Origin of the sequence: Paenibacillus auburnensis (assembly GCF_927798115.1) — a bacterium.
In the GTDB taxonomy this organism is placed as follows: domain Bacteria; phylum Bacillota; class Bacilli; order Paenibacillales; family Paenibacillaceae; genus Paenibacillus_AQ; species Paenibacillus_AQ auburnensis.
Genome location: NZ_CAKMMG010000012.1, coordinates 1 through 115,343 on the forward strand (window position 1 = coordinate 1; position 115,343 = coordinate 115,343).

General features: G+C 46.3%; 95 protein-coding genes and 3 pseudogenes (1 of these 98 running past the window's edge). 22 read left to right on the forward strand and 76 right to left on the reverse strand.

The window, feature by feature from the left end:
* Both L6H70_RS25635 and L6H70_RS25640 read left to right on the forward strand, forming a co-directional pair.
* On the forward strand, nucleotides 1–331 hold a 331-nt coding region (locus L6H70_RS25635; protein ID WP_236337031.1), incomplete at its 5' end, for a hypothetical protein.
* A gap of 336 nt (nucleotides 332–667) precedes the next feature.
* Nucleotides 668–793 carry a DUF4023 family protein gene (locus L6H70_RS25640; RefSeq protein ID WP_082452152.1) on the forward strand — a complete coding sequence of 42 codons (126 nt, stop codon included), beginning with the start codon at nucleotides 668–670 and terminating at the stop codon, nucleotides 791–793.
* Nucleotides 794–920: 127 nt separating this feature from the next.
* Here L6H70_RS25640 and L6H70_RS25645 read toward each other — a convergent pair whose 3' ends face one another.
* The 4 genes from L6H70_RS25645 to L6H70_RS25660 form a co-directional block, all read right to left on the reverse strand.
* Nucleotides 921–1,637, reverse strand: coding sequence for a stalk domain-containing protein (locus tag L6H70_RS25645; RefSeq protein WP_236337032.1), 717 nt, complete (start codon nucleotides 1,635–1,637; stop codon nucleotides 921–923).
* Nucleotides 1,638–1,867: 230 nt separating this feature from the next.
* Complete coding sequence (locus tag L6H70_RS25650; protein WP_236337033.1) at nucleotides 1,868–2,389, reverse strand: GNAT family N-acetyltransferase; 522 nt, start codon at nucleotides 2,387–2,389, stop codon at nucleotides 1,868–1,870.
* A gap of 14 nt (nucleotides 2,390–2,403) precedes the next feature.
* The gene (locus tag L6H70_RS28770) at nucleotides 2,404–3,213 is read right to left on the reverse strand and encodes a methyl-accepting chemotaxis protein (protein WP_279306797.1); all 810 of its coding nucleotides are present in this window, start codon (nucleotides 3,211–3,213) and stop codon (nucleotides 2,404–2,406) included.
* Nucleotides 3,214–3,329: 116 nt separating this feature from the next.
* Nucleotides 3,330–4,163 (reverse strand): gamma-glutamylcyclotransferase family protein, encoded by an 834-nt coding sequence (locus L6H70_RS25660; protein ID WP_236337034.1) that lies wholly within the window; start codon nucleotides 4,161–4,163, stop codon nucleotides 3,330–3,332.
* Between the two features lie 210 nt (nucleotides 4,164–4,373).
* Here L6H70_RS25660 and L6H70_RS25665 point away from each other — a divergent pair, with 210 nt between their 5' ends.
* On the forward strand, nucleotides 4,374–5,915 hold the full coding sequence (locus L6H70_RS25665; RefSeq protein ID WP_236337212.1) for an acetate--CoA ligase: 1,542 nt from the start codon (nucleotides 4,374–4,376) through the stop codon (nucleotides 5,913–5,915).
* A gap of 61 nt (nucleotides 5,916–5,976) precedes the next feature.
* Here the strand turns inward: L6H70_RS25665 and L6H70_RS25670 are convergent, their stop codons facing one another.
* From L6H70_RS25670 to L6H70_RS25680, 3 genes are all read right to left on the reverse strand, one after another.
* Nucleotides 5,977–6,570, reverse strand: a complete 594-nt coding sequence (locus L6H70_RS25670; RefSeq protein WP_236337035.1) for a hypothetical protein — start codon at nucleotides 6,568–6,570, stop codon at nucleotides 5,977–5,979.
* Nucleotides 6,571–6,656: 86 nt separating this feature from the next.
* Nucleotides 6,657–7,097 (reverse strand): HEAT repeat domain-containing protein, encoded by a 441-nt coding sequence (locus tag L6H70_RS25675; RefSeq protein ID WP_054943863.1) that lies wholly within the window; start codon nucleotides 7,095–7,097, stop codon nucleotides 6,657–6,659.
* Nucleotides 7,098–7,182: 85 nt separating this feature from the next.
* Nucleotides 7,183–7,887, reverse strand: a complete 705-nt coding sequence (locus L6H70_RS25680; protein ID WP_236337036.1) for a helix-turn-helix domain-containing protein — start codon at nucleotides 7,885–7,887, stop codon at nucleotides 7,183–7,185.
* Between the two features lie 172 nt (nucleotides 7,888–8,059).
* Between L6H70_RS25680 and L6H70_RS25685 the strand changes: the two genes are divergently transcribed.
* Nucleotides 8,060–8,677: an NAD(P)H-dependent oxidoreductase gene (locus tag L6H70_RS25685; protein ID WP_236337037.1), complete on the forward strand. Its 618-nt coding sequence runs from the start codon at nucleotides 8,060–8,062 to the stop codon at nucleotides 8,675–8,677.
* Nucleotides 8,678–8,726: 49 nt separating this feature from the next.
* Here L6H70_RS25685 and L6H70_RS25690 read toward each other — a convergent pair whose 3' ends face one another.
* Nucleotides 8,727–9,641, reverse strand: a complete 915-nt coding sequence (locus L6H70_RS25690; RefSeq protein ID WP_236337038.1) for a phosphotransferase family protein — start codon at nucleotides 9,639–9,641, stop codon at nucleotides 8,727–8,729.
* Nucleotides 9,642–9,837: 196 nt separating this feature from the next.
* On the opposite strand from L6H70_RS25690, the gene L6H70_RS25695 reads away from it, so the two are divergent.
* A complete protein-coding gene (locus tag L6H70_RS25695) occupies nucleotides 9,838–11,022 on the forward strand; it encodes a nucleotidyltransferase domain-containing protein (protein WP_236337039.1) in 1,185 nt (394 codons plus the stop codon).
* A gap of 457 nt (nucleotides 11,023–11,479) precedes the next feature.
* Here L6H70_RS25695 and L6H70_RS25700 read toward each other — a convergent pair whose 3' ends face one another.
* The 6 genes from L6H70_RS25700 to L6H70_RS25725 all read right to left on the reverse strand — a co-directional run bounded on the left by L6H70_RS25700 (nucleotide 11,480) and on the right by L6H70_RS25725 (nucleotide 17,182).
* Nucleotides 11,480–13,279, reverse strand: coding sequence for an ABC transporter ATP-binding protein (locus L6H70_RS25700; protein ID WP_236337040.1), 1,800 nt, complete (start codon nucleotides 13,277–13,279; stop codon nucleotides 11,480–11,482).
* A gap of 13 nt (nucleotides 13,280–13,292) precedes the next feature.
* The gene (locus L6H70_RS25705; protein WP_236337042.1) at nucleotides 13,293–13,748 is read right to left on the reverse strand and encodes a lasso peptide biosynthesis B2 protein; all 456 of its coding nucleotides are present in this window, start codon (nucleotides 13,746–13,748) and stop codon (nucleotides 13,293–13,295) included.
* Nucleotides 13,745–14,044 carry a lasso peptide biosynthesis PqqD family chaperone gene (locus L6H70_RS25710; protein ID WP_236337044.1) on the reverse strand — a complete coding sequence of 100 codons (300 nt, stop codon included), beginning with the start codon at nucleotides 14,042–14,044 and terminating at the stop codon, nucleotides 13,745–13,747. Before L6H70_RS25710 ends, L6H70_RS25705 begins: the two co-directional genes overlap by 4 nt.
* 3 nt (nucleotides 14,045–14,047) lie before the next feature.
* Entirely contained in the window at nucleotides 14,048–14,983 is a 936-nt protein-coding gene (locus L6H70_RS25715; RefSeq protein ID WP_236337046.1) for an aldolase, read from the reverse strand.
* 112 nt (nucleotides 14,984–15,095) lie between these two features.
* Nucleotides 15,096–15,221, reverse strand: coding sequence for a paeninodin family lasso peptide (locus tag L6H70_RS25720; RefSeq protein ID WP_206103200.1), 126 nt, complete (start codon nucleotides 15,219–15,221; stop codon nucleotides 15,096–15,098).
* Between the two features lie 29 nt (nucleotides 15,222–15,250).
* Nucleotides 15,251–17,182 (reverse strand): asparagine synthase-related protein, encoded by a 1,932-nt coding sequence (locus L6H70_RS25725; protein WP_236337047.1) that lies wholly within the window; start codon nucleotides 17,180–17,182, stop codon nucleotides 15,251–15,253.
* 239 nt (nucleotides 17,183–17,421) lie between these two features.
* On the opposite strand from L6H70_RS25725, the gene L6H70_RS25730 reads away from it, so the two are divergent.
* Together L6H70_RS25730 and L6H70_RS25735 are read left to right on the forward strand one after the other, a co-directional pair.
* Nucleotides 17,422–18,006, forward strand: a complete 585-nt coding sequence (locus L6H70_RS25730; RefSeq protein ID WP_236337048.1) for a GNAT family N-acetyltransferase — start codon at nucleotides 17,422–17,424, stop codon at nucleotides 18,004–18,006.
* Between the two features lie 183 nt (nucleotides 18,007–18,189).
* Nucleotides 18,190–18,684, forward strand: coding sequence for a class I SAM-dependent methyltransferase (locus L6H70_RS25735; RefSeq protein ID WP_236337049.1), 495 nt, complete (start codon nucleotides 18,190–18,192; stop codon nucleotides 18,682–18,684).
* Here L6H70_RS25735 and L6H70_RS25740 read toward each other — a convergent pair.
* The 15 genes from L6H70_RS25740 to L6H70_RS25810 all read right to left on the reverse strand — a co-directional run bounded on the left by L6H70_RS25740 (nucleotide 18,666) and on the right by L6H70_RS25810 (nucleotide 41,333).
* A complete protein-coding gene (locus L6H70_RS25740; protein WP_236337213.1) occupies nucleotides 18,666–19,319 on the reverse strand; it encodes a M48 family metallopeptidase in 654 nt (217 codons plus the stop codon). The genes L6H70_RS25735 and L6H70_RS25740 overlap by 19 nt on opposite strands.
* Before the next feature lie 225 nt (nucleotides 19,320–19,544).
* Nucleotides 19,545–19,838 carry a hypothetical protein gene (locus L6H70_RS25745; RefSeq protein ID WP_236337050.1) on the reverse strand — a complete coding sequence of 98 codons (294 nt, stop codon included), beginning with the start codon at nucleotides 19,836–19,838 and terminating at the stop codon, nucleotides 19,545–19,547.
* A 97-nt stretch (nucleotides 19,839–19,935) separates the two neighbouring features.
* On the reverse strand, nucleotides 19,936–20,565 hold the full coding sequence (locus tag L6H70_RS25750; protein WP_236337051.1) for a hypothetical protein: 630 nt from the start codon (nucleotides 20,563–20,565) through the stop codon (nucleotides 19,936–19,938).
* Nucleotides 20,566–20,696: 131 nt separating this feature from the next.
* Complete coding sequence (locus L6H70_RS25755; RefSeq protein ID WP_236337052.1) at nucleotides 20,697–23,162, reverse strand: serine hydrolase domain-containing protein; 2,466 nt, start codon at nucleotides 23,160–23,162, stop codon at nucleotides 20,697–20,699.
* Nucleotides 23,163–23,277: 115 nt separating this feature from the next.
* Nucleotides 23,278–24,174 (reverse strand): SDR family oxidoreductase, encoded by an 897-nt coding sequence (locus L6H70_RS25760; RefSeq protein ID WP_236337053.1) that lies wholly within the window; start codon nucleotides 24,172–24,174, stop codon nucleotides 23,278–23,280.
* A gap of 202 nt (nucleotides 24,175–24,376) precedes the next feature.
* Nucleotides 24,377–25,612 carry a GGDEF domain-containing protein gene (locus L6H70_RS25765; RefSeq protein WP_236337054.1) on the reverse strand — a complete coding sequence of 412 codons (1,236 nt, stop codon included), beginning with the start codon at nucleotides 25,610–25,612 and terminating at the stop codon, nucleotides 24,377–24,379.
* 70 nt (nucleotides 25,613–25,682) lie between these two features.
* Entirely contained in the window at nucleotides 25,683–27,383 is a 1,701-nt protein-coding gene (locus tag L6H70_RS25770) for a hypothetical protein (RefSeq protein ID WP_236337056.1), read from the reverse strand.
* Nucleotides 27,384–27,508: 125 nt separating this feature from the next.
* A complete protein-coding gene (locus L6H70_RS25775; protein ID WP_236337058.1) occupies nucleotides 27,509–28,819 on the reverse strand; it encodes an McrC family protein in 1,311 nt (436 codons plus the stop codon).
* Nucleotides 28,816–30,762 carry an AAA family ATPase gene (locus tag L6H70_RS25780; protein ID WP_236337059.1) on the reverse strand — a complete coding sequence of 649 codons (1,947 nt, stop codon included), beginning with the start codon at nucleotides 30,760–30,762 and terminating at the stop codon, nucleotides 28,816–28,818. The genes L6H70_RS25775 and L6H70_RS25780 overlap by 4 nt, the downstream gene beginning before the upstream one ends.
* 220 nt (nucleotides 30,763–30,982) lie before the next feature.
* On the reverse strand, nucleotides 30,983–31,324 hold the full coding sequence (locus tag L6H70_RS25785) for a zinc ribbon domain-containing protein YjdM (RefSeq protein WP_236337060.1): 342 nt from the start codon (nucleotides 31,322–31,324) through the stop codon (nucleotides 30,983–30,985).
* Between the two features lie 127 nt (nucleotides 31,325–31,451).
* The gene (locus tag L6H70_RS25790) at nucleotides 31,452–32,597 is read right to left on the reverse strand and encodes a response regulator (RefSeq protein ID WP_236337061.1); all 1,146 of its coding nucleotides are present in this window, start codon (nucleotides 32,595–32,597) and stop codon (nucleotides 31,452–31,454) included.
* On the reverse strand, nucleotides 32,594–34,399 hold the full coding sequence (locus tag L6H70_RS25795; RefSeq protein WP_236337062.1) for a sensor histidine kinase: 1,806 nt from the start codon (nucleotides 34,397–34,399) through the stop codon (nucleotides 32,594–32,596). The genes L6H70_RS25790 and L6H70_RS25795 overlap by 4 nt, the downstream gene beginning before the upstream one ends.
* A 190-nt stretch (nucleotides 34,400–34,589) precedes the next feature.
* Nucleotides 34,590–36,815 carry an S-layer homology domain-containing protein gene (locus tag L6H70_RS25800; protein ID WP_236337063.1) on the reverse strand — a complete coding sequence of 742 codons (2,226 nt, stop codon included), beginning with the start codon at nucleotides 36,813–36,815 and terminating at the stop codon, nucleotides 34,590–34,592.
* A gap of 200 nt (nucleotides 36,816–37,015) precedes the next feature.
* Entirely contained in the window at nucleotides 37,016–38,842 is a 1,827-nt protein-coding gene (locus L6H70_RS25805) for an S-layer homology domain-containing protein (RefSeq protein ID WP_236337064.1), read from the reverse strand.
* Between the two features lie 40 nt (nucleotides 38,843–38,882).
* The gene (locus L6H70_RS25810) at nucleotides 38,883–41,333 is read right to left on the reverse strand and encodes a hemoblobin-interacting domain-containing protein (protein ID WP_236337065.1); all 2,451 of its coding nucleotides are present in this window, start codon (nucleotides 41,331–41,333) and stop codon (nucleotides 38,883–38,885) included.
* A gap of 332 nt (nucleotides 41,334–41,665) precedes the next feature.
* On the opposite strand from L6H70_RS25810, the gene L6H70_RS25815 reads away from it, so the two are divergent.
* Nucleotides 41,666–42,655 carry a DUF4003 family protein gene (locus tag L6H70_RS25815; RefSeq protein ID WP_236337068.1) on the forward strand — a complete coding sequence of 330 codons (990 nt, stop codon included), beginning with the start codon at nucleotides 41,666–41,668 and terminating at the stop codon, nucleotides 42,653–42,655.
* A 75-nt stretch (nucleotides 42,656–42,730) separates the two neighbouring features.
* On the opposite strand, the gene L6H70_RS25820 is transcribed toward L6H70_RS25815, so the two are convergent.
* Nucleotides 42,731–43,588, reverse strand: coding sequence for an aminoglycoside phosphotransferase family protein (locus L6H70_RS25820; protein WP_236337070.1), 858 nt, complete (start codon nucleotides 43,586–43,588; stop codon nucleotides 42,731–42,733).
* Between the two features lie 48 nt (nucleotides 43,589–43,636).
* Nucleotides 43,637–44,542, reverse strand: a complete 906-nt coding sequence (locus L6H70_RS25825; RefSeq protein ID WP_236337072.1) for a GNAT family N-acetyltransferase — start codon at nucleotides 44,540–44,542, stop codon at nucleotides 43,637–43,639.
* A 354-nt stretch (nucleotides 44,543–44,896) separates the two neighbouring features.
* Between L6H70_RS25825 and L6H70_RS25830 the strand changes: the two genes are divergently transcribed.
* Together L6H70_RS25830 and L6H70_RS25835 are read left to right on the forward strand one after the other, a co-directional pair.
* Nucleotides 44,897–46,672, forward strand: a complete 1,776-nt coding sequence (locus L6H70_RS25830) for an ABC transporter ATP-binding protein (protein WP_236337073.1) — start codon at nucleotides 44,897–44,899, stop codon at nucleotides 46,670–46,672.
* The gene (locus L6H70_RS25835; RefSeq protein ID WP_236337075.1) at nucleotides 46,659–48,434 is read left to right on the forward strand and encodes an ABC transporter ATP-binding protein; all 1,776 of its coding nucleotides are present in this window, start codon (nucleotides 46,659–46,661) and stop codon (nucleotides 48,432–48,434) included. Before L6H70_RS25830 ends, L6H70_RS25835 begins: the two co-directional genes overlap by 14 nt.
* A 65-nt stretch (nucleotides 48,435–48,499) precedes the next feature.
* Here L6H70_RS25835 and L6H70_RS25840 read toward each other — a convergent pair whose 3' ends face one another.
* The 5 genes from L6H70_RS25840 to L6H70_RS25860 all read right to left on the reverse strand — a co-directional run bounded on the left by L6H70_RS25840 (nucleotide 48,500) and on the right by L6H70_RS25860 (nucleotide 53,480).
* Nucleotides 48,500–48,841, reverse strand: a complete 342-nt coding sequence (locus L6H70_RS25840) for a cupin domain-containing protein (protein ID WP_236337077.1) — start codon at nucleotides 48,839–48,841, stop codon at nucleotides 48,500–48,502.
* Between the two features lie 60 nt (nucleotides 48,842–48,901).
* A complete protein-coding gene (locus L6H70_RS25845) occupies nucleotides 48,902–50,140 on the reverse strand; it encodes a PTS ascorbate transporter subunit IIC (protein ID WP_236337078.1) in 1,239 nt (412 codons plus the stop codon).
* A gap of 388 nt (nucleotides 50,141–50,528) precedes the next feature.
* Nucleotides 50,529–51,572, reverse strand: a complete 1,044-nt coding sequence (locus L6H70_RS25850) for a LacI family DNA-binding transcriptional regulator (protein WP_236337079.1) — start codon at nucleotides 51,570–51,572, stop codon at nucleotides 50,529–50,531.
* A gap of 85 nt (nucleotides 51,573–51,657) precedes the next feature.
* Nucleotides 51,658–51,888 (reverse strand): hypothetical protein, encoded by a 231-nt coding sequence (locus L6H70_RS25855; RefSeq protein ID WP_236337080.1) that lies wholly within the window; start codon nucleotides 51,886–51,888, stop codon nucleotides 51,658–51,660.
* A gap of 32 nt (nucleotides 51,889–51,920) precedes the next feature.
* Nucleotides 51,921–53,480, reverse strand: coding sequence for a glycosyltransferase family 39 protein (locus L6H70_RS25860; protein ID WP_236337081.1), 1,560 nt, complete (start codon nucleotides 53,478–53,480; stop codon nucleotides 51,921–51,923).
* A gap of 171 nt (nucleotides 53,481–53,651) precedes the next feature.
* Here L6H70_RS25860 and L6H70_RS25865 point away from each other — a divergent pair, with 171 nt between their 5' ends.
* Nucleotides 53,652–54,173, forward strand: coding sequence for a ClbS/DfsB family four-helix bundle protein (locus tag L6H70_RS25865; RefSeq protein WP_236337082.1), 522 nt, complete (start codon nucleotides 53,652–53,654; stop codon nucleotides 54,171–54,173).
* Nucleotides 54,174–54,229: 56 nt separating this feature from the next.
* Here the strand turns inward: L6H70_RS25865 and L6H70_RS25870 are convergent, their stop codons facing one another.
* Entirely contained in the window at nucleotides 54,230–54,637 is a 408-nt protein-coding gene (locus L6H70_RS25870) for a DUF7674 family protein (protein ID WP_236337083.1), read from the reverse strand.
* Between the two features lie 92 nt (nucleotides 54,638–54,729).
* Between L6H70_RS25870 and L6H70_RS25875 the strand changes: the two genes are divergently transcribed.
* Nucleotides 54,730–55,701 (forward strand): phosphotransferase enzyme family protein, encoded by a 972-nt coding sequence (locus tag L6H70_RS25875; protein WP_236337084.1) that lies wholly within the window; start codon nucleotides 54,730–54,732, stop codon nucleotides 55,699–55,701.
* Nucleotides 55,702–55,740: 39 nt separating this feature from the next.
* Nucleotides 55,741–56,163, forward strand: a complete 423-nt coding sequence (locus L6H70_RS25880) for a VOC family protein (protein WP_236337085.1) — start codon at nucleotides 55,741–55,743, stop codon at nucleotides 56,161–56,163.
* On the opposite strand, the gene L6H70_RS25885 is transcribed toward L6H70_RS25880, so the two are convergent.
* The 11 genes from L6H70_RS25885 to L6H70_RS25935 form a co-directional block, all read right to left on the reverse strand.
* On the reverse strand, nucleotides 56,060–56,398 hold the full coding sequence (locus L6H70_RS25885) for a DUF4279 domain-containing protein (protein WP_236337214.1): 339 nt from the start codon (nucleotides 56,396–56,398) through the stop codon (nucleotides 56,060–56,062). The two genes, L6H70_RS25880 and L6H70_RS25885, sit on opposite strands and share 104 nt — an antisense overlap.
* Entirely contained in the window at nucleotides 56,347–56,514 is a 168-nt protein-coding gene (locus L6H70_RS25890) for a hypothetical protein (RefSeq protein ID WP_236337086.1), read from the reverse strand. Before L6H70_RS25890 ends, L6H70_RS25885 begins: the two co-directional genes overlap by 52 nt.
* A gap of 92 nt (nucleotides 56,515–56,606) precedes the next feature.
* Complete coding sequence (locus tag L6H70_RS25895; RefSeq protein WP_236337088.1) at nucleotides 56,607–58,283, reverse strand: ABC transporter substrate-binding protein; 1,677 nt, start codon at nucleotides 58,281–58,283, stop codon at nucleotides 56,607–56,609.
* A 71-nt stretch (nucleotides 58,284–58,354) separates the two neighbouring features.
* On the reverse strand, nucleotides 58,355–59,227 hold the full coding sequence (locus L6H70_RS25900) for a carbohydrate ABC transporter permease (RefSeq protein ID WP_236337090.1): 873 nt from the start codon (nucleotides 59,225–59,227) through the stop codon (nucleotides 58,355–58,357).
* Nucleotides 59,228–59,242: 15 nt separating this feature from the next.
* Nucleotides 59,243–60,202 (reverse strand): ABC transporter permease, encoded by a 960-nt coding sequence (locus L6H70_RS25905; RefSeq protein ID WP_236337092.1) that lies wholly within the window; start codon nucleotides 60,200–60,202, stop codon nucleotides 59,243–59,245.
* A 281-nt stretch (nucleotides 60,203–60,483) separates the two neighbouring features.
* Nucleotides 60,484–62,769 (reverse strand): helix-turn-helix domain-containing protein, encoded by a 2,286-nt coding sequence (locus L6H70_RS25910; RefSeq protein ID WP_236337095.1) that lies wholly within the window; start codon nucleotides 62,767–62,769, stop codon nucleotides 60,484–60,486.
* 179 nt (nucleotides 62,770–62,948) lie between these two features.
* Nucleotides 62,949–63,794, reverse strand: a complete 846-nt coding sequence (locus L6H70_RS25915; protein ID WP_236337097.1) for a formylglycine-generating enzyme family protein — start codon at nucleotides 63,792–63,794, stop codon at nucleotides 62,949–62,951.
* 118 nt (nucleotides 63,795–63,912) lie between these two features.
* Nucleotides 63,913–64,548 carry a glycoside hydrolase family 11 protein gene (locus L6H70_RS25920; RefSeq protein ID WP_236337098.1) on the reverse strand — a complete coding sequence of 212 codons (636 nt, stop codon included), beginning with the start codon at nucleotides 64,546–64,548 and terminating at the stop codon, nucleotides 63,913–63,915.
* A 422-nt stretch (nucleotides 64,549–64,970) separates the two neighbouring features.
* Complete coding sequence (yaaA, locus tag L6H70_RS25925) at nucleotides 64,971–65,723, reverse strand: peroxide stress protein YaaA (protein ID WP_236337101.1); 753 nt, start codon at nucleotides 65,721–65,723, stop codon at nucleotides 64,971–64,973.
* Nucleotides 65,724–65,863: 140 nt separating this feature from the next.
* Nucleotides 65,864–68,026 (reverse strand): 1,3-beta-galactosyl-N-acetylhexosamine phosphorylase, encoded by a 2,163-nt coding sequence (gene gnpA, locus L6H70_RS25930; protein ID WP_236337103.1) that lies wholly within the window; start codon nucleotides 68,024–68,026, stop codon nucleotides 65,864–65,866.
* A gap of 12 nt (nucleotides 68,027–68,038) precedes the next feature.
* Complete coding sequence (locus L6H70_RS25935; protein ID WP_236337105.1) at nucleotides 68,039–69,058, reverse strand: glycoside hydrolase family 88/105 protein; 1,020 nt, start codon at nucleotides 69,056–69,058, stop codon at nucleotides 68,039–68,041.
* 429 nt (nucleotides 69,059–69,487) lie between these two features.
* On the opposite strand from L6H70_RS25935, the gene L6H70_RS25940 reads away from it, so the two are divergent.
* Nucleotides 69,488–70,429, forward strand: a complete 942-nt coding sequence (locus L6H70_RS25940; RefSeq protein WP_236337106.1) for an AraC family transcriptional regulator — start codon at nucleotides 69,488–69,490, stop codon at nucleotides 70,427–70,429.
* Between the two features lie 190 nt (nucleotides 70,430–70,619).
* The gene (locus L6H70_RS28945; protein WP_353953971.1) at nucleotides 70,620–70,709 is read left to right on the forward strand and encodes a putative holin-like toxin; all 90 of its coding nucleotides are present in this window, start codon (nucleotides 70,620–70,622) and stop codon (nucleotides 70,707–70,709) included.
* Between the two features lie 227 nt (nucleotides 70,710–70,936).
* On the opposite strand, the gene L6H70_RS25945 is transcribed toward L6H70_RS28945, so the two are convergent.
* The 4 genes from L6H70_RS25945 to L6H70_RS25960 all read right to left on the reverse strand — a co-directional run bounded on the left by L6H70_RS25945 (nucleotide 70,937) and on the right by L6H70_RS25960 (nucleotide 78,598).
* Nucleotides 70,937–72,103 carry a DUF4317 domain-containing protein gene (locus tag L6H70_RS25945; RefSeq protein WP_054943811.1) on the reverse strand — a complete coding sequence of 389 codons (1,167 nt, stop codon included), beginning with the start codon at nucleotides 72,101–72,103 and terminating at the stop codon, nucleotides 70,937–70,939.
* A 139-nt stretch (nucleotides 72,104–72,242) separates the two neighbouring features.
* Nucleotides 72,243–72,980, reverse strand: a complete 738-nt coding sequence (locus L6H70_RS25950; RefSeq protein WP_236337107.1) for a hypothetical protein — start codon at nucleotides 72,978–72,980, stop codon at nucleotides 72,243–72,245.
* Between the two features lie 308 nt (nucleotides 72,981–73,288).
* Nucleotides 73,289–75,352 (reverse strand): methyl-accepting chemotaxis protein, encoded by a 2,064-nt coding sequence (locus L6H70_RS25955; RefSeq protein WP_341482766.1) that lies wholly within the window; start codon nucleotides 75,350–75,352, stop codon nucleotides 73,289–73,291.
* 132 nt (nucleotides 75,353–75,484) lie between these two features.
* Entirely contained in the window at nucleotides 75,485–78,598 is a 3,114-nt protein-coding gene (locus tag L6H70_RS25960) for an EAL domain-containing protein (protein ID WP_341482767.1), read from the reverse strand.
* Nucleotides 78,599–78,856: 258 nt separating this feature from the next.
* Here L6H70_RS25960 and sstT point away from each other — a divergent pair, with 258 nt between their 5' ends.
* On the forward strand, nucleotides 78,857–80,101 hold the full coding sequence (gene sstT, locus L6H70_RS25965; protein ID WP_236337110.1) for a serine/threonine transporter SstT: 1,245 nt from the start codon (nucleotides 78,857–78,859) through the stop codon (nucleotides 80,099–80,101).
* A 239-nt stretch (nucleotides 80,102–80,340) separates the two neighbouring features.
* Here sstT and L6H70_RS25970 read toward each other — a convergent pair whose 3' ends face one another.
* Nucleotides 80,341–81,639, reverse strand: a complete 1,299-nt coding sequence (locus L6H70_RS25970) for a carbohydrate-binding domain-containing protein (protein WP_236337111.1) — start codon at nucleotides 81,637–81,639, stop codon at nucleotides 80,341–80,343.
* 232 nt (nucleotides 81,640–81,871) lie between these two features.
* Between L6H70_RS25970 and L6H70_RS25975 the strand changes: the two genes are divergently transcribed.
* From L6H70_RS25975 to L6H70_RS25985, 3 genes are all read left to right on the forward strand, one after another.
* The gene (locus L6H70_RS25975; protein WP_236337112.1) at nucleotides 81,872–82,345 is read left to right on the forward strand and encodes an NADPH-dependent FMN reductase; all 474 of its coding nucleotides are present in this window, start codon (nucleotides 81,872–81,874) and stop codon (nucleotides 82,343–82,345) included.
* A gap of 118 nt (nucleotides 82,346–82,463) precedes the next feature.
* Nucleotides 82,464–82,706 carry a (4Fe-4S)-binding protein gene (locus L6H70_RS25980; protein ID WP_236337113.1) on the forward strand — a complete coding sequence of 81 codons (243 nt, stop codon included), beginning with the start codon at nucleotides 82,464–82,466 and terminating at the stop codon, nucleotides 82,704–82,706.
* 2 nt (nucleotides 82,707–82,708) lie between these two features.
* A complete protein-coding gene (locus L6H70_RS25985; RefSeq protein ID WP_236337115.1) occupies nucleotides 82,709–82,990 on the forward strand; it encodes a GNAT family N-acetyltransferase in 282 nt (93 codons plus the stop codon).
* A gap of 97 nt (nucleotides 82,991–83,087) precedes the next feature.
* On the opposite strand, the gene L6H70_RS25990 is transcribed toward L6H70_RS25985, so the two are convergent.
* The 3 genes from L6H70_RS25990 to L6H70_RS26000 form a co-directional block, all read right to left on the reverse strand.
* Nucleotides 83,088–84,245: a cobalamin-independent methionine synthase II family protein gene (locus L6H70_RS25990; RefSeq protein WP_236337117.1), complete on the reverse strand. Its 1,158-nt coding sequence runs from the start codon at nucleotides 84,243–84,245 to the stop codon at nucleotides 83,088–83,090.
* Nucleotides 84,246–84,375: 130 nt separating this feature from the next.
* Nucleotides 84,376–84,996, reverse strand: coding sequence for a hypothetical protein (locus L6H70_RS25995; protein WP_236337118.1), 621 nt, complete (start codon nucleotides 84,994–84,996; stop codon nucleotides 84,376–84,378).
* Between the two features lie 66 nt (nucleotides 84,997–85,062).
* Nucleotides 85,063–85,860 carry a hypothetical protein gene (locus L6H70_RS26000; RefSeq protein ID WP_236337215.1) on the reverse strand — a complete coding sequence of 266 codons (798 nt, stop codon included), beginning with the start codon at nucleotides 85,858–85,860 and terminating at the stop codon, nucleotides 85,063–85,065.
* Nucleotides 85,861–86,188: 328 nt separating this feature from the next.
* Here L6H70_RS26000 and L6H70_RS28950 point away from each other — a divergent pair, with 328 nt between their 5' ends.
* The gene (locus tag L6H70_RS28950; protein WP_367272796.1) at nucleotides 86,189–86,272 is read left to right on the forward strand and encodes a putative holin-like toxin; all 84 of its coding nucleotides are present in this window, start codon (nucleotides 86,189–86,191) and stop codon (nucleotides 86,270–86,272) included.
* 205 nt (nucleotides 86,273–86,477) lie between these two features.
* On the opposite strand, the gene L6H70_RS26005 is transcribed toward L6H70_RS28950, so the two are convergent.
* The 15 genes and pseudogenes from L6H70_RS26005 to L6H70_RS26075 all read right to left on the reverse strand — a co-directional run bounded on the left by L6H70_RS26005 (nucleotide 86,478) and on the right by L6H70_RS26075 (nucleotide 106,992).
* Complete coding sequence (locus L6H70_RS26005; RefSeq protein ID WP_236337119.1) at nucleotides 86,478–88,892, reverse strand: restriction endonuclease-like protein; 2,415 nt, start codon at nucleotides 88,890–88,892, stop codon at nucleotides 86,478–86,480.
* Nucleotides 88,864–91,053 (reverse strand): McrB family protein, encoded by a 2,190-nt coding sequence (locus L6H70_RS26010; RefSeq protein WP_236337120.1) that lies wholly within the window; start codon nucleotides 91,051–91,053, stop codon nucleotides 88,864–88,866. The genes L6H70_RS26005 and L6H70_RS26010 overlap by 29 nt, the downstream gene beginning before the upstream one ends.
* Nucleotides 91,054–91,458: 405 nt before the next feature.
* Nucleotides 91,459–91,605 (reverse strand): annotated as a pseudogene (locus L6H70_RS26015) (tRNA-dihydrouridine synthase); the annotation flags it as partial.
* Between the two features lie 813 nt (nucleotides 91,606–92,418).
* Nucleotides 92,419–92,652 carry a hypothetical protein gene (locus tag L6H70_RS26020; RefSeq protein WP_236337121.1) on the reverse strand — a complete coding sequence of 78 codons (234 nt, stop codon included), beginning with the start codon at nucleotides 92,650–92,652 and terminating at the stop codon, nucleotides 92,419–92,421.
* A 44-nt stretch (nucleotides 92,653–92,696) separates the two neighbouring features.
* Nucleotides 92,697–93,008 carry a hypothetical protein gene (locus tag L6H70_RS26025; protein ID WP_236337122.1) on the reverse strand — a complete coding sequence of 104 codons (312 nt, stop codon included), beginning with the start codon at nucleotides 93,006–93,008 and terminating at the stop codon, nucleotides 92,697–92,699.
* Between the two features lie 377 nt (nucleotides 93,009–93,385).
* Entirely contained in the window at nucleotides 93,386–94,273 is an 888-nt protein-coding gene (locus L6H70_RS26030; protein ID WP_236337123.1) for a serine/threonine-protein kinase, read from the reverse strand.
* Nucleotides 94,224–95,531, reverse strand: coding sequence for a DUF262 domain-containing protein (locus L6H70_RS26035; protein ID WP_236337124.1), 1,308 nt, complete (start codon nucleotides 95,529–95,531; stop codon nucleotides 94,224–94,226). Before L6H70_RS26035 ends, L6H70_RS26030 begins: the two co-directional genes overlap by 50 nt.
* A gap of 144 nt (nucleotides 95,532–95,675) precedes the next feature.
* On the reverse strand, nucleotides 95,676–96,200 hold the full coding sequence (locus L6H70_RS26040) for a hypothetical protein (RefSeq protein WP_236337125.1): 525 nt from the start codon (nucleotides 96,198–96,200) through the stop codon (nucleotides 95,676–95,678).
* Between the two features lies 1 nt (nucleotide 96,201).
* Nucleotides 96,202–98,241, reverse strand: coding sequence for an AAA family ATPase (locus tag L6H70_RS26045; RefSeq protein ID WP_236337127.1), 2,040 nt, complete (start codon nucleotides 98,239–98,241; stop codon nucleotides 96,202–96,204).
* Complete coding sequence (locus tag L6H70_RS26050) at nucleotides 98,222–98,380, reverse strand: hypothetical protein (RefSeq protein WP_236337128.1); 159 nt, start codon at nucleotides 98,378–98,380, stop codon at nucleotides 98,222–98,224. Before L6H70_RS26050 ends, L6H70_RS26045 begins: the two co-directional genes overlap by 20 nt.
* The gene (locus L6H70_RS26055; RefSeq protein WP_236337130.1) at nucleotides 98,380–100,587 is read right to left on the reverse strand and encodes a DEAD/DEAH box helicase family protein; all 2,208 of its coding nucleotides are present in this window, start codon (nucleotides 100,585–100,587) and stop codon (nucleotides 98,380–98,382) included. Before L6H70_RS26055 ends, L6H70_RS26050 begins: the two co-directional genes overlap by 1 nt.
* A gap of 208 nt (nucleotides 100,588–100,795) precedes the next feature.
* Nucleotides 100,796–101,674 (reverse strand): hypothetical protein, encoded by an 879-nt coding sequence (locus L6H70_RS26060; RefSeq protein WP_236337132.1) that lies wholly within the window; start codon nucleotides 101,672–101,674, stop codon nucleotides 100,796–100,798.
* Nucleotides 101,675–101,678: 4 nt separating this feature from the next.
* On the reverse strand, nucleotides 101,679–105,155 hold the full coding sequence (locus L6H70_RS26065) for a hypothetical protein (protein WP_236337134.1): 3,477 nt from the start codon (nucleotides 105,153–105,155) through the stop codon (nucleotides 101,679–101,681).
* 10 nt (nucleotides 105,156–105,165) lie between these two features.
* Nucleotides 105,166–106,044 (reverse strand): DUF4007 family protein, encoded by an 879-nt coding sequence (locus tag L6H70_RS26070; protein WP_236337136.1) that lies wholly within the window; start codon nucleotides 106,042–106,044, stop codon nucleotides 105,166–105,168.
* A 198-nt stretch (nucleotides 106,045–106,242) separates the two neighbouring features.
* A complete protein-coding gene (locus L6H70_RS26075; protein ID WP_236337138.1) occupies nucleotides 106,243–106,992 on the reverse strand; it encodes a hypothetical protein in 750 nt (249 codons plus the stop codon).
* Nucleotides 106,993–107,124: 132 nt separating this feature from the next.
* Between L6H70_RS26075 and L6H70_RS26080 the strand changes: the two genes are divergently transcribed.
* Entirely contained in the window at nucleotides 107,125–107,475 is a 351-nt protein-coding gene (locus L6H70_RS26080; RefSeq protein ID WP_236337141.1) for a helix-turn-helix domain-containing protein, read from the forward strand.
* 294 nt (nucleotides 107,476–107,769) lie between these two features.
* Here the strand turns inward: L6H70_RS26080 and L6H70_RS26085 are convergent.
* Both L6H70_RS26085 and L6H70_RS28955 read right to left on the reverse strand, forming a co-directional pair.
* Nucleotides 107,770–108,353: pseudogene (locus L6H70_RS26085) on the reverse strand (SF0329 family protein).
* Between the two features lie 179 nt (nucleotides 108,354–108,532).
* Nucleotides 108,533–109,503 (reverse strand): annotated as a pseudogene (locus L6H70_RS28955) (tRNA dihydrouridine synthase).
* Nucleotides 109,504–109,785: 282 nt separating this feature from the next.
* Here L6H70_RS28955 and L6H70_RS26095 point away from each other — a divergent pair.
* Entirely contained in the window at nucleotides 109,786–113,316 is a 3,531-nt protein-coding gene (locus L6H70_RS26095; RefSeq protein ID WP_236337142.1) for an S-layer homology domain-containing protein, read from the forward strand.
* Nucleotides 113,317–113,390: 74 nt separating this feature from the next.
* On the opposite strand, the gene L6H70_RS26100 is transcribed toward L6H70_RS26095, so the two are convergent.
* The 3 genes from L6H70_RS26100 to L6H70_RS26110 form a co-directional block, all read right to left on the reverse strand.
* On the reverse strand, nucleotides 113,391–114,017 hold the full coding sequence (locus tag L6H70_RS26100) for a type 1 glutamine amidotransferase family protein (RefSeq protein WP_236337143.1): 627 nt from the start codon (nucleotides 114,015–114,017) through the stop codon (nucleotides 113,391–113,393).
* A gap of 71 nt (nucleotides 114,018–114,088) precedes the next feature.
* The gene (locus tag L6H70_RS26105) at nucleotides 114,089–115,051 is read right to left on the reverse strand and encodes a helix-turn-helix transcriptional regulator (protein ID WP_236337144.1); all 963 of its coding nucleotides are present in this window, start codon (nucleotides 115,049–115,051) and stop codon (nucleotides 114,089–114,091) included.
* Nucleotides 115,052–115,097: 46 nt separating this feature from the next.
* On the reverse strand, nucleotides 115,098–115,343 hold the final stretch of the coding sequence (locus L6H70_RS26110) for an SF0329 family protein (RefSeq protein ID WP_236337145.1). 321 nt of this gene lie beyond the right edge of the window; the window shows 246 of its 567 coding nt (coding positions 322–567); its start codon lies off the right edge, out of view; its stop codon occupies nucleotides 115,098–115,100.

Sequence of the window (115,343 nt, forward strand, 5' to 3'; positions counted from 1 at the left end):
CGTTCGTCCTGAGCCAGGATCAAACTCTCCAAATTGGTATTTAGAAAGAGCGATTGCTCATTTTGAAACATCTGACGAGAATTTGCATTCTCTAATTTTGGATCTCACCGAAGTGATTTCCGATACTCACTCGTTGTTCAGTTTTCAAAGATCAAGCTCGTTGTCAGTGTCGATTAGCTCGTCACCAGCAACTCTTATAATATATCACATCCAGCCGTTCAATGCAAGCTCTTTTTTCAACTTCTTTTTCGAGCTCGGCGTTGATGTTTCGCGGCCAGAAATAGAATATATCATGTATAAGAAAACAATGCAAGCTTTTTTTAGACAATAATTTATTCACCCACTCTTTGCCCTATTACCTCAAGTAACTACATACGTTCATACTGCATTAAAAATAACAATGCATAATTACAAATGATCGCTGTGGAGACGTGATATGACCTTTAGCTTCCATAAAGGATGTAAGGATGCCCCGGGTGGAGCAGTAGAGTAAAGGTGTATTCCCTCTTTGCAATGATTTACAGAATATGCTGGGCAAAACTCAACCCGCAAAAATATAGCTTATGCATATGAGCAACAACGTCCATGTATCAAAATGATTCGGAATGGACATAGTAACGGCAGTTCTGACTAGACTATGCTCACAACCCTTAGGAGGCAGACAGGTATGGACACGCACGAATTTGTGGAGAAGTTCCAGGAGAACCAGCGGAAGGCCGAGAAGAATAAACGCCGGGGCAAAGGCTCCCCGGAAGCAAGACTGGCTAATAAGCAGCACAGCACAAACAAATAAACGAGGGTTAATAATTTACCACGTGAAACATTTACACCGTTAATTCACCAAAAAAAGCAGCAGCCTGTTCTGTGAATCCAGAACGGACTGCTGCTTTTCGTCTTCTACAATATCCGTTTGCGCCAGGTTATTTGCTCAATTTTGCTACGTTTACGGCTACCTTCTCTAGCTTCGCTTTGCTCAGCGACTGATCCGGCGAGCTAAGGGTCACATAGCGGTCATCCAGCTTGAAGGTCAGCATCGGGATATCCGAAGGCGTATACCATTTGGCGCTTGTTCCATTCGCGAGCTTCACCGTAGTTCCGTTATAGTCATACGAGTAATCCCGTGGAGAAACATTCACACGCATATGCTTGAATAGGAAGGACACACCGTCTTCACCGCCGCCCACACTTACGAAGCTGTCTCCGCTGATCATTTGTGCCGGTGCATAGGCTGTTTCAAAGCCCTGATAGTCTGCGAATGCTTTGGTGATCTGTTCTTTTTGCGCGGCAGTATAATTTATCGGAGCTAAGGTGATGGCCGAGCCGTTATCCGGTACCGGCGTGCCGGAGCCGCTTCCGAGAACGACCTGATTGGCCGAAGCATTAAAGGTTACCGGTACATTCAGGGCTTCCGCCAGTGCACGGACAGGAAGATAAGTAGTGTTGTTGTAGGTAATTGGAGACAGTGTTTTGCCGTTGCCGTCTACCGGTGTATATGCAGCTCCATTGACCTTGAAGCCGATGCTGTGATTCAGATAGGCGCTGATCTTTTGCAGATTGGTTCCTGCATACACACCAGCTGAGCCTGTAACTGCCATTCCGAACACCATTGTTGCTATGATCATCTTTTTGCTTTTCATTGAATATCGTCTCCCTTGTAGTTGTGTTGATTGTTTGTGTTGTTCTTTGCTATAAATCCATTTAACCATGAACTTATTTCTAACTTGTATCCGGATTGTAAAGAAGCATTTCAAAGCTCCGCTATCTATAATTACCCTCTTTTCTGCAACAAAGGGGAGGTTGGCGCAATACAGCAACAGCCCGGGCCATCTCAAAGGATGGACCGGGCTGGTCTGGATAAGGCTCTGAATTAGCGGCTGCGGGAGACAGCAGTCTTATAGACCTCTGTATACAGGATTTCTCTGTATAATTGAAACTCACCTAGACGAATGGGCCGGGGATACGTCATAATGCGCAGCGACAGATCAGGCTGTCCTGTACGCAGCGGGGGCTGGACGTAATCATAAAAATTCAGGTGGAAACCCAGCCGCTCATAAAATCCGATTCTGCGCTGCTCCAGCTCTCCAGCCGGCGGCTCCACCTCCAGCAGCACCGGCTTGTCCGAACGTGCGAGATAGCTGTTCATCAGCTTATAACCGATTCCGCCGCCGCGCGTAGCCGGGTTCACGGCGATATGCTCCACAAAACGAAGCAGCGGAAACTCCCAAGCTGCTAAGAAGCCAATGATCCGCCCGGAAGCATCCTGCTCGGTGTATATCCGGTAGCTGGGGTTGTCCAGCAAAGCCTTCTGGCCGCCGTAGCTCCTCATCTCACTGACAGGAAACGAGGCTTCCATAAGGGTATAGATTTCATCAAAGTCTGAAGGATGCATATAGGCCTCCTCACTTATTTCAAATTGGACAGCTCATTCGCCGTACTGGCAACATGCTCATATGCACGGCTCAGCTCCTGCATCGCCTGGCCCTGATGCTGCGAAAAGCCCATAATGTCCTGAATCGACCGGTCCATCTGCAGAATGGCCTGCTTCATCCCGGCCAGCTGGCTGTGGATATTCTGCACAAGCGAATGGCTGTCATTAGCCAGCTTGCGGATTTCTGTCGCTACTACGCCGAAGCCCCGGCCTTGCTCGCCTGCCCGGGCCGCCTCAATCGCAGCATTAAGCCCCAGCATATGGGACTGATCGGCAATCCGTTTGACGGAGGACAGAATTTCAAAGCTGCTCTCGATATCTCGAACCATCGCTTTGGAATGGCCAACCAGCTCGTCCAGACGCTCCGTAACGCCAAGCGCTGAGCGGGTCACTTCTTCTGAGGTTGCGGTCATTTCCTGGACCAGGGAAGATAGCTCCTGTGCCCCGTCCTGAAGGGCAGAAGCCCGGTGCGTGGACACCATAGCTGCAATGACACCAACTACTGCCCCATTCTCGATAACCGGCACCGCTGAAGAAAGGTAAGGTACTCCGAAGGCCTCAGCCCCCCGTTCTTCACGCTGCACCGTTCCAGTCTCAAAAGCTATGTAAGAAACGGTCCCTTTGAATTTCTCCAGCGGAGCACCTACAGGAACCCTAAGATCAATCTGCTGACCCGGGAGATAAGCCACCACCTTCTCGGTATCCGCCAGCACCATAGCAGCATCCTCCGGATACGTCAGCTGGATTACACTAAGCATGTCCTGCAATTGTTGAATTTTATTCACTAGCATGGGTCATCAACCGCCTGTTCCATAAATATATGATCTGAATTGATTATAGCACTCCTTTTTTTCAAAAAATGCTTAAATGTACTTGTAAAAATCCCCACTGCCGGAACTAGTTAAAATCGTTTAAACCGCATCTCGAGCGCTGCATAATACGCTGGTGAAACAACCGGCTGCGCGCCCCGCAGAATCTCTTCCATGTAATACACGGGCGGAGCTGTCTCGGCTTGTTTGTTCACTACAACAAATGTTACCGCCGCCTGGCTTGTCCCGTCCGTAAGCTGCACGGGCACGACAGCAGGGCGATATAAGTTTTCTGCCACACCTTCCCGCACATACAAATAATTAACTAGACACTCCGGTGTTATCCGGTACACCTTACCTTCCGCACTGCCGCCGGTTTCAACCAGATCCGCCCGTCCCCCATCGGCAAGAGGCAGGGTAAAGGCTACTTGAAAGCCTTCCGCCACACCGCAGCCCTCTACGCTGTTGAAATCGTCTTCCCTTCCAGCCAGCTGAATACGCCGCAAGTCCATACAGCTCCCATAGGCAAAATAAAGCAGCTCCCCGCTATCCTTCAGCAGGTGAAGCTTCCAGTCTCCTTCCGGAATTGCGGCATATTGCTGCATGTGCCTGTACACATAGACCCAGGCTTCGGTCACACCGGTGTCGGTGGTTACCTCTGTCACTACCCGTTCATAATCATTCCGCGCATCGCCGGGACCGTAATACTCTTCCAGCTCATCAAGCCGCTGCAGCACATCCGCTGTCACTTCGTAGAGTTCACCGGCCACTGTGCCTTCCGTCTCCAGCAGAACCGGATAACCTGATCCCGTATCGGCCAGCGTTCCTTTTACTTGCGCCAGCAGCGAGAATAATCTGCTATCCCCCAGCAAATCATGATACTGTTCACCCTGCCGCAAGGTACCATACACAAATACTTTTTCCATAGTGGATTCCTCCGCCTGCATAACGCTTTCTCTGCATTATACCAAAAGAGTCACAAAACCTTCTTTAAAGATATTGCTGTGAATTAGCATCTGGTACTAATATAACATGCTATACTATACAGTAGTTGCAACCATCACGATTATATAGGAGAGGTACATTTGGACAATCAGCGCTTCATTGCACCTGAAATCTACAATCTGACTTCGGAAATGGAACAGCATCCTCCGGATAAGATTGCGCTTAAATGGCTTCATGAGAACGGAAACTTCGAGGAAATCACCTATGGTGAGCTGCTCAGCCAGGCCAACCGGCTTGCCGGAGGGCTTGCCGGTCTGGGACTTCATAAAGGCGACCGCGTGCTGGTCATGGTTCCGCGCCGTATCATCGCTTACGTCATCTATCTCGCCTGCCTCAAGCTTGGACTGGCCGTTATTCCTTCTTCCGAAATGCTGCGGGCCAAGGATTTGTCCTACCGCCTGCGGCATTCGGAGGCCAGAGCGGTCATTGTCTGGTCCGAGGTTACCGGCGAAGTCAATAAAATCACGGAAGATCTGCCGGCTCTGGACTACCGCCTGTCGGTATCCGGAAACACGGATGAGCTTGAAGCCGGCTGGAGCGCTCTGGAGAGCCTGATGGACGGGCAGCCGGATTCCCGTCCGGCCCTGGCCACCAGCCGTGACGATATCGCCATCCTGGCGTATACCTCCGGCACAACCGGCAACCCGAAAGCTGTGGTACACACCCATGGCTGGGGTTATGCCCACCTGCGGATCGTTTCACCTCAATGGCTGGACATCCGCAAATCGGATACCGTATGGGCCACAGCAGCTCCGGGCTGGCAAAAATGGATCTGGAGCCCGTTCCTGACGGTACTCGGCAACGGTGCCACCGGCTTTGTCTATAATGGTTCTTTTCATCCAGACCGTTATCTGCAGCTGCTGCAGGATCAAGGCATCCAGGTATTATGCTGCACGCCTACAGAATACCGCCTGATGGCCAAGACAGAAGGACTGTCACGGTATGACCTGTCCAAGCTGCGCTGCGCCGTATCCGCCGGTGAACCGCTCAACCTGGAAGTCATCAACACCTTCCAGCATCATTTCGATATTACGATCCGCGACGGCTACGGGCAAACAGAAAGCACGCTGATCATTGCGGCGCTTAAGGATGATCCGATCCGGATCGGGTCCATGGGCAAATCAATTGCCCCCGGCATCGCGGAGATCATTGATGATCAGGGGAATCCGGTTCCTCCTGGTGTAGTTGGAGATATCGCAGTGCACCTAAGCATGCCTGCCCTGTTCCAGAATTATTACAAAGACCCGGAACGTAAGGCGAATGCCTCGCACGGGGAGTATTTCGTTACCGGAGACCGGGCGCGCAAGGATGAAGACGGCTACTTCTGGTTCGAAGGCCGGGGCGACGATATCATCATCAGCTCGGGCTACACCATCGGCCCGTTTGAAGTGGAAGAAGCGCTGATGAAGCATGATCTCGTCAAGGAATGTGCCGTTGTTGCCAGTCCCGATGAGATCCGCGGGTCTATTGTCAAAGCCTTTGTCGTGCTGAAGGACGGCAAGGAAGGTTCTTCCGAGCTGGTTAAAGAGCTGCAAAGTCATGTCAAAGAGATGACTGCTCCTTACAAATATCCGCGCAAGATCGAATTCATCAATGATCTACCGAAGACTGCATCCGGTAAAATACGCCGTGTAGAGCTGCGTGAGCAGGAAAAACGCGCTTCGCAGGAATAGTTTCAGACAGCAAAAAGCCCCCATTCTCCGCTTCACCGTGGAGAATGGGGGCTTTCACATATCATTCTGACCAATACTTCGCTCCCGGATTCAGCTCCGCACCGATCTCGCCTTCTTTGACCAGATCGCAATCCAGATAACCTTCCTCATCCAGGAAATAGGCTTCCTGCTTATAGAATTCACACAGCGTTTCCAGGAACTTCTCAGGAGAATCGTACATCACGACCAAATCGCCGTAGTCATGCAGCAGATCACAGATTACTTCCGTTCCCTCCTCTGACCGGTAGCAGCAGATGAAATCACTGCCATAGTTCGTCAGGAGCGGGAAAATCTGTCCGCCGCCGGAATAGCCTTTCTCTTCCAGAATGCCTGCCAGCACCTGCATTTCCTGTTCATATTCAGTGATATGAATGAGACGGTACCCCGGAATGAACTCGATCAGGATCGGCTCCTCCTCCCCGCTGCTTGTTCCTGCAACATGACTGTAAATTACCTTCAGGAGATCCGGGGCATCCGGTACCAAATCAGTGATTGCCGCGCTGCCCTTAGCGCTTATCCCCAGGCTGGCTGTATAGTTAGGACGTAATCCGGCGGAAAGCTCAAGGTACGTCTGAAATTGCGCAGAAAGCGGGTGTGCATAGGAATGGGTATACATGTTGTCATCCTTTACTTGATTAAATTAGGAAAGCGGACCAATGAGAACTTGTCCAGTCCCTGTCGATCCGCTTCTCTTAAGAAAAACTATTTAACCGCTGAAATCCATTGCTTCTCCAGCCAGTTGTCGAAATCTTCGCCCTTCTCGCCTTCGTAAGCATCGTAGACATCAATCCGCATCTTCTTCAGCTTCTCCTTGAACTCTTCATAAGAATGGTCACGCGGAAGGCTTTTTTTGATGCGCAGCACGATCTTGGAGATCCCTCTGAACAGCTCAGCTTTGTTCTTGGACGGTACTTTTACATCTTCGCCGAATGCACTCAGCTTCTTGTACGCGGCTTCTTGTACGGTATATACAGGATCACTGATCATCAGACGGTTCAGGATATCAATGACTTGTTTGTGGTTCCAGTTACCCAGCTCTTCGACAGCAGCAAGACGTGCTCTCCAGTCCGCAGAACGGCCTGCAGCCTTCTTCAGCTCCTCATAATTCTCTGGCAGCTCTTGATTCAGTTCTTCATTATTCAAACGATACAATCCCCTTCTTGGTTAAATCTGCTGGTAGTGCAATTCTACCGTTTGCGCTCCTTGATTTCAATCTTTTGTCCAAATTTTAATACACCTTGAAAAAAACATCCTCAAGAATCGTCTTCGCCTTTCTCAGGCTGCGGGCATCCAGCTTCCGGAGCATTGCTGTAATCTCATGCAGCTCTGCGGAATCTCTGGCCGTAAAGGATTCCGTATCCTCCGGCAGATGCTTCACCGCTGTGAATCTGGCGGCAATCGATTCCGGGTCAGTCCACGAAACCTCTGCCGTATCCTCAATTCCCCGGGTGAAAAACAGCAGTTCATTCTCACTGTAACGCTCCAGGAACAGATGAATGCCGACATCCATTTGCTTGTGCAGCGCCTGATGCAGCGTGAAGATTTCCTGCCCGAGCGGTGTTATGCGGAACAATACTTCTTTTTTATTGCCCGGCAGCAGCTCCGTAAGGATAATCCCTCTATCGAGCAGTCTGCGGGTGATCTTGGATATGCTGCCTTTGGGGATGCCAAATTCCTTCGAAATGGAAGCACCATTGACCGGCTCCAGCTGTCCGATGGCATCGATAACATGCAGCATCATCACGGTAGACTCCTTAAGAAACTCTATAACGGCGGGATTGCTGCAATGGCGGATCATCCATTCCCGTTCCTCATCATCATCATTTTGAAACCGCCGCTGCAGCTTAGTGACCGCCTGCATCAGTCGGGCAATCAGCATCTCCTTCCTGGAATTTCCGGGTTCAGTATTAGTATTTCCGGAAGCTTCAAGCATGCCGGCTCTCCTCACTCTCTGATAGTCTCTCCTATTCACAGTGTAGCATTGAACAAACCCCAAATAAAGTTTCCAGGAAATATTATTGACATATAGGAAACCAGAATCTATTATTGTAACCATGAAACATTTTTATAATCTAGGAAACAATATAGGGATGGAGACGATAGATATGAGAGTGGCTATAATTTTCGATCATCCGTATGGAGCCGGAGCATCCGATAATGTTCCCCATGCCCGCAGTTATTCGGCGGCTTTGCTGGCTGCAGTCTTACGGGGGCTGAATACACAGCAGCATGAAATCGACCTTATGGATCTTCACGCCGACGGCTTCAATCCGGTTACTTCAGCCCAAGAGCTGTCTGCCTGGAGACAGAAGACCACGCTGGACCCGCTAGCCGCCGATTATCAGAAACGCCTGATTGCCGCCGATCATATTATTTTTATTTTCCCCGTGTGGTGGGAGTCCATGCCTGCCCTGACTAAGGGATTCCTGGACAAAGTATTCGCCAAAGGCGTGCTGTATAACGAACCGAAGCCGGGACGCCCCTTCGTTCATTGTCTTCCAAATCTTCAAGGTGTATCACTGCTGACCGTGATGAGTACCCCTGACAAGATCTACCGCTGGTACTTCGGCAATCCTGTAACCAAAATCCTTTTCCGCGGCACCTTCCGCAAAATGGGCTTCCACAAGCTGCGCTGGTACAACTACACAGGTATGGAGAGACGCAGCCCCGAACAACGCAGCCAATTTCTCGCCAAAACCGAGCAGCGGTTTGCGCGTTTGTAAACGGCTTAACCGTATGTATGCAGATTTCCATCAGATCTAAGGCCGGGGGCTAGTCGGTATACCAGCGCGGAATGTACCTACGAAAAACATCGTAGTCCTGAAAGGCCTGTCTCCCCCGGGCCATCATCCCCTGAATCTCATCCAGACCAAAGGGGATCGCCCATTTAATCGAAAAAAGCGAGCTGTAGGCCACATACAATGCCTGTCTCCGCCAAAATTCCTCCGTTGGCGGTCCTCCAAAATAAGCGTCCAGCTTACCCTTGGCAAAGGGGATGCTCAGCTCCCGATCAAAGAATTGGACTTTGTAGAACTCTTCTGCATAATCACCTATGTCCCAGCGGTTGAAATCAATAACACCGATCCCGCCCTCCGGGGTATAAATGAGATTGCCGACATGGAAATCACCATGATGGCAGACTTTTTCCACGTTATCAATAAGGCCGATATTCTCTTTCACATAATGAATGGCCTGTTCATCACCGTCCAGATGATACGGACAATCCTCATATTCTTTGATCCGCTTCAGCATTTTGGTCTGCATGGCTGTTTCCCAGCCGGACAGGTCGTGACTGCATGGGATGCTGTGTATCCTTTTTAGAATCCGGCCAGCCTCCATCCCGAGCTTATACTGTTCCTCCGGCGTAAGCGCGGTCAAACAATCCTCCAGCGGAAGTCCCTCCACCCAAGTCAGCAGCATATACACTTGTTTCTCTTCGCCTTCACCACATGTTCCGAAACTGATCGCCTGTGACATTGGAAAACCCAGTTCATTAAACCGCTTAATGAGCGCAAATTCATCCTGTTTACGGGCAAAAGTCTTCCCTGCCGACAGCCGGAGGAGCAGCTTGTTGCCTTCGTCATCCTCTATGTAAACCTTTTTGTCATCTGACCAGCCCTTAAGTACCGGCTCAATCATCCGCCATGTTTCCGCTCCCGGAATTTCTTGTATGCTGGGATCCGTCATGATTTTCACCCTCCTTGCTATATCAAATGAATTTCCATCCGGAACCATTATATACCATCTTCTATCACTTTTTCTAACTATTACTATATTCAAATTGACAACATTCTGCTGCCGGTGTTACGCTCTGTGTGCGTTCGTTCTTTAAATAGAACATACCTGCTCCATTCGTATCTAAATTCCAGTAAGGAGAGTCCCTATGACTGACCGGTATACCCTTGATAAAGGGAGCTTATCTAAGGAAATATTGCTTCTTCTTGCCATTCTAACAACAGATTCTATTGATGAGCTAGCACAGCGGAGCCCGGAGCGGTTCACGGAGATCAATTGGGAGCAGTTTGTCCAGCTTACGCTGCATCACCGTGTGTATCCATTCATATATCCCAAGCTTAGCCGGATGCAAAATGAACTTGTGCCTGCGCGGGTCAGCGAACGTTTACAGCGGGAATACCGCAGAAATACAGTCCAGATGCTGCAGCTCAGCGGAGAGATGGGACGCATCGGCGGAGAGCTTGCCAAGTTGGGGATCCGGTCTCTTTTTCTAAAAGGCCCGGTACTGGCAGAGGATCTGTACGGCGACATTTCGCTGCGTACCTCACGTGATCTTGATTTCCTGGTGCCGATGAAGCAGCTTCACGAGGCTGAAGCACTGCTGCTCCGCCTGGGGTACGTGAAGGAGGAAGACTTCGAGAGTATCCTGGGTGACTGGAAATGGCGGGAGCATCATACAACCTTCAATCATCAGGACAGCAAAATCAAAGTTGAGGTCCACTGGAGGTTAAGTCCCGGTCCATCCACAGAGCCGGATTTCGATGAGCTATGGCAGCATGCGCGGACAAGTAAGCTAATGGGCCCGGACGTGCATTATTTGGGCAGGGAGGATTTGTTCCTGTTCCTGGCGGCGCACGGTTCGCGGCATGGCTGGTCGCGGCTGAGATGGCTGCTTGATATCCGGCAGCTGCTGCTTCAGCAGCCGGATTATGCCGCACTTGCCAAGCTGCTGAAACGATACAACTATGAAGCTGCCGCCGGGCAGACGCTTATCCTAGCTAGCGATTTACTGGAAGCGCCGGTTGACTCCAGGCTGTCTGCTCTGGCAGACAAACCGAAGGCCCGCCGGCTGGCACAGCTTGCCTTATTCTATGTTGCCCGGATGGTCAATCTGCATAATCCGCCGCTTGAGCCGGAGGTGAAGCGGCATTTCAAATACTATCAGCCGGCGATCCTAACTCCATGGCATCAGTTCCTGTACGTGGCCGGATTCCTCTATCCGTATGCGGCGGATGCCAAAACTTTGCCGCTCCCGAAACCGCTGCATATACTCTATTTCCCGCTCCGCCCTTTCCTGTGGGCTTGGCGGAAGGTAACTGGCACAGAAAAATAACCTCCGGGCTTGCCGGAAATTAAGCGGCTACATCCTGACTGAATTGCGTGAATGGTACAGCATCAGAAGCCGAGCTAACCGGTTGCTCTGTTGCATTGCATGGCGCAACTGCTCCCCTATGGGGTTGAATAACAAATCTGTTGTATTCTGTACAGCAGATCTCGCCTTCCGCAAACCAGATCACCTTTCTGTTGTATTTTGTACAGCAGATTCAGCCGTTTATGTGGATTTTGGCCAAAATTGCGCCTTATGACTGCATAAAATACAATAGAATCACTTTCTGCTCCTTACTGAAGCAATTCTACTGCACAAAGTACAGCAGAATCAATTTCAATTGCACTGCTCCCTTCACACAGCACAATCAAACAAGCAAAGGCCCTCCCGAACTCGGGAGGGCCTTTGCTTCGCTTGTATCCAGTGCCGATCTGCTGAGCTAAATTACACTAATCTATTCGTGTTACATCGCCTCTTCCTGGCTGCTAAGCAGGCGGCTGAACATGCCGCCTTTATCCGAGGCCAGGCCGCCGAAGACGCCTTGCTGGATTACGCGGCCCTGGTCGATGACCAGAATCTGATCCGCGCCGCGGATCGTGGACAAGCGGTGGGCGATGACGATCAGCGTGACGGAGTGCTTCAGCCGGTCGAGCGCCTCCTGAATCCGCTTCTCGTTCTCGGTATCGAGCGCACTTGTCGCCTCATCCAGTACCAGGATGGACGGCTTGCGGATAATCGCCCGCGCCAGCACCAGCCGCTGCCGCTCGCCGCCGGACAAGCGGATGCCGCGGTCGCCGATCAGCGTGTCCAGCCCCTGCGGCAGCCTGCGGACAAAGTCGGCCGAAGAGGCGAACTCTAGGGCTTCCCACAGCTCTTCCTCGCTGGCATCCGGTTTGATCATCGTCAGATTATCCCGGATTGTTGCATTATACAGGAACGGGTCCTGCGCCACATAACCGATCGAGCGGCGGTAGGACAGCAGCCGCTCTCCCGTAATCGGCTTGCCGTCAGCCAGAATGTCGCCCGACTCGGGCTGCATCAGTCCCATGAGCAGATCAACCAGCGTGCTTTTTCCCGCGCCTGAGCGTCCGACAATGGCCGTCATCCGGTTAGCCGGAATAGTGACATTGACCCCCTGCAGCGAATACTGCGGCTCCTGCGGCTGATAACGGAAATGGACATTTCTCGCTTCCAGGCTCTGTTTCAAGGTGATTGCTTCCACCGGCATCCCGCTTCCATCCGAAGTGCCCTGTTCGGCAGCCTGCAGACATTCCTCCTCCAGCTGCTTCAGTTGCTTGAAGGAAGGCAGTACGGAGGCGAGCTGTTCCATCAGCGACTGCAGCGTGGCAAAAGTCGGCCACAGCCGGGCAAATACGAGAATAACCAGCAGCAGATTCGGCCCTTCCGCATGCAGAAACCGGAAAGAAACGAAGATGAACACTGCGATCAGCAGTGTGGACGACATTTTGTATAGCAATTGGGAGTTCGAACGCAGACGTGTATAATCCAGCTGTTCGTTCTTCACCTCACCGGTAAATTCATGCAGCCAGTCCAGCCGAGACTGCTCCAGATTGTTGCTCTTGATATCCTTGATTCCGTTCAGCTGGTCGGAAATTCCGGCCAGATACATTTGGCCGAGCAGGGAACTGCGGCTGCCCAGCTTCTTGGCTTTACGGATAAATCGGCGGGAGAATAAGGAGAGCAGTACCGCACAGACCAGGACGGCCAGTGTCATCTTCGGCGACAGCCAGAAGGCGAAAGCGATCTGTACCAGTGTGAACAGCAGCGAGGTAAGAAACTGCAGAAAGCAGCTGATGCCGGCAAGCACCCGCGCCATCTCCGTAGTCATGATATTGATCAGGTCTGAGGTGCGTTTCTTCAGAAAAAAGGACCACTCTGCACGCAGCAGAGCGCTATAAACTTCATATCGCAGCTGCCGGCTGTAGCTCTGCTGAATCTCCACGTTGCGGACGGCAACAAAACGTGAAATTAAATTCTGGCAGAGTACGATAAAGACGTATGCGCCGAGCACCAGCCCAAGCGCTGATGTCTGCGGCAGCTCCGATATGAACCCGAGCACAGGAAGATTGTACGCAGCTCCTGTTCCGCCCAGCTGCAGCCCCGCCATGCCCAGCATCGGCACAAGCAGCAGAATTGCCGAGCTCTCCAGCAGGCTGCTGATCACCATGCCCAGCAGATTCAGATACAGCTTCACTCCGGACAAGCGCTGTAGCTGCCGGATATAATAGATTATTGCTTGCATGAGCCCACCTCGATTACTCGGCTTGTATCACCTTCGCGAACTTCTCCACCACAACAAAACCTTTCATCACATCGTCACCGGAGACGTAATAAGACCCGCTGCGCAGCCAGGCATGAGCAATCATCCGGCCCTGCTTGTCTTTGGCAACACCCATGTACAGTGTGCTGTCAATTCCGCGTTTTTCAAGCATTTTGAGGCCTGCAACCGCCCTGACCATGCAGGTGCTTTTCCAGGGAGTCACTTTGCTCCCTACCCGGATGGCCCGGGTGATCTCGCGGATCTTCGGCGCATCGGCAGCCTTGGACACCTCAGCAGTTTCCTGCGACTGAGCCCCAAGCTGGGGTGCCGTTTTATCGAACGGGAACAGCAGCCGGATTCTCGCCAGGAACAGACGCCACAAGGCTTCCGGAAGCAGCGCTACAACGGCCCGGTCATTAAGCAACAGACGAAACCGCCGCAGGGCTGTCATGGCATGCTGTCGATGGCAACCAGATCCTCAGCCAGCAGGCTTTGCACAAATTCGAACACGTCCTGCTCCGCTGTCTCTGCCGGAACATCGAATGTTTCTTGAATAACCTGCACAATCCGGCTAATGGAGACCGGCTTATCCAAAGCAGACCAGATTTCTCCGCCTACCTCGCCCAGATTGTAATATTTACCGTTCTTCACATTCAGCATCACCTTCTCGCCGTCCATATCGCTGGCGATATTGCCCGGACGCTTAACGAGCACCGTTTGAAGCGACAACACATCTGCTGTATTCATCGTTTATCTCTCCTCCGTTTGTGGCTTAATCGTGTCAAAAATCAGCGAGGTCTGCTGCGGAGCACTGAAGCCCTGTTTCGGCCGGGTCATCCGGTACATCGGCAGCCGGTTCACGAAGGATGCCAGCATGCCGAAATGCCATTCCCGGATCCCGATCCGGTCGACCATCGCCTTCTGGTAGGTATGATTAAATAACGTATGGAACCGCTCCATCCCGCTTATTGGCTGCACGGTTACGGGGCCTTCCTCTTCAGACACCGCCAGTTCAAATATACCGGCAAGCGGCAGCGGCTCAGCCTGGAAGCGGTCATGCACCGGAACAGCAAACTTGGTCTCTCTCTCAAAAAGCGGACGGTAGAGGGACGAATTCATTCCCATATAGTCCAGGCTTTGCTGCCACAGCTTCTGCTGCGGATAACCTGGAACTGCAAGCGGCTGCCCTTCTTGCACCATAACGGGAATAACGTCGTCGCTGACCAGCAGATGTCCCTGATCCATCAGATAAGAGGCGAGTGTTGATTTGCCCGCTCCTGAACGTCCAACAAGCGCATAAGCTTTGTTATCGAGTACTAGCGCACTGCCATGCAGCGGGAGAATCTTTTTCTGCATCAGCAGAACGCCCATGCAGCTCCCCAGGATATACAGCCGGACACAGTCCATGTCCGCTCCAGCCGCAGGTGAGACAGTAATCCTAATCCCGTCCTGAATTGAAAAAATAGCCGTATCCTTCGCTTCGAACATCACCTCGCTGCCCAGCATACCCAGACTTGGAGTTATCTTGGGAATTGCCTGCCAGCGCTCCTCAAGCTCGCCGCGAATCACAGCCACGCTGCCGATCAATCCCGGCTCGTCGGTAAGGGGAAGCTCCGGCAAGGGGAATTCACTGAATATTTGCAGGCCGAAGGCTTTATAAGCCAGGCCTTGAACGGTACTCGCCATCAGATTCCCTCCCTAAGCCAATTTGTCACCCGGAATAAGCCGGATGATGGAAATAGCCCTTATCCCCCTCCAGCAAGCACAGGGGGATGAGGGCCGCGCGAACCATAAAATTTTAGGAATAATGTACGATCTCATCCGGATCATCTTGGAAGGAGTCGGCAATAGCTATTCCGGGTCCAGCCATAGTCATCTTCACGTCGAGCACTTCCAAAGCAGGCTTGCTGTATTCCTTTTTCATGTTTGTCACCCCCTTTCAGGCGATCTTCATTAAGACAGACGCTTCAAGAAACGGTAAAAGACAAGTCCGCGTGTCAAAAGGCGAAAATCCGCATTAAAGATCAAGCTTGGTGCGGGCTCACTACCCAGCCGGTCCAAACATCCGGCGAGCCCGGCACTATTCAAGTAGGCAGCCGCGCGGGCATCCTGAGTCATTTCCCGGAGCTCGCTCAGAAAGGCGCCCCACTGCGGAATCATCCGGTGGATACCATCCGCCCCCTGCACTCCGCGCCGCTTCCGGTTCAGCCTGACGTTATCCGGCAACCTGCCCGCCATCGCACGGCGGATCAGCGAGCGGTCTACCCCGTTCTGAACGTACTGTTCTTCCGGAACAGACAGGCAGAAACGGATGACTCGCAGATCATTCGTCGGATCCCGGTCCCATATCCGGTATTTCAGTGACAGCTTAGTGGCGACTGTTCCGTTAACATTCCAGATATGCGGCTGTTCGAAATGTTTCCTTCGGATATCATAGACAGTCGGCGAAGAGGCACCCACGGGCCCATTGAACTCCCGGAGCCGTTCATGCACTTCCGTCCGCTTAGCAAAGCCGGGATCAATCAGCTCAGGCACTGTCTCCTGCTGGCGGGGCAGCAGTCTGCCGAGCGCAGGGAACGCTTTTTTGCCGACAATCTGCAGCACCTTCCGGCGGTTCGCCTCCATGGACTGGGTGTAGCCCTTGTTCTCACGATAAAAGGTAAGCCACCGGAATTCACGGATCAGCTTGGCCTGATAATCCAGAGCGGGTCCCCAGGAAATACTCCAGTTGCCTCTTTGTCCGCTGAGCAGCACGCCGATGTCCTTTTGCTGTGCCTGCTCATAGATTCCCTTCAGCCAGTAGGAATTTTCAATAAATTTATACGGCATTTCCATGATATCCAGCCACTCATCAATCTCACTGTACGGGCTGCGTTCGGGAAAGTTCAGCAGACTGGGCTGAATGTTTCCTACATAATCGATCGTCTCCTGAATATAGGGACGTTCATCAGCGACCCTTTTCCCGAGATTGAATCCGGCAAAGCCGTCTACAGGATAGGAACTGAACGTATAGAGCGGCCGGCCGCGGTGCCGGAGCTCTTCAGCTGCGAAGCTGACGACGGAGCCGGAATCCAGCCCGCCGCTTAAGTTGGCCCCTGCTGCCAGGTGGGTGCGAAGCCGGTCCTTCACTGCCCGTCCGAAGACTTCACGGAAAGCCTCTTCATATTCCCCATTGGAGCTTAAGCGCAATTCCGGGGGCGCTTGAAGTGTGAAATAACGGGAGAAGGTAATGTTCCCTCCGGTTATGGTGATCGAATGTGAAGGAGGGAGCTGTTCGATCGACCGGTACACCGTTGAGAAGCAGTCAGTAGCATCCACTCTATTCGGAATCGCCAAAAATTCAGAAACCCATTGTTCACTTAGCTCATTCCCTGCACCCGCCAGCGACAGCAGCGGATGAATAACTGTGCAGAAAGTAAAGCTGCTCCGGGATCTGTGGAAATAAAGCGTCCGGTTGCCGGAGAAATCCCTTGCCCCAAACAGTTTATGCTGCCGCTCATCCCAGATCATAAATGCAAAATCACCCACCAGATATACCGGTGCCTGCTCCCCCCACTTCTCATAAGCAAGCAGGATCAACAGACTATCGGGAATTGATTCTCTGTCTGGGACGGGTACGCGCAGCGTATTCAATAATTCACTTCTATTATCAATGATCGCATCAGCTGTAATGGCCAGTTTCCGCTCGGAATCATAGTAAGGCATTTGCTCATTTATAGATTGTGGCGTAATCCACTGTGACCGGCATCCGAGAAAAACACTCTTACTCTGCCAGCCCCTGGCATCGTCAGCCGGGTAACGGTTAAGCTGCTTCATTAAATCCGGTCCCAGCTCAGGGTCCAGATTATGCTGCTGTAGATGATAGATACCGGCGATTGCACTCATATGAAGGCCTCCACCTGTTGGTTCTTTATAAAGAACATATCTTACTATATAAGATAACGCGCTTGCTGCTGAATGTGAATTACACCAAGGAGTAAATTTCGTTATCCTTTAGCGTATTGACCTGAGTGTATTTATGTGGTATATAGACAGGCCGAAATAGTCGTACAGATTTTTCTTCATGTACAGTCGCGTAGCTGACATGATATGTTATTGTTAATATTTTTTAGGAGGCTGATTCTATGGAAAATGCTGTTGCCCATCCTATTCTGTTATCTTTTCCGGAAAGCTTCGAAAGTGAGCGGCTCCTGATACGGGCGCCCTTATGGGGAGACGGGGCTGCTGTGAATACAGCGATACTGGAAAGCCTTGATGAACTGCGTCCCTGGATGCCTTGGGCCAGGCACCTCCCTACGCCTGAACAAGCCGAAGCCATCATTCGAAAATCCCGGTTGGAGTTCCTAGAGCGTAAAGACCTTAGACTCCTCTTGTTACACAAAACCTCCGGGGAAATCATCGGCAGCAGCGGCCTGCACCGGATTGACTGGCAGACGCGGAAATTCGAAATCGGCTATTGGGTGCGTTCCTCTTACAGCAGACAGGGCTATATCACGGAGGCGGTCCATGCGATTACTAATTACGCTATTCAAGAGCTGCAGGCGAACCGGATTGAAATCCGCTGCGACACACGCAATACGCCAAGTGCACGGGTTGCTGAACGTTCCGGCTTTACACTGGAAGGTATTCTGCGGAGCGACAAATGTGATGTTGACGGCAAGCTGCGGGATACCATGATTTTTGCCAAGGTGCGGGGTGTGGAGTATTAATGCAGTACTTATGGCGTGACGTATTAATGCAGCACTTATAATAGAAGGAAAAATTCAGACAGATTTCCGGGAGGCCAATTATGAGCTATAAAGGATCTGATTTTTACGACAACGATGCTAATTTGGAGAAATACATAGAACGCCGGCTGTGCGGAATATACGGGAATTGAAGGCTCGGCTAATATGGCGGAGCTTGCTTCGGAAAATCTGGACGGGCCCCGGGGCAAATTAATTCAGACCTCTATGGAGGAGTGGGAATATCCGGAGGACAGCTTTGATCTCGTCATCTCCCGGCTGGCTGTGCATTATATCGAGGATATCGGCAGTCTGTTCCGGAACATTCACCGGACCTTGAAGCCGGGCGGACAATTTGTTTTTTCCGTAGAACACCCGGTTATTACATCAACACTGCAGACTTCCGGGATGCGGACCAGCTGGACCGTGGACAATTATTTTATGGAAGGCTACCGTGAGCAGCAATGGCTGGGCGGCACCGTCTACAAGTACCACCGTACCATTGAGAATTATTACAGCACATTGCAGCAAGCGGGGTTTGCCGTCCACAACTTGAGAGAGTCCAACCCCCAGCGCAAATACTTTATTAGTGAGGAAACTTATGAACGCAGACGGCGGATCCCCTTGTTTTTGTTCTTGGCAGCTCAGAGCGTCATAAATTGACCGAAGCGGGCCAGGAATTCTTCCTGTCTTTTATAATCCGGCATAACACTCCCGAGCCGCCGCCAAAAGGACCGGTCATGATTCATATGCAGCAGATGGCATAGCTCATGGATAATTACATAATCAATAACCTCGGGCGGAGCCATCGCCAGCCGGTAATTGAAGGTCAGTTTCTTATCGCTGCTGCAGCTCCCCCACTTGGTCCGGGATTCTACGATCTCGAACGACTTCGGTTTTACTTTCAGCTGATTCTGATACTGGGGCATCCGCTCGTTTACTATTTTCTTCAGGCTGTTAAAATAGAACTTCTTCAGCTCCAGCTTCAGCGCCTCGGCATCCCGCTCACCGGTTGTAATCAGTTCATGCAGCGGGAACTCCTTGCCGAGGTACAGAAAGCTGCCCTCCTCCTGATATTCCTTCGCCTTGGGTACCTGCCGGGCCGCGGCCTGTTCGCGCAGCTTCTCCATAATCCATCCGCTGTGCCCCTGTACTGCACTTAGAATCACTTCTTCGGCTGTCCCCTTCGGTGCCTTCACAGTGATCCGGCTTGCTCCATCGATTTGCAGGGATATTTTTTTGCGTTTACTGTATTGGACATTGAGGGTAAAAGATTGATCTCCGATCTGAATCTGCATAGCCACCATCTTTTTCATATATATTGAGAAACAAGCTGTTCGGACTAACTATAGCATGAATCTTGGGACATAGCCCCCGTCACACAGCAAAATAGACCGCTCAAGTCTCAAGCTGCGGTAATCCAAGTTTCATTTAATGAAAAATTGAATATCGTCCAACGCACTATTGCATGGTTACTTACAAAGTCATTGGAGTCATGAAGTGTCTTCATTTTAGACTTACCCTTAGATAATCGTGACTATTGCAATATCCTTTCCCGCCCAAAGATTAAAGCTATAGCCTGTCTCAAGCAATTCCCAAGGTGCCTCGTCAGTTATGAATGCCACATCGGCATATGTATCCCGTGTACCCTCAATATGTCTTGTTATCCTAACTAGCACAGTCCATGTATCACCATAAAGGATCTTATCCTTGATTTCACCATAGGTTACAACCAAATCACGCATCCACTCGTTCACCGGAAACTTACTGGGGTCTTTTTTCCAACTTATATGGGCTTTAATGAACCTCTTGTCCACGTTAGTAATTCTCCTTCCTCGCAACTTATTTCGGGGCCATTCCAAATGTTGGTTCCTAGACCACCGCTGTTTTATTAAGCTAATGTCCCTCATTTGTTTAATCGCTGTCCTGCCAAGGTTCTGTCCCCCATACGGATTTTTGGGCAACAAACATCACTTCATCATTCTTACAAATGAACATATCTTTTGGATAATCCTTATATAAATCAATCAGGTGTACAGGTAAAATAGCAGCATCAAATGCCCAAAGTCCCTCTTTATTACCTGACAATAATGCTTCCCAAGGCATTCCATCCATAACTTCATTTGTGAAAAATACTCCAGTTTGTTTGAATTCCTCAGAGAACTTAGTCATAATCCTCCAAATCAAGGATTGACACTCGCTTCGCAATTCTCCAGTTCTCCAATCGAGCTCTATCTCTTCCGTCATAAACAAGATACTAATTTCTAGATATGATTCTTTTAAGTCCTCAATAACTTCAGGTGTCCAACCTAGTAGGTATGGTCGAATATGGAGTTGGAATCCGTTATTATCATACAACTGACGTTCAGCACCGCCACCAACGTACATGAAACCATTATCTGAAACTTCCCATTCCAGCTCATTATTGAAGTATCTAGAGTCAAGTCCCAGCGAGTTTATTACTTCTGAAAAATGCCTGATAACCTCTCTGAAATTGAATTGATCACACTTTATATAAGTTTGAATATGAGAATATTCGGGCATGATAACACCCCTTTGGGGTTAGATTTATATTACCATTCTACTAATTGACGTGGCTCAGCACCGCGTTAACCACCTTCAGTTCTAATACTTTAATTTCCTTTGATAGTTATACATATCCTTAGTTATTAATTTTACGAACCTTTGTCGTGCATGAATACGCCGGTTGTGCTGTACTCCGGAATATTCAGAGACACATTGATCCGGAACGCCACATCGATCTCCTCTTCCCGGAAGCCGATTGTATAAGTAACAACGTAAGGAGTCTCAATGTACAACAGAGTGAGCTGAAGAGTATGCTGATCCTGCCAGGCCGCTGAAGTAACTACCTCTTGCCGGTGCAGTGACAGATCCTTGTAGAAAACATTATGCGCATGCAGCATTTCTGTAAGACTGAACGGCAGTACGTTATCCCGCTCATCCCCATAGCTCAGCTGAACCTTCAGCCGCTTTTCCTCTATTTCCAATACGATCTCCCTCAGCCCATGAGGATTGTCATCCAGGCGGTAAGCTTTGCGGCCACAATAAAGAGCTGGGCTTGGAACGGGCTGAACCGGTGGAAACGGATAAGTCCAAGCCGCTAATTTGCCTTGTAGTTCAAGCGTATCTGCATGGTTATAAGCTTCATTACGGTCTAACCGTTCAATAATATATTCATAGATGAGATCGAGCAGTGTCTGCAGCTGCTGCATGCTCCCGAACGCGGCCGTTGCTGCAATGACGATGTTCTCCCGGGGAGCAACCAGGCACAGCTGGCCAAAAGAACCGTCCCCTCTATAGCAGCCCCTGCGGCACAGATGAAACTGATATCCGTATCCCTGGGCGGAATCGGTTCGGTCTTTCGGGGCAGACAGCCGGTTATCGCTCTGTTCAGAGGTAGCTAAGGCGAGATAATGCTCAGAGACAATTCTTTTTCCGGCGTACTCTCCTTTATTCAGCAGCATCTGGCCGAACTTGGCGATACTCTCGGTAGACAAGCTCAGGCCCATCCCCCCGGCCCTAATCCCCAGCGGACAGGTTTCCCACACAGGTCTTGGAATTTCCAAAGGCTCAAACAAGCGCGGCTGCAAAAAATCAACCAGACTCTGGCCGGAAACCTGCTCTATTATCGCCGACAGCATATAAGTACAGTGGGTGCTGTATACATAATGGCTTCCCGGCTCATGCGGAACCTCCTGCGCCAAAAAAGCCCGCACCCAGTCTGCTTCCTGCGCCACAGCGCCGTAAATATTATCGTGATGGCCGGCGTTCATCGACAGGAGATGGTGTACTGTCATCCGGGCCAAATTTGGAGAAATGTTCTCTGGAAGTTTCGCCGGAAAGAAGGATATGACAGTGTCCGCAAGCGTCAAAAGCCCTTCGTCTATGGCAATACCAGCCGCGATAGAGGTGACGCTTTTGCTTAAGGAATATAGCAGCTGCGGCGGATCCAGACGATAAGGAGCCCGGGCAAATGCTGCCGTAACTGCCCCGTCCTGCAGCAGCATGAAAGTGTTAACGGCGAGCGCCGACTGTTCGATTTGTGAGAAGAAGTCAAGCAGTGTACGGGAAGATAGACCGTGAGCTTCGGGTAATCCTTTTAACAACTGCTGGTTGTGCATCCGGAGCTTACTGACTGCAGAATCCCACAGCTCAACTTTTCGTTCTCCGGGTAACCGGTATGTATCATACTTCAAGGCATAGGGATTAATTTCTACGGTTTTTCCTCCCTCTGCTTCCCTCTGTGCAAAGTAAGTGAGCGTATCCACAGGATTGGACGCGGAATCTTTCAGTAACAGGGTGCGCAGCCGGTTCAGCAAAGTGTGCTCATCTGCCACCTGCAATTTTAAAGCTCCTCCTGTTTCCCTGACTTGCGACTCATAATCACCATAATGGTCAACAATCTCCCAGTCCGGCCATTCCGTTTGGATACGAGTTTGAGCTGCCGCAAAATCTTTGGCGTGCCAGATCTTTATCCTTTTTTGTGTAACGTCAATATGAAAGCCTGCAGCCGGGAAATCTCCCGCCCATTCGCTCAGCGCTAAACTTCTGTAACCATATGACTTATTTATGCGGTTAATGAACGCTGGACCATTGAGCAGATAGGAGGCGAGCTCTCCGGCCAAAGGGAACAACAGCAGGTCTTCACCGGCAAATTTCACACTTGCAACCAGGTCAACCCATTCTCTTGGTGATGCGGGGGCCATAGTCATATCACTGGTATATGCTTCACGTTCCGCTAATAGTGTCTCTTGGGAATAGCCTACATAGGATGCAAGATCAAGTATGCCTTCATAGGCCCAGGTGATCTCCCACCCCTGCCAGATACTCCCCATAAGGCTTAAAAAAAGGTTGCGCAGCGGGATATCCAGGAGAATATCTTCGCCGCCGTAAAATAACAGCTTCCTCTTCTCCCAATCTATTAGTGCGCCGCCTTCCGCCCACGCCTCATCCAGCCATCCCGGTCCGGATTCCTCCACCCGGGTCTGCCTTTCTATGAACGCCAGAGCATACTCCGGGCCCCAAAACAAATCACCCGGCAAAGTATTCGCACACCAGTGACTATAATACAACTCATAAGCCTGTTCTCTGACTATAATCAGATTCGCTCTTTGTCCCATGCCAGACTTCCCCTCCCGCTAAGCAAACAGCGCGTACCGGTTAGGAACCGGCACGCGCCAACTGAATTGCTGGTTATATTTAGTTTATCATTCCGTTGGAATTCCAGCTATTCCCTTAAGGTGTCGGCATGCCGCCGTTCGCATTCAGCGTTTCGCCGCTGATATAGCTGGATTCCTGGCTGGCCAGGAACACGTAGGCCGGGGCCATTTCGGCCGGCTGGCCGGGACGGCTGAGCGGCGTTTTGGCGCCGAAGTCCTTCAGTGCCTCTACCGGCTGGCCGCCGCTCACCTGCAGCGGAGTCCATACTGGCCCGGGAGCCACCACATTAACGCGGATGCCCTTTTCGGCCACCTGCTGGGCGAGCGATTTACTGAAGGTGTTAATCGCTGCCTTTGTCGTTGCATAATCCAGCAGGATCGGTGCAGGCGTATAGGCCTGGATGGAAGATGTATTGATAATGGCGCTGCCCGGCTTCATATGCTTAATCGCCGCCTTGCAGAGCCAGAACAGCGAGTATACATTGGTCTTGAAGGTGGCATCGAATTGCTCTGTCGTCAGATCAGCAATATCCGGCACAAATTGCTGCATGCCCGCGATATTCGCCAGAATATCGATCCCGCCAAGCTGCTCCACAGCGGCAGCAATCAGCTGCTCACAGTACTGCTCATCCTTGAGATCACCCGGCATCGCAACTGCCTTACGTCCGGCGTCCTCCACAAGCTTCACTACTTCCCTTGCGTCGGCTTCTTCCTCTGGCATATACGCCAGCAATACATCCGCCCCTTCACGGGCAAAAGCTATCGCCACCGCGCGGCCAATCCCGCTGTCTGCTCCAGTGACAACCGCTTTGCGTCCGGTAAGCCGCCCGCTGCCGTGATAAGTCTCCGCACCGTCATCCGGCTTCGGGTGCATCGCAGTTTCCAGCCCCGGGGCTGGCTGCTGCTGCTGGTATTCCGGTGTTGCTTTGGGATATTGAGTCGCAGGGTCCTTAACCGTATATTGATCGCTCATTGTACATTCCTCCTCTGTGAATTTCCACCTTGGTAATGACATGGGACAAATACCTTTAGAAACGCCTTGACTCTCTTTATGTAACCATAATCCCGGTTGCTAAACAGCAAACAGGCCGCCCTTCATGAAAGGACGGCCCGGTTATTCTTAAACAGTTCCAGCTTATGTATGTTCTGTTTCCTTAGTGGTGATATGTATACAATTACTTGCTGACGCAGTTTCTGCCCTTCTTCTTCGCCCGGTACAATGCGGTATCCGCCGCTTTCATGACAGTATCCGGTGTTTTGCTCTTCTCATTCTTTTGGGCAATCCCAATGCTTATTGTGATATAGATTTGTTTGCCTGCTCCACTGCTGCGTGATTTTGATTTGCCTTTTCGCTTGCCCTTTCCCCTGCTCTGCCCCCGCACAGTGAACCCGCGCTTCGCTACCTTCTCTCTTAACTCTTCCAGATGCGGCAGAGCATCCTGGATGCTTTTGCCCGGGAACAGAATGGTGAATTCCTCCCCGCCGTAGCGGAAAGCTCTGCCGCCCCCGGTGACATCCTTAACGATTGAGGCCACCAGCTTCAGCACCTCATCTCCGGTATCGTGGCCATAGGTGTCATTGAATTTTTTGAAATGGTCGATGTCCAGCATGGCAATCGCATAGTTCATGCCCAGCTTCAGCATATCCTGTTTCAGCGCCCGCCTCGAAGGCAGGCCGGTAAGCTCATCTGAGAAAGCCATCGCATATGAATCTTGAATAATGGAGGTGATCAGAATGATACCCGACATTATCCACAACAAAGCGTAAGCGACTGGATCATGATCCAGCTGCAGCACATAGATTATTCCCAGCAGCACCGCCATAAAAGCAACATCCTGTGAAGACCTGTAAGCCATTTGCCGGATCAGCAGCCGGATAAATGTGATTACGAAGATCATCAGGGACAGCTGGGACAGAGGGGTCAGCCCCTGCAAGTTCACAGGCAACAGCTCCATCTGCAGCCGCTCCAGCAGCACCTTTTGCTCCGGAAGCATCACCCAGACGGCAGCCGCCGCCTCCGCTGCAATCCATCCCAGCCGGATCAATCCCCATAAGCTGAATATTCCCCGTTCCTTGAAGAAGGAAAAGATCAGAATGTTCACCGGCAGCAGCACGCACAGGATCGCGTACAGATCAGGCAATGTCATTGCTGCGCCCGTCCCCGGAAGCTCCGGTAAATATTGCAGCGATGCAGCAGCCAGCGTAAAAATAACCATCTGGAAAAACTCCCGGCTGCGGTTAAATTTCCAGGCGAGGATGCCTCCCGTCAGAAAGACGGCGTAGGGTGCGAGCATCACCAAATCCAGCTGCGGACCGGATAATTCCTGCACATTCTTATAAGCCATATAAGCCAATACCATTAACAATAAGGGCAGTACGATCATGGAAGCTGCTTTGATTAACTTGTTCAATGTGGTTTGAATCCTCCGTGTCGGTGTTTCTACTATATCCTTATCGGTAATTTAAGTGCACTGGCTTAGCCTATTTCTTCACAGGAATCGAATAAAACATCCGGCTTCCATTGCTGTTGGTGTACCAGACAACCTTGCCGCCGCTGACAACCGGATTACATTCAGACAGTGCAAAATATTTAATACTCTGAATATCACCGGCCGCTTTGCCGTTCCCATCGATATACACATATTTCACATCACCGGGATGATTTTCTTTATCGAACTCCTGCCACAGCACCATCATTTGATCATCAGATATCCGGACCAGCTTCGGGATGGACGCAATCCGGGCGGTACCCACATATTTAGCCAGTGTAATCGTATGAACGGAGGCGCTGCTTAAGCTGGTCTTTGGCAACACCGTCAGAATGATATCCCGCTGGTCACTTTCCAGCCCCACCATCTCATATGAGGTATACTCACTGACCAAAGAATGGTCAATCGAATTCATAGCGACAATATAGCTGCTAGAGGACATTTCAACCCCGCCAATGGAGACACCGGTCGTATTCGCTCCGATTTTACCCGGGATATTAAATAAATCGACCTCACTGTAACTCTTTCCGTCTCCTTTATGAAGGACAATCGAACGGGGATAAGCATCCCCATGATCCACAAGCACCTGTTCACCGCCGTCAAACAACACGTATTGATCAAAAGAGTGGCTCACATGATTTTTCTGGAAGCGTCCCAGATCATTGGTTACGGTCATGCTTGAGGTATTCACGATAATTGTAAGCTGGGATTGATGATTTAGCTTGTCCTCTGTGGTGTATCTTGTACGCGAGGTATGGAATACCAGAGTATCCCCTGACTCAGCCATTCTCCCGGAACCAGCATCAAAAGGACCTACTGTATAGCTCTGTCCGCCTGTAATAGAGACACTGCTGATTCTGTTGAAGCTTTTATCGTATTTGACAATGCGGATCACTTCCTTGCTGTCGTTCTCTTCACGGTTCTCTTGTCCAAACGCAATATAGTTATACTGCTCACCGCTATAAAAGCCGCCAAACAGCGGAAGCTCATAAGCAATCTTTTGCGTTGCAGTAAGTTCATAGTTTGCCTTGTAGGTGTCAATCGTGATCTCTTTATCCGCCTCTACGACGCTTACTGTCCCGTCTGAATTGTTAACAAGATAGGATGACACCGTACTTTTCCATCTTGGAAAATCAGAGGACTCCGCATTATCCACCGCTTTACCGGATGCAAGGGTACGATAGGCATTTTCCGGTGTTCTGGAGAACATCACCAGCCGGTTCAGCTGACTGTCATATTCCAGCCCGAAAGGAATTTTGCCGGCCAGATCTCTTAATTGAAAGTAATTGTTCCCTTCAATATTGTAGGCCTTAATAGACTGCAGCACCCCGTCGATCATCACCTTGGAGGTGGACAGCGTGGCAGCATAAGTTCTGCTCCGGCTGTAATACATACTGTCTTCCGTCCCTTGAGGCGTATAGGCTCGTCCAGTTACAATTTCGATTGCCTTATTCTCCTGATTCCAGGTGATATCGAATTGACTCGGAGTTCCGGAGAAATTCCGGGCCAGATCACGCAGATTGAAATAATTGCTGCCCGCGATATTGAAGCCGTTAGAGCTCTTTTCTTCCCCGTTAAAATAGGTACTGCTCCCGGTCACCGTAGCCTTCACCGTATTGCCCGCAAAGGTTGTGGTGCCAAATGCCGGTGTTACCATTAACAAAACAAGCAACAGCCCAAAAATCCTTTTCATTTGTTGGTTCCCCCATTAAATGCGTTATGTATAGCGAAATTAACGTGCGCCTGTTACTACTTATCGGCAATTGTGCTTTGCTGGTTGAATAATAAACGTCCGCCTCCAGGTAGAAGAGGAGCCGTTCAGGAGCTTGCAAGCAGTAACTCAATCAAACCTCTCAACTCCGCCACACCACCACATTCCATACTCAAATCCACAAAAAACACCTGAACCGTGACCCCGTCATTGCTTCTATACACTATCGGATCTTTCGTTTCCGCCATAGCCGTCGTCCAGGGATATATGAGAATCACAGTCTCAGCATTGTATTTCTTGTGGTAGGCGTAAGCCTGATACATGTCGGATTGCGAGATTCCATGATCTCCATCCGGCAACAGCATTTTCCACTTGGTATCCAGAATAACCGTACGCCCTTCACTGATAACTACGATATCCGGCTTCAGCAGGAAGCGCCGCTCAGGCTCATCGTAGAGGTGATGCAGCCGGTGCTGTGTCATCAGCGTGTACTTGGAAGGAGACAGCAGCTTCTTCAGTTGTGCGGCAATATAGCTTTCGAATACTTTTTCCATGGGAAACAACAAGGCGTATGCTACTCCTCCTCCAATAAACGGAGTAAAGCTGTTTCGGTTCAGAAAGACTCTGCACCACTTCAGAATTGTTGTGTATTGTCTCATATTCCGGTCGTCAGTGATTTTGGCAAAGTCTTGAGTGTAATCTGTAGAGAACTCTACAGACTCAAATGCAGCTAATAAGGTATACAGATCCTTCTGCAGTTTTCTGCCGGAGCAGACCTTTTGTAACAATCCGATCGTTGATTTTATCAACCTGTTCTCGGGACGATCCAAACTGAATACATCGTATTCGATATAAAACCGCTCTTTATGCACCGCATTTAAGCGGATATGCTTCGAGAACTGAAGTTTGCCTTTATAAAAATACTCGTTGTCCTCATGTCCGATATACGCGGATTTCAATCCTCTTTTAACCAGAGTGTAGACCTCCTCTATAAACATCCGGATGAAAATATCCAGAATGCTGTATCTCTCCTGATTCAGACTGGAGACACTAAAATGCTTATAGGGCATCTGCGTGAGTGACTTTAACATTTGCAGGAATATCTGCTTGGTCTCCCACTCTGAGCTTTCTTCATCCCGCGAATATAATTTTGGTAAAATCTCAATCTGCACTCCGCTGCTCATCGTAATGACACCCACATAGTTACGTGCGCTGATTACTTTGCCGATTCCGCGTCTGCTCGTTACCACCATTAGCTCTAATGGATTCGTCCCCGGCTCCCTGCGGTTGGACAGCACAAACTGCTCCAGGCAGTCAAAGACAGGTTCAGGCATATAATGAAGGTTCGGGAGCTTCACATCCGGATTCTTGGTGAACGAGTCATATTCTTTAATGGTATATTTCTTCCGGTTTATCATAGGGAGCTGCGACTGTATATTTTGCGGTAGGCTTGGGCGTTTTCGAACGCTTCTTCATTAAGCACATAGATTGCTTCGTCATCAAACTCAAAAGCGTTCATATTCCCAAACAGCTCCGTCATGTCCGTTTTTTTGACCAGAATAAACTGTTCGCTCTCAGGTTTGTTATTGTCACCAAGTACGAGCCGGATCTTGTCATAGTCTTCATAAAAGTACTCCTGCAGCAGCGGGATAATCGTATTGCGGAAAATGTGAGCCAGATCATCCAGGGCAGAGTGATTATTTAATGACATAAAGTATGCATGCCCGATCATATGCTCCCTGTCATATAGTACCTCGATACGACGATTCATCATTTCCAGCATGGCGGACAACTCAATGACCTCACTGCCAACCCGTATACTATCAAGCACTTCCGGACGCGGCATCATTTCCGCAAAATGAAAACGGCGGCGCAGCGCAGTGTCCAGCCTGGCAATCGAACGGTCAGCAGTGTTCATTGTGGCTAGCAGATAGACATTGCCCGGAACGCCGAACACTTCTTGTGAGTAAGGCAGCCTCAATCTGATTTCTTCTGCTTGTCCAATACGTTTGGACGGCTCAATCAGCGTAATTAACTCCCCGAGAATTTTCGAGATATTCCCGCGGTTGATTTCATCGATAATAAATACGTAATTGTTAGCATTCTCCTGAATAGCTGTACTATGAACATTGCTATTCGCTTTTAGCATGACCAGCACATCCGCAAGCGTGATTCTGTTCAGCCTATATACTGAGCCCAATGTCATGACCTTATTTCCATTGAGCGCATAAATATCCTCCCGGATATCTTTGGCAAGCCATTTTACATCGCGGGAACGTTTGTAATCCTCCATTTGATTGAGCCATTCATATTCACCTGTAACGACACCGATAGCATCAATAGTTTTTTCGTCGTGGAGAATCAGAACAATATCACCGATCACCATCTCACTCATGAACCGGGACAGGATCGTCGCTCCGCCATATTCTCTGAAGTCCGTCTCATCTGTAATCCGTTCTCCGTAAGAGTCCCACCCGATCCGGATTCTATCATTATCAAAGCAATCCTGTTTCACATCACTTTGGCCCGAACCGCCGAGTGAGACCTTCCATATGACTGGTTCTTTACGAATTCCGTACGAATTGCTGTCCTGAATAACTGGAGTCTGGGCTTTTTCACAGAATTGTTTAAATACTCCCGGTTTTATCTCGTACGCAACATTATCGCCAATCTGGCCTGTCTCGTCACCCTGCAGAATCTTCGGCTTAATCCCTTCAATAAAATCCTCATAGCCATAGGACTGATGGAATGTTGTGAACTCAATAAGCCCTTTTTCTTTGTAAGAACGATAGCGTTCCTGGATTACTTCATAACCTTTGGTTCTTACTTCATACATAATGTTATGTAAGGGCTTGTTCTCAATAATTGCGACTGCATATGTGACCGTATTGTAGGTTTTGCCTGTGCCTGGAGGGCCATATAAAATGATATTTTTATCAAGGAGTGCAGTAGGTAGACCAGCAGCTGCTGTAAATACTATAGGCGTGAACGTTATCGAATAGTTCAAAGGATTTCCATCGGCATCACCAACCGGTTCATTCCCCTTTTCCTGTTCACGCAAGAAATCCTCATAGTACTCAAGAGCATATTGAAAAGCCTTGTTGCCTGCCTTAACATTAATTTCCTCAAAGTTCTCCGCCCTTTCCATGATCTGTCTCATTTCATGAAATTGGTCAGCTGAGGTAATCCCGTAAACATCTGTATTCTCCAGTTCAATTCCTGAGAGTCTGGCTGGTGCGGTCGATAATGATGAGGCGTAAGAATTTACTGTATTTTCGGAATATAGTTCTCCGTTCGATTTTCTTTTCTGCTTTAACCAGTGGATATATTGTTGCTTGTTAAGCTTGGATAAATCACTCATTAGGTTTGCTCCTATACAATAAGATAGAGTCGTTTTGTTCTTCCAGATATCAGAATGAAAGTCCACTTTGAAGACCATTATAGTATATAATTTTGGATCAAAATACCATTGTTTCATATTATTAATTCACTTGAGATGTCTCGCGCGGGCTCAGTTTCCTTTATCTCAAACAAAAAAAGCCGCGGTACCTATCCGCAGCTTTCCTTCAATAAATCCCGTTCTATGCTTTTCTCACAAACTCCGATTTCAGCTTCATTGCGCCAAAGCCGTCAATTTTGCAGTCGATGTCATGATCGCCTTCAACCAGCCTTATGTTCTTCACCTTTGTGCCGATCTTCAGCACCGAGGAGCTTCCCTTGACCTTCAGGTCTTTGATTACAGTTACGGAATCCCCGTCGTTCAGGACATTGCCGTTGGCATCCTTAACGACCTTAAGTTCTTCGCTGTTTCCATTCTCTGCACCGGCAGTCCACTCATGCCCGCATTCCGGACAAACCAGCTGTGCTCCGTCCTCATAAGTGTACACTGAGCTGCATTGCGGACAATTCGGCAATTCATTCATTTTTACATTTCTCCATTCGTACTTAGGGTTCCTTGTTGCGGTCACGGCAACCCTCTTATTCTAGCACATCTGTAAAAGCTGAATATATGAATATTTGAAACATTGAGTATACCTGACCGGATCCTTGTTAATCTCCCGCCGCATCCAGCCCCGTCAAAAGCTCTGCATACAAGGATTTGACTTCAAGCGAGGGGCTTATGCCGATCTCCGCACGCAGGGTCTCCGCAAATTGCGAATACTGCCGGGTTAGGGCCTCTTTGTTTTTCAACTGGGCGGAAGCCGTCAGCAGCAGCATTAGTGATTCCTCATCCAGCTCATTGCGGGAGAGCAGCTTCATCAAAAGCCGGGTGGCGGCACCGGCCTCTCCCCTGTCCAGCAGAGCGGCACATAGACGCCGGGTAAAGCGGGTGTACATCTGTGACATCCGCTCAATCTCATTCCAGGCCCAGGCAAACACCTGATCACCAAATAAATCACCCATGAACAGCTGTTCCAGCTCTATTGCAGCCTCAATATTCGTGTCATTGATTACACCCATTCTCCGGCAGCCTTCCTCAAAGGCCAGCACATCTACCCGGACCCCGTTAAGATTCAGCCCATAATGCTGGTTATCAGAATGCAGACTCTTTTTTAAGCCATAGGTGTCCAGCAGCTTCCGCAACTGATAGATTGTTGTGTTGAGATAGATCTCAGCATTTTTTTGCGGCAGCCCTTCAAAGATATCCTCGATCAGCCTGCTTCTGGAGACAAGTCTGCCTTTATGGATCAGCAGGTAGGCAAAAACCTCTGCGCTTTTTTTGGATTTCCATTTCGTCTTAATCCCCTGTGTGCTGTGAATTTCAATCCCGCCGAGGCAGCTGACCAGCACTTCAGGATTCTGCTTCTCCGGAGTCCCTTCTGCCGCACGCTCCAGACGGATTTGTGCAACCGCCCGTTGTACGGTATGGGCAAGCCTCTCCTGCACTACCGGTTTGACGATATAGTCAAAGGCATATACTTCAAAAGCAGGCAGCGCATATTCCTTATGGGACGTAATGAAGACTAGCTTCGTACCTTTGCCGCTCTCCCGCAGCCGCTGTGCAAATTCCAGCCCGTTCTCGCGGGGCATGCTGATATCGACGAAGATCAGATCCACCTCATGATGGGTCACATGCGTATAGGCGGTAGCTGTATCTGAAAATATCCCGGCGATTTCAACCTCTGCCATTTTGGCAAGCATCCGCTTCAGGATTAAGTGCATGGCCTTCTCATCATCAATAATGATCACTTTCATACCGTCCTGCCGCCTTCCGTCCTGCTGCCTGATACAAGCGCGGGAACCGGCGGGAGCGGAAGGGAGAAATAGAAGGTGCTCCCCTCCGAAGGTATGCTGTCAAACCAGATTTCGCCCCCGTTCAGGCGGACAAATTCCCTGCATAGCGATAACCCCAGGCCAATCCCGCGCTCTCCCTCCGTTCCCAGTAAAGAAACCGGGTACCCGTCCTGCAGCAGTGTATCGGCTTGTTCCCGGGCGATTCCTTCCCCCGTATCCTTTACAGAGACTACTATCATCGTATCCTTCCGCTCTGCCTTCAAAGAGATGCTTCCTCCAACCGTTGTAAATTTAATGGCATTCGTCAAAAGATTGCGGATAATCAGATCAAGCATCTCTTTATCAGCATACACATAGGTCCCTTCCGGAATCTCGGAAATCAGACGGATCTGTTTACTACCGCTGCGGACGGATAACAGCCGTAAATTCCATTCCACCGATAGAGCTAAATCCCTTTCAAGCGGTTGAAGCAGCAGCCCTCCGGTCTGGGTATGGAAAAATTCCAGCAGGCTTTCTACCAGGGCGAACGTATTGCGGATCTGCTGCCCCATCTCATCGACAACCTCCGTCCGGCTCTCCCCGTGCTCCTGCATTTCTTCCTCCAGCAGCTCCATCAGGTTGACGAGCACCGCTATCGGATCACGGATGTCATGGGCAACCACACTGAACATTCTGTCTTTGAACGTGTTCAGTTCACTAAGCTGTCTGGCATTATCAAGCAGTCTTTCCTCTGTGCGCACACTGTCTGTTACATCGCTTAAGAGCAGCATTTTACCGACAGGCTTATGGCTGTTATTCCGAATATAAGACAGCTTGACATGATAGAATTTGTCTCCGGAGCGGTTTGAGAGGTGTAGCTTGCTTATAGTGGAAGGCTCTTGCCTCATTAGCTCCAATAAAAGAGGAGAGCCGGTGAATAGCTCGGAGGCCGTTTTGCCGATACTCCTGCTGTTTAATCCGTCAATGACCTCTCCCGCCGAGCGGTTGAAGCTTGTAAGCATATGATCAAGGTCAAAGACAATGACGGCTTCCTGCATGGAGCTGAATACCTGCTGAAGCGCCAGGGGGGCGAGCCGCAGCATATTAAACTGATAAATTCCCCAGATATAAAAAATCCCCGAAATTAAAAAACCGAACGGCGAAATATCAACCGGCATATAGACCAGCCCGCTCAGATATACGAGGGTGAAGCCGTAGGGCCCCCAGGATCCGATGATCATCAGCGCGACCGGTATCCTCATCCGGGGAGGGGACTTGATAAACATTTGCACCAAAAATACCATTCCAATTACAAAGAAGCTATAGGAATAGAACACATGCAGCGCATACAACGGGCCTTTCACGAGCGTAACCAGCGGGAAGCCTTCCGTGTAATTCAGGGTCATGCTCTTATAGAACAAGTGATGCCACTCATTCGTGTTGTGGGCGATAAAGGTAATTACCGGGACAATCATCAGCAGCACAACATTCCTTCTGGTTACCCAGGCCTGCCTACCCGTATATTGAAGCACCATAATAAACCACAGCACTGTCCCGAAAGGAATTCCGATATATTCAATCCGCAGCCAAAAACGGATATGCTCCAAAGTGGTGCTGAGAATCTCAAAAGCATAACCAAAGCTGTAAAAGGACCCGGTCAGCATGCCAAGGCCGTAGCTGATCGCGATCGGCAGGCTTCTTCTCTTCCAGCATAGATAAGCCAAAACCAGTGAACAGCAGGTCGCTGTCATCAGCAGTGCAAACAAATACAAATTATAGCTCATCCAGGGCTGACCTCTTTCAGGAATAAATCGGGAATCTATGCCTCCTATGTTAACAGATCGGCCTACGGTAGAGTAACTAAAAATTAAAATTTTTCGACAAAAAAAGCCAGCTTTCGCCATTAGAGGCGAAGCCGGCTTGCAATTGTATACAGACGCCGCTTCAGGGGCCTGTATGAATGTCTGTTTGTGCTTATTTCAAAGTTTCCAAAAGAGCCTTGAGCTCCGGATTCAGCTGCAGTACGTGCAGAACAATCGTCAAAGCTTCCGCACGGGATGCCTGCTTGGCGGGAAGAAACTCTCCGCTGCCGAAACCGCTGATAATCCCGGCTGCTGCCGCCTGCCGGATCTCATCCTGGTTCCATGTGTTTCCGATATCCTGGAAAGTAGCGGCAGCCGGGACATCAACACCGCTCATATCAACAATCTTAGCAATGATCGCGATAATCTCTGCGCGGGAGATTTCGGCATTCGGCTTGAAAGTGCCATTCTGGTAGCCGGAGACAAGACCCTTTTCCTGCAGGGATGAAATCGCTGCTTCCGCCCAGTGTCCGGAAATATCGCTTAATGTGCCCTTGCTTCCGCCGCTGGGCAGTTCGAACACCCTGGCAATGATAGCAGCAAACTCTGCACGGGTCATACCGGCATCCGGATGGAATCCTCCATCCTCATAACCTTGGACTATCCCCAGCTTCACGAAGGTTTCTACCGTCATGTCCGCCCAATGGGAGGAAATGTCTGTGAATGACACCGGAGATGGATTGGCGTTAGCCAATTCTACTTTTTGGTTGAAGCCTGACAGTACCGCTTCAAGCTTAACTACATTATTGGCAAATTTAGCAGCGCCACCGGCAGCCGGTGCGGCTGAAGGGACCGGCGAAGGGGCTGCAGTTGGAGTTGCGGACGGACTTATGGCTGGTGTTGCCGCAGGCGTACCGCCGCTGTCCGAGCTGGACGCTACAATCTCAATAGCTGTCGTGCCATACACACCTGAACCATCTGCTGCCGCAGCTTTAACAGTGACCATACCTGGAGAGATCCCTGTTAACAAGCCGCTTGCACTAATGGTAGCTGTCCCTGTTCCGTTCTCGATAGACCATAGAATACCCTGGTTCGTTGCTTCCGCTGGGGCAATAGCCTGATTCAATTGAATGAAATGTCCCACGGTTACCGGAGAAACGCCGGAAATTGTGATGGCTGAAACCGGGATAGAGACAGGTGTCGGCGCTGCACTCGGAGTCGCTGCCGGAGCATCGGTTGGCGCCTCCGTCGGTGCTACCGTCGGGGTTGCTGCCGGGGCATCGGTTGGCGCCTCGGTCGGTACTACTGTCGGGGTCGCGGCCGGAGCTTCGGTTGGCGCTTCTGTCGGTGCTACTGTCGGGGTCGCGGCCGGGGCATCCGTTGGCGCCTCGGTCGGCGCTACCGTCGGGGTCGCGGCCGGGGCATCCGTTGGCGCCTCGGTCGGCGCTACCGTCGGGGTCGCGACCGGGGCAGCAGTAATTGTAACCTCCACACTGTCTGTTACGCCGGTGCCGTCAGTAGTTGTGGCTGTTACCGTTACTGTACCTGGTTCTCCTGCAGTAAGCTCACCGCTTGTCTCATCGATTACCGCCGAACCCGTTCCGTTAACCACGGACCAGACAACACCCGGATTGATGGCATCGGCCGGCAATACCTCAGCGCGCATGGACAAGGTTTCACCGGTTTGTACAGAATACACCTCTCCGGTGCTGCTCACTGAAATGCCGGTTACCTTATGGAATACATTATCGGCAAGCAGTTTCGCACCTGAATAGAGTGAAATTGGTGTCTTAATATCCACGGTATCCGATTTGATCAGGAAGGTTACCTTCCCATCCACCGTGAAGGAAGAGAAGCCCTCTCTGGACTCTATGCTCTTAAAAGTGTCATAGGGATCCGTATTATAGAAGATTAGATCCCGGTCTGCAGCATGGGCAAAAATCTCCGTCTGTCCATCCACAAGCTTGCCATTTGTTCCGTAGACAGCAAAGGTTACGTTGATATACCCCGGATACGCGCTGTCCGCCACCGACGGTGCCTGAAACAATGCAACGTGATCTGCGGCTAATACCGGTTTGTGGGCTGCAAATCCGCTCACATTGACATAGCTTGGGCCATATGACAATACAGGGACCCAGCTTACGATACTGTCGCTGACATATCCCCCAACGATCGTTTTGCCGGAATCCGTGTTGACCGCAATAGAGCCTGCCCCTGTATCATCCGGCACTTGAACCACACTTCCGTCTGAATATCTTAGGAATAAATGCTCCGAAGCGCTTGGTTTATCGCTTGGCAGGTTAACGGTTACTGAGCCTGTACTTACCACACAGCCGCTTAACAGCATAATTACCAGAGCCGAGACTAGGCCCAGCTTACCCAGTGAAGTTTTTTTCATTGTCCCATCAACCCTTTCAATTTCTCAATGTTTATATTTTAAATAATTATACTTTCCTTCAATGACAAGATAATGACAAACTTCGACACCAACAGGCGAAGTTCTCTATCCTTGCAAAAAGAACAATACTTTTGTCTCCTATACAACAAAAAACAGCTGCTTCAATGGAGCTTGAAGCAGCTGTCTCTTTAATAACCGGCTTAATTCACAAATCCGGTATATTGCAGCAGCCGTGTCAGCATAACAGCGGCCTGTGCCCGGCTGGCTTTGGCGGAAGGAACAAAGGTTGCTGAGGTCATACCTGTGATGATCTTCGCCTCTACAGCCTGGGCTACAGCGGCCTGTGCCCAGCTGCCGATTGAAGTTTTGTCTGAGAAGCCTGCCAGCAGTACATTCGGATTGCCTGCAGCACTGTTTGCTTTACCCGCAGCGCCGATGGCTCTCGAGATCATAACCGCCATTTGTTCGCGGGTAATCGTCTCAGATGGTCTAAAGCTATTGTCCTGGAAGCCTTCCACCAGCTTGGCCTGCACAGCAGCACCGATGGAACCGGCGTACCAGTCGCCTTCTTTGACATCGGTGAACGCCGCCGGGGCAGCAACCGGTGTCAGCCCCAGCGAGCGGACCAGCAAAGCTGCAAATTCAGCTCTTGTAATACTGCTGTCCGGAGCAAACTCACTGGCTGTGGAGCCATTTACAATCAGCTTCGACGCCAGCAGCTCAATATCCGCACGGGCCCAGTGTTTGCTGATATCACCGAATGTACGGCTCGCGGTAAGCACCGTATAAATGCTGTTGCCGTTCCGCTTGAAGGTTACCTTTGTGGAGCCGTTTGCCTGCTTGTTAAATACAGCCGGCACGAAGGAAAACTGTCCGGTGGAATCATCATATAGAACGACTGTCGCGCGGTTCTTATCGACTGGAGCCGTAATCACCATGCTCCGCTCCAGATAAGTGGAGCCAAAATGGTTCAGCTCGATAGTTGTACCGTTCCCGGAAGCTGTAACCGAAAATTCAATCGCAGCTCCAGTCTGTGATGCGGCAATACCCTGCGCATTACGCTGAATCTTGCTGTTCAGGTCTGACGCTGCCGGAGAAATATTCACCTGAATGCTTAAGTCTGCCGTTGCTGTGCTTAAGCTCTGCGCGACCGCTGCAAAATTGAGCACACTGAGCGGCAGTGAATATTCCCCGTCGTTGGTTTGCAGGGAGATAATCGTATTCGGCGCATTCAGGGCCGCAGCTGCGAGTACAGAAGCCGGAAGCTTAAACTGAACCCCTTCACCGGCGTGATTATTGTAAGCTATAAAAACAATCGGCGCTGCTCCATGATTATCCTGCTTCGCCGCAGCTGTTAGAGCCTCCGCCAGAGCCGCAGCGTCTTGAGTAACGGTAGCCGTGATTACACCCTTTGCCGATACTGCAGTTACCGCAGTATTTTTGCCTGTGTCCACTTTGACCGGCACCGCATTCGTTGCCGGTGGAGTTATCGGGGTTCCCGGTGTTGTGATTGTTCCGGTAGCCACGCTACCGCTGCCGGCAGTGACAGTGCCTGTACCGTTACCTGTACCACTGCCTGTTCCACTGCCTGTATCCGTTCCTCCGCCGGTTTCACCGCCCGTATCGGTTCCGCCACCGCTGCCGGTTCCGCCGCCATTTCCGGCACCGTTACCATCGCCGCTCCCGGTACCCGTAGCTGCCGTTTTTACAATCAAATCGGCAGTAGCTACCTGGTTAGCTTGTCCGGCTGTTACCTTATACGTTCCGGCAGCTTCAGCTTTCCCCAAGGTGAAGCTGCTGCTGAACTTTCCGCCGCTGACCTGGACGATATCATAGAACACTGTGCTTTTTACCGGACGCAGTACTTGGATAATCACTTCGTCCAGCGTCGATGTACCCGTAATAACCACAGTACCGCCAGTCTCTACAGAAGCTACCGGATTTAACGTAACCGCCGCGCTGGCTGCAAATACCGCAGCAGGTACAAGGGATATACACAGTGCTACGATCAGCGTCATACTTAACATGCGCAACTTCACTTTACCATTCCCCCGCTTTCTTCCGATTCTAGTCATTATTATTTTTGTTAGTCTCAGCATTAAGAATGGCCTGATCCAGCTCAAGCTGAGTCTTAACAGTCGCCAGGTTTAATCCAAGATTCGTATAATCACTACTATACTTGCTCACCACATACGCTTTTACTGTATAATTCGGATTCGTATCCGCATCGCTGACATTGAAGCTGGCAGAATAGGTGCCTGTGTTTACTTTTAAATTGGCTGCAACGATACTCACCGGGGTGGAGCCGTCGAATAGCTCGAAGATTACCGTCTGGTTCCCCATCACGTAATCCCGGTAGGCATTATTGAATAAATTAATGCTTGCCGAGATTCCATTATCTACAGTCACTGCCGGAGCAGTCATATAGAACACTTCTGAAGATTTATAGGTATACCCTTCAAAATACTGGCTGCTGTAGCCTTCGGCGTCTACCATAACCTCATATTCATGTCCTGCCTGGAAAACACCCTTTGCAAAGGTCAGCTTGCCTGCACTGAGCGAATATTCCGAGCTAACCAATTGTCTGTATACATCAGTAGTATTGTCGTACACCCGGATCACTCTCACATGCTCTCTCCAGGCAACATTATCGGCATACGTGAACTCACTTGCTGCATTGCTGAAGAAATACCCGGTAATGTCAGGCGTATTATAAGCAATCTCCTGGTCAACTTCCCCGTTACGGATCATATCATAGACATCGCTTACTGCATCCGCAGCAAGTTTCACCCGGACTGAGCCACTCTGCTTAGCTTCATCAAAAACGATGTTGATGCTGTTCTCATGAACGTATACAACATCCTGCGCATCCAGAGCCTGGTAAGTTACACCGTGATCTGTAGAGATAGTAATATACTCATTCAAATGGGATACTCCATCCGCAAGCGTCTGATCCACCAGCGCTGTATTGGTATTAAACTGCAGGCTGAGGTAACGGCCGCTATGGGAGAAGTACCCGCCGTTTAAAGTAATTCCCGAGTTCTGCTGCGGATACAGCCAATTCGTATTGACATAATCCGTCAGCACATTACCGGCGGCATCCTGGAAGTGATTAGGGTTAATCTGGAAGTAATACTGAGATCCTGTAAGCGGCGCTGCGAAATGTAGGGTTACTGCCTTCCCCGTGAAGGTTACCACTGTATCGGACGGAAGAGCATATTGCCAATTGTAGGAAATGGGGTTGTACCACTGCACATTCTGCAGGAAGCTCGCCTCATCCTCTGTGGCATTGAAGATATTTTCATCAAAGACAAAACTCAGCTCCTGTTTATCCTTAGAGAGATAGTAGTACAAGAACTTTGGCGCTGTAGTATCCGCAGGTGCCGGGTCGATTTCGGAAGCATCTGCTTCAATCAGAGCCGTAGCCTGAGTATCATTTTGGATGTTTCCGTATACATCCTTCAGAGCGCCCCTATTGATTACAACTTGACTGTCTGTTCCGGACAGTGCTTCTGCAAAATGGATCGTCAGCTTCCCGGAAGTAATGGACACAGTATCTTGGGCGACTAACCCCTTCCAGTTGTCATTCGTTCCTTTTACCAGATAAATAAAGTTTTTCAGCGAATCGCCGCTGTTATCAAACACCTCTTTATCAAAGGTGATCGTTACATCATGATTGCCCCCGCTGACCAAAGCGCTTTGAATGACCGGCGGACTCACCTGCAGATTTATTTCTTCATTCAGGTTGCCTGCTGCATCCTTCAGTGTGCCGGCGGCAATGCGAATCACGGTATGGGTTCCCAGAATAACCTTCATGTTGTTGTCATAGTTCAGGTAGATTTGTCTGGAGCCATTCTGATAGACCGAAGCTTGCTGCGCTGTAACAGGCACAAAATTCTTCCCATCCGATGCAACGCTCAATTGATCGGCCAGAAAAGCCTGGGCCTGTTCTTCATCTGCGCCATCCGGAGCATTGACCGTGAAATCCTCATCAAAGCTCAGGTACACGGAGCGCCCTTGATTGGAGGTAGAGCCGGTATATGCAGGAGGAGTGATGTCCAGTGCAGAGATATGGGTGACCGTGATGTCAGCATCCGAGGGAACCCCCTCCTCATTCATCACAGCGCCGGCAGCAACATTGATGCTGTTAGATGAACCTGTGAGCGCCGTATTCAAGGTTATAACAAGTTCGCCGTCAGCGTTCATATTAATCTCATTGCCTGCGTTATCGGCAGAAAGGTCTACAAAAGAGCCGGAACCCGAACGTTCAATTTGAATGTCCGACTTTAAATCAGCCAGATCAGTAGCTGGAATCGCATAAGTATTAAAAGATACGGTGATCGCAGTATTGCTGCTGCCTACCTCAGCCGTTGCCGAAGTTACCGGTGAAATAAGGGGTGTGGCCTGACTCTTGCCGGGCGATACAGTAAAAACTGTAGTAGCCGTAATGATGACCGCCATCATTTTGGACATCGTTTGCATGAAGCCCGGCTTGCTTTTTGTATTGCTTCCTACCATCTGAATACCTCACTCCTAAAATTTTATTATTTAAAAATGTTACTAAAGACCAGTATATATCCCCCCAATGACAAGAAAATGACAAACTTCGACACGTCAAAAAGAACCCTCATCCTTCGAGGGTCCTAAATACTATTGCCTAAGACTGTAATAACACGGCTTCGGCTTACCTGCCGTCCCGTGCTCGCTTCAGCACCGCTGTGTCCAGCCTGCCCATACCTGTCACCGAATTCGTCATAGAATTTAGACTTCCATTTTTTTGGATGTCTGCTGGTTAATTATAGTAGAATAATCTATGTGAGACTATACCCGGCTGATGAGAGGAGCACGATATGAAATCGCAGTTTGAAGCAAGGCTTGAACTATTCGCCCAGAATACACAGACCATCAAGAAGGCTTTTGCCTGGAAAAGTGGACAGATTAACCGTTTGGCTGCACTGCTGTACACAGCAGAGAATAGAACAGTGGATGTAGATGCCATCCGGGGGAGCAGTGACTTGATCAAGAGCACCACCGGCCCCTTTTCTACCTTCCGGGGTAACCTGTCCGTCTGTATCGCAGCACTGCTGTCCCTTTCAGACGGCAAAGAAGCCCTGCTGGCAGACACCCTTACCGTGTATGACCTGCTGAAGGGACTGAAATTCCGGGCCTCAGATTATCTTGTGGTCGCCGCCTACCAGATCGCCGCCCATACGACTCCCGACCAATATCAGCGGACGGCAGACAGAGCGCGGCATTTCTACGACAGTATGAAAGCGAACCACCGTTTCCTCACCGGACAGGACGACTATATCTTCGCGGCTATGCTCGCGCTGTCAGATCTTGAACCGGAACGCGGAACAGCCCGTATGGAACAGCTCTATGCGGAACTGAAACCGGAATTCCTGTCGGGCAACAGCGTGCAGGCGTTGACGCAGGTACTGGTGCTTGGTGAAGATACTCCGGAGGCAGCCGCACGTGTCCTCGCCCTGCGGGATGCCTTCCGCAGCCGGAACATCCGGCTGGATAAGGAATATACCCTTTCGTCACTGGGTGTATTGTCGTTACTGCCTGCCGGCCATGAAACACTCGTGCAAGACATCTCTGACACCTATGAATCACTGCGGACCAAACAGGGCTTCGGCAGCTGGTCCATTACCAAGCAGGAGCTGCTGCTGCTTTCGGCTGCACTGGTTGCCTATAAGCAGATCGATGAGTTGAAAAACGGTATTTTAACGACGGCGCTTTCCACCAGCCTGACCAATATTGTTATCGCCCAGCAGACAGCTATTGCCGTAGCCGCCACATCCTCAGCTGCTGCCGCTTCGTCCGCTTCCCATTAATCATTGTTGCAGGTCTGCCTCATAACAAAGGACTGTGTCAACCCGATCAAGGCTGGCACAGTCCTATTGGCTTGTTCAAATGTTATCCTGCAGAAACGGATTATGTTCAGCAATACTAGTTATGCGCTGGAATGTATCCTGTTTTACAGGCACACCGCCTCTGCGCTGAAGCAGCATCCATCTGAGAACGGCCAGCGCTTCGTATATCTTAAGTTTTTCAGGACCGATCTTATATCGCTGTAAGTAGGCGGAACGAAACGCTGCTGCATAAGGCTCTGAAATATATACGCTCAGCAGAACAACGCTCCAGGCAAAATCATACCCTGGATCACCTGCCTGTCCGTTCGTCCAATCTATGACCGTATAGCGCCCGTTCTTCTCTACGATATTGTTCATATGGAAGTCGCCGTGTATTATGCTCTCCTGCTTCATTTGGGCCCTCTGAACAAGGGGGATCAATAACCGCGAGATATCGGCGTACTCTTCTGCCCCCGGGAAAAAATAATTCATAAAGTCATTGGTAGGCAGATGTGTCCCCTGCAAGTCCTCTACTTTGATCTGATGCAGCTTCGCCAGCATATCCGCAAGCACCGCCAGCTTCCGCGCATCCACTGTTTTCACGGGCGTCCCGTCAAAGGTAGTTAACAGCACCTTGTCTCCGTTAGCATCTATTCCCCAGCCCAGCGGCTCTGAGACGGCTATCCCCCGTTCAAACAGTTCCTTCAATAAATGATACTGAGCACCGATATCCGGTCTGGAGCTTTTGTTCCAGAGCTTCAGCACGAAGCTTTCCCGCCCGGACACGATCTTCATCACCTCAGCCTCAAACCCGTGAACCATGGCCTGCGTGACCAGCTGATCCTGTTCTTTCAGCAGCTTTTCAAGCAGACTGCTTCTCCCGGTCCAGTCAATATTGCTTAGGATGCTTGCCATTTAGGTCTCCTTCCATATTTAGCGTTTATTGATCTCCCGGAAGGTTACTCAATCAATCGCATACCCAAGTGTCAGCCTGAATCCCTCCAGCTCGTAGCCGATTTGCGTATAGAGCCGGATGGCTTTTTTATTGGTCCCATGTGTACCCAGGGTGGCGATGGTTTTGCCCTGATCCTTCAGGTATTCCAGAGCGGTGCAGAGGAGGTTCCGGGCGATCCCTTGTTTCTGCCATCCCGGGATGACGAATACATTTTCCGTTGCACTATGACCTTCAGCAATTCTCCAGGTTGAGGTGTTGCCCAGGAACTGGTCCCCGCTAAACGCGCAGAAGTTCGTCATTTCCTCTGCCCCCTGCATCCAGGCCAGCTGGTTCATGCTCCAGGCCACACCGTCGAAGGAGGCGAGCTCTGCCTGATGATATTGCTCGCGGGCTTCGTTGTTATCCAGCACATAGGGGCGTATCTGCACCCCCTCAGGCAATGGATACTGCGGAATCACCCGGCTCAGGTCATATTTGAATACGGCAATGGTATCGTAAACCGTAAATCCGCGTTTCAGGTAATAGCTTAGCTCCGGGAGGTCATCCGTATCCGTATATTGGGCGATCACAATCCGCTTTTCCGGATGCTGTGCCTTAATCTCTTTGGCGCGGACAATCATCGCATCCAGCAAGGCATCCTTGATCTCCTCATCTTCATCCTGATCTGCGAAATTGATTTCACTGGTAAGATAGCGGACAAAACCCTGATCCTCATCATGCCCTTCCGCATCAAACGTATCATGGAGCATGAGATGGGCAACGGCCACCACCTCCTCATCTTTTACAGCCAGGAACATGTTTCGCTTATCCAGATCCCCGTGATACAGAAAGAGCATTTTGAGCACAAAACCGAATTTCTCGAGCTTCTCTTCCTCTCCATCCCGCACATTTCGGATCACGAACTCTTTTATCAACAAACATCGTCTCCTATCTGCCATACGGAATATTGCCGCACAGACAGTTGAATTGGTATTTTTACCATTTTAATACTGAATACGCTCTCTTAAATATGCAAGGGAAACTTTATTTATAAATATTCTCCACATGGTGTTCATGCGGAAACTTTGCGATTATGGTAATATGACTGAATTCCGCCGGAATTTTTACTGGGATTTATAAGCCGGGCAGGTGCATAGATTCCAGTTCAAGCGATTGTAACAAGAAATCTTCACAGCAGCGGGTGGCGGCCGCTTAATGTGTTATAATCACTTTGATTTATTCACTCTTCGCCAGCAAGAGTGTAAGAACACACAGAAACAGGTGATCAAATGTTCGAGCTTAAATGGCTGTGGCAGAACCTCAAGGGGAACCGCACGAGGTATATTGTGGCACTCTGCCTCTCGGTGGTAGGCTCAGCGCTTACTATCGTGAATCCGTACATCAGTCAGCGCATTGTCGATACGTTTATAGCCGGCGATAATGCAGTGCAGAATCTGACAGAGGAACGTGGGCTTCTGATTGCGCTTTGTCTGGGCATGATCGGCTTTTCCCTGCTGCGTACCGGTCTTGCTTATCTGACAACCATGCAGTACGAGCGTTCCTCGCAAAACATGATGTACAACATCCGTATTTATCTGTACAACAAGATTCAGGGACAAGACAGGGAGTATTACGACCATAACCGCACCGGTGATCTTATGACCAAGATGACTGGGGATCTCGACATGGTCCGGCACTCGATGGCATGGATTTTCAAAACAATCATCGAATCTCTGACGATTTTTGCTGCTGCCGTCATCTATTTCTTCACGATTGATGCAGAGCTGACGCTGTGGATGCTGATTCTTTCGCCGCCGATTTTTATTGTGGCCTACATATTTGCACGGCGCGTCCGCCCAATGTACATCGATCTGCGCGAGCGGCTGTCCCAGCTTAACACAACGACACAGGAGAATATCTCCGGTAACCGGGTCGTCAAGGCGTTCGCCCGCGAGGAATTCGAAATTGAGAAATTCACAGACAAGAATGTGAACTATTCAGTCGCCAATAAGAAAGCCGCACTCGTCTGGCTTGATTATTTCCCTTACCTGGAGACCTTCGCCCAGGCGTTCAACGTTATTCTGATGATAGTCGGCGGACTTTATCTGATGGACGGCCGGATTACCTTTGGTGAATTCGCAGCCTTCTCCTCACTCATCTGGGCCATTTCGAACCCGATGCGCAATATCGGTATTATCATCAATGATATCCAGCGTTTTTTTGCCAGTCTATCCAAAATCGTCGATATTTACTATGCCCGGCCGGCGATTGTAAATGAGCACAATCCCGTTGATAAACGCCGTTACGAGGGCCGTATAGAGTTTCAGAATGTCAGCTTCAAATACGACAGTGCCGTCGTCCTGGACGATGTCAGCTTTACCGTGGAGCCTGGTGAAACCGTAGCCATTATGGGCTCAACGGGTGCGGGCAAGACAACCATCATCAACCTGATTCCCCGGTTCTACGAAGTAACTTCGGGACGTGTGCTCGTGGATGGCGTTGATGTGCGGGAGCTGGAGCTTGATGAACTGCGGGGCAATATCGGCATGGCTACCCAGGATGTGCTCTTATTCTCCGATACGATTGACGGAAACATCGCTTATGGTGATCCTGAGCTTCCGGAGGAAGAGGTGATGGATTATGCCCGGCTCGCAGCCGCCCATGAATTTATCACCAAAATGCCCGAAGGCTACGATACGGTTGTCGGGGAACGCGGTGTCGGCCTGTCAGGCGGGCAAAAGCAGCGTATTGCACTGGCGCGGGCGATGGCCGTCCGCCGTCCGATCCTGATTCTGGACGATACGACCTCTGCGGTCGATCTGGAGACAGAGGAGCATATTCAGCGCAGTCTGCGCGAGCTGGAATACCCTTGCACGAAGATCATTATTGCGCAGCGGGTATCCACAACCTGTGAAGCGGACCGTATCCTGATCCTGGACCGCGGCCGTCTGATCGAGGAAGGCACCCATGCCGAGCTTCTGGCGAAGCGGGGTTATTATTACGACGTGTTTATGCTGCAGAACGAGGGCATTGGAAGGCAGGTGAGCCAGCATGGCAAGGAATAAATTCGACGTCGACGAAAATCTGGAATCTCCATTTAATATCAAACATTTCCGGCGTGCAATGGTGTACATCAAACGGAAGCAGAAGCCGATGATTATTGCGTTTATTCTGAGCGCCTTATCCGCTGCCATTTCGCTATCGGCCCCGCTGATTATGCAGCATGTCGTTGACGTGACCATTCCGGCAAAAGCGAAGCTTGCGCTGGTCGGCTGGTCGGTACTGATGCTAGTGACCATTGTGGTCAGCGTTATTCTGGCAACCATCCGTTCACGCATTATGACCAGCGTAGGGCAGGACATTATTTTTGACATCCGCACAGATTTGTTCAAGCATCTGCAGGATCTGCCGTTCAAATATTATGACGACCGTCCGCAGGGCAAAATCCTCATCCGGGTTGTCAACTACGTCAACTCGGTTTCTGATGTCCTGTCGAACGGCATTATCAACTTTATCCTGGAAATTGTGAATCTGATCTTCATTGCCGCCTTCATGTTCGCCGTTGATGTCCGGCTCTCGTTCGTCACCCTTGCCGGACTGCCTGTGTTCCTCGGCGTTATGCTGCTGATTAAGACCCGGCAGCGCCGGGCCTGGCAGGCGGTATCCAATAAGAGCTCCAACCTGAATGCTTATATGCAGGAGAGCATCAGCGGGATCGGTGTCACCCAGATGTTCTCACGGGAACAGCGCAATGAGGGCATCTTCACCCGTCTGGCCGGCAATTTCCGGACAGAATGGATGCGGGCCCTGCGTTTTAACGCGCTGATCCCGTTCTCGGTCGACAATCTGGCAACGATCGTTACAACACTGATTTTCTTGGTAGGCCTGCTCACACTGAGCCCACAAGATGTCACCTTCGGCGTCATTCTGGCCATGAGTACCTATGCAGCCCGCTTCTGGCAGCCGATTCTGAATCTCTCGAACCTGTACAACAACTTCATTAATGCTGTTGCCTATCTGGAGCGTATCTTCGAAACGCTGGATGAACCGGTTACGGTAAGCGATATCCCGGGTGCGGAGGAACTGCTGCCTGTCCGGGGCCAGGTCACCTTCGACGACGTAACCTTTGCCTATGATCCTGGCCTGAACATCCTGGAGAATATCTCCTTTAACGTCCAGGCAGGCGAGAGCATTGCCCTTGTCGGACCGACCGGCGCAGGCAAAACTACGGTCGTCAACCTGATCTCCCGCTTCTATAATCTTACCGGCGGCAGCATCCTGATTGACGGCCAGGATATCTCGCAGGTCACCATGAAGTCGTTACGCAGCCAGATGGGAATTATGCTGCAGGACAGCTTTATCTTCTCCGGGACGATCCTGGACAATATTCGTTACGGCAAACTTGATGCAACCGAAGAAGAAGTTATCGCTGCGGCGAAGACCGTCTGTGCGGACGAATTCATCCGCGAGTTCGAGCACGGGTATATGACGGAGGTTAATGAGCGCGGCTCCAAGCTCTCGCAAGGCCAACGGCAGCTCATCTCCTTCGCAAGAACGCTGCTGGCCGACCCGCGTATTCTGATTCTGGACGAAGCCACCTCCTCCATCGACGCCAAGACTGAGCGGCTGCTGCAGAAGGGCCTTAACGAACTGCTTAAGGGACGTACCTCGTTCATTATCGCGCACCGCCTGTCCACCGTGAAGAACTGCGACCGCATTATGTATGTGTCGAACAAAGGTATCGCGGAAAGCGGCTCCCATGATGAGCTGATCGCAAGCCGCGGCCTTTACTACCGGCTCTATACGGCGCAAAAAATGGAAGCGTAAAACAGCAAACCCCCTGCATTTGCGGAAGTTTACTCCGCAGATGCAGGGGGTTTTTATTTGCTCTGTTACAGAAAGTCTGCACGTGCCGGTGTAAAGGCATCCAGCAGGATGCTGTCATCCTCCAGCGGAATACAGCCATGCAGCACATTGGATGGGAAATGGATGCTGTCACCAACTTTGACGATCTGTACATCCTTCGTTACCCCATCATCAATCATGAACTGAAAACTGCCCTTCATCACATACGTGATCTGCTCATGTACATGGTTGTGGAGAGGAATTTCTCCCTCTTGGGCTTTGGCGAACATCACCTTGGCATACATAATCTCTTCACTATGTGCCAGTACCTTACGGGTAGTGTTACTATCAACGGTAACTGTCTGAATCTCTTTGTCTTTAAAAAACATGTATGATTCCTCCTATAAAGAATTACATTTAACTAATGATTTTCAAATAAATCGATTTAGTTAAAACCAGCGAAAAATGGCCCATAAAATTGCCGACAGCGATGTGAAATCCGGATCCGCGAAGGTAACCCCTTCAGCTCCCAGGTAATTGAACAGCGGCAAGGTAAGCGCAGGCAGCAGACAGAGCAGGAATCCGTTGAGGCAGCTGGAAATGACAGCACCTCTGAAGCCGCCGCTGGAATTGCCGAAGATCGCCGCGGCACCGCCAGCCAGGAAGCAGGCCATAATTCCAGGGACAATAACAGGCAGACCAACCAGCGGGAAGATGAAGACACAGGCTACGCCGGTAAAGAAGCTGACCAGGAAACCCACCAGCGCGGAATTCGGCGCTTTGTCGAACAGGACCAGTACATCCACACCCGGGATTGCTCCTGGAGCGAACACCTGGGAGAAGCCTTTGAATGCCGGTACAATTTCCGTTGTGAACAGCTTAACACCCGCTTTTGCGATATACAAACCGGCAGCGAAGATAGCTGACTGTTCAAGGATGAACACGATGTATTCTTTGCCGTCTGCCAGCTCACTGACAAAATCGGCACCGGCTACAAGCCCCGATACCAGCAACAGCACCAACATCGTTAGGGTAGTTGCCACATTCGGATCCCGCAAAAAGCTGATGCGGTCATTGATTTTAACATTCTCAGTATCATTGTTTTTGTTGCCGAACACTTTGCCGAGGTATGTACCGATGATGTAAGAAGTCATGGAAGCATGAGCGATGGTATATTCATCGGACTTGATAATATTTCTGCTTGCATTCCGGAGCAGGTACGGGAATACTGCCATATAGCTTCCGATAACCAGAGAACCTACAATGATAGTAACCAGCGAGTTCATGCCCAGACCTTTCATGACAGCTGTAGCAGCAAAGCTCATGAACAGAATCAGATGCAGAGAGAGATAAATGTATTTGAATTTCGTCAGACGTGCAAGCAAAATATTAAGGATCATGGAAAAGAGCAGAATAAGCGCAGCATCCGCACCGATCTGATCAATGGTCAGCGCCATAATCGCCTCGTTGCTCGGTACAACACCTTTGAGATTGAATGCATAGGAGAATATTTTACTGAAGTTCGTGAGCACGCCCCCGAGAATTCCGCCGCCGACTTTGATCATCGTGAAGCCCATGAAAGACAGCGTTGTTCCGGTGATGACTTCGGACAGTTTTTTCCTCTGGAACAGAAGTCCGAGGAGTGTAACAATCGCAATAATAATTGAAGGTTCCTTGATGATACTCATAAACATATGCATGCGGGTTCCCAACTTCTTTCTGATAATTATAGTTTTTTCCTTACTACTAAATCGATTTAGTAAAACTCCAAAAAAATTTTCCCGTTACTCCCGGGAGTTAAGACTGATTGGTTCTTGGATATTGTGAACTAAATCACAATCAACCCTATAATGAATGGTTTAAATTCGTGATCTTCCCCCCTCTTCGAATTCAACGTTATCAATGTGTTAAAAGGTACTTTCAGGAATGCAAGGGTATTTCTGACTCGAATCATAGCATCATTATATCGTGTAATTTTCTTTTTGCAATAGAAAAATAAAAACGGTTACACAAATTACACAAAAAAAGCCTATTTTCTCTTTGGTTACGAAAAAAAGAAAATAGGCTGATTTATTTTCATACCTTTTCTTTATCTTTCAAGCTCAATTTGTGGACAGATTCCCTATGGTTAATCGCCGGATCCAAGCGAATGATGTCAGCTCTTCCGTCCGGTTCCTGTTCCCTCTGATCAATTTTGTCCAGCAGCAGCCGGGCACTTCTTTTCCCCATTTCAAAGCTGGGCTGGGATATCGTAGTGATGGGCGGGGTATAAAAGGATGCAAAGGATACATCATCAATCCCGATCAAAGAGAAATCATCCGGTATCGTTAGTTGATTCCTTTTAGCATAGATCAGCACCTGCTCCAGAATCATATCATTCGTCGCGACAATGGACGTTGGCGGAGAATCCATATGGAACAGTTCGTCAATCAAGCCCTGTAATTGATCCAGCCTGCCGCTTTTGATATAGCCTTCGTTCACTGCCAGCCCGTATGTATCCAGCGTCTTTCTGTAACCAGAGAGCCGCTCACTTCGTGTGGTAATCGTCTTCTTGCCTAACGGAAAGGTGATGATGCCAATGCGGGTATGGTTGTGCCGGATGAATGTTTCCACCGCCAGCTCACTTGCTTTTTCATTGTTCAGCAGCACCGTGTCCACACTGATATCATTGACTTTTCTGTCCACGAATACAAAAGGATACCCGTTCTTCAGCAGCGATGCATACAGCTTCTTGTTCTCTTCCGTCGGAAAAATGATCAATCCGTCTACCTGCCGCGCAATCATCGACTGGACATATTCCTTCTCTTTGAGGGGATCATCATCAGTGTTGCAGACAATGACCTGAATTCCCTTCAGCTGGCACTCGTCTTCAATGGCACGCACAACTTCTGTAGTGAATCTTGATAAAATGGTAGAAGAAATGACGCCTACAATGTATGTTTTTTTATGCTTGAGACTGCGGGCCACCTCATTGGGGATATAGCCCAGTTCCTCAATCGCCTGCTCAATTTTTTTCTTAGTATCTGCACTCATATAATTGTATCTCTTACTCAGAAACTGCGAAACCGTACTTTTGGAGACCCCCGCAAGCTCAGCAACGTCCTTCATCGTGACTCCCATGATTCTTCCCCCTAGAACACTATCCGTTACTGTATTATATACCTTCTTTCAGGGGGAAGAAAATATGTTTACCTTTCCTAAGCTGTTATTGTCCGCCGTCCGTCCCCTGGCCGCTGCTTCTTCTCGCGCCGCCGTTCATGCCGGGAAAGCCGCCGCCATCCATGCCCCGGCCGCCCTTGAAGCCCTGGCCTCCGTTCCCCCTTGAGCTGGAATCGGTACTTGATATCTTCTGGGCGGTGATGGCGTCACAGGAGACGAGCACCATGGAACAGCTAAGCACGGCTATGATTAAAGCAAGATACCGTTTGGTCCGCATCGCAAATCCCCCTCTTTCCGGGTATAAATAATTCATCTCGTGAAATATCGTCTCATCATATATTCGTATACATCTTTAAAGCCCATGTAGGACAACACAATCAGCATCGGGTACACCGGATAAATATACCGGGACTTGATTTCCCACAGGAGATAGAATCCGATAAATCCAAGAACCACTAGAATGATAGGGTTCTCCTCAAACCTTCCGGCTCGGATTCCGCCGATCAGACGGACGAGGATACAGCCGTACATCAGGAAGTTCAGAACATACAGCAGCCACAGCAGTCCGCTCCGGTAATTGGAGTCACCCTTAAACAAATCTGTAGCCGCATTCGTGTAACTGTAGCTGTCCATAACGGCCCCAACCATTCTTCCTCGGCTGCCGGATGATCCGTCATTTCCAAGCCCGTATCGCTCAACCTGATAGGTCCCTTCGGTCCAGGTCCAGATGATCTTTTTGTAATACATTTTCACTAAATCACCCAGACTCGCCCCGGAGAGCTTATTGCTGATTTCCTCTTTAAACAGACCCGTACTAACAGCCTTATTATAGTTTGCATCCTGCTGATAGATACTATAGCTCTCCCGGTTGTCCCAGAAGCCGAACGTCTCCAGGTTAATCCCCATATTCAGCCACATAAAGACAGGTGCAGAGTTCGTGTTAACTGGTTCATCCACCACATTCGCCGCTTGCAGCACTGCATTCTGAGTCCAGCCGGGAACATTAAATACGATAGCCGTGAGGAACAACGCGGTTATACCCTTCTTCATTCCGATCGTACGTATGTTGAACAGCAAACTAAGGAGGATCGTAATCAGAAAAATAACGCCGATACTCCGGAAGTAGTTCCCAATGGCCAGCAGAATTGCTGCGAAGATAATATCCTTTAGCGATCTTCTTTTGATAAATTTCACGGCAAAATATAAAGCACTCGTCAGAAAGGCCGTAGCAATCACATCATTATAGATGAAATTGCTCATCAACAAGGAAGGGATATAGGTTGCGGCAAAAACTAAGATCCCATAGTCCTGTTCTTTGGATTTGGTATTGAGTTGTTTATACAGCAAATAGATCATTAGCGTTGTGACAAGTGTAAACAGAATATTGAAGATTTTGATGGTTAGGTAATTGTCGGGGAATGCCAGGAGCAGCATTTTTAAGTACAGGACAGTCGAGAAATTAAACGGAAACATATGCAGATAACCGCTTGTCTCAAAAGAGGAATAATCCCCCCGGTACAGCATATCGAGCGCCAGTGAGAGCACCGTCTGGGAATCATCCGTCGGCAGGCGGGGGAACAGGAAGATGACCGCGAGCTGAATACCAAAGGAGCACAGGAGTACAACTGGAATGACGACTTTTCTGCTGAATTTATTAAGCTTCAGACCTATTTTATACAGCGCAACGCTTAGTGCCAGCACTACCGCAATCACCAGAATAAAAAGCCCCAGCTGCTGCTTCTCCAGCACCGGCGTATCTCCATATACGAAATAGCTATACTTCGCCCTGATAAAAAAGGAGGACACGATAAACAGTCCTATGAATAATGCAAGAATGACATACAATGATTTTTGAATTCCCCGTACCATGAAATACCTCCTCCAGCACAATCGAAAGCCCTTAATCTATCCATCCTCCGATTTATAAAACGTATTATAACTACCCAACCTGAAGATCAAATGAATGCCAGTGTGAACTGGACATACAGCTGTCACAGCCATATGTTATAACTAAATCAAGATCAGGAGGGAGTGCGTATCATGGCAAGCTATGAATACACATCCAAACAGAATTTAGTGGAAACCATCCATACCCTTTACCTGTTGCTGGACGGCGAATTTGCAGAAATCAATGACTGTCACAAAGATTTGCGGATACCGGAAGTGGATCGGACACCCGCCGAGATGATCGCCTATCAGCTGGGCTGGCTTCATTTGGTGATGGGTTGGGACAAGGCGGAGCTCGAAGGGCGTGCTGTATGTATGCCGTCTCCTCTCTACAAATGGAACCAGCTTGGCGGACTGTATCAATCCTTTTACACAGAGTATGCCGCATATTCACTAACGGAGCTCCGGGAATTGTTCCGGCAGGCTGAGCAGCAGTGGCTGGCTTGGATCGGGACATTAACCGAAGAAGAACTATTTACCCAAGGCGTCCGCGGGTGGACAGGCAGCAAGGACAACTGGCCGATGGCCCGCTGGATTCACATCAATTCGGCAGCCCCGTTTAAGAGCTTCCGGGCAAAAATCAGAAAGTGGAAAAAACATATACCTGCAGATTGACTATCAGCGAAAATGTATCAGCGACTTATTCGCCTGCATTTCGTAGTCTATAAAATTCAGCATTCAAATTCCGTATGATTGACTCTGTTATATTCCATCACTAACTCCTTATATTGCCCTTCCTTGCGCTGCAGCATCCATTCAAACAACGGAAGTACTTGTTCGAAGATATTTGGCTTCACCCGGTAAGGGATGGCATGCCTGGTGATTTCCTCTTGCACTAAATGCTCATAGAAACCTACAGCAGCTGCATTACATAGGTCGAAGCTTCTTTTCTGCTGATTGAAACACCATTCTACATACCCGTAAATCTTATCCAGCTCTGCCGTATCATTATTTTCATGGGCCTCTACTACTCTAATGCGCAACTCAACTAACAGGGTATATATGGTGTCATCTTTACCGGTAAAATTACGTCTTGCATCATAAAACAATTCCAATGCCTTTCTTCTCCATGCACTCATGCCGATCACCCCCCATTCTTCATTATAAATTCAACTATTTCTCAGGAACAATATGGTAAAATATTAAAAACAACTATAACGGAGTTGATCTGGTGTTTACGGAAAGCGACTATGAAATCATTGCGCAAGAAGCGTTGAAGAAATACGATTTGGGGATCACACAGCTGGATTATCTGGGCAAAAGCGATAGTGTAACTTTTCGGCTTCATACTATTGATGAAAACTTGAGTTATCTTCTAAAGCTACATTACTCAGATAGCGCCAACAGAGAAAGAGATGTAATCGAATCTGAGATGCAATGGCTGGAGGCCTTATCTAATGATACAGATCTAATCGTCCCTGCACCTGTAAGAAACAGGGATAACGAATGGATTACCGTTATATCCTACGGAACAGAAGAATCTTTGAACGTGACCTGCTACCACTGGGTCGATGGCGAAGTCCTTGATAGAGAACCAACGGTCCAAGAGGTGTCTAAGCTGGCTATCTTAATGTCTAAGCTGCATCAACACTCAATGCAATGGGAGATTCCCGATGGTTTTGTCCGTCCGGTCTATCATGCGGAGAACTTAATGTCCTCACTGGCACAATTACATAAGCAAATCTCTAATGGCCTGCTAACCCATGAACAATTTACTTCTCTCGAATCTACAGCCCGCAGAATTACAGAAGTTATAGGACAGCAGCCATTGACGCCAGAGCATTGGGGAATCATCCATTCTGATCTTCATGAGAGCAATTACGTGTTTGATCACGAAGACCCTAGACCAATTGATTTCTCCGCCTGCGGCTACGGGTTTTACCTGTTTGACATTGCAGAGACCTCCCTGCATCTCCTGCCCGACAACCGGAAAGCGTTCATCTCTGCTTATAAGCAGCACCAACGGCTGCCGGCAGACTATGTGAACCTGTTAGAGAGCTATTTCATATGGGCTATTCTAAGAAACTTTGCCTTCCTCTCTGTAAATCCGCTGGAGCATGAAGAGCTGTCCCACACCATCCCCTATGTCATCGAACGCTATTGCCAGAAATATCTTAACGGGGAGCCGTTCTTGCTGAACTAACATTCGATTCAGGAGAATACCCAAGGGAGCTGAAGAATATTGAATGTCACCCCCACGCTGCACTTTTCCGGACAATGCGAAGAAGCCATCGGCTTGTACCAGAGGGCTTTTGAACTAAGAACCAGTTTCATCTTGCATTACTCGGATGCGGATCCGAGCGACTGGAACGTCAGCTTAACAATAGAACAGCAAGCGTATGTATATCATTCGGAGGGTTATATCGGCGGGCAGCGTTTTATGCTTGCGGATGAAATCGGGCTGGATGCACCTAAGAGTACCTCTCTATTCCTTACGGTGACTTTTGAAACTGCGGATGAGGTAAAACAGGCTTACGAAGTTCTAACGGACGGCGGCAGCATCATTCATCCCTTGCGCAGCACGACCTACAGCTCCTGCACCGCTTCAGTCGTGGATAAGTTTGGCTTCCGCTGGGGGCTGATGACGGAGCAGACGGAGAGATAGCTATACTTTTATCCAAATACAATGCAGGAGTATGCCCCTCTTCAATCTTGATCACGATAGAAAACTTACATTCCATTGAATGGATCTGTTTCATCTCGTTAATTATTAACGCTTTGCCTCGTAGCTGAGTTACTATTTGCTGCAATTGCTCATTCACATCAAGGGATTCCTGGTAGCCTGTATCTATAACCCAAGCTGTTTCTTTTCTAAATCGGGGAGCCGTGGAGTGAGGAATTGATTCGCCTTTGCTATAAGCAGCGGTTGGTTTATCTCCAAACTCTTCGACACATCATCTAGAGGAAACGTATCTCCAAACAGGCTAAAATACACTCTTACTTTTGTTTTTTTCAAACTAAACTCCCCTCCGTTCACTCGCTACACCAGTAGTTCCACATTAGAAAAGAAAAACCCTTCCTGTGGAAGGGCTACTCAATTCAATCTAATTAATACCCGAGCAAATCCTTCGTCTTCTGGAAAATGTCATTGGCCATCTCTGTATACCGTGTGCTGCCGTTCGCTTCTACCTGAGCCGTATACTGATTCCAGTTGTCGAAGCTCTCCTGACCGGTGATGAACTTCAGGGTCATCGTCTTCACGTAATCCATCAGCGGTGTGGAGATCAGCTTCATCTGTTCACTTTCCTCAGGTGTTGCCATGATCGGCGGTACCAGCTTGCGCGTCTCACGGGTGGTCTGGACCCGGTTCACGAAATCCTTCTCGCCGTCAGTCATCTTGGACACTTTCAGCTTCTCAGAGCCCCCGTAGGCGAACACGCCTCCAGCGAAGCCGTAATCCACATTTAGCTGCTTGGCCGCTCCCTCATTCATACCGTTGTAATAGATATCCGGATTAAGCACGATGTTGCCGTCTGCATCCTTAGTATAGGTCTCACCTTCTACGCCCCACAGGCTGAGCGTCTGACCTTCGTTGGAATACCATAACCAGTCGATGAAACGGAGCATTTTGATAAAACCTTCTTTGCCCAGATCATCCAGCGCATTCTGGCTGATCATGATGCCGTTCTCCAGACGGGAGGTCTCGACCTGAAGTTTGCCTTTCGGCCCGCCCGGCTGTGTGATCATATAGAGCTCGCTATCCGGAACCTGCATCTTGCTCTTGAAGTCTGCCAGCACCTGATAGATTCCGCTGATCACGTAAGTATCGCCTTTAAAGAACTTGGCCTGGGCCGCATCATCCTCCTGTGTGAAGGATTCGGGATCCATAATGCCATCGGTAATTAACTTATTGAAATAACCGAGATAGTTTTTGAAATCCTCCGACGCATCGGCAAAAACGAACTGCTGTTTATCATGGTCAAAATTCAGACCGTTAGACAGCCCCCAGCCGCCGGTAACCCCATATTGAACAGCGGCAATATTCAGCGCGGATTCTCCCTTGAACTGATCCGAGATCACGTAATTGCTGCCCGTGTAATCCTTGACCTTTTTCATAGCTTTATAAAAATCCTCGTACGTCCAGTTCCCCTGCTGTCCCTCAACGTCCACACCTGCTGCTTCAAAAACATCCTTGCGGATGATGTAGGAATAGCCGCCGCCTGCGATCTCCCACATGCCAGGAAGCACATAATATTTCCCGTCTTCCTTCAGCTTGGCCTTCAGATCCTCCTCCATCCCCCAGTCCTTCACAGCCTTCATATAGTTCGGCATGTACTGCACCCAATCGCTGACAGGTACAATTTGGCCTGTGGCCACGAAAGCGGATTCATCATATGTCTTAGGAATAATATAGGGGGCATCTCCACTGTTCACCAGCAGCGACTTTTGATTCTCATATTCTGTTCTTGCCGTAATGGACAGATCGAAGGTCACATTCGTTTTTTCCTGAATTGCACTCCAGAGCCGCCAGTCCTTATTATACGGGTAATTCTCATGGTCGCTGTACATCATGGAGTAGGATACCGGCTCATTGGAGTGGAATGTCTGGTCTGCACCAAAGGTGTAATCTGCCGCCTCAGCTGTCGCTGTCGTGTTGTTAGCTGCATCATTGGATGCTGCTGGGGTATTGTTTCCCGAAGCACCATTATTTCCGGACGAGCATGCGGTCATTAGCACGAGCATGGATGTCAGCAATACCATCACACTTGATTTTCTGACTCTCATAGTTTGCCTCCCTTATTTAGATAGAGCTATATATAACGGAAATGGACACTGGCCGCTTCCGGTTATACCGTTTATCCCTTGACGGCTCCGATCATCATTCCCTGCACGAAGTACTTTTGCACGAATGGGTAGATACAGATGATCGGCAGCGAAGTGAGCACCATCGCCGTCGATTTGATACTTGCGGCAATTTGGCTGGTCTGATCGGATGATGCACCGATTTCTGTCGGACTGACGGCGTTGTCAATAATTTGCTTCAGGTACAGGGCGACCGGCCATTTCTCCTTAGACTGCAGATAGAGCGAGGGTCCGAACCAGTTGTTCCACATCCCCACCATGACGAACAGCATAATGGTCACCAGAATAGGCTTCGATAACGGAAGAATGATTCTTGTAAAAATCCCGAACACGCCCAGACCATCAACGCGTCCCGCCTCTTCTAATTCGTAAGGCAGGCTGGCAAAGAACGTCTTCATCAGAATGACATTGAAGGCGCTGATCGCCCCCGGAATGACAATCGCCCAGATGGTGTCTCTCAACTCCAGTGTCTTCGCAATCAAGATGTAGTTGGGGATGAGCCCCCCGCCAAAATACATCGTGAACAGCACGAACGGGATGAAAAACTTATTGAGCCGCAGCTTATCTTTAGACAGGGGATAGGACATGACCGCTGTCGCGGCGACGGCGATAAACGTGCCGGTCACCGAGTACACAATCGTATTCCAGTAGTAATGGAAGAAGTCAGGCTTGCTTAAGATGACCTCATAGGTCTTGGTCGTAAATTCAACCGGAAATAGCGTCACTTTGCCGGCATAGATGGCAGCTTCCGAACTGAAGGACTGAGCTACAAGATAGACAAACGGATACAAGGTGAAGATGACAATTAACGTCATGAATATACCGTTCACAATAGTAAACATACTGAAGGATGCACTTCGCTTCACAGGGGCGGCTCCTTTCTACCACAGGCTGGATTTTGTAGTTTTTTTCGACACGGTGTTGGCAATCGTCACCAGAATCAGTCCAATAATGCCTTCGAACAAGCCCACGGCTGTCGCATAGCTAAAGTTCCCTCCAGTGATCCCCATCCGGTATACGTAAGTGGAGACGACGTCGGCTGTTTCATAGGTTAGCGGGTTGTACAGCAGCAGGATTTTCTCGAAATTGGAACTCAGAATGCTGCCGATATCCAGAATCAGGAGCACCATAATCGTCGGCAGAATACCCGGAATCGTGACATGCATAGCGAGCCGCAACCGATTCGCGCCATCAATCTTGGCTGCCTCATAGAGTGAGGTATTGATGCCGGTCATCGCTGCCAGATACAGAATCGTTCCCCAGCCCAGGCTTTGCCAGACACCGGAGGTGACATAGATTACCGGAAACCATTCCGGCAGGGAGATGAACGAGATCTTCTCTGCTCCGATGGAGGTCAATAGACTGTTAACCGGCCCCGTTAGGGAAACAACCTCTTTTACCATCCCGGCCACAATGACCATGGATATGAAATGGGGAAGATAGGATACGGTCTGCACGAACTTCTTCCACTTAATCATCCGGATCTCATTCAGCAGCAAGGCGAACAAGAGGGTAACCGGAAATTTAACCACCAGGTAACTCACGCTCAGGGTAAGATCATTGAAGAATGCTCTCCAGAACGTCGGGTCCTTCATGAACATCTCGAAGTATGTAAATCCCACCCATTCTGATCCGAAGATATTAGGCCCGCCTCTGTACTTCCGGAAAGCAATAATGTTCCCAGCCATCGGTGCATACTTGAAAATAATAAAATAGATTACCGGAATGACAAGAAACGAATAGAGCTTCCATTCTTGCTTCACATGCTTCCAAAGCGAGATTGTGTCTGCATGCTTAAGCCGGATGGGGCTTGCATGCTTGGCTTTTACCGGAACTGCCATGTCATCATCACTTCCTTACGATTAATTCATACTACTGATGTAACCGTTTACTATAAATGAGGGATTAGCGCTGCTGGTGGATTGGAACATAGATGTTTACCGTGCCGCCTGCTCCATCAATGTACCCGGAGCCGCTCCAGGTCAGCAATGTTCAATAACAGAAATGATGTACGATACCCGGCATTTGGCGGTGGTCATCTTGAACCGGATGAACTTTTTTTGCAAATATGCGGTTTAAAAAGCAAAAACAGATGGCCTCCGAAGGTTCGGAAGCCATCTGTTTATTGGATCATTTTGTATTTGCCCGGTGTAATCCCCTCATACTTCTTGAACACCCGGATAAACGCATGACTGCTGGCGAAGCCAACCCTGGCCGCCGTTTCATCAATGCTAGTCCCTTGCTGCAGCAATAGCTTAGCGGCTTCTATGCGCGTCTGGCTGATATAATCATGCAGCCCGGCCTGCCCTGTCTGCTCGCGGAACAACCGGGAAACGTACTGCGGCGTCAACCGGAGATGATCTCCTATCAAGGACACGCTTAGCTCCTTATCGGCATAGTTCTCCTGTACAAAGGCGATAACCTTCTCACCGATCCCCGCGTTCGTCTGCAGGCTCGACTTGCTGCGAAGCGCCTCGCATACCCGGTCGAAGAGTCCGAGAATTTCCTGCTCAAATTCCAGCTTCGTTGAACAAGATAACAGCCGCTTGAGCGGCTTCCATTCATCCCAGGCAATCCCCGTCTGCTGCTGGTCAGGAATTGCCTTGATCAGAGTCGTCGCCACATCAAGCAGAATACATTTCGCGATTTCATGCGATCTTTCTTTTTGGAAGGCTTGCTCGATGATACCCAGGACCATCTCTCTTGCTTTGCCGAATTCATCAGCCCTCAGGAAATTGATCAGCATCATCTGGTCGTTGACCGTGAAGAAATAGCTGCTGCTCTCGCCCGGCTTGATATTTCCGTACCAGATCAGCCTGCCTTCGCCTCGTACAATGCAGTACTCCTGGGCTTCCAGTGCCTGAAGAAAGGCCAGATGTACACCTTCCAAGCCTGTCTGCAGTTCACTACCCGCCGTAGTGATGCGGAGCTTATACCGTTGTGCAATGAAATCATAGGCCTTAGCCAGATCCGCTTCGAGTTCATCTTTCCAATGCTCACCGCCCTGTGGATCAACGTTCACAACCGCTGCGAGCATACCGTCAACATCGGTGAAATGAATCGGTAACCGGTTGCCGGCCACATCAGCTACGATATTGGACACAATAAATTGCGATAAAGCCAGATCATGGCTCTCCTCTCCGCCGCTGCCAATATAAAACAGCAATACTGCGAATTGATCAGACGGCCAAGCGAACTTGTGCGTTTTCGCCAGCTCCGTTAACGGAACATTCCGGTCAGCCTGTCCCTTCAGCAATCTTCCCAGATAGTAATTCTGCAGCACCCGAAGCTGCTGATCATGCTTGCTATGGATATCATCCCGTTCGCGGATCGTCTCCAGCACGCTGCGGCGGATGAACGTATATTCGTCCAAATATTTAGCGGTGCCCTGCGCCGGATTCCGGGAAAAGACGCTAACCAATTCTTTTACCGGATTGTAGTTTTTGCGGGCGAAATAATAGATAACCGCGCTGCCGATCGCAAAGCACAGCAGCAGACCCAGCATATTCATCGTCTGAATTCCCCCGGCCTGCTCCCAGAAAACCTCGGTTGGAAACACACTGATGTACTTCCAGCCAGTCGTGTCGGAGGACTCGATTGTAATCATCGATTTGACCCCCTGGAATGTGCCGGTAAAGGTACCTGTCCCCCGATCGTTCCACTCCTGGTAGGCGGACGGTTCAATCACCGGTTCTCCGGCATTCTGAATCATGATCTGACCCTTCGTATCCATGATGAATACCTGGCCCCGCTCAATCCAATCGATGTTCGAGAGGATCGTCGTCAGCTTTTCCACATTAAGCGGTATAATAAGCGTTCCGGCCAGATCGGCAGTCGTCTGAATCGGCAATGAACGGACATAGAACGGTGTATAGGTAACCTTCTGATCCTGGTTTTTGAGCGGAAGCAGCATATACTCTCCTGGATGATGCCGGTTTAACAGCGCTTGCCAATCCTCATAAGTAAACGTGTCCGTCTGCAGCTTCATCTCATAAAAAGACTGTTCCTTTACATACGTTTCACTGGAAAGAACCGATTGAAGAGGCTTCGAATATAGGTTAATCTCCTTAATGAAATTGTTCGCGGAGGTCATTTTGTTCAGTTCCTGCTTAAGCCTATAGATCCTGTAAGCGTTCTCCTTTGTAGATGAAGAAAGGAGTGCTTTAACTTCCGAATGAACGGCCAGCTGCGCCGCCAGACTCTCTGTCTGTAACAGCTCGCCATCCACGATATATCGTACCTGCTGGAGCATGGCTCCGCTCGCCAGTTTAATCTCATTTTTTACAATGCCCCTGGTTTGGCCATAAATAATTACACTCAGAATAACAGGTATGCACAGAATCACCGCATAGGATAGAATTAAGCGAAAAACCACGCTTTGTGTGAAGTGACCCCTTTCCAAATTCAAATGTTCTCCCCCTCATTCCCTTTTTTGTACATTTACCATAATAAATGATATCTATAGCGGCTTCCTATGTACAAATTGAAACCTGCATGTACAGTTTGTGCAACTGCGGGGGATTCTTTGATATTTAAGGGGCCAACAGCAGAAGGCGAATTGCTTAGCACCCGGGCAGGTTTATCACTTTACTTACTGCGGAGCACACGGAACCCCTGATCAGGACCTATGCCGCTTGCCTCAAACTTGCCCCGGAAAGCGGACTCGTTATTATTGACGCCGCCAATCCAGCCCCCGCCCTTTACAACCCGGTAAGCACCTCCCGTACTATCCAAGTCCCCGTCCCCGTACCAGTTCCAGCACCATTCTCTTACATTCCCTGACATATCGTAAAGCCCCAGCTCATTTGGCTTCTTGGTGCCGGCAGATTTGGTTGCATTGTTGTTGTTTTCGATGATGGGCCAGTTCCATTCTCCGGATAAATATTGATCCCCGGCATTTCTCCAATACCAGGCGACTTCATCGGCATTGTTGCTTCCGCTGTAGGTGTAGCTCTTACTCAACTGGCCTCCGCCTGCAGCATATTCCCACTCCGCTTCAGTCGGCAGCCGGTAACCATTCACTCCCTCGTTGACCGTTACTGTCCACTTTATATTATCGTTGCTGCTCTTATTCTCCGGATCTTGTGCATCCTTGTTAATATTGTAGTAAGGTTCAAGACTTTCTTGTATACTCCGGCGGTTACAGTACTCCATTGCGTCATACCAGCTTACCATTTCTACCGGCAGATTACCGCCTTGGAAGTAGGAAGGGTTACTCCCCATGACTGCTATCCACTCTTGCTGTGTTACCTCATATTTGCCGATATAAAAATCCGCCAAATTTACATTTTCCCCATAGTAATTGGACTTGGTGTTTATAAAGCTCCCGCCTTGGACGAGTATTAGGTTATCCTTCGGTCCAGGCTTTGCCTGCGAACAGGCAGTGACAACGCCTATGACGGCTATAATAAAGAAAATCAATAATTTTCTCATGGAAAGATCTCCTTTAAGCAGATTGGAAAAGGTAAAAATATTAGGCCCCCGGCTGTGAAGCCGGCAGGCCCTGGTCATATCAATGAAACTGTCTACTGCCCTGCTGGCAGCTGAACGGTTACCACACCGTTACGTTAGAACTCCCGCTGCTTTGATACCCCTCGGTCGCCAGCACCTGGTAAGACCAGCTGCTGCCCAAATTCATCCCGTAATTCTTCCATGCATTCACGTGGTTGCTAAAAGTGATGGCAACGTTGCTTCCGGTCGCTCTTTTCGACTGCCTTACACTCCAGAACTGGGTGAAGGTTGCTGTTCCGTCAATGGAAGGGGCGTTGGTTCGTGTGGCTGTATAAATATCGTATGTGCCGCCATCACTGGTGACGGTCCCTTTATAGTTTCCGGTAGGTCTGTAAGTACCCCAGCTATCCACAACGTAATATTCGATCAGGGAGTTTCTTGTCCATCCATAGAGCGTCAAATACCCGTTGCCGGACGGTGCCCATACGCCTGCATTATAGTTGATGGTTCTAGTAGGTGATCCAGTAGTCCAGCCTTTACCAACAACAAAATTCCCGGTATTGGACCAGTTCACACTGTAGTTTCCGCCAGATCCATTCGTAGCATTTACTGTCCCGCCGCCGTCGGTCCAATTTTGCCAATAGTCTGTCGCTGCATTTGAGGTTGCTGCAAACAAGCTGAAACTCATTGAAGCTGCAAATAAGGCCGTTAACACTTTCTTATTAAACTTAAACATACCCTTACCTCCTAAAATGTTTTGTTGTTGGTTACGGCTTACCTTACACTACTTACCGGCTGGTCCGGCTGATTCAACCTGGTGCTCATGACTTAACTGCCCAACTTCCAAAATCCTGCTTCCCCCTCCTTTCCGAGTAAATTATAATTCGTAAGCGCTTACAATACAGTTAGCAAATTAAAGATTCATTCCCAATTTTTATAGAAGTTTTCTATCTAATTGGATAAATCCCAAAATAAAAGCCATCCTGTGAAAGGACGGCTCTGCGTTAGAACAGACAGTTGGAAGCTGGCAAATCTCTATTTACAGCTGAAACAATCTATGGTCACTGTCGTAGAACGGGTACCAGATTCCACTACCGCATATCCTTCCGTAACCTATACCATTACTTTTAATTAATCGAATGGATGTCCGTCTCTATTCTACTTGCTCGTTTTTTGTATAAAGACATAAGTGCTCTCACTCGACAACTCATCTGCATAACCGAACTCTAGTCCGGTAAAGCTCTTAATCTCCTCTACATGCCGGACTTGCCGCTCAGCCATGAAGCGTACCATCTCACCTCTGGCCATCTTGGCGAACGTCGCTTTTTCAACTACCTTACCGCCGATTTCCTGCCCGAACACACAAGTAACCATCCGGACATCTCCGCCCAGATAAGGGGAGATACATTTGCTGTATTCCTTAGAGGCTAAATTCAGGATACACTTACTCTCCGAGAAAAGCTGGTCCGCCAGTCTTCTGTTCCAAAATCCATAGAGCGAGCTGAATCCGGGCCCGGCCAATTTGGCCTGCATTTCCAGTCTATAGGGAACCACCCCATCAAACGGCCGGAGCATCCCATAGAACCCGGACAATATCCGCAAATGCTCCTGCAGGTATTCCAGCTCCTCCATTTGCAGCACACCCGGTGCCATGTATTGATATTGAATCCCTTCGTAAGAAAAAAGGGCCGGCGTCAGATTCCGGGTTAGATCCATAACCCGAATCCGCTCAAGATTCAGCGTGGCGATCGCATCGTTGCATTTCCATATGGCTTTTAGTTCCTCGTAGCTCATTTGTTGTAAAGCGCCCAGCAGCGTTTCCGACTCGCTTAGAAATTGCGGCATCTGGCGCTCCGTAAAGATATCTGTGTCTGTCTTCATCTTTTTGGCAGGCGAAATAATGATTCTCATGATACTCCCTTTTCTAGTCCCCCTCGGGGATAATAAATGTCTCTTTATCCTATCATATTTTCACCGCAAAAAGCTCAAGCCCGGGGCATACAGCCACAGGCTTGAGCTTTTTCAAAAGAATATTCTGTAGATTAGAAGTATTAACCACCGATTGTAGTAATCACTGTATCAAAAGGAGCCAGCTCCAGCGTCTGCAGGCCGTACTCCGTCTCCACGGAGGTCTTCTGCGGCTCAGCGCTGTTGTTAATCACGACCAGAATCTTGCTCTCCGGATAGTAAGCGCACTCTGTATAGAGGTTATCCGTGATGTACTTGTTGTCCTGCAGCTCATTACCCGCATAGCGGATCAGGTTCAGCAGCAGTCTGGTATTCTCCAGATTGAATTCGAACGACGGCAGGTAGATTCCCTTGCCTTTGCCGAAGGCATTCGTGGACAGTGTAACTCTCCCGCCGGCTTGCTGCACTACTGATGCCGCTCCATCGGTAAGATAGATCCCCTGCTTGGCTTCAATGCTTGCGCCTTCAGGCAGCAGGCCGAGCTCATCCTTAGCTTCAAAAGCCCATTTGCCATGAACCACTCTGGCGCCGGTATCTTCATCCACACCAAGAACATGGGCCATTCGGAAGTAGGTGTCATAGCCTTCAACGGCGGAAGGCTGGTTAACCCCGATGAACGTGCCGCCTTCGTATACCCATTTGGTCAGAAGGTCTACAACTTTGCTGTCCTTCCAGTGCTTCCCGCCGCTCCAGGCTGAACCGACCGCACCGGCATTGATTACAACATCAACGTTCTGCAGTACCCCCTGGCGGATATCCTCAAAGTCGATGAACTGTACTTCCACCGGCGACCCGGATAAGGCTTCATTGATATGAATCAGATCATGCATGAAGGTTTCATGGAAATGGCCGGACAGCGTCCACGATCTCAGCTTGCCCCAGCTGTGCAGAACCGCTACCTTGGTCTTCACCTGATACGGCTTGCCCTGGTTATGCAGCTCTTTGATCTCTCTGAACTCATCAGCAATCTTCTCGATATAATCGCAGAAATCCGGATAAGGCTCGACCAGGTGCAGGTATCCGCCTAGTCCAATCCGGTCAATCGGCTCCCGGAGCAGCGCGCGCCGGATGTTGATCCAGTATTTTTTGGCATCCAGGGTAGGATCGCCGCCTTCCATAAAGGTAGGGGCGCCGCCCAGGCCCACCGGGAACAAATAAGGATGCAGCCGGATCTCATGCGTGTCTACTTTTACCCCTGAACACATCCGTGCTTCATAGCCCGAGAATACGCATTTAATCATTCCGTCGAAGCCAAACTCCCCGAATCGGTCATTATAAGGCTCCATGCCCACCCAGCTGTCATCATAGAAAACATACGCCTTCTTGCCGTGGTTATGTACAATGTCAATGAGCTGCTTGCTGAAGCCAATCACAAAATCATTAATAAAAACCATCCAGTCGAGCTTGCGCTGCTCCGCCGGAATATGACTGACGCGATATTTGCCGCCGTTTACGAAATCCTCAGCCGTCAGCGAGTAGCCATATTTTTTGGCAAACACATCAAGTGCTCTGACACTCACTGTAAAATCATAGGAACCCCAGTCCGAGAACAGATGGCGGTTACGCTCACTGCTGCCCCAAATCCAGGCAAAATTATAGAATAAAGAAGTAAAGCGGACAACGGTTGTTTCCTTATGCTCCGCGCACCAATTCTCCATCCAGTCCAGCATATACGCCTGCGTCTCCGGGTACATGGGATCAATCTGCATCAGATGCTCTTTGTTCCAGTTATTCGTGGTGTGGTTGTACATGGAGATCTCTTCCCAGATCCGGTAGGCCATGAAGCTGACTGTGTATTTATGCCAAGGCGTAATTCCGGTCAGAACCACATTCCCCGATTCGCGGTCATAATTCCACTGTTCTCTGGGAACTTCTTGCCCGGTCGTCCGGTCGATAACCTGCCAGTATTTGAACGCCTCTTTGGAATCATTGACTCTGAACTGTTCCGCGAAGAAATCCTCCATCAGATAGACGGATAAGTAACCCTGCACCGCAACCTTCGGATTCGTAATCAGAAAACACTGCTGCAGCTTATCGAGATTCTGCGATGACCACTCATTGTGATCTCTGATGATGCAGATCGTAGAATAGATCCCGTATCCGGCATTAATAATCTCATCGGACAACTTCGTGCCGTCACTGTCACGGATAACATCGGCACCCCAGCGTTCTGCCAGTTCCAGGGTCAGTGCCTCATAACCGGATTCACCCGGCAGGGTAAAAGCCCCCTTAGTCGGTTTAGCCAACTTGTTCACCTCCTATTTAATCATATCGGACAGAAAAGCAAGCGCTAAGCCTTGTCCCCAGCCCTGGATCCAGTCCTTAGGAATATTGCGGTACCCTTCACGGTCCTTCATCACGGCAGTTCCACCCGACACCCCAAGCACCCGTCCATCTTCGCTGATATTCTCCAGGATGCCCTTAAGCGCTTTTTGCACATATTTGGTATGCAGCGGATTGCCGTTATTGATCATGGCTGCGGCAATCCCGCAGGAGGCAGATACCTCTTCATAAGATTCCTCGTCATCCAGCACTGTCCGCCAAAGGCCATTCTCTGTCTGCACAAGCTTCAGCGCCGCCAGCTGATCTCGCAACGAACACTCCACATCCATACACTGCGGATACAGATACCAGTCCTTCAGCAGCGGTTTGACCTGCGACATGGTATAAGCGCCCCAGGCATTGGCTCTGCCCCAGTACAATCCGGACATGTGATCCTGCTTCACATTGTTGTAGCCATGGAACCAGAAGCCGGTGCTAGGGTCCTGCAGGTATTTGATATGCCAGTAATACTGATTAAGGGCATCCTGGATCATCGCCTGATCATTCAGCTTGCTTCCGACACGCAGCAGGAAAAATGCCGCCATAAACAGCGTATCCGCCCAAGCCTGCTCCGGAAAATCATTCGCCACGGATACGGTATGCTGCAGCACATTGTCTCCGAACCTTAGCGCATGATTCTGGAGATAATCCACCTTACTCATCACAATATCCCAATATTTCTGATTGCCGGTCTCTTCGTACAATGTGATCATCACATGGCCCATGGCACAGGTGTTGACTGTCCAGTCCGGCAGGCCCAGCTCGATATATTCATCCGCCCACTGGATAAGCATATTCAGATAATCCTTATTTCCGGTAGTCTTATAGGCTCTGGAGACCCCGTAATAAGCCACCCCGCAAGGCCAGTCCCACGTTAAGTCCATAGCCAATGTTTTGCGGGTGACCTTATCAATTACCTGTAAAATCTGTTCTCTGTCATAATCCAATTGAAGCATTCTTATTCCCCTCTCGTCCGCACACGCCCCCAAAGGCGATTGAGAGCCGTCCGCCTTATTGTAAACGCTTTATAGTTTCTATTGTAAGCAGTATAATGGTATACATCTAGGCACATTCGCAGCAAAACTGCGCAATTTCGACTATTTATTGTTATAAAAGTTAATAGTACTAACGCTTTTGGGATGGGCCGTGACTACAGAGAATGTTTGGACTTCCGGCCGCTGTTGTCTTCAGATTTCTTGATTTAAATCGCCATTGGCGGTTGAAATCCGCAGACAAAGGCGAACGCTACGCTCCTACAGTTCCAAAATTCCCCTCCGCCACTTTTCCCTAAAGGTATAATTTTTACACAATATAAATAAGAGAAATTTATTGTCCATTACCTGTATAGCAATTCTAATTAACGAAATGAGAACGGGAGATGAAATATGCCCAGAAAAAAGAAACCCGTCATCGAGTACCGCCACTACAGCCTGCCGATTAACTTCCCTGTCCTGCTGTTAAGCGGGGAGCGCTGGAGGATTTCCGATATCAAAAGCGAGCATCTGCATTTCCATAATCATTTGGAGATTGGCATTTGTTATTCAGATGGCGGCATTATGGAGATCAAGGGGGAATCCGTCCCTTTTAAAGCCGGAGATGTCACCGTTCTTCCCAGATATCTTCCCCACACCACGTACAGCTCGCCCGGTACTGCCAGTCTGTGGTCCTATCTTTTTTTCTCGCCGGAGGAGCTGTTTCAACCCTCTCTTAAAAGCGCTTACAGCACCTTCGAGCCGAACCTGTGGCGGATACAGGGAAAGAACTGTATTTTGAACAAGGAGCAGTATCCCAAGGTCCATGCTCTCGCCACTTCGGTCGTAGAGGAGTTGAAGCAGCAGAATCCATACTATCAGGAAAGTGCGTACGGCTTATTGTTGTCTCTCTATATAGAGCTTCTTAGAATCCATTCCACGAATGAAACGCTGACTGAACAAGATACCGAGCATAATCTAAAAGGGGATTTTGTCATCTCTCCGGCGCTGGAGTATATCACCAAAAACTACATGGCCCCCATCACCATCGATTATCTGGCGGAGCTATGCCACTTAAGCACCACCCATTTCCGCAGAAAATTCCATGAAATCATGGGTACAGCCCCCCTCGATTTCCTGAGCAGCACCCGGATTGAGGAGGCCTGCAAACAGCTGAAAAGCACGGATGCTTCCATCCTTTCGATCTCCGAGCAGGCAGGTTTTCATTCCATCTCCAGCTTCAACCGCAGCTTCTCCCGGCTTATGGGCACATCGCCCAAGGAATGGCGTAAAGGAGCGCAATCCGAAGCGCAATCGGCGAAGGCGTCGATTTTGGAGTTTACGGGGTGGGTGTGAGGCGGGTGTGAGGTGGGGACAAGAACATGGAGCTCTAATTACCACTATAGAAAAACAAAGATGCTCCGGAAGTGATTACGGAGCGTAAGTTTATTAACACAATATTCCAAACAAAGAGGCCTCGTGCTATAATTGCAGAAGCAATAGAAGGCTTGCAAGGGCGGCCGGCTAATCTCCCGGAAGGGAGGTGATGCCAGTGGAAGTATACCAAGCATTGACGTTAATGATTTCATTTGCGACTCTGATTGTGTTGATACTTTCTTTCCACAAAAAGAAATAGGCCGCCCGGTCAAAGGGAGCGGTCTATTTCGGTAGGTAAACCCTTTTTAAGCCTCCGCCCTTAAAAGCGGCTGTTGCAAACGGAGAGTCGTGTTAGCGCACGGCTCTCTTTGCATTGTACGCTGTTTCTGAGTCGAGTATACCACAGTGATTTACAAATGTTAACACCAGTAATACGGTTAACTCTATTTACATACCAGTAGGAGCAGGGTTCTAATCCTAAATTAACTACAAAATTTCCGTACTCAGCGTAAAGCCCTCAATTACAACATCCTCGTCAACCTCGATCATAATGCAGCGTTTCCCCTGATAATTCACCTGCTTCAAATACCGCAGATCCTGCGGGCTGACGGAAATGGTTGCTACCTTGGTCTCGATCTTAATCGACTTGGTCGTAAATTTCGGAATCACGCTGCTTGCCTTCATTTCGTAGTTCCGGTCGTCGATGATTGTTTCGAAGGCCAGCTCCACCTTTTCTGCCGTCACATTCTCTACCCCGCTCACCTTCAGGACGCGTTCCACATCCTTGAAATCCAGCGTAGGCGGTTCTTCCTCTCCTGCGGCATCTTCGATGACCTGCTGGATCTGCTCATACACCTGGGCAATGGTCGTCGTATCGAGCTGTTCGCCTGCCAATTCCTTCACGATGTCCTCGAAATAGGCTCTCTCTTCCAGTGCAGTTACAGAGGTCTCTGCATTCAACACCTGCTCAATGAAATGCGGGTCCGGAAAATTAGATTTTCCCGTGCAATATAGAATGCGGTTCACATCGGAATAGTTGTCCGTCACACTCGGATAAAAGAATCCCTGCTCCGGTGAGCTGAGCTTAACGATCGGATCGACGATGACATTATACTTGAACTCCCGCTCGACATAATCGAACATGAGGTTTTTACGCTGCTGTTCCGTAGAATTCACGCTGCATAGGATAAACTGATGCGCAAAGGTCTCGTTCTTCTCACTCTCTTCCGCTTCATCATTTCTGGCCTTCGTCGGCCGGTGATACTGCCCGCGGACGAAGGTAATCACCGTGTCTTTTTCATATTTGGTATCGGCCAGCATCTTGTCCACCAGCATCAGCATCAGATCCTGCCATTCCTCCGGATCACCGGTCACCAGGCCTTGGTGAAGCATGACCTTTGTCGGCTCCTCAGCTTCCTCCTGAAACTTCAGCTCGAACAGCTTATGGTCAAGCTCGCCGGTCAGCAGTTTTTTGAAGTTGCCCATATAGAGCTCCTGCTTCTCTCTGTCCACCATACCAAACGGCAGGCGCTCCCAATGATAAACCTCGCTGCTGTCCTTCATAATATAGACGTTAAGGATATCGTATAGGCTCAGCAAATCATGATCCAGCTTAAACTGCTTGCGTATGTGCGCTACTTCTTTTTTATTCATAATGGATTCGGGGCTCCTTCAATAAGTTATGACTCTATCCAGTATAAAGGATAGGGACGAATTTTTCTAAGTATCTTACAGCATAAAAAATACCCATAGCAGATCGCTACAGGTATTCACTAGGGAGTTCAGATTGCCCTTATAGATTCTCAACATACTGCTTCGCCTCACCCAGAGACATATCCGAATGCTGACGGACAAGCTTGATCGCCGGAATAAGCTTACCGTTCTTCTTGAGCTGGCGGACAGAGTCCAGAATATCTTCTGGGGGGATGGCTCGGGTATGGACAGTTTCCACTCGGCGTTTCATTTCAGCGGCTGCCTTCTGCTCCTGTTCTTGCGTAAGAGGTTCATCTGCCGCAGTCTGGATTACGGGAATTCTTTGCTGCGGCAGCATTCGAATAAAGACACCAAGAAGGGTCCCGGCAATCGAATACAGAACCAGATACTGCACGAACCGGTACAGATACAACCATACTGTGCTTAGTGTAAGAAGCTCCCCGCCCGGCTTCAGAATGGCGATGTTATCTGTTATGGCATATTCACCGGGGGCATAATTATTCACATCCTGCATGACCTGCAGCTTCCCAATAGGCGAGACTATCCATTCAAGCGGCTTGTTCGTGATGGGATTGCCTGACGTATCGATCATCATGCTGAACAGCGTAAATACAGCGATGACATAGACTATATTATGGTTCCATGTAAAGCGTTTGGCCAGCACCACAATACCAAAAATCAACAGCAGCGTAATTCCTTTTATGTACATGTTATGGAGATAGAATTGCAAAACCGCAGGCAGGACCCACCCGAACAACATCACCATGACGACTGTAAACAGAAAAACAATTACGAGAACCCTGATATTTTTCTTCATACGGCAAAAGCCTCCTTTCTCCCTTTCTAATCTATTCTTACCCAAATGTTCGATCTAGTTAAAAGAATGGTTAGGGGAGCGAAGAAGTTAATGTCTATCAGCCTCATCCGTTAGGAGCCGGGATACTTCATGAGTCACCGAAAGGAGGAGCAATCTCTTTCAACAATGATTTTCAATATTTTTCCCTTATATAGATTATTATTTTTCCGAATCAAAAATATCCCCTTCAAGTTTACTCGTTCCCTAATGATAACATTGGGCTTTTTACGAGAGTCTACTTAAAGAGGATACTAATATTTCCGCCTTGCTTATTCGACCTGGAACTGGTTCAATTCATCCTGAAGCTTTTTAGACAACAGACTGAGTTCCTGGGATAGTGCAGCGACCTGCTCAATACTGTTCAATTGATCCTGCGTGCTTGCGCTAACCTCTTCCGTCGAAGCAGAATTCTCTTCTGTAGTCGAAGAAATCACTTCCAGTGCCTGTAGAATTTCGTCCTTATGTTTATGGACTTTAGAAGTGGTATCGCTGATTTGTAACATACCCAATTTTAAAGCATCCAAATCCTTGTTAATGCTAAGGAATACCTGCTTCGTGGCTTCCACGGATTTCGCGGTTTCTTCTGCAATTCCAAGGCCCTGTGCTGTGTGTTCAACGGATATCGCGGTTTTCTCCTCGATTTCACGGACCTTTCTGCTAATCTCCTGTGTAGCCAGAGCAGTCTGTTCCGCGAGCTTACGAACCTCTCCGGCAACAACTGCAAACCCACGGCCCTGTTCTCCCGCACGTGCTGCTTCGATGGATGCATTAAGCGCTAACAGATTGGTTTGTGTGGCAATTTGATGTACCGTACCTACGATGCCCGAAATCTCATTACGGCTTAGATCAATATCATGAATAGCAGACGATATCGCCTGAGTGGAGTTGTGATTTTCTTCCGCCCATCTGGATAACTGATCCAACACATCCAATCCTAGTCCGCTTTGGTCTACAGAAGCTTCTACCATTATTTCTATGGCTTTGGTATCATTTGTGATTTCATCAATTTGACCCGATAATGATCCGGTTTTGTGGAGAATAGTATCCGTTTCGATCGACTGGTAATTGGTCGCATTGGCGATCTCAGTAATTGCCGTCGCTGTATCGTTCATGGTTATAGCTGTTCGAGAAGAAATGGATTGCAGATCCTTGGAGGACTGATTCAGTATTTCTGCGGAGGCGCCAACCATCTGAATCATATCTTGAATTTTCCGGACCATATTGAAGATTCCGATGGAAATTTGTCCGATTTCATTATTAGAACCCGTATCAAACTGAACAGTCAAATCCCCGTTTTCCACCCGCTTGATTTTGGTGAGCAGTATAGGGATCGGTCTGAGCAGGTAGCGGAGTGTGATATAAGAAAATAGAACGAGCAGGATCGCAGCTGCAGTAAATCCGCCAATTGTAAGCCATGTGAAGTTCTCTAATTCTGAGAGCACTTCATGCTCTGAAATGGTCAAACCTACAGACCATCCGGTATCTTTACTGGTGGCGTACCCGATGTAACGACTCTCTCCATTGTCTTCAATCAGCTCTACTCCGGATTCGCCGGCTAACATTTTCTTTCCGATACTCCCCAGATCACCTGGACTCTCGTTAATCTTTTCCTTTAATATCTTGGACGGGTCAGGGTGATACATAATATCCCCTGTTTTTGTGACAAGAATAGAATAACCCGTGCTGCCAAGTGAATAGCTCTTCATGATGGTCGGGATATCCTTAAACGCTATATCTACCACCACCAAACCGATTATTGCATTGTTGTCATCCTTAACCGGATAAAAAATCCCCATCAGCAAATCGCCCGTAATGATATCATTATAAGGATCGGAGTAGTACAGGCCGTCTGCTGAGACTGCCGGTTTATAATAGGGCCGTTCCTGAATATTAAAGGTTGCTTCGGATACACTACCGTCGTTCAGAATGTAATAGCCTTTGCCAGTAGTACCTGCTACCCAAGCATCTGCAAAAGCGGGCTCTTCCTTTACAATCGCTGCCAAGGTCTTCGTTACTTCAGCGGCATGGGGAGAAGTTTTGGCCATTTCAGGAGATTCAGTGGTTTCGAGATATTGTTTAAATATATTATTCGTTGACATCTGCCTGACAAGTGAACCCTTTTCCTTGAATAGAGCATCGAATTGACTGACGAGAGCCTGTGTTTTGGTCTGAAGCATGGTCTCTTGATGCTCCACAAGTATGCTTCTAGTGCTAGAGAACATAAATGTCCCCAACGTGGAGAAGATGACAACGATTATAATTAAAAGGACAATCGATAAAGTATTCGAAATACTCGATAAATTAAATCGCCTTTTTTGTACTTGTTGTAACATAAGAACTCCCCCGATCATATTTGAGTAAAGTAAATAGCTCATAAGAATATGTCGGAAAATAGCAGAAATTTTAATAGAGTAATTTTTAAATAATAACCATAAAGTGAAGTTTTAGATATTAAAGTATAAAAATTAAATAAGAGTGTTTCTCCTAACCGTCAAAATCCCCTCTACCTCTGACGCAGGCATAGGTTTATAGAAGTAATACCCTTGGATCTCATCGCATTTATATGTGTTAAAGAACTCAACCTGCGAGGCGGTTTCAACCCCTTCGGCAATGACTTGAAGCTCCAGGTTTTTGGCCAGCTGAATGATCGTCTTTGCTATGGCTTCATCCTTGTTCCCTGTGGAAATGCCGCGTACAAACTGCATGTCAATTTTGATCCGGTCTACAGGCAATGTCTTTAATCGGCTTAAGGAAGAGTATCCGGACCCGAAGTCATCAATGGAAATGTTCACTCCCAGCGCCTTCAGCTCATGAAGCACCTGGACAATATAGTCCTCCCCGTCAGCTGCCGCACTTTCCGTGATTTCCAATTCAAGATATTTCGCTTCCAATCCAGTTTTACTTAGTATGCCGCCAACAAGGCTGAGCAGGTTCCGCTCCTGGAACTGTACAACCGACAGGTTCACTGCCATGCGTATAGGCGGCAGTCCCATCACCTGCCACTCCTTAATCTGCCGGCATGCTGTCTCGAGAACCCACTGGCCAATCGGGATAATCAGCCCGGTCTGCTCTGCCAGGGGAATAAAGGTAGCCGGTGATATCATTCCTAACTCCGGGTTATTCCAACGGATCAAGGCTTCAAGCCCCACGATTTCCCGGGTTGAAACACTCACTTGCGGCTGGTAGTACAGCACAAATTCATTTCTTTCCAGGGCCCTGTACAGGCAGTTTGTCAGTTGCGTTTTTTGGAGCACATCTTCTTTCATCGCTGGTGAGCATAAGGTGTACTGGTTCTTTCCCTTTTCCTTCGAAGCGTACATCGCCAGATCGGCATTCTTAATCAATTCTTCTGTACTTTCGCCGTCTGTTGGATAGACTGCGATCCCTGCACTGGCAGTAATGAAAAATTCCTGGCCTTTGACCATCACGGGTTGAATGATCGACCTCATCAGTTTCCCGGCAATCTTCTTAATGTCCTCCACCCGGTCTATTCCAGTGAGCTTAATCAAAAATTCATCTCCGCCAAAACGAGAAACCATATCCTGTTCCCGCAAGCACCCGGAGAGCCTGGCTGCCACTTGTTGCAGCATCTCGTCTCCACCCAGGTGGCCTATGGTGTCATTAACGGATTTGAAAGCATCCAGATCTATGAATAGCACACCAATGAGACTACCGGTTCCTCTGGCTAGATGGATCGACTGTTCCAGCTGATTTTTAAACAAGGCATGGTTAGGAAACCCTGTCAAAGCGTCATAATACGCCATGTAGCTGATTTCTTTTTCAGCCTCCACTTTTACAAGCGCATCTGTCAATAAGTTGGCCAGGATTCTCAGCAGCTCCTGATGATTTCCCCCTAAGGATTTCACTGCCTTGAAGGATGCGAAGAACAAAATCCCCATAATATTGCCCTTATTTCTTACCGTAATGGAGATCAGCGACTTCATCTGATGAGACTTGAACGTCTCAATTTCTGCTTCAGCTTCTGGCGGCAGCATCTCCACGTCTATTACATTTACCAGGTCGCTGCTTAACATCTCGTTCACCCACCATGGGAATGTATCGCGGGTCAGCTTAGGAATGATGTCCATCGCGGATTCAACGCCTTCATTGCACCATTCAAAGGTTTGTTGTTGTTCAGTTAAATGAACGAAAAAAGTCCGGTCTACCTGAAAGTGTCTTCCACTCAGCTCTAACAGTTCATAGATTTTTTCATCCAGGTTGGATTCGGTTACCTTAACAAAATCACCGGAAATTTGAGAAACCATCTTCTGAAACCTGATTTGCGCTTCATTTTCCTCCAGACGCTGGAGGTATACCCGGTTGACAAAATAGGCCAGCCAGAGGGTGATGCCTAAGATACCAATCCGAGCAAGATGATCCGACCCATCCACCTGGACCATTGTTTTCGGTATTTTCACCCAAATATAAATTTGCGTAGTCAGAATTGAAATGCCTATCCACAAGATCATCAGCCGCTTATTGAAAAGAACGGAGAGCATCACAATAATAAAAGGCGCCGCCCATACGGTAATGCTTGCAGAATCAATAAAGTTAACCGCGATCAGAAGGATGGACGCTAACATAATAAGAATGAAGATGTATTCTTTATAGTCTGCTTTAATGGGTAGAAACTTAATAATTGTCAATAACGCCCCTATAGCAAAAAAGAAAAAACTGAATAATAAAACAGCGTGGAAATAGGGAACTTTCTGATTGAAAAAATACTGTGCCGCGAAATTCAGCATTCCACCAATGATGTACACAAAGGACATGATTTTTATAAATCTGTCCATGTTGACTTCACTCAATATTTTCCCCGGCTCCGCCCGGCCGCTTTTTTCCATTCCCATTAGTCCATAACGTTTAATTGCATAGAAAATAGCAGTAGTAGGCAGAAGCAGAATAACAGGTGCCATTTGGATGAATTTAAATGATGTATAGGCATTAACAATCACATCTGTCAGAGTTGCTAATATCGAGGCTATGGTACATGAAGACATGAACAGATACGCCAGCTTTTTCTTTACCGGGTCTTCCGTCTTTCTTCCCCAATTCCAGAGCAGCAATAGTACTGCCAGGATAAAACTTATGTAATACAAGTTGAAATATATATCTCCCCAGCCGTTCGTTGAAACATTAGCCCAACCCATTGGCGTATTCATTAGCTTGTACTGCCCGCTGGCTGTATCACTATAACCAAAGACAATAACATTCACCACCGCTGGAAGGTACAACAGCACATAAATCCATTTGCTTTTCAGTATTTTATTTCTCTCCGTCAGAATGAGACAGCAATGCAGCAACAGGCTGTAAACGGTTCCCCAACCGAGCGAAGTCAACCGGCGCCAAAAAATTGCGGTCTCATAGTCCGGCGCTGAATTAGCAATAGAGAAACAAAATGCCCAAACGGAAAGGGTTAGAAATATTAGTGAAAAGACCCTATTTAACCTGTTTTTAGTGTTGAGGGACAAAGTGTATATCCCCAAAATGAAATAAATAGCAAAAGCAATAAAAAAAACCAAAGAAAAAATAGATGCTAATGACATTATTGGCCCCTCCATTTGTCCCCTGCAGATCATGCTTGCCAGAGAGAAACCTTATATATTATGACTACACCTATATTTCGGTAAAATTCGGGTTCCTATTAATATCAAATGAGTATCAGACTGCTGAATACTAGTGAGTAGTTTACAGTTATTTCCACTCTCACACAACCGGTAAGTTTCATGATAAACTAGGCTAAATATAATCGCCTCAACATAGTAAAGCAGCTATGCATCAACATAGTAAAGCGACTGGGCTTAGTTATATTTCCATATTGATACCGGAGGGAATACATGAACGCATTATTGCTCAAGTGGAACCAAGTAAGCCTAGTACAACGAATTTTTATAGGGATCATAGCTGGTATTGTCCTGGCTTTAGCGTTACCTAATGCAACAGGGATCAGCATTTTCGGTACCTTGTTTGTATCCGCCTTAAAGGCCGTTGCACCCGTATTGGTCCTGCTCTTAGTAATGACAGCTATCTCCCAGCACAAAAAAGGCCGCCAGACGAATATGAAGTCTATTCTTGCTCTGTATGGTGTTAGTACATTTTTAGCGGGGCTGCTTGCGGTTATTGCCAGTTTTGTATTTCCAGTGACCTTGTCGCTGGTAACGGGAGCGAGTGACCTGACTCCACCTGATGGAATTGTAGAAGTACTTAAGACGCTGCTGTTTAATGTTGTTGACAACCCGGTGAGCGCCCTTATGAACGCTAATTATATCGGGATTCTGACTTGGGCTATCCTTCTTGGATTTGCTTTGAAAAATGCCCACGATAGTACAAAAAACTTGTTTTCTAATTTCTCGGATGCCGTCTCACAAATCGTCAAATGGGTGATCAGCCTGGCACCACTGGGCATCATGGGCCTTGTGTTTGATTCCATTACAGCCAACGGGCTGTCATCCTTGCAAGATTACGGCAAACTGCTGCTTGTTCTTATTGGATGTATGCTATTTATGGCGCTTGTGGTTAATCCATTGATCGTCTATCTGAATATTCGCAGAAATCCTTATCCGCTTGTTCTTCATTGCCTGAAGGAAAGCGGGATTACCGCATTCTTCACCCGCAGCTCAGCTGCTAACATTCCAGTCAACATGAGCTTATGTGAAGAAATGAAGCTGGATAAAGATACGTATTCGGTGTCCATTCCATTGGGGGCTACGATTAATATGGCAGGTGCAGCGATTACGATTTCCGTCTTGACTCTCGCTGCTGTCCATACCGTTGGCATTGATGTGGATTTTGGTACGGCGCTGATCCTAAGCATCTTATCGGCTGTTGCTGCTGCAGGTGCCTCCGGTGTTGCCGGCGGGTCACTCTTATTAATTCCTCTGGCATGCAGCATCTTCGGCATTCCGAATGATGTAGCGATTCAAGTCGTTGGAGTAGGTTTTATCATTGGTGTGCTGCAGGATTCTTGTGAAACGGCCCTTAATTCATCTTCTGACTTACTTTTCACAGCAACAGCCGAATATGCAAAAAAACGTAAAGAAGGCAAGGAATTCATGATTCTCACGACGAGAAAAAGTGCATAAGAACTAAGCTGCTTATGGTAAGTCCCCCTCCGGGTGGACAGTGAATGAAGAGCACATGTAATCATGTTGTTCCAGCACTGTCTTCCGGAGGGGATTTTTTTCTTCACGGGATCCACAAAAACGCCCGAAAGACCCTGTTCTTTCAGGGATCTCTCAGGCGCTTCATGTCATGATGTCTATGCGTTAAGGCAATACTGGCCGGTTAGGGCCGGAGCTTTTTTTGCTGGGCTCATAAACGATTAGTGCCCTCTTTTGCCGCCACCTGCTCCCCCCTGGCCTCCGCCTCCCATGCGTGATACCGTGATTTCAGTGATTTTTTCACCATTGACCGTAACATCGCCGCCATTTAATTGAGCTGTACCATCCGCATCAAAGGCGGAAGTGGCCTCTACGTTAATGGTTCCTCCATTAATGGCGATATCACCATTGGCATCAAAAGCGTCTGTATCCCCGCTGCCCATACTTACTTTAATCGTACCGCCATTGACTACAATCGATGCATCCTCATTGATTTTTGGTGTGGCGTTGATGCCATCATCACTCGCATACAGTGTGATCTGGCCGTCATTCACGATGATATTATTTGCCTCGATGCCTTCTACAGAGGTCTCAATGTTAATGGTGCCTCCATCGATTTGCACAAGGTTATTGGCCGTGATGGCATCGTCGGCAGCGTTGATATTTAATGTGCCGCCTTCAATGTAGATATTCCCAAGAGCCGCATCATCAGCATTTTCACTATGCAGGGCATCCTTATCCGTGTCGATTGTAACCGTTCCGTCGTTGATCAGAATGGAATCATTGGCCTCCATAGCATCCGCTGCTGACTTAATGGTGTACACGCCGCCAGTGATTTTGAGATCATCCTTGGACGAAATCCCATTCCCTTGAGTCGATACAATAGCTAAGGTGCCGGGTCCATTCAGGGTTATATCAGCTTTTGAGAAAATAACTGCATCCAAATTGGTCTCCCCATCCGCCACATAGCTTCCGGTCACCTCCATCTGGTTCTCACTGTCCGTGGAGGTAACGAATACTTTATCCGCTGCTTTCACATAAATGGCAGGTGAATCATCATTCGTTATACTGACACCATCCAGGACAATTTGAACCTTTGCATCCTCGGCAGCAGCATCAACCGTCACCGTTACATTTTCCACATCACCGCTTAAGACATAGACGCCTTCCTCACTTAGTGTCACATCCTGATTACTTACCAGCTTCATTTGTGTTGCCGCAGTAAGATCCGCCGACTGTTCCAAATCCCGGTCACTGAATAATTGTGTTGTGTCCGTAGTGGAGGCATCCGCTGCTGATGTTGTTGACGCTTCTGACGTTGACGATGTTGACGTTGTTGCTGAATCTGCTGACGATGTGTTTGACGATACGGCCTGACTTGCTGTTTGCGTAGCTGCAACCGCAGCCCCGCTGCTGACCGCTGCCTTAGAGCATCCCGCGATGGATAAGGTTAGTAATGCGGCTAATGTAACGGCGCTTATGTTTTTCAACTTCTTCGTTTTCTGCTTCTTGGTTTTCATTAATATACACTCCTCGTATTATCAGTTAAATTATTTTCAGAAAAAGGTATTGCTTGATTTAGATAAATCTTAACGCAGATTACTTAAGCCAAACTTAAATAAACAATCAAAACAAAACATTCTAGTTGTACATTGTTTGTTCACATTTACTAGCAGGTTCTTTAACGATATTATAAGAACATACCAACTAGACTCTAATGCGTGGATGATACCATGAGAAGGGAAGCGTCAAATGAGCGAAAACAAACTCACTATCACTGCCATATGTGGAAGTCTTCGTGAAGGTTCTTTCAATAGAAGAGTATTAAAGGCTATGGAAGAGCTTGCGCCAAAGCATTGGGAGATTTATCACGCTGACTTATCGATGATTCCACTTTTCAATTCGGACATCGAAAGCCAAGGCGACCCCCAGTCGGTTGCCGAATTTAAAGAGAACATTAGACAAGCGGACGGTGTACTGATTGTCACCCCTGAATACAACATGGGAATCCCGGGCGTTCTGAAAAACGCCTTGGACTGGGCTTCTCGTCCGAGTAAAAGCTCAGTGCTGATAGAAAAACCCTTTGCGATAGCAGGTGCTACTCCGGGCGGTGGGGGGGACAACTCAGTCACAAGCCCAGGTGAGGCAGACATTGCTAGCTATGAATGCCTACACGATGCCGGGTCCGAAGGTTCTCATCGGCAGCGTTCACGACAAACTGAATGAAACCACCGGAGAATTAGACGACGAATCAACGCTCCGCCATTTGGAAAGATTTCTGACAGCTTTCGAAGAATGGATCTTGGTCTTTAAACAAACTCAAAAGTGAAAGATGTGAAAATTAATGACTAAGCAGAAGTTATACTACGGTAAAGATATCGAGGTAATGTTTAATTCGGAGGTATGCACTCATTCCGGTTTTTGTGTAAAGGGCCTCCCTGGTGTTTTTGATTTAAGCAAACGGCCTTGGATTAATCCCGATGCTAACACTGCGGAAGCCATTGCCCGGCAGATTGACACATGTCCAAGCGGAGCACTGACGTATAGACGTCTGGACGGTGAATATTCAACACAGAAAGAGGGATGAACATGCATATTGTAGATCATGAACCCGCTAATAAAAGACTTCTTATTCGAGATAACGGCAATGCTGCTGCGGTAATGACGTATGTAATCTCAAGCCCGGAGCTTTATATTATTGATCATACCTTAGTAGAAAATGCTTACCGGGGACAAGGGCTCGGCGATATGCTTCTCAAAGCTATGGTGGAATACGCGCGGGAAAACGGTATTAAGATTATACCCTTGTGCCCTTTTGCCAAGGGACGATTCGAACGTATCTCCGAATACGCGGATGTTCTCCATAAATAATCATGAATCATATGGTTATGATAATAAGAAAAAAGAGCCTGAGGGTACGAGATTTCTTCGTCCCCCTTAGGCTCTTCTCCTATCTGTCAATCGATTATTAACCCCAATATTGCAGGGCAATCTGTTGTCCTTGGTTAATCTTCGCCCACTGTTCCTCTTCCGATAATTCATTACCGCCATCACAGGACGCAAAACCGCATTGATGAGACAGTAACAACCGGTCCTTATCAATAATTTTTGAGGCTTCATCCAGCATTTGAACTACACGGGCCTCATCGTCTAGCGTACTTGTTTTGGAAGACAACAAGCCAAGTACAATTTCCGTCTCCGGCTTATCTTTGAACACCGCAAGCGCCTCAAGGGAACCTGCACGGTCATCATCCCATTCCAGGAAAAAGCGGTCGTACTTCAGCTGTTTCAAGAACAGATTCGCAATTTTGGCATAGGAGCCGCCGCCCATATTCCGGGAATCATAGTTGCCGCGGCAGTTATGCGTCCACATTTTGAGGCCTAAGCTATGACCGTAATCAATGATGGTATTGTTGATATCAATAAATTCGGCAGCCAGCGCCTGGACTTCCTCTTGATTGATGTTCTCGCCAGTATATGGGGAGTTCGGATTATCATCGGCGAAAAGCTCCCATAAACAATCGTCGAATTGCAGAATTTGTCCTCCGGCAGCAGCGAATTCCCCGACGAAATCCTTATAAGCCTTAACCAGACCGTCTTTTAGTCCATGTCTGTCCTTATAAACAGCTTCTGTACCGCCAATGTTATCCGACCACGATAATTCCCCAAAAATATGAGATGGAGAAGGCACGCACAGCTTGGTTTCACGTTCGCCGGCAAGGGCTTGGAGCTTTTTGAAGGCATCAATAAAATGATGGTTCTTCCCGCCCAATTCACCTGTAATGCGCAGACCGATATCTTTTCTGGTCTCATATTTCGATGTTCCATCGGTATCTCTGAAGAAATACCCATGATCCGCGATATAGCGCTCAATCCCCTGGAAGCCCCAGACAAAGTCCAGATGCCACATCGATTTGGAGTATTCCCCATCCGTAAGAACGGATAAGTCATTGTTAATTTCTTTATCGACTACTGCCTGAATCGCATCCGCTTCACACTGCTCATACCCCTGAAATTCCTGGTAAAAAGGATACTGAATATCATCCCGATGCTCGATCTGATGTTTATATTCTAATAAATCCGCCGGACGCAGCAGGCTGCCAACAATTTGAAATCTATTGCACATAATAATTCCTCCTCAATCTATCGCATATCTTTCTATTGCTTAGATTCTAGCATGGAGGAATATGATCCAGATAACACTTAAAAGTGATATCTGGTTATAGGTAAAAGGTATAGTGGACACACGCATATATTCATAAAAAAACAAATACCTTCTCGTTCTCTTTCTCGTCCACATATGTAATTCTCTGAACGTCTCTCCAATGGTTCCAATTGGTAATGCTGTCGACCTCCACACGAAACAACTCCTTATAGGGAAGGCTTAGCGGGTTAGAGAAATCGTAGAAGACAAGCTCATATGGAGCTGCCCAGTAACAACCGTCTACCACAACAAGCTTCTTCTGTTCAAAATAAATAATCTCCGCCCAGCAAAAGCCATGACCTTTATACGCTGCTTCAGGCACGTAATGCTTGGTTTCTTTGCCAGATAAATCAACAATGGAATATCCTTGATAGTCGAGCCCACAAAGCAAATATTCCTTACCCTGTACCTCAACCCAACTGAATACAAATGGATCGTAGTTTCTGTATATGGTATCGATGAGGTTATCCTCAATATCCTTAACTATTCCTTTGGTATACGTATATATTCTAATTCCGTCTTTATGATAATAATGATGGATTTCAAGCTTGAACTTCCCAGATGGGGAACAGCTCGTCTCAGTTTCATCGGGAACATGGAATTGATCCTGGAAGTAAAGCAGTTCTTCAGCTCTTAGGCTTAGGAACTGGGTATCTTGAACAATGTTTCTCATGGGAAGTCATCTCCTCATAGCCTCACTTTTTATGCACATGTTCCGGAATTTAGTTCGTTTCCTTATTCACAAAAATGCACCAAAATAAAACTCAAGCGCTTCCTGAGAATAGCCGTCATCCCCCTGCCACTCCGCCATAGAGCGAAAATCAGAGCTTCCGCCTCTGCCCTTACGGGGTGTATCACGCGGTACCAGTAGTCCAGCATAGCCCCATATCTCCATCAGCACATCACGTTCATGCTTACTGGAGGGAACCACGTCCTTCCACCGCTTCTCCAGCATCCGTGCACTTTCATGATCCGCACAGTTTTGAATCGCTTCTAGCATTCCTGAGAGTATGGCAGCATCCTCAGTCGTAACCTCGAAAGGGTCTTCTTGTTTACTGAATAATTCGAGATCCAGCCTGCAATATATAAGGAAGTTCAGACGAATACCGCCCCATTTGACCCGTTCGAAATTCAGTACATTCAAATCATTATTGATATATTCCCTATCTGACATGATTCGGTGAAAATTACAGTCCCCGCAGCTGCTGTAATTAGGCCGGACTGAACTACGCTGCTCATAGCTATGTACAGGTAACCCTGAAGTCAGGGCCCAGCTTGAAAGGGCACTCCGCAAATGGACTTTTTTCGTCGACAAACTGTGCAGGAACGCAGCAGCTACCCGCTCCTTGGTGATCATTTGATGCAGTTCATGCAACCGATGGATGATCTCGTCATGAGTAATGGTCACAGGATCGAACATCAGCCCTTTGCTTTTGGCATAGTCGAAATTCTCTCCGGCAAAGGCATCTGGATTAGCCTTCCAGCCGGCTGAAGTCCAGAAGGTGTTCATTAGGATTTTTTTGGCTTTTGGATCCATTGGGTCACTTCCTTTAAACATTCAATAAGTAATCATGGTAATGTTCGCAATCATCCGTCTATATGGTACATTATTCCCAAATTCATTCTAAAGATTTAGTTCTATAGCTTCTCTGCAATTACCTGCTTATCAGATACTTATGGCAATGGTATGTAGATAGAATAAAGACCGAAAAAGACGCACAGCCGACTCAGCCGAAACGTCTAATTGAGGCGAATTATCATGAATCGCCAAGTATTCAAAATTTTCCATTCATGGTATAATCGCAGAAGCAATAGAAAGGCTTATATGGGCGGCCGGCTAATCTCCCGGAAGGGAGGTGACGCCAGTGGAGGTATACCAAGCATTGACGCTAATGATTTCGTTTGCGACTCTGGTTGTGTTGATTCTATCTTTCCACAAAAAGAAATAGGCCGCCCCGGTCAAAGGATGCGGTCCTATTTCAATGGATAACCTTTTAAGCCTCCGCCCTTAAAAGCGGCTATTGCGCAGAGAGTCGTGTTACCAGCACGGCTCTCTTTGCCATTGTACGCTGTTTCTGAGTTCATTATACCATGATGACAATGTTTTACAACTCATAACACAACTATGCTCTCACTTTCATCTTATATTCCATTCTATATATTCCTCACTTCCACAACCTTCCCCAGATCCACATACTGCTCATGATCCAGCTTCACCTGCACTCTACCCTTGCGGCGCTTCTCCCGCCATTCGCGCAGTGCTTCCTCCGTTTCCAGACGGAGCTCTGCAATCTCCAAGGCCCGGTCCAGGATGTACTTACTCGTATAGAGCACCGTATAAATCCCTTGTCCACCAAGTGCGATAGGAGCACCCAGCGGCTTCCATTCTTCAACTGTAAATCGCACATACAACTCTTCCTCGGTACCCGGACGACAAGAGACTTCCTTGATCTCCTTACGCCGCAGTACCTTCCAATCCGCTACCTTCCCTACCCAGTGAATGCCTGTTTTTGCGGGATCCATGAACTTCTTTCTGGACTGGCACATTGCTACGTATTCGAGCTGGGTGAGTATCTTTACATCTGAGAGGTTCTTTAACGGCACATGGTAAAAAGAATGCTTAAGCGCCACTTCCACCTGCCCGGGTCCGCGAACAGAACCGACAAACACATTTTTACCCGCAAGCTGATTGGCATAGTATTCTTTCGTGCCTCGTGGACGTGTGGAGCGCTCAAAAGCTTTTTCCGGGCTATCCTGGATAATCTCATCCAAGAATTGCTCCACCAGGCTTGTGGAATTTGGCAGGAACGGCAAGGCGCCAATATTCAATAGCTCGATGCTTTTATAAAAATGGTGTGCCTTGTACCGCTCCTCATTCGGATACGGAAATAACACATACGCGCCAAACATACTTCGCTCATATTCTCCCGAGCCTTTTTCCTGGTACACAATCGCGTCACGATACCGATGCATCGTGTTGATATCATCCTCTTCAGGCCCAGGTTGTCCATATTTCTGATGATAGGAAGTGCCCTCATAGGCCGGGTTTAAGCGGTATTTCGCATCAAAAACATACTTATACTCTTTGACTCTGCCAGCATCCTTCTTCTTGAGTGTCAGTACATTATCCGGCCTTTGACTGAGCGTCGGGGTCTTATCCGAGCCGGGAATCGTATTATAGTACAGGATGAACTGTTCCCCGTTGACTGGATTCTCGTAGACCATCTTAGCGCTCTGCGAGCGATCCAGCGTAACAAAGATACCGTTCCGATTCACTTTTATAATATCCTGCTTCACCAGCTTATACTTCTGCCCCAGGAGCTGATTCAGCTTGAGGAAGCACCAATACTCATAGAGCTGAGCGACATCCTTCATCGATAAGCGGAACAGGTCGCCTTGGATCGACAGTCCCTTAAGCAGCATCAGATAACAGCGATAGACCTCGCGGTATCCGGAGGCCATCTGCAGCACAAGCGTAACAGACATCTGCTTCAGCACTCCAGCCTCACGCAAGAAATCCATCTTGAGCACTCGCTCTAACTGGGTGAGCATGGCGTCTAACCTTTTAATCAGTAATGGATCTGGGGTTCGGCTATTCTGCTTCCAGCGACCCTTGAGTTCTTTCAGCTTCCCATGAATACGTTCTAGCATCCAGCGGAGAAACCGGTTCTCATTCGTATCATAGGCGAGCCGTTTACGCGTCTCTATTAAATGTGTGGCTGTATAATTTCGGCTGCCGATTGTTAAGAATCCATGGTCCGTATCTTCTCTTAAGCGTTCGGGATGCTTCGTGAGCTCACGGATGTTGTCTCTTCCTGCCTTTTTGACCCGATTGGCATCCACTAGCCTTCGATCCTGGAGTAACGCATAATGAGGATTCTTGTTGATCCGCTCAACCGCATCCAAAAGCTGTCTAAAGATATGTTGTAGGATGGTGAAGAACTCCGTAAGGCTCTGATGCTGCGTCTCCCGCAGGCCTGTGAGTTGATAGGTTCGGCGTAGGAAATCAAAGGCCAAATTATATATCTGCGCATTCATTTCACTCAGGATATTCTGGTAATCCAGCTTGTAATCCATTTTCGAGGGGAAAATCTCCATCTCTACCCGCAGTACAGTCTGTCCCTTACTCCGGACCTCCCACTCCGTTAACCCAACCTCATTCCCAAAGTTCAGAACACCCGCAAGAATCGATTCACCTAGAGGCTTAACCGCCTGCCGCAGCAGCACATTCTCATGATAAAAAGAAAGGCTATCCGCGCTCTTCTTCTGAATAACCAGTTCATACGATTGTGTCTCATAAAAGCATGGAAACACAGTCTCCCCCGGCTGCCACTCCACCATCCCGCCGATCTCAGGTGAAAAGACTTTAATCTGCACATTACCCAGCCGTTCTGAGCAATCAAGCCCAAGCTGTGCATTCACCCACTCCTGACTAGAAGATCGATGAAGCTGCAAGGTCTGTACCGTAGGATGATACGGCCGTCCTTGGAGAAAAAGCGTAAAAAGCTCCGTTTCTACACGAAGCAGCTCGGCCGTCCCATTAAGAGAGCCAGAATGAGGTGAATCCATCTTCCTCCAGCCTCCTGAGCATAAAAGCCAATTTACGAGCACTTTGCGGATGTTTGGCCACAGGCGGAGTTTTGCCAGTAGCCCATTTCAAATAGAGAGGAGCAGCGTCCTCCATGAGGTCATCAATATCTACCGTCACGCCAGCTCCATTACCCATAGCACCTTTAATCAAGTTCAACAGGACTCGGCGAACCGAGGAATGGCTCCCTTGGATGCGCGGCAGTATCTTTTGCAGCAGCTGCCAGTCAAAAGCTTCTTCCTCACTCATCAGCTTGTACCGATCGTTGTAAATCATATAGAAGCAAATCGCATCCCGTACCCGGAAGCCCACATGAGCGTGAATGTCCTCAAGCAAGGCATTGATCTTAACCAATCGCTCAGTCGTCCGGACAACGAGCTCTTTGTTGGTATCATAGGCATCTACTAGCTGCAAATAATCTGAGCGCAAGAAAAGATGATTCAGCTCCGCAGCGTCAGCACCTTCACTAGCTTCTACCTGCTCACTCTGATCTGGATACTGCTGCAGATTGATGTAATTGAACTCTAAGGTGCTTGCACGGTCGAGTACTTTTTTGCTAAAAGGATGTGTCGTCTCGTCCATGTTCACCGTCCCGATCAAGAACACATTCTCCGGGATACCAAGACTGCCATATTCCACTTGATCCTCAGGTGTATCCAGCAAGGTAGGAGAGATAAGGTCCTGCGTCGTAATCTTTCCCTCCCGCCACTCCTTTGTCTCCAGCACACTTAACAGGTCACTGAAATAATGCTCCACCCGGGCCAAATTCATCTCATCCAGGCAGATAAAATAAGGCTTATGCCGATTCTCCGGCTCCCGCGCATCCACTAACACCTTCGTAATCGGCCCCGGCTGGAACCTGCCCGACAGATCCTTATACCCTAGCAGATCCGCAGGATCACTCCAATCCGGCCGCACCGGAATCAAGCTAAACTGCCCATTATCCCGCGTCGCCCCCAGCGCCTCCGCAAACAGCTTCACCAGCCGTGTCTTCCCCGTACCTGAGATGCCCGCCAGAATGACAAAGGGCTTGGCTTTTAGTGAAAGGTAGAAATTTTCGATAAGGTATTCAGGAAAAAAGAAACCTTGGCGGCGGATGTGGGATTGGATTTGGTGGAGAAATGTTGCAATAGAAGAATCTGACGGCGGTAAAATAGGAATCACCTCATGCGAGCTCTCCGTATTGGAGTCAGTCTCATCTTGCTCTAGAATGCTAAAATCGGGCCAATTCACCTCTGTCGTGAGCGACTGAAGCACTTGAAGACCTTGTCTTGAAAAGCGGAACATATACCCTTGATTCACTCCGCCTCCCGAATGAAGCGGACCTTGGGTTAAATTTAGCTGCATGATTTGCTGATTAAACTGTTGTAGTACGATAGGAGGAATGAGTTCTACATACTTTGTCCGAACCAATCTACCTGCCTCTTGCCAGCTTGTATTAGCCATAGAATCTGGCTTGGGTGCTTCCACCGCCGCATCCGTTACCTGGCTTACATAACGAATAGCTTTATTGGAGTAATGAAGGATAATATCTCTTTGTTTAACTTCCTTCATCGTCTCCCAGTGATATAGCTTTCGGCCTTGAGTATTCAGTAGGGGCGCCCACAGAATTCCCTCTTCCTTCTCTGCATGAATAGTAGTTCCCTGATTCACCCACCATACATTAGGCTTCGACTTATACGTTATAAACTCTAACCGGTATTCAAAAGGAGTGCCTGTCGCGAACAAATCTATGTATTCTGCTTGATCTTCAGGAACGACAACCTGGGGTTTCTTCGCATCATCTGCTAGTTGATTCGCTCTCTCTTGCATAATGTAGGAATAGGAATGTGAGAAGGTTTCAATTAACAAATCCTTCAATGGTTGATTTCCGTTATAGCGGAGTTGAAGAGCTTCCCGACTAGCAGATACTTGATCGATTTTAATCAAACTAGCATGGTAGATCTGATCTTTATACACCAATTTTACTGTTCGACTTTCCCCTTTTTTCGGTAATTCTCCTCCGTTGGCTTCCAGGAAATCCGGATGAAACTCAACTGGGATATGTGTACCTTCATAAAAGAGAGAGAAGTCGACTTTCTTTCTCGCTATAAGGTTAAGGATCTCTGTATCCTTCCACCAGCTTCGTAATTGTTTGATCATTCCTGTTAACTCCCTTAGTACAATGATAGGTAACTTACAATTGCTTTTCTTCTTCCTCTTTATTCTCTGTATACAACCAGTTCCTCCGATAGATTTTCCGAAGCACTGCTAGGGCGGCTTAGTGGCAGATTTTTTGAAGAGAGACAACTATTTTAAACATAGCAATACCTCTTATTATCCGAGTTTACAATATGTAAGGTTATATGACAAAACGGGGGTGTATTCCTTTATTCAGATTATGAATGGAAGTCGGCCCACTTTTATAAATTTCCTAAAAGAAGCAAAATTGAAATACATAAAAATATGCAAATAATAGGACTGTCGCATGGACAGTCCTAACATAAAATATGCGTATGCCGTCTGGTTCCTTTTTAATCCGAGAGAACAGAAGCATCAGTAAAGGCATTTGCAAACTGCATACCATACTTTAGTCAAGTATTTCGGTTTATCTCCCCAGATATGCGCTACAATGGGCTGTTCATCTTCTGTAACAGTCAACCGCCCGCGTACAGCATGGTTCCCCTCGGGGTAACAATAACTCTCTGTATTCGCAATACTCCGTAAAATGAGGGAGATTGTTGATCTGGTAGGTACCTATACCATGATAGCTATATTCACCCTGTCGTCTGGAGTCTAGCTTGAAAATGAAGAGACATTTATGAGCATTGCGGCAGTACGTCATATCGTTAATATTTGAAATTACCCACAAAATAAAAAAACCTTCCGTCATGTTGTAAGGGTTCTGCCACCGTCACATCTTGTTTAATCTTTCCTCACGAGTAGTGAATATCACTCCACATGCACCGTATGCGGGATCATCAGAGGTTTGGTTCCATATTTTGTTGAAATGTGAGAAAGCCCTGATTTATAAGGGTTTCCTCTATCGGAGTATTGTTCCGTTTGGTTGCCGTTCATTTGGAAATGACAGCTTTCGTCCCCAATCGTCCTCAGTTATTACCTTCTATTAGGAATTATAGGGAGAATTCATGATGATAAATGCCAAAGTAGTTAGAAATAAATTATTACCTCAAATTCAGGTTTCTGCTCCTAAATACACAATAACTTGAGTTTTCGTGTGTTGCTCACCTTTCAATGTGGGGGCACATCACACAATGTATTCACGAATGCTCAGAAGTTATTTGCTGAATGGTTTTTGGGAACTCCGTCCGTTTCTTCAAATAAAGTGCTAACCTAGGCGTTCCATTAAACAGTACATACCTATTCAGAGAAAATCTCGGTAAATATACAGGAACAATTTGCGTTTGTATTATCCTATCCAAAATGTTTTTGAACAACTTAATTAAGCCATTGTCAATCATTATATTTAGCATCCTTTGTGAATACATGTGCTTAAAATCAGAACAATCACTCTCGGTAATTTTTTATCTTATATTTCTTTAAATAATAATCTTTTAGGTCTGGATATTGTTGATATGCTGCAAAATCCCATTCTTGTTTTGGGAATAAAACTATCTCTTTAAGAATATCTTTTCTTTTTTCCATATAATCAACATAACGTTCTTTTGCTGTATGGTACCTGTCCTCTGTGAAATAATTATGTAATGGCTTCTTTGCAGCAATTAACGCCTGTTCCAGCAAGTTTCGATGATGTTTTGAGTCTAAAGCGAAAATTTCTATCCACTCTAAAGTACTTTGTGTGGTGAGTAATTCTCGTCATCTATTTCAATGTGCTTTGTAGGAGAAGTTCCAAAAATATGCTCAGCTATTCCCCAAATATCATTAGTTGCACCTATATATAAAGGTTTCCGTCTCCAATTGTCTCCTGGTCCATAGAATGCATAAACACCAGAGCGATTATAAAAAGTTCCCAGTTCCAAAAGTTGCTCTTTTGTACAAAAAGGAACAGGGTATAATTTAGTTTCTTGGGATAATGGTAATAGAATTTCTAGGATATCAGGGTCTTTTTCTGATTCCTTACTTTCGTGAAAACGCACTCTAAACTTCTCACGTCAGTATAATGATTTTCGGAAATAACACTTCCGGGGTTTTATAATAATTAGAATTAAATGAAAGGTCCGATTCGATAACATTTCCAATTTGAATTTCAGACCTTTCACGTTCTTCTGGAATTTTCTTTTCACTGGACAAATATATCTTCACTTCTTTGAGTCATGTTAAGTATGGTGCCGTCGAGTGCTAGTACTCCAGGGATTGCTACTACTAGCTCCTCAATGTGGAGCCACATTATTCTGATATAACCGTGAATGCCTAGAAGCTCATTGCTTTTAAGAATTTTGGGCATTCGCCTTTACCTAAGTCCCCCATGGGGTTTGCTACCCCCTTGTTACCACAACCTCTTGGCATCATCCTCCTATGCCCCAAAGGCTTCTACAAGAGTTGCATCCTCCAACATCTGATATAGATCCCTTCCATCCCTAGGCCTTCGACTAGGATCATGGGATAGAGCATTAAAAATAACCTCAAATATTGACTCAGGACCATCCCAATCTTCCTTACAAACCACGCCAAAAGGATTCCTACCGGTTACCACGTACCAAAATATTGCACAAAGTTGAAATACATCCGATTGCTTTAATATTTCGTCAGCATTACCAATAGTCCTATTTAACGCCTCAGGAGACATCCAGAACCGCGGCCCCACAGCTTCATCAATGTATGTTAAATCCTGCGCTTCTTCATCTAAAAATTTGCATAGTCCGAAGTCACTAATTAGCCATGTATTACCACTTACCAAGATATTTTCAGGTTTAATGTCACGGTGAATGGCCTTTTCATGAATCTTGGCTAATGCCAATGCTAATCCCTTAAATTGCCCGATATACATGGCATAAGTAAGGCTTTCCCTGGTATTTCGCAGATAGTCGTTCAAGTTATTCTCTGCAAGCTCCATTATAATAAAAGGTATTTCAGTACTCCTTTTGTTTGGCCCACTTGCACGAACAATTCCATCATCGATATATTTCACTAATTGTTCATGCTGGATAACTTTAAGAAAGTCGATTTCTTGCTCAAAACGTCTTTTTCTTTTCTCACTCACTACTAATTGGAATTTAATAGCATACATATTCCCAGTAATAATATGTTGACATCTGTGTACTACAGCATTACCTCCAGAAGCAATACGATCTTGAATTTCTATTTTTGCTCCTGAACGTGTTACAAGTTCTATTGGGATATAACAACCATTCCTATTCTTGTGGTCCTGGTACAAATAAATCGTATCCTTCATATAAACCATGTCCTTCGTCAAATGTATAAAATTCTTTGCAGTTTTCTTTACAGTTATAATGTACCATTAAGGAATTTGACAGCTGAAAGTTTGATTCATTTATAGACCATGTTAGAAACACATTTTCCTTCGAATAATCATCATATTCCTCTAAACAAATTGGACAACTTTGAACTGCAGGTGGGCAAAAACCTCCATATTCAATATCCAAAATAACATTGTGAAAGATCTCACGTGTTTCACTATCAGGTACAGTATTTTTATATGTTCCATGCAGAAAAATCCCAAGAAGTTTTTTTCTCCATTCACGACTAGAATGTGAGTTCCCTTGTGAAACACACTTTATTGCATACTCTGAAAATATTGAGACTTGTGATTCAGGTACGATTAGATCGTCTAACATTGCAAAGTCCTCTTGCAAACTGTTCAGGTCTTTTCCAATTAATGTTCTGCCCTCTATTTGGAGGTCATTAATTGCAGCAAAAAGGCTATAAAAATCAGCCTTTTGTTTAAATCTTGTAAGAGATATATGTTCTTTGGAAAAAAGAGATTTAATATCTCCTATTATTCTATTGAATTGATCTTCAATTTGGTGTTTATTTTCCCAAATCGAAAATTTATCATAAAAACTATCTAATTTTTCCTTTTTATCCTGAACGCCATCTATTAATAACACTAAAAGTTCAGACACAAATTCAACGTCTCCCATTCTCCTTCGATTAGCAACGGAAAACACCTTTGACTCCTCGAAGAAATCAATTAACGCTAAGTCTTCAGATAATCTAAGAAAATCGCCAGGAAAATCTGCTCTACGAAGTTCTTGTTTATTTAGTGCTATAGTATATTTATTAACTCTGGAATAGATCTCCCGTACTAACTCCTCAGTCGCGTCAATAATCTCATTAATATCAACTTTATAAGAAAGGAACTGCCGTTTAACAGGCTCTGGAAGATCAGAAAACTTCAAACCTTCATATTCACCTTTATATGGACTTTCCAACTTAAATTCATCTGACAAAAATGATAGAATCGCATTTAATCTTTGTTGTCCATCGATTACTATTCTATATGTATCTAATTCCCTTACAACCGATTGAAAAAACACTTTTGGCATTGGTATGTTGTGAAGGATAGAGTCCATCAACATAATCTTAGCAGCATTCGTCCAAACTTCACCTCTTTGGAAATCTGGTCTAATTTCTAACCGTCTTAATGTGTTCCAGTCTCTAATATCTGATATTGGATGAGAACTAGAATTCCAATTCATTTTTCAACCTCTTTTTCCCAAAATAATATACTGTGTTCGATCATTAAAATTGCTCTAATATCTGATTCCTGGAGATGTGGCGAGGCGATCAATTGAATTTGCCCATCTTTCTTGAGAAACCTTGAGATACCAAAAAAATCTCAATTATTTTGACAATTCAAGAATTAGTTCATGAATCCCTTGATAACTACTGTTATTTGAAGTGTATTCATCAATAAGTTCATTTGCTATGAAAACAACATCCTTACCCTCAGATTTTGCTTTGATTAATCTATCATGAAGAATTTCAATACCTCTTAGTGCATAACCTACAATATAATTCTTATTAACCTTTTTCATATTATCTTCTGAAAAGTGCCTCATCGCTCTGTTAATTCTGTTGTAATCCTCATCTCCAACATCCAATTTTTCATCTGAGAGTAACAGAGTACGAGCAATAATATCAGTTTTTTGGTATTCTGCAGATAACTTGGCACTAAAAATAGTTTTAGCTTGGTCTCGATCCCCTTTCTCTTTCGATGTTTCTTCTGCTAAAAATCCAATAATTGCTGCAGAAAAGAAAACATCATATGCTGTTGAAAAAAAACCATCAGTACCACCATTTTCAAACAATAATGCATTGGTCATTTCTACATGATCGCCAAAATATCTATAATCGCCTTCAAACATTTCACTCTACACCTACCTTTAATCGGTCAATTTCTTTTTCTTGTATTTTCGTTACAAACTGATTTTCAGTCCCATCGGAATTTCTTTCCAGCTCGATATGATATTCTTTACCAATAACACCCATATCTTCGAAAATGCTTTTTGCTGTATTGAAATTATCGTCTTTGACAAGAATAATAAGTTGTTCAGCATATGCTGGTAACACCTGTGAAACCTTTTCTATATAGTCTGTGTCCATTACAGAATATGGGGCGTCAATAATTAGTGGATAAGGCTCATTACCATAATTTATTTCTTCATTCATCTTTTTTTCTCTTACTAATTTTGTTATTCCACAGACAAAAGAAAACGCAGACACTGTTGATAACCCTTGGCCCTTTGAATTATCTTTTACTAATTGTCCATGACTTTCAGTGTAAAGTTCGAAATCAAATTTTTCATTAATTTTTATTTTACCGTTTCCTCTATTTATTGTTGCATATACTTTTTGTACTTCTTTTTGCAACTCATCTCTAACCTTATCTTTCTCTTTATCGTAGCTTTGCTTAAGGTGATTTAACACCTCTTTGGCAACCTCTCTATATCTAATTATTTTTTTGTTTTGCTCGCTCCTATTAGAAAGCTCCTCTAGCTTTTCCTGTAATTCCAGCTGCGATTGTAACTGAAACTTCTTCGCTGTGTTCAATTCAGTTAGTCTGTCATTTAATTCTTTTAATTCCTGTTTAATTGCCTGATACTGCTCTTCAGCTTCCTTTACTTTCTCTTCAGACGATTCTTGAATATCTCGGCTAATTGCATCTAACTTTACTTTGATATCATGAATATCTGAATCAACTTCTAAATAATCTCCATACATTTGTTGTATCTCAGACTTAGTATCTTCATTTGTTCTAGCAATTCCACGAACAACGTCTAAATATCGTTTTGTTGTTGTTCCAATGGATTCAGGAGGATAATACTTTTTATTACTTTCGAGTTTATTATAAATACTATCTTTTTCTAAAAATGTCGTTCCACAGATACACTCTTTTTTGTCAAGAATATAATTAATTGTCAGTGAAGTCACATCCGGTGCTGCCTCTTCTAATTCAGAAGAATCTGCAACAAATGATATCGATTTATCGAACAATTTTTGTAAAAGTAAGTAAGGGAGATTCCCCGAAAATTTTCGTAATAATTGTTTTTTCTCTTTTTCTTTTCTATCAATTAAACCGTTCAATTCTAACTCCAATCGATTTCTATCGAGTTGCTTTTCTTTTATGTGTTTATTTTGTTCAAGAAATTCCGATAATTTAATTTTGTCCAGTTCCTTTTGTGATTGTAAAGATGTGCTTTCCTCTATTTGCTCATCTAGTTGATCTATCTCGGCATTTATTTCATTTATTTCATTATTTGTATTTTCCATTTCACTATCATTACTATTGTCAAACTTTTTATTTAAACACAATAATACACCACCAGTATTATTCTTGCCTCCGAGATGTGATATTGCTTCCTCTAAAACATCCAAGCCTAAAATAGTACGGATATCCTTCTCTAACTCTTCCTTCTGAATTGCATTATTTGTCCCCAGATGTAGCATTCTTTCACCGTCAAAAATAAAGAATCTCGAAAGCGACCTTGGTAGAATATCATTTATATCTTTGCCGCTTACATCAATCAGTACATTGTTATTGTCATATGTTAAAATTGTCAATTCTGAGTCATCTTCAATTAATCGTGTATTTGTTTTTTGATAATTCTTTTCACGTCGAATAATATATAATTCAGATCGATGAATAATTTCTAACGTAACGGCAACCTTTATACTAGATCCCTCACGCATGGATAATTTAATACTTTTGTTTAGAATTTCTTTTGGCTCATTCAGGTTCGTAACTCCGTATAGACACCAAATAATACTTTGAGCTAAAGTTGTCTTTCCCCCATTATTTTTCGCTAGACAAAGTGTTAAATTCTTAGTTTCATCAGTTGAAAATTCAATTGTTTGCTCACCAAGGTACTGCCTAAAGTTTTCAAGTCTAATTTTTTGTATTTTCATGTTTATCCACCTCCGTAATTATTACTTTTTCAATTTCAGCAATTATTTCATCCTTTGTCTTAGGAAAGCCATTATTAATATTTCTTTTTTCAATTTCCAAAACCATTTTAATAATGTTTATTTTCAATTGTTCACTCATCATTCTTCTACAGTCTCCAATTCATATGAACTATTTAGTTCAATAATTATTTTTTCCACTTCTGATTTATTTGAGCATGTGTCGTAAAAATCTATTATCCTTTCAAGTTCTGATTTCACTAGCGTCTTTCCAATCTTATAATCACTTTCAGTAAGCTCTCTTGAGTCTTCAATAAAAAAGGGGAGAGAGATGAAATCATAGATATACGCTTTTTCTTTCCTATAGCCTAATCTCTCATATTTTCTGAGGACACGACCTCTCCTTTGGATATATTGCTTTTGATCCTTAGAGCTTGCCAGGATAAAGGCCCTTTCGATGGAAGGGATATTAACGCCTTCATCAAGACATTTAATTGCAACAACAGTACCAATTGTTCCATTAGCAAATTGTGTTTTTATCATTTTTCTTTGATCAATATCTTCTTCTGCTGTAAACCGAGTTGCAATTATATCATTTTTTATTAGTGTACTTACTACCCAGTCAACTTGCCGGTACTCCTCAGTCACAACCTCTATTTCCTCAGGCAACTCCTCTAGAGAAATCTTAGCTGCCCCGCAGTAAATCAAGTTATTTTTTGTACTTTTAATCAAAGGCAGAAATTCCTTCAACCTCTCTAACTTATTTACTGATTTAGATATTAATAACGATCGCTCGTTAGCTGCAAGCTTTGCAGACATGCTTAAAGATGGAACTCCGTTATTATCTGATGTTCCTCTTGCAATATCAATTGTAATTTGTTTATATTCAATAAATTCATCTTCATTTAAAAATGTAAGAATCGGATAGTATTCATATTCAACAAGACATTTTTTATTGAATATTGCATCTTTTATATCTATTTCGTAAACTACTTTTTCGAAATATTGGATAATCTGACTCGTTCCTTCTTCATCATACTTTCTTTGGAACGTAGCAGATAATGCTAATCTATACTTGTAATTATCAAGTAGCCCCCTCTGTCCAGATCCTGATCCAATGTTATGAGCTTCATCTACTATAAATAATACCTCACCTTTCAAGTTTCTCAGTATTTCTCTTACTTCTTCTTTGGCATAAGTTGCATTCGTTGTAATGAAACAACTGAATCTATTTCTATTATTTAAGTTAAAAAGTGTCACTTGATTTCTTAATGTTGTTTTCCAAGTTCTTTGCTTAGACTTTGAATATCCGATGATCGGTAATATATTAAATTTCTCTAGATCTTCCACCCACTGCTCAACCAAGTGTTGAAATGGGCATACTATAATTACAAACAAACTATTGGTTTCGTTATACAGTTTAACTAACGAAAATAGTGCTGTAATTGTTTTTCCCGTCCCTGTTGCCATGGAGTAAATGCCTTTATAGTTATTGTTTTTCCAGTTTTTTTGAGCTTCCCATTGATAATCTCTAATCTGTATATCGCTCGGTATATAAGGAATATTAGTCTCTCCTGGCGGAGGACTTGTGTTTTTTAGAAAATCATTATTCAATTCTCTGACTCCTCTCTCTATAACATTTCTTAATGTAACTATTTTATCCTCAGGGAAAATTTCATCTTTTTTGTATTTTAAAATTTCATCCTTTATTCCGTCTGGCAAATTTATGACATAAAGATCTTCATCATTATTATTCCACATTTTATTGAATCTAACTTCCTTGGCAATAATCTTTCTTTTATCGGTTTCAGCTTGCCAAGAAAAATTAAGTTCGAATGACTCGTGATTTATTAGCAATCCACTTGGTGTATCATTATTTGAGCCAATCATCGAGATCTGATTTCCGTCAGAGTCAGTTAACACTCCCCACTTTTCATGAAAGATACCCTTTATTCTTGCATTTTTAAATACTGCAATTTTAATATCCAGCCTATTTGCTGCAATTAAATGAGCTACATAATTTGCTCTTTCACGTGCTTCTTCCGAAATCGGATCTAAAATAGTCTCGCGCAATTTCTCTTCAATGAGTTTTCTCAATTCATATCCTGCTTCTATTTTCAATATATCTTCGACGGTTAAGTCTGGCGATGTTATAACATTCATTTTTCCATCGTTGTTAATTAATGACGTCATACCTTGTGATATCTCAACAAGGAAATCGGCTTTAAAAAATCCGGCAGCGCGATTAAAGTCTTTTGTTTTATTCAGCACAGGTAAGTAATACTCCCTTAATAAATCCATTTTATGGCTTATATACTCATCGTAATAGACTAAATCTTTAAAGCTCATGTCATCACACAACCTCTAAATTAGAATTACTAATATATTCGCCGTTTTACACTTTGTTCCTTCATTTTTCTATTTTCAATTGTTTCTAATGCAAAAACATTAAATTACTTACAATGAGCTATAGGTATTTTTAAAAGTATCCAATAAATCTACTAATCTTTAAAATAAAAAATCGCTGGAGGTTATCCAGCGATCTGTAAACATTAATTCATGAAAATGAACAAACACAAGGAATATCTGCATCCGCCTTAAACAAGAATTTTTCAAACCCCTCAGTTTCCATAACTTTACGGAACTCTTTCATAGTATAGGAACCACCATTCTTTTTAAGAATTGATACATCCTTCTTAAAACTTGTTCTGAACCGCTCTTCCATTTCCTCTTGTTCCCTATATCTTTCTGGCCAAATTGCATATAATAGCGCATAGTGTTGGAAACCACCTCGTACGCATCTACCAGCACAATTGGCATGAGAAAACCCTTTAATACCATATTTTAATGCTAATTTGGCATTCTCATTATTTTCCTTCTCCGCTAATTGTTCTGCAATATTGTACATTCGCGGCAGCTCAATTCCCCATTCATCTTGAATGATTCCTTTAGCATCAAGATCTTCTCTAAATAAATCAATCAGCGGAAATCGCGTTTCAATAGCTTCTAGTGGAAAGTGTTCATAGAACTCTTTTAAATTCTCAGCACGATGGCTCTCATGAGGGCCAATTCCAAAGTAAAGAATTGGTTCTAAATTCTTTTGATCTCTTAATTCATCCTCTAAAAAGAGTATAGTTTGTCTCACTTTAAGTTCCTCTGAACACTTAGCTAAACGCGCATTACCAAGAAATCTCTCATCATAGAAAACTTCTTCTGGGGTTCTTCCATCAAGCCTTTCTGTGATTTCCAAACCAATATGATTAGAAACTTCCTCCATAAACCGATAATTATCTTCATCTTCCCATAAAGTATTTGTAAAAAATAAAATACAATTTTCTTTGCCATAGGTTTGCACCATATGATTAGCCACAAAGGCACTTCCAGCCCCGCCACTGAACATAGCTACATGCACAACTTTTTTTTCTTGGGTATCCATATTATCACTCCGGTTTCACTACGTAATTTTCAAACAATTGATAAATTAGATATTCAAGTTCTTGCCGAGGCACATTTTTGCCTGCGATATTTACCATCCTTTCTAAATTTGAATAGATAGTTTCCGACTTAACAGACAGATCAACCTTGCTTATTAACTTCCTGCTATTGTTTATTTGAATAGAAACTACATTTAAGTTACTTTGTTTAATTTCTCGCTCAGTTAATGTTAGTTCTTCTAGGTCGTGACTCAGCTGTGTAAAAAACAAGTCATAAGTGGTATCAGACCAATCTTCTACTTTAACTCCGACGTATTTTTCAGAGAATTGTTCAATCCATATTTCTTCGTTTTCATTTGAGAGAGAGTTGTAGATTCTTTCCGGCAACTTATTAATTAAATAAGATCCTTTAGACCGCTGTATTTCTACCCAATTCTTTATGTCTATAAAATTACTAACACCTAGAACTTGCAACATTTTTTTAGCTAACTCTTTCTTCAACAATTTAGTAAATTCCTCAGCATATTGCTTGATAGCTAATAACCTATCTGTGTTATGTTGATATAGTACTAACAGCTTGGCAATTGATTGTTGTGGATCTACCTCAGACCTTTTTATTAGATCTCTATATTCCTTAAACTCTTCATCCACGTTAACTGAAGTTTGCGCAATTCTAGGAAGAGACCTAAACCATTTTAATAAAGTTCCACAGATAAAAATCAATCTAGACTGGTTGCTTAATCGCGTCTCTAAAGAATCAATAAAATATTTCTCAATAATATTAAAAAATTCAACATAATTATCATTTATGTGTTCATAAGCGTATTGATAGTTCTCCGCACCTGTCTCCACTATTATTTCGAATAGTTTGGCACCATTAATACCTGGGACAAACATATCGTTGCGATACAACATAAACTCATTCCAACGATCCCTAATCAAGGCAACAAAAAGAATAGGAATCAACGGTTTTCTAATACCAAAGGGTGGAGCTATAAACAGCTTAGTAATATCTTTAAAATTACCCGTCGGATTACTTTCCAATACTTCAATCAATTTTGATCTAAGCGCAGAAAAAGATCCATTAATTATGTTTGAGTAGTCCAAATTATTGACATTCATATCAAAACTATCATTATTTTTAAAGATGGCAGCAAATAAGGCATAATCCGGTCCGTTTCCTGTGACTCCAAAATGTGGTTTACGTGGATCATCGATTATTTTATCAATTAACTGTATTGCTGCATTTCTCTGAACTCCCGAAACTACATTCCTATTAAAGGTGTCATTCAAGATTACAGGTGTACAACTATACAACTCATAACATTTTTCTGACAGTATTTCAGTCAGCTCAAATTCAGATGTAATAGTTACTCCGTTTCCAGAAATATACCATTTTCTCCCTTCGTTGAAAGAAGCTATATCTGATAGATATAAAGAAATTCTATATTTTGTTTCATTGATAAGTACCTCTAACTCTTCTTTAATACCTTTATCCTCAGAGAGTAAAGTCTTGTTTTTTCTTAATAAATCCAATCCTATATAATTGTAAACCTCAGTCGAAACCTCAGATACAGGTTTAGGATGTAAAAAGAATAGTTCTCTATCGGATCCTATGCTTAATTCTTGCAGGATAAAGTCTAATGATTCATACATTTCTTGGTCATTCGCCAAAACATAGTACATGATTAGATCGTAAGCCTGCTGCTCTCGATTCCACTTGCCTTCTATAATATCTCGTCCGTATACAATTCTTACTGCAGAGAAGCGCGTCATTCCCTTATCATCATTGTAGCGTTCCGGAAAGTAGAATTTTTTTGCTAGATTATTGTGAAGGACTTCTATTTCTTTTGCTGAATCTATTTTTAACAATTGCTTTTCATGATCTAATTTTTCTTGCAAATCAACCGAGTTTCCAGCAAATAATTCCCAATAATCATTTACTCGGTTAAATCGAATCACCTTATGTTTGCTTAATAGTTGTAGAATCTCTGACAACTCATCTTTACTAATTTGCGTTGCAAATTCTAAGAATTCTGTATTTAGTTTTTGCTCATTTTGTACTGCGCACAAATTCCAAAGGGTAATAATCTTAACTAAATTCATTGCTGAATTCTTGTTTAAGAATCCTTCTGGTAGGCGAGCCATTGCTTTTTTATAGAGAAGGATATGTTCAGAAAAATCATCATTACCGACATCATAAGAGTCAGGAAAGAAAAAATTAAATAACTGGTGAGCTAAATAATAATCATTAGTTTTATTAATATGATTTAACAAACCACCAGTTTCTTGACTTTCTAGGAAAGTAAACAGTGTTCTCTCATTCTGTCCAAACACTCGGGTCAGGTTTGGTAGTAAAAAGATCGCTACAGGATGAAGCGGAAACATACCTCTAACAACCAATTCATCGCGCTCTGTTTGATTGATACTTGGAAAGAGAGGGTACTTCCTCAACATTTCCCTTGTACTATTAAATTCTGCAGTACTTATAATGGGCTTTTGATTAATATTTTCTGTTAATATGATTTCAGCGATCCTTAAAAATGTAACTTGATCACTTTTCACCAAATATTGATTAAATCGCTTCTCAATACGTTGGAATTCCTTTGCAACATCATCATTAGAGGAACTGAAATAGTAGCGTAGACTCTTGTGAGTGATTAGTAACATGTGTATTGAACTCATTCTGTTTGAAAGCTCAGCAAGGTCTTGAATGTCTTGCATTGCTTCATTAAATTTTGCAGGATTCAAACCTTGTAAAAATCTTGCGAATTCATCGTAAATGATAAATACGCCCAGATTATTATCTTGAAGAACATTTGCTAAATACTCCATTTGTGATAGAAAGCTATAATCGTAGTCGATATCAAAAGTAGCACCAGCAGTAAGAAATGGGTAGATCGTTGAGAAATATTTTATTTCTGCTTCATTTTGCTTTTTTATCTCTTCAATCCAATTATTGGGATTTCTTCCGTCTTGCTTCAACTTAAGGCAAAACTTTTGATAAGTATCGGGAAATTCCTGATTCCACGTCTCTACTGACTTTATAATCTTAGTTGACAATCCAGGCAGTACGACGTCAATCCCTTTTTCTTTAAGTTTTTTTAATATCCCGGATAATATTGAATGTCTAAATCTCCCTTCATTACCACTCAGTAGAATCGGTAAATAAGGTATTGGTAAGTTACTAATATCTTTTATTTTTGAGGCAATTTGTTCATCAACTTGTTCAAACTTTCCGGCTAATGAATCAATGTCATAAGGACTAGCCATTTTTGAAACTATGCTTCCAACTACATTTGCTAACAGTGATTTCCCCGTGCCATAAGGCCCAACAATAATGTGTGCTCTGTTAGTGTCAGTAGTAAACCCATTAATTATCCCTTTCATTGCCTCGGCATGGGATGGTGTGGGAATGTAACGTGTTATCAACTCAGCATTACCCAAGTCGAATTTTATGTTAATGCTAGACTTAAAAGCCATTTCTAATAGGTCATCCTTTCAAAAGCTCGCTCTTAATATATTCAACTGACGAAATCATTGGTAGTTTAATATAATCTAAATTATTTGTTCTAACATACTCAATTGGGTACTTTTCGTGGTTAGTAAGAATATTTAACGCTTCGACTACTTTATTTCGAGAAAGATTAAATATTTTCCCCCATAAGTTATCACCGTTTACAATCTCATCTACACTGATAAGCCTATCCTCTGGAATAGCATCTGAATTAAGAAGGATATAATAAAGAGATATTATTCCAATTGCATTAGGCTCCGGGATAATTTTCTTGATTGTGTCGAAGCCTTCACCTGAGCGTTCACTCTTCATCAAGGTTAGCTTGGAAAACGGGGAAAACATACCATCCTCCGGATCGTTATCATCGGGTGCCTTAGTGTAAAATTGAATTAAGCAATCTATGTCTCGTTTTAAAGAATTCTCTGATATTTCCTTCACTTCATTTTGGCTAACCCAAGTCACAAAAGAACTAAATAAATCAGGCTTACTGACAGACGTTTCTCTATACCGATTAAAATACCAATCAAATACAGTGGAGTAGTCATTTCTATTCATAACTAAATGATAGTGAAGTATAGCCAATGTTTCATTTTTTTGCAAAAGTCGATCATTCTGAAACAAAATCTCACCTAACTCCGTGAGAGTGTGTATTCGTTGACCCTCTACTGTCTTTTCTTCGAGAACGTCAAAAGCAAATAACCAATATTTTAAAGATTCAAGCATATTCTTTCCTAATCCAACCGTCTCAAATGCATATTCATTAAAGAAAAATCTTTTATTTTGTTTTACTGCCTTCAATCCTTTACTGAACCACTTATCTCTTATATAAAAACTTTGATGTCTAGCATAAGCCATATTATGTAGCTCTTCCTTTCTTAAATAATTACTCCTGGAGAATAGTCTCCAGGAGTAATTATACACTATTAAATTGAAGATGGACAGAACTTTAAAGGAACCTATGTTCTACATTCATTGAAATGATATACTTTTATACATCATTAAAGCAGCCGCACCCACCAATGTCTGTTAGATCTATTGTTTTTGAAATGTTATTCATTTCTTTTTTTGTATTTCCTCTCTGAATTCTTTTAAGCTTAAATAGTTTATTTGTTTATCTATTGTTCTTCTTATGAAAGGAACTCTTTTACCAATGACTAAGAATAGTTCTTCTTGTTTTGCTTCATGATAGGCATATCGTTCAGGCATTTGATTAAGTAAATTAAAAAAATGCCCTTGACCACCTTTTACACAAAATCCTCCACAATTATTATGTGAAAAACCCATATCATATAAACGTGGTCTTCTGATCCCATATTTTTCTACCCAAACACACATATCTTCTTTAGATAAGTAGGGTTCATCTATTAGCGGGAACTCGACACGATATGGTTTCCAATAATCCATACACTTTCTTGCGCGGTGTTCTTCAGTCCAATCAATCCCAAGATATAATATAACTTCATCGGGAGAAAATCTCTTTTCAAGCCAACTTCTCGCAGCTTCTCTCTTTAGTATTCTGCTACACGGGTCGTGTCTTGTATTCCCCATATATCTTGCTTCTTCAAAGACTTGCCATATATGTTTGCCCACAGATATCCATTCCAATCCCCCACCGATATAACTCCAACTTTCATTTAAAAACCGGTATAAATCTTGATCTTCCCCCCGATGAGGATGCCTATCATTTTTCTTTTTAGTATCAGTAAATAAATTGATGATATCTCCATTACCGTATTTTTGCATTACTCGCATTCCTGCCGCCCAACTTCCAATCCCTCCAGATAAGAATACTATCCTCTTCAATCCAAGACCTCCAATCAAAAAATAAGTTAACTAGGTGTTAACATGAATTATAAGTTAACCATTAGTTTATTTCAACATTTTCATGTTAACCTTTCGTTAACTTTAGGGTAAAATATTTTTGAGGTGGGTTGTATGTTAATATCTGAAAGAATCAAAAATTTAAGGATTCAAAATGGTCTGACACAATCACAGCTAGGGGATGCTATTGGAGTTACAAAAGTATCAGTATCTGGTTATGAATCAGGAAAGAGAGTGCCCGATTTAAGCACTCTAGTACGAATTGCTGACATTTTCGAGGTCTCTGTGGATTTTTTACTTGGAAGGGAGGAGAAAGCATATCTTGAAGATTTACTAAAAGATGAGCGTCCACCTTATATTTTCTTTGGTCAAAATAAATTGGAGGAAATAACAACTGAAGAGGCACAGCGGTTAAAGGAAGAATTAGAAATGTATCGTCTTTATAAATTAAAGCGCAAAAAATAATCTTTTGTTATTCACCATCTAAAATGAATTAAATTAAACAGAAGGGAGCCGTTAAGAATCATTTAAGATTCTAGGCTCCTTCTGTTTATATATAATCTCCAACCAACAAAACAACACTCTTCACTTGTATAGAGTGTTCAGGGGGAATATCCTTGACACGAGCCCCACAATAAATTAAAGGCCGACGACCTATTTCAAATAGGGTCTTCAGTTTAATAATTATCACTACCCTATCCATTTTGTCGGCTGCCCCCTTACCCATCTATGATCATCCACAGGTAAGAATCATCCGCTTCACAACCCACCCCGCCGCAGCTCATAAAACCACCCCACAACCGGATGCTTCAACTCCATCTTCTCAGCCATACCCTCGATCCACTTTTTCCCAACCCTTCTATCCACCAAAGGCAGAACATTAAACAGAATGTCCCCGTTCTCCATACTCTCCTCTATAGGCGTAGTTAAGAACTTATTAGCTACCACGATAAAATTCGACTTCGTTAATGCAGCCTGTGCTGACAAAAGCTCTTTTGCATGCTCTGTACTTTTTCTGCTTCTGGCCATTACGATTAGGCGATCCTCCGGCACTGGTCCCTTAGTAGCTTTTCTGACCGCTTCAATGTCGTCCTTGCTGATAGGAATCTGGATATCCGGGTCATTCTTAATCTCCAGCTCCGTTTGATACCATCTGATAGGGTTTGTTTATCGCTCATATTGAGCACGTTCTTTTTATCTACCGAAATAAAACAGATCCCTGATTTATCAGGTAGATAACAGTAACCCGGTGCGCGGTATTCTACCCTTCCCTGTAACGCTGGGCTAAGAAGGCCCTCCAGCTGCTGCTTCAGTTCGCTCCAGGTCATGTGATCCCCCTCCATAATAAATACCCCCACAAATAGGGGCTTTAGCTTCGAAGATGACTCAGGTGCTTTGAGGGGACCTCAAACGTATTTAAAAACAGAGGAACGGCCTGCTGGCTCCGGCTTGTTCCCCTCTCCATTCAGCCGATCCCCAATATTTTTGCATCTTTTTCCTATTTTAACTGTCCAGCTCAATCTTAAGTTTTCGCTACGCCATGCTCCTTGTTTCTAAATGCATCGCGCAGCGCACGCACTTCACTTGTGGACTTGGTGTTCATTAAAGGTATTTCTTAATTCACTTGCCCCGTGGAATCCGCGGACATAGATTTTGAAAAATCGCTGAAGTGGGCTGAACGAACGTGGTGCCTGTCCTGAGTATTTATCATAGAGGTCCAGATGCAGCCGCAGCAGATCCAGCAATTCTCTACTACTGTGTTTCTTCGGCTCCTGCTCAAAAGCAAACGGATTCTGAAAAACACCCCGCACAATCATAATTCCATCCACACCGTACTGCTCAGCGAGCCTTAGGCCGGTCTGACGGTCAGGGATATCCCCGTTAGCTTCTTGATCTCCGGGATCAGCTCCCAGTGGGCATCTACTTTTCTCATTTCCTCTCGTGTGCGCAGATGAATGAACAGATTCACAATGTCTTGCTGCAAAATATGGGTTAACCAGCCGCGCCACTCGTCGATGTAAGTGAAACCGAGTCTTGTTTTTACACTGACGGAGAGTTCCCCGGCTTTGGCTGCCTAGATGATCTCCGCTGCGAGTTCAGGACGGCAGATCAGGCCGCTTCCCTTCCCGTTCTCTGCTACATTCGCTACAGGACAGACAACCCATATTAATATCGATGCCTTTGAAGCCTTCCTTCGCCATTCGGATGCTCATCTGACGGAAGTATTCCGGCTTGTCTCCCCAGATATGCGCTACAATCGGCTGTTCATCTAAAAGTCAAACGGCCGCGGACAGCATGGTGCCCCTCCGGGTGACAATAGCTCTCTGTATTCGCAAACTCCGTAAAAAACACATCCGGTCTGCCCGCTTTACTTACGACATGGCGAAAAACAACATCCGTCACATCCTCCATGGGCGCCAGTATGAAAAAAGGGTGTGAAGTATCATAACCCCAAGACAAGCATACGCAACCCGCCTCTCCACCTGTAATCATAGAATAATTTATTGATTAGCTTCCTGCCCCCCTGTCGTAAACAGTTGTGGATTGCCAACAGTTTATAAGGCATCACTTCGTGTATATAAAAAGCGTGGCGTTGTCTATAACAAAGATCATATCAGTTGACTATTTCTTTTCAAAGTATAGTAGAATATACATGTTACGAGCGGAGATAAAACAAAGGATTAAGTTCATTAATTGTCGTAGGAGTGATGCTAGGGCAAAAAGCCATAGAGTTAGATATCCATCTGATTAATTACTTAATTTAAGGAGAAATTCATGAAGAAAAATTTAAAAGCAAGATCAATATCTATCCTATCTACGGTTGCTGTACTCAGCACCCTAGTACCACAAGCATATGCAGCGGAATCATTCACCGATATCTCAAACAGCTATGCCAAAGATGCCATTCTTGAGCTAGTCGAAAAAGGAATTATCAATGGTACAGGTAACGGTAAATTCAATCCGGCAGGCAATATCCAACGACAAGATTTTGCTATCATATTGGCAAAGACTCTCAATCTGGATCTTAGCAATCCTCCAAAGTCACCTTCCTTCACAGACGTCCCGGCAAGCAATTATGCCTTTTCAGCTGTAGAGGCTGCTGTTAAAGCTGGCCTGTTTAAAGGTATGGGAAATAGAATGTTTGGTAACAATCAGAACCTCAGCCGTGAACAAATGGCTGTGATTTTTGTGAACGCTCTAGGTATTGACAGTGCCGGAAAAGGACAGAACTTAAAATTTTCTGATGCTGATTCCATTGCCAGTTGGGCTAAGGATGCCGTTGGTGCTGCCGTTGAATTAGGACTCATGAAGGGAAATCCCGATGGCACCTTCAACCCGGTTAATGTAGCAAGCCGTCAGGATGTAGCTATTGTCGCTTCTAAGTTCATAACAGAAAAGACTAAGATTGATGAACAAAATCCCACACCACCTGTAACGCCAACACCAACAGCTACACCAACACCTACACCAACATCAACACCAACACCTACACCAGCACCTACATATACACCTACACAACCCCCAGAAGTTCCTCAAAATACAATAGATCAAGCAGCAGCCAACCAGGTGAAAAGCCAAATTGCAGCCTTGCCTGCAAAAGCAGAAATCACACTGGCAAACAAAACAGCTGTAGTTAAAGCGCGTACTGATTTCGATGCTTTAACACCCACCCAGAAAACTCTGGTAGGGGATATTTCCAAACTGACGGATGCAGAGGTAGCTATTGTTGCGCTGGAAACTCAAGCCGCACTAGACCTTGCAACAGCCAACCAGGTGAAAAGCCAAATTGCCGCCTTACCTGCTAAAGCAGAAATCACCCTGGCCCACAAAACAGCTGTAGTGAAAGCACGTACTGATTTTGACGCTTTAACACCCGCCCAGAAAATTCTGGTAGGAGATATTTCCAGACTGACGGATGCAGAGGCAGCTATTATTGCGCTGGAAACTCAAGCGGCACTAGACCTTGCAGCAGCTAACCTGGTGAAAGACCAAATTGCTGCCTTGCCTGTAAAAGCAGAAATCACCCTGGCCAACAAAACAGCTGTGGTTAAAGCACGTACTGATTTTGATGCGTTAACACCAGCCCAGAAAACTCTGGTAGGAGATATTTCCAGATTAACGGATGCAGAGGCGACTATTGTTGCGCTGGAAACTCAAGCGGCACTAGACCTTGAAGCAGCCAACCAGGTGAAAGGCCAAATTGCTGCCTTGCCTGTAAAAGCAGAAATCACCCTGGACAACAAAACAGCTGTAGTTAAAGCGCGTACTGATTTCGATGCTTTAACACCCGCCCAGAAAACTCTGGTAGGAGATATTTCCAGACTGACAGATGCAGAATCGGCTATTGTTGCGCTGGAAACTCAAGCGGCACTAGACCTTGCAGCAGCCAACCAGGTGAAAAGCCAAATTGCCGCCTTGCCTGCAAAAGCAGAAATCACCCTGGCTAACAAAACCGCTGTAGTTAAAGCGCGTACTGATTTTGATGCTTTAACTACAGCCCAGAAAACTCTGGTAGGAGATATTTCCAGACTGACAGATGCAGAATCGGCTATTGTTGCGCTGGAAACTCAAGCGGCACTAGACCTTGCAGCAGCAAACCAGGTAAAAGACCTAATTGCCACCTTGCCTGCAAAAGCAGAAATCACCCTGGCCAACAAAACCGCTGTAGTGAAAGCACGTACTGATTTTGATGCTTTAACACCCGCCCAGAAAACTCTGGTAGGGGATATTTCCAGATTAACGGATGCAGAGACAGCTATTGTTGCGCTGGAAACTCAAGCGACACTAGACCTTGAAGCAGCCAACCAGGTGAAAAGCCAAATTGCTGCCTTGCCTGTAAAAGCAGAAATCACCCTGGACAACAAAACCGTTGTAGTGAAAGCACGTACTGATTTTGATGCTTTAACACCCGCCCAGAAAACTCTGGTAGGAGATATTTCCAGATTAACGGATGCAGAATCGGCTATTGTTGCGCTGGAAACTCAAGCGGCACTAGACCTTGAAGCAGCCAACCAGGTGAAAAGCCAAATCGCTGCCTTGCCTGTAAAAGCAGAAATCACCCTGGACAACAAAACAGCTGTAGCGAAAGCACGTACTGATTTCGATGCTTTAACACCCGCCCAGAAAACTCTGGTAGGTGATATCTCCAGATTAACGGATGCAGAGTCGGCTATTGTTGCGCTGGAAGCTCAAGCGGCACTAGACCTTGAAGCAGCCAGCCAGGTAAAAGACCAAATTGCCGCCTTGCCTGCAAAAGCAGAAATCACCCTGGCCAACCAAACCGCTGTAGTTAAGGCACGTATGGATTTTAATCACTTAACACCAGCACAGAAGACGCTGGTAGGGGATATTTCCAGATTAACGGATGCAGAGTCGGCTATTGTTGCGCTGGAATTCGTAGCAACAGCTAAAGAGAATTTAAAGGTAATATACAACGGAACAGATGACCAAGTCACATTGCCAAGCATTCAAGATGGCGCCGCTGTTACCTGGGCATTAAAAGATTCTATGCAATCTTCAATTGTAGATATTTCTACGGGGAATGTTACTCGTGCAGGGTTAGCAGCTGATACTGACGTAGTGCTCATAGCGACAATTATCTCAGCAACCTTTTCTGATACAAAAGAAATTACGATCCATGTTCAAGCCGAGAATAATGAACCACAGACTATTACAAGTAAAGCTATAACAAATTTCGACTTCTCAGTCACCTATGCTACTCAAGCTAGGAAAGAAAGCAAAAAGATAACCTCAACCAATTTCCAAAGTAATCCGAAACATTTCACTATTAGTGATGGAACCATTACCATACCCGTTGACCTAACCTGGAATATACCGTTGAATGGATTTACTTCAGGACAGGTAGTAGGCTCAGCGATAGATAGTTTTATCCAAGACTACTGTAATGCACATGGGATAAACTTAGGGGAGCGGACATTAGCTGGAATTGGAAATAATGACACGTTCTTTATATCCACCTTTAAGACTGGATCAGATGCTTCTGTTACATTAGGTGGGAATGACTGGGCCTATTTCTTTGATAATAACTATTTCACCGGCACAGACGAAGATCATACCAAGAACCGTACGTTTACAGTTAGTGACGGCACAAACACAGCCACTATTTTGCTAGAACGGAAATATTACAATATGGACGGCTTGGTTAATGCTCTAAATAAACAACTAACTTCAGTGTCAGCGACAGCAATAAAAGTAAATGAGACACAATTCAAACTTGTCGCAAACTCTGCAGCGATAAATTTAACCATTGCTGGCACAGATAAAAGTCAGTTCTTCGAAAATTAGAGGTCCCGCAATTATTGTACGGCGCAGATTTAAGTTCTGCGCCTTTTTTTCATTTGGCGATATCATTTAACCCTTCATTGGATGGAATTCATCAACTCATAGAAATATTTGGGTTCATGACTCTTATTCAGGCTATACCAGGCATCTAATGTTTGTGAAGACAACACACCCATAGCTTTCAAGACTTGAACAGAAAATTCCAACGGAGCTATTCCAGATGCAGTGATTAGTGTTCCATCAGTTACAGCAGGCTCCATTTTGAAATACGTTTCACCTGTGTAAGCGGGACAGATCATTTTTAGATATTCCAGATCATTGCTTGTATGTAGACGTGAATTCAGCAATCCTGCCTGGGCAAGGCCCATTGTAGCACCACAAATCGCTGCAACCAATGTACCTTCCAGTAAGCACCTCTCTACGATTGTTAAGATGGGCTCATGAATGGCTTCTGTCCATGTCTCTCCACCGGGTAAAATCAATGCATCTGTGCTTTCAATTCTGCACTCATCCAGTTTGATGTCAGGCAGTATTGTAAGTCCGCCCATTGTAGTTACAGGTGTCTTATCAATTCCCACGGTAACTATTTTTGATGGGGCCAGCCCCTTTTTATAGTATCTTCCCGTGTTCAGTTCGGCTGTTAAGTAACCTATTTCCCAGTCTGCCATTGTGTCAAAGACATACAGATATACCGTATTATTCATTGCTAACTCCTCCTTCAGTGATTACCTCCATAATAAAACAGCTCCACTGACATCCGCTGTCAGTGAAGCTGTTAAAGCTGATAATATTCCATTAACTCCGACGCAGTAGCAACAAGCCTTTCTTTTAAACTCTGCGGCTCTATTACTCGAATCGATTTTCCATAAGGTAGAAGAAAATTAGGGACATACCTGTGAATGGACTCCGCCTCAAGGTAAAATATGGCCTGACCAGCTGTCCGCTCTTTCAGATAATGCCCCAGAAACCAGTGCATACACAGGTCGTCCAAAGCATCCGCAGTGCCTTCTATCCTTAAGGAAATTATTCCTTCCTCACCTGCTACATCAGGCAGCAGATTCTGCAGGAAGCATTCACGGGCCGAAAAAGCTTCGGAACGCTTAAACGTCAGCGGCGTACGCTTGATTGTTAGAATCCGGTCTGCCCGAAAGCTGCGGATCTCATTTCTCAAGTGGCAAAATGCAACTGTGTACCACCTGTTATTCCAGTAGACCATTCCATACGGGTCAATTACCCTGCTCTTGGGATGTTCTTCACGGCTTGTGCGGTACTCCATTTCTACAGAGTATTCATTGGCTACAGCCTGCTCCAATTCCGCCAGTACCGGCTGAATCGAAGGATCTCCCATACGGTTTATAACTTCAAATCCGGCTAAATGGCGGCTAAGGGTATTTTCCTGCTCCTGATTCGAATACATTTTTAATTTTGATACCGCATTGTCCAATGCCTCACTCATAGGGGATCCGGCCTCTTTAGCAAAAAGAGCCGCATGAAGGAGCGCTTTCTTTTCTTCCATATCAAATAGCAGAGGTGCTCTGATCGTATTACTGAGCAAGCTATACCCGCCGTTATGACCAGAATCGGAGATGATAGGCACTCCGCTGGCACATAGTGCATCGATATACCGGTACACTGTCCGTATATTAATTTCGAGCTTCTCAGCGATCTGCTTCGCAGTTATTTTCACGCCGGAGTTCAGCATCCATAGGATGGCCAGCATATTATCTTTTTTCGGCATCACATAAGCCCTCATTTGTTATGAAATCTGCTAGAAATAGTTCACCTTACGTCCCCCGCCGCAGTTCATAAAAATACCGCACAACCGGATGCTTCAGCTCCATCTTCTGAGCCATGCCCAAAATCCGCTTTTTCCCCACTCGTTTGTCCACCAAAGCCAGAACATTCATCAGGATATCATCGCTCTCCAGGCTTTCCTCTATAGGTGTAGTCAGAAACTTGTTAGCTTGGGCGTTAAAATTCGATTTGCATAATGCAGCCTGCGCTGACATAAGCACTTTGGCATGCCCTGT

Coding starts and splice junctions, on each gene's coding strand:
- L6H70_RS25640 (WP_082452152.1), top strand. CDS start 668: ATGGACACGCACGAATTTGTGGAGAAGTTCCAGGAGAACCAGCGGAAG.
- L6H70_RS25645 (WP_236337032.1), bottom strand. CDS start 1,637: ATGAAAAGCAAAAAGATGATCATAGCAACAATGGTGTTCGGAATGGCA.
- L6H70_RS25650 (WP_236337033.1), bottom strand. CDS start 2,389: ATGCATCCTTCAGACTTTGATGAAATCTATACCCTTATGGAAGCCTCG.
- L6H70_RS25660 (WP_236337034.1), bottom strand. CDS start 4,163: ATGGAAAAAGTATTTGTGTATGGTACCTTGCGGCAGGGTGAACAGTAT.
- L6H70_RS25665 (WP_236337212.1), top strand. CDS start 4,374: ATGGAACAGCATCCTCCGGATAAGATTGCGCTTAAATGGCTTCATGAG.
- L6H70_RS25670 (WP_236337035.1), bottom strand. CDS start 6,570: ATGTATACCCATTCCTATGCACACCCGCTTTCTGCGCAATTTCAGACG.
- L6H70_RS25680 (WP_236337036.1), bottom strand. CDS start 7,887: ATGCTTGAAGCTTCCGGAAATACTAATACTGAACCCGGAAATTCCAGG.
- L6H70_RS25685 (WP_236337037.1), top strand. CDS start 8,060: ATGAGAGTGGCTATAATTTTCGATCATCCGTATGGAGCCGGAGCATCC.
- L6H70_RS25690 (WP_236337038.1), bottom strand. CDS start 9,641: ATGACGGATCCCAGCATACAAGAAATTCCGGGAGCGGAAACATGGCGG.
- L6H70_RS25695 (WP_236337039.1), top strand. CDS start 9,838: ATGACTGACCGGTATACCCTTGATAAAGGGAGCTTATCTAAGGAAATA.
- L6H70_RS25700 (WP_236337040.1), bottom strand. CDS start 13,279: ATGCAAGCAATAATCTATTATATCCGGCAGCTACAGCGCTTGTCCGGA.
- L6H70_RS25705 (WP_236337042.1), bottom strand. CDS start 13,748: ATGACAGCCCTGCGGCGGTTTCGTCTGTTGCTTAATGACCGGGCCGTT.
- L6H70_RS25710 (WP_236337044.1), bottom strand. CDS start 14,044: ATGAATACAGCAGATGTGTTGTCGCTTCAAACGGTGCTCGTTAAGCGT.
- L6H70_RS25715 (WP_236337046.1), bottom strand. CDS start 14,983: ATGGCGAGTACCGTTCAAGGCCTGGCTTATAAAGCCTTCGGCCTGCAA.
- L6H70_RS25720 (WP_206103200.1), bottom strand. CDS start 15,221: ATGAAAAAGGAATACAGCAAGCCTGCTTTGGAAGTGCTCGACGTGAAG.
- L6H70_RS25725 (WP_236337047.1), bottom strand. CDS start 17,182: ATGAGTGCAATCGCCGGTATCTATCATCTACAGCAGCATAATCTGGAC.
- L6H70_RS25730 (WP_236337048.1), top strand. CDS start 17,422: ATGGAAAATGCTGTTGCCCATCCTATTCTGTTATCTTTTCCGGAAAGC.
- L6H70_RS25735 (WP_236337049.1), top strand. CDS start 18,190: ATGGCGGAGCTTGCTTCGGAAAATCTGGACGGGCCCCGGGGCAAATTA.
- L6H70_RS25740 (WP_236337213.1), bottom strand. CDS start 19,319: ATGCAGATTCAGATCGGAGATCAATCTTTTACCCTCAATGTCCAATAC.
- L6H70_RS25750 (WP_236337051.1), bottom strand. CDS start 20,565: ATGCCCGAATATTCTCATATTCAAACTTATATAAAGTGTGATCAATTC.
- L6H70_RS25755 (WP_236337052.1), bottom strand. CDS start 23,162: ATGGGACAAAGAGCGAATCTGATTATAGTCAGAGAACAGGCTTATGAG.
- L6H70_RS25760 (WP_236337053.1), bottom strand. CDS start 24,174: ATGAGCGATCAATATACGGTTAAGGACCCTGCGACTCAATATCCCAAA.
- L6H70_RS25770 (WP_236337056.1), bottom strand. CDS start 27,383: ATGAAAAGGATTTTTGGGCTGTTGCTTGTTTTGTTAATGGTAACACCG.
- L6H70_RS25775 (WP_236337058.1), bottom strand. CDS start 28,819: ATGATAAACCGGAAGAAATATACCATTAAAGAATATGACTCGTTCACC.
- L6H70_RS25780 (WP_236337059.1), bottom strand. CDS start 30,762: ATGAGTGATTTATCCAAGCTTAACAAGCAACAATATATCCACTGGTTA.
- L6H70_RS25785 (WP_236337060.1), bottom strand. CDS start 31,324: ATGAATGAATTGCCGAATTGTCCGCAATGCAGCTCAGTGTACACTTAT.
- L6H70_RS25790 (WP_236337061.1), bottom strand. CDS start 32,597: ATGAAAGTGATCATTATTGATGATGAGAAGGCCATGCACTTAATCCTG.
- L6H70_RS25795 (WP_236337062.1), bottom strand. CDS start 34,399: ATGAGCTATAATTTGTATTTGTTTGCACTGCTGATGACAGCGACCTGC.
- L6H70_RS25800 (WP_236337063.1), bottom strand. CDS start 36,815: ATGAAAAAAACTTCACTGGGTAAGCTGGGCCTAGTCTCGGCTCTGGTA.
- L6H70_RS25805 (WP_236337064.1), bottom strand. CDS start 38,842: ATGTTAAGTATGACGCTGATCGTAGCACTGTGTATATCCCTTGTACCT.
- L6H70_RS25810 (WP_236337065.1), bottom strand. CDS start 41,333: ATGGTAGGAAGCAATACAAAAAGCAAGCCGGGCTTCATGCAAACGATG.
- L6H70_RS25815 (WP_236337068.1), top strand. CDS start 41,666: ATGAAATCGCAGTTTGAAGCAAGGCTTGAACTATTCGCCCAGAATACA.
- L6H70_RS25820 (WP_236337070.1), bottom strand. CDS start 43,588: ATGGCAAGCATCCTAAGCAATATTGACTGGACCGGGAGAAGCAGTCTG.
- L6H70_RS25830 (WP_236337073.1), top strand. CDS start 44,897: ATGTTCGAGCTTAAATGGCTGTGGCAGAACCTCAAGGGGAACCGCACG.
- L6H70_RS25835 (WP_236337075.1), top strand. CDS start 46,659: ATGGCAAGGAATAAATTCGACGTCGACGAAAATCTGGAATCTCCATTT.
- L6H70_RS25840 (WP_236337077.1), bottom strand. CDS start 48,841: ATGTTTTTTAAAGACAAAGAGATTCAGACAGTTACCGTTGATAGTAAC.
- L6H70_RS25845 (WP_236337078.1), bottom strand. CDS start 50,140: ATGAGTATCATCAAGGAACCTTCAATTATTATTGCGATTGTTACACTC.
- L6H70_RS25850 (WP_236337079.1), bottom strand. CDS start 51,572: ATGGGAGTCACGATGAAGGACGTTGCTGAGCTTGCGGGGGTCTCCAAA.
- L6H70_RS25855 (WP_236337080.1), bottom strand. CDS start 51,888: ATGCGGACCAAACGGTATCTTGCTTTAATCATAGCCGTGCTTAGCTGT.
- L6H70_RS25860 (WP_236337081.1), bottom strand. CDS start 53,480: ATGGTACGGGGAATTCAAAAATCATTGTATGTCATTCTTGCATTATTC.
- L6H70_RS25865 (WP_236337082.1), top strand. CDS start 53,652: ATGGCAAGCTATGAATACACATCCAAACAGAATTTAGTGGAAACCATC.
- L6H70_RS25870 (WP_236337083.1), bottom strand. CDS start 54,637: ATGAGTGCATGGAGAAGAAAGGCATTGGAATTGTTTTATGATGCAAGA.
- L6H70_RS25895 (WP_236337088.1), bottom strand. CDS start 58,283: ATGAGAGTCAGAAAATCAAGTGTGATGGTATTGCTGACATCCATGCTC.
- L6H70_RS25905 (WP_236337092.1), bottom strand. CDS start 60,202: ATGGCAGTTCCGGTAAAAGCCAAGCATGCAAGCCCCATCCGGCTTAAG.
- L6H70_RS25915 (WP_236337097.1), bottom strand. CDS start 63,794: ATGAGAAAATTATTGATTTTCTTTATTATAGCCGTCATAGGCGTTGTC.
- L6H70_RS25920 (WP_236337098.1), bottom strand. CDS start 64,548: ATGTTTAAGTTTAATAAGAAAGTGTTAACGGCCTTATTTGCAGCTTCA.
- yaaA (WP_236337101.1), bottom strand. CDS start 65,723: ATGAGAATCATTATTTCGCCTGCCAAAAAGATGAAGACAGACACAGAT.
- L6H70_RS25935 (WP_236337105.1), bottom strand. CDS start 69,058: ATGCTTCAATTGGATTATGACAGAGAACAGATTTTACAGGTAATTGAT.
- L6H70_RS25940 (WP_236337106.1), top strand. CDS start 69,488: ATGCCCAGAAAAAAGAAACCCGTCATCGAGTACCGCCACTACAGCCTG.
- L6H70_RS28945 (WP_353953971.1), top strand. CDS start 70,620: ATGCCAGTGGAAGTATACCAAGCATTGACGTTAATGATTTCATTTGCG.
- L6H70_RS25945 (WP_054943811.1), bottom strand. CDS start 72,103: ATGAATAAAAAAGAAGTAGCGCACATACGCAAGCAGTTTAAGCTGGAT.
- L6H70_RS25950 (WP_236337107.1), bottom strand. CDS start 72,980: ATGAAGAAAAATATCAGGGTTCTCGTAATTGTTTTTCTGTTTACAGTC.
- L6H70_RS25955 (WP_341482766.1), bottom strand. CDS start 75,352: ATGTTACAACAAGTACAAAAAAGGCGATTTAATTTATCGAGTATTTCG.
- L6H70_RS25960 (WP_341482767.1), bottom strand. CDS start 78,598: ATGATCTGCAGGGGACAAATGGAGGGGCCAATAATGTCATTAGCATCT.
- sstT (WP_236337110.1), top strand. CDS start 78,857: ATGAACGCATTATTGCTCAAGTGGAACCAAGTAAGCCTAGTACAACGA.
- L6H70_RS25970 (WP_236337111.1), bottom strand. CDS start 81,639: ATGAAAACCAAGAAGCAGAAAACGAAGAAGTTGAAAAACATAAGCGCC.
- L6H70_RS25975 (WP_236337112.1), top strand. CDS start 81,872: ATGAGCGAAAACAAACTCACTATCACTGCCATATGTGGAAGTCTTCGT.
- L6H70_RS25980 (WP_236337113.1), top strand. CDS start 82,464: ATGACTAAGCAGAAGTTATACTACGGTAAAGATATCGAGGTAATGTTT.
- L6H70_RS25985 (WP_236337115.1), top strand. CDS start 82,709: ATGCATATTGTAGATCATGAACCCGCTAATAAAAGACTTCTTATTCGA.
- L6H70_RS25990 (WP_236337117.1), bottom strand. CDS start 84,245: ATGTGCAATAGATTTCAAATTGTTGGCAGCCTGCTGCGTCCGGCGGAT.
- L6H70_RS25995 (WP_236337118.1), bottom strand. CDS start 84,996: ATGAGAAACATTGTTCAAGATACCCAGTTCCTAAGCCTAAGAGCTGAA.
- L6H70_RS26000 (WP_236337215.1), bottom strand. CDS start 85,860: ATGGATCCAAAAGCCAAAAAAATCCTAATGAACACCTTCTGGACTTCA.
- L6H70_RS26005 (WP_236337119.1), bottom strand. CDS start 88,892: ATGGATTCACCTCATTCTGGCTCTCTTAATGGGACGGCCGAGCTGCTT.
- L6H70_RS26010 (WP_236337120.1), bottom strand. CDS start 91,053: ATGATCAAACAATTACGAAGCTGGTGGAAGGATACAGAGATCCTTAAC.
- L6H70_RS26030 (WP_236337123.1), bottom strand. CDS start 94,273: ATGGTTTATATGAAGGATACGATTTATTTGTACCAGGACCACAAGAAT.
- L6H70_RS26035 (WP_236337124.1), bottom strand. CDS start 95,531: ATGAATTGGAATTCTAGTTCTCATCCAATATCAGATATTAGAGACTGG.
- L6H70_RS26040 (WP_236337125.1), bottom strand. CDS start 96,200: ATGTTTGAAGGCGATTATAGATATTTTGGCGATCATGTAGAAATGACC.
- L6H70_RS26045 (WP_236337127.1), bottom strand. CDS start 98,241: ATGAAAATACAAAAAATTAGACTTGAAAACTTTAGGCAGTACCTTGGT.
- L6H70_RS26050 (WP_236337128.1), bottom strand. CDS start 98,380: ATGAGTGAACAATTGAAAATAAACATTATTAAAATGGTTTTGGAAATT.
- L6H70_RS26055 (WP_236337130.1), bottom strand. CDS start 100,587: ATGAGCTTTAAAGATTTAGTCTATTACGATGAGTATATAAGCCATAAA.
- L6H70_RS26060 (WP_236337132.1), bottom strand. CDS start 101,674: ATGGATACCCAAGAAAAAAAAGTTGTGCATGTAGCTATGTTCAGTGGC.
- L6H70_RS26065 (WP_236337134.1), bottom strand. CDS start 105,155: ATGGCTTTTAAGTCTAGCATTAACATAAAATTCGACTTGGGTAATGCT.
- L6H70_RS26070 (WP_236337136.1), bottom strand. CDS start 106,044: ATGGCTTATGCTAGACATCAAAGTTTTTATATAAGAGATAAGTGGTTC.
- L6H70_RS26080 (WP_236337141.1), top strand. CDS start 107,125: ATGTTAATATCTGAAAGAATCAAAAATTTAAGGATTCAAAATGGTCTG.
- L6H70_RS26095 (WP_236337142.1), top strand. CDS start 109,786: ATGAAGAAAAATTTAAAAGCAAGATCAATATCTATCCTATCTACGGTT.
- L6H70_RS26100 (WP_236337143.1), bottom strand. CDS start 114,017: ATGAATAATACGGTATATCTGTATGTCTTTGACACAATGGCAGACTGG.
- L6H70_RS26105 (WP_236337144.1), bottom strand. CDS start 115,051: ATGCCGAAAAAAGATAATATGCTGGCCATCCTATGGATGCTGAACTCC.